An 85546-nucleotide genomic window follows, 5' to 3' on the forward strand; every position below is an offset into this window, starting at 1 on the left:
CTGCGGCGCCGAGCCGAGTCGCGCGTACGCTCGCCGCCGTCCCGCCGTCCCGCCGTCCCGCCGTCCCGCCGTCCCGCCGTCCCGCCGTCCCGCCGTCCCGCCGTCCCGCCGTCCCGCCGTCCCGCCGCCGTTCGCGGAAATTGAGCACCGGCCTTCCCGCCGCTTCCACCCGAACGCGAACTCCGAGGTCCGAGCGCACAACTGCTGGTCCAGACGTTTTTGAACACGTTCGATCGACCCTTTCAGTGTCTTGTGAAAGCTTTCACAAGAACGTTGTTTCGGGCCCGCGGGCCCGTACGTTCAAGGCATGGACGCAACCCAGCTCCTCGCTCAAGCCTCCGATGTGGTCGCCGCGGCCGACCCGGCGGGGCTCATGCCCGCGCGCCAGCAGATGGCGCTCTCACTCGGGTGGCACATCATCCTCGCCTGCTTCGGCGTGGCCTTCCCGGCGATCATCTTCGTGATGCACCTGCGCGGGATCCGGGGGAACGACCCGGTCGCGCTCGGCCTCGCCAAGCGCTGGGGCAAGGCCTCGGCCGTGCTCTTCGCCATCGGCGCGGTCTCCGGGACCGTGCTCAGCTTCGAGATGGGCCTCTTGTGGCCCGGCCTCATGGGCACCTACGGCGACGTCCTCGGCCTGCCCTTCGCGTTCGAAGGCCTCGCGTTCTTCCTCGAAGCGATCTTCCTCGGCATCTACCTCTACGGCTGGGGCCGCATGCCCCCCAAGCTCCACCTGCTCATGGTCGTCCCGATGGCGATCACCGGCATCATCGGCACGTACTGCGTGCTCGCGGTCAACGCCTGGATGAACGTCCCCACCGGCTTCGACATCATCAACGGCGAAGTCACCAACATCGAGCCGTGGGCGGTCCTGTTCAACACCCACACCTTCATGCAGTTCGCCCACATGTGGGTCGCCGCCTACATGGTCGCCGGATTCTCGATCGCCGCCGTCTACGCCGTGGGCCTCCTCAAGGGACGCCGCGACCGCCATCACCGCCTCGGCTTCATGGTGCCCTTCGCGTTCGCGACCGTCGCCGCCCTCGCCCAGCCCTTCGTGGGCCACCTCCTCGGCGAGGGCCTGGACGAGCGCCAGCCCGCCAAACTCGCCGCGTTCGAACTCGCCGAAGCCACCGACGAAGGGCCTTCCCCGCTGCGCCTGGGCGGCGTCCTCATCGAAGGAGAGATCAAGGGCGCCATCGAGATCCCCTACCTCGGCTCGATCATCTCGATGGGCTCGCTCGAACCGGTCCCGGGCCTCGACCAGATCCCCGAGGAGGACCACCCTCCCGTCAACATCACCCACCTCGCGTTCCAGACCATGATCGGCCTCGGCCTGCTCCTGATGGCCGCCGTGGTCCTGTACTGGTTCCTGCGCTGGAGGGGCAGAGACCTGCTCGACAACCGCTGGTTCCTGCGCCTCATGGGCGTCTCCGGGGTCCTCGCGATCCTCGCGATGGAGGCCGGGTGGATCGCCACCGAAGTGGGCCGCCAGCCCTGGATCGTCTACGGCGTCATGCGCACCACCGACGCCGCCGCCGACCACTCGGGCGGCCTGTGGGCCGTCTACGGCGGCTCGGTCCTGCTCTACGGTGCGATGAGCGTCGGCGCGATCGTGGTCCTGCGCTCGATGGCCCGCCGCTGGCGCAAGGGCGAGGCCGACCTGCCCAGTCCCTATGGGCCCCAGACGCTCCAGGGCCCGGTCGAGATCCGCGAGTGCGGGGACGAGAAGGACGCCGCCGAGAAGGAGACCGCGCGATGATGACCGTCGAGTTCGCCGTCGCGCTGGCGCTGTTCGCCGGGGTGGTCTGCTACGCCGTGCTCGGCGGGGCCGACTTCGGTTCGGGCTTCTACGATCTGACCGCCGGAGGGGCCCGGAAGGGCGCGCCGTTGCGGACCCTTGTGGACTCCAGCATCGGCCCGGTGTGGGAGGCCAACCACGTGTGGCTCATCTACGTCTTGGTGATGTGGTGGACCGGGTTCCCCGAGTCGTTCGCGGCGGCGATGACGACCCTGTACGCGCCGTTGGTGTTCGCGCTGATCGGGATCGTGCTGCGGGGCGCGAGCTTCGCGTTCCGCAAGTACAGCGCCACGCTGGCGCAGGCGCGGCTGTTCGGGATCGTGTTCGCGACCTCGTCGGTGGTGGCCCCGTTCTTCCTGGGCACGATCGCCGGTGCGCTGGCCTCGGGCCGGGTTCCCGCGGGCGGGTACGGCGACCCGTGGTCGTCGTGGCTCAATCCGACCTCGCTGTTCACCGGCGCGATCTCGGTGGGCACGTGCGCTTTCTTGGCCGGGACGTTCCTGACCGCCGACGCGGCCCGCAGGGGTCAGGCGCGCCTGGCCTCGCAGCTGCGGGCGCGTTCGCTCCTGGTCGGGGCGGTGACCGGCGCGGTGGTCTTCGCGGCGCTGATCCCGATCGAGCACGACGCGCCGACGCTGTGGGAGGGCCTGATGGGCCGGGCCGCGCCGGTCATGGCCCTGTCGGCTCTCGGCGGGGCCGCGACGCTGGTCCTGTTGTGGCGCAGGCGGTTCGGTCCGGCGCGGCTGACGGCGGTGGTCGCGGTCGCGGCGGTGATGGCCGGGTGGGGCCTGGGCCAGTACCCGTGGGTCCTGGTCGACCAGGTCGACATCGCCGAGGCGGCCGGGGCCCCGGCCACGATGCAGGGCCTGCTGGTCGCGGTGGGGATCGCGGCGGTGGTCGTGGGCCCGGCGCTGGGCTACCTCTTCTACCTCACGCAGTCGCCCAAGTGGAACGAGCCGGGTCGCGGCGGCGTCGAAGCCGCGGGCCCGCCGAACGGCGCGGCGCACTGGTCCAGCCGGGTCGCCGATTGACCATTGAGGACGAGCTTTGCTCCGCGGTGGATGACGGAGGGCCGGGTGCGTGTCGCACCCGGCCCTCCGAGCGAGCCCTGGGGTGGGTCTAGCAGTAGCTGTTGAGGTGCGACTGGAGCGCGCTCTTCTCGGCGGAGTCGACGCTCAGGTTGTAGAGCGACTTGACGTGGATCCACGCTTTGACGTAGTCGCAGCGCACGGCGGTGTTGGTCGGCATCCACTCGGCCGGGTCCTTGTCACCCTTGGAGCTGTTGGCCGAGCTCGTGGCGATCCACAGTTGCGGTGAGTTGATGTCGTTGGCGAAGGCCTGGCGCTGCGCGGTGCTCCAGGACCAGGCGCCCGACGCCCACGCTTCCGAAAGGGCCACGACATGGTCGATGGTGGCGTTGGAGACCGTGGTGGTCCACACGTTGTCGAAGTCGGACTGCCAGGACCCGGAGGTCGGCTGGCACCCGTCGGAGGTGACGACGTTGTTGCCGTCGCGCTTGAGCACGTACTGGCGCGCGGTGCAGCCGCCGGAGCCGCTCACGGACCTCCAGTGCGGGAACAGGCTTCGGTCGTAGCTGTCGCCGTGCGATTCGGAGGCCACGGTGAGCCCGTTGAGTTCCGACTGCGCGGTCGAGGTCGAGGGGATGCCGGGGGGCCGGACCGCTTGCGCGGGAGTGGTGTCGACGGCGAGGACGGTGATGATCGCGAGCGCGGCGGCGGCGATGGCGGCCACTGCGCGGCGGGCGGGGAGGGTCCAGGGACGCATGTGCAGCTCCTGAGCAGACTGATGGGAGCCGGGGGTGGCCGGCCGTGGGGGAGTGGCCGCTGAGGATCAGGGTTATCGGCCTTCATCGATGTAAACATGGGATCATCCGTTATGGCAAGGGATGCGGACGATTGTTCACACATACGACATCGGTTGGTTGGCCCTGAATACCCGTTTTATTCAGTCCGCGAGGCGGCCGATGCGGTGAGCGACGGTGGCGGCCACGGCCGCGAGGTCGTCTTCGGTGTGCGGCTCAAGGAGCGAGGCGAGTGCTTCGAGCGAGCCGTGGATCTCCTTGCGGCTCAGGTCTTTCGGGTGCGTGTCCCGCATGCCCGGCGGCGCGGCGGCGTCGGCGTTCTCCACGGTGACGGCACCGAAGGCGGGGAACGGCAGTCCGAGGGTGCGGGCGTGGAGTCGCCACAGGTTGTCGCGCGCGTCGGTGAGTGCTTTGAGCGCGCGCCAAGGATGGTCGCGCAGTGCGTGCCGGGCGGCGTCGCCGATTGCGATCCACGCCAGGAAGGTCCATTCGCGGGCGGTGGCCTCGCCTGCGTCCCACCGCTCGGGGTCGAGCTCGGTGGCGAGCCGGTTCGACTTGTCCACCAACGCGGTCGCCTCGGGCGGAAGCCCGTCGCGCCGCTCCCGGTCGAAGACCACAAGGGAGAGTTGGCGGCCGTCCCGGTACACGACCATGAGGTGGTCGACGCCGCCGAGGTCCTGGACGAGCGTGCCCGCCACAGGCGCGAACGCCTCGGCCGCCTCCCGCGCGGCGGCCAGTCGCCCGGCCGGGTCGTCGACCCCGATCCCGGCGTCCACATCGGAGAGCGCGTCGCCGCCGCCGCGCCCGAGCGACCCGCCGAGCTCGACCCAGTCCACCCAGTCGGTGTCACTCGCCCACTGCCGCAGCGCTTCGGCGATCGCCCACGGGTCGGGTGCGGTGCTCATGCTGGCCTCCCGGTTCGGTGAGCGACCACGTTACCGCTTCTACTGCACGTCGCGCCGGGGCTTGAGCTGGTCCACGAACCACACGTCGACCAGGTCGCCCACGATGGTGCGCACCGGGTCGTCGGCGCTCTCGATGGCCTCGCCGTCGGTGCGCCCGATGACCACGTACATCAGGTAGTGCCCGTAGGTGTTGTAGCCGACCATGGTCGCCGCGCGGCCCAGCTCCTCGGCCGCGCCGTCGGTGCGCAGCGCCGCGAAGCCGCCTTCGAGCCCGGCGTCGATCGCCTCCCGCAGCGCCTCGGCCTCTTCGGCGTCGGCGAGGTTGAGCACGCCCGCCGTGGCGGCGTACTCCCCGTCGGGATTGACCACGGTCGCGCGCACGGTCTGCGTGCAGTCGGCGTCGCCGAGCAGCTCGGCGAGTTCGTCCAGTCCCGCTGCGGCGCAGTCGGTCAGCTCCTCGGCTTCGAGCACCTCGTACGCGCCCGCGGCCCCGGCCGGAGTGAACGAGGCGGCGGCGAACAGCTCCTCGACGGTGATCGGCGCGGCGTCGGTCTCCCTCGCGGCGATTGGGTCCACCACCTCCGGAGCGTCCGAACCCGACTCCACAGGGGACGATGCTTGAGCGTCGCCGGTCTGCTGCGCAGACGGATCGGACTCGCCCTCGCGCAGCACGATGAACGCCCCGGCCGCGCAGGCCGCGGCCACCGCGAGCGCGGAGACCACGGCGAGCGCCACCAGCCACCAGCGGGTGCGGCGGCGGGCGCGCTGGGCGGCGCGGCGGAGCGGACGGGACGCGTGGATGTGCTCCAGGTGCGCCTCCATGTCCTCCTCCGCGCCGCGGTCGATCACGGAAGGCGGCAGTTCCTCGGGGCTGAGCCGGACGGTGGGCGCGCCCGATTGCGCGCGCTCGTCGTACTCCGCCCAGTCGTATCCCGGATCGGTCGGTTCTCGGCGCCCCTGCGTCTGCTGGGGAACGCCGAAGGGAGACGGGCCATGTGCCATAGCTCGCAGCTTAGACCCGCGGCGGGGTGAAACCCGGAAAGGTTCCCTCGGGAGAAGGACCGCGATGAGCGAACTTCATCTTCGCGGGTGAAGACGCGTGCGTCTCTCCGCGCCGGTCCGGCCGCCCCGCCCGGGCGCGACGCGCGACAATGGGGGCGTGTCTGAGCAGCCGGAGCACTATTTCAGCGAGCAGCCCGCCGTGGACGACCGCGAGCGGACCATCGAGTTCACCCTCGACGGCGTCACCCACGAGCTGACGACCTCCACAGGCGTCTTCTCCGGCAGCCGCCTCGACCCCGGCACGAGCGTGCTCCTCAACAAGGTCGTCCCTCCCGACACGCCCGGCACCTTCCTCGACCTGGGCTGCGGCTACGGCCCCATCAGCACCGTCCTGGCCCAGCGCGCCGACGCCGAGGTCTGGGCCGTCGACGTCAACCGCCGCGCCCTCGACCTGACCCGCCGCAACACCGAGAAGGTCCCCGGGACCGTGCACGTCGCCGTCCCCGAGGAGGTCCCCGCCGAGGTCCGCTTCGACGAGATCTGGTCCAACCCGCCCATCAAGATCGGCAAGCCCGCCCTCCACGAACTCCTCGCCACCTGGCTCCCGCGCCTCAGCGACGAGGGCGTGGCCTGGCTCGTCGTCTCCAAGCACCTCGGCGCCGACTCCCTGGCGCGCTGGCTGGCCGAGCGCGGCTGGACCGTCGACAAGCACGCCAGCGCGAACGGCTACCGGGTCCTGCGCGTGGACCGCTCGGAGCAGTAGCGTCGGGGGTCTGGCCTACGATGGGGTGGCTCCCGAGCGACCCCGGAGGACCCCATGCCCCGTGACGAGGCTCCCAGCGGCGCCGTCGACCTGCCCCTGACGCTCACCCAGATCGCTTACGGCGGCAAGGCGACCGTGAACGTGGCCGCGCCGGGCCCCTGCGTCAACTGCGAGGGCTCGGGCCGCGAGGACGGGCAGTGGTGCAACTACTGCGACGGGTCGGGCTCGATGGTCGTCGAACGCGACGTCACGGTGCGGATCAAGCCCGGCCTGGCCGACGGCGACACGGTGATGCTCCCCGCCGAAGGCGCCGACGGCGTGATCGCGATCGTGCGCGAGACCCCGCACCCCGTCTTCACCCGCGACGGCGCCGACCTGCACACGGTGCTCGACGTCGAACCCGAAGTGCTCGAAGACGGCGACATCCTCGACATCGAGACGCTCGGCGGCGAGGCCGAACTCCGCGTCCCGGCGGGCACCGCCGACGGCGCCGAACTGCGCCTGACCGGCGAGGGCATGCCCGGCCCCGACGGCCGCGGCGACCTCATCGTCGAACTGCGCGAACTGGCCGCCCCGCCGCCCGAGGAGGTCCGCGAGGCGCGGCGCATCGGCTCGGGCCGGGCGATCGCGGGCGCGGCGGCCGTACTGGCCGGGCTCATCACGATGCTGGTCGCGATCGGGATGCGGGCGAACACCGAGATCTGCACGCCCAGTGAGGAAGTGCGGTGCGTCGTGGTCGTCAACGGGGTCGCCAGGGGCGAGGCCACCCCCGGAGAGCAACGCGACAGGGCCGACCTCACGATGTTCCTCGTCCTGGTTCCGGGCGCGGTGGTCTTCGGCTTCGGAATGCATTCGCTCGCAACGGGTCTGAGGCGCATGGGCGAACACCGGGCCGAGGCGGGCCAGCGGCGCGCGCCCTGACCGAAGTGTCCGGATGCTGACACCGACTTGTCACGGAACGCCGCGATGACGTAACGTGGCCGCCAGAAACGAATACGCCCACGGGAGTCCGATGCATCGGGCTGAGAGGGGACTTGGTAGTCCCGACCGTCGAACCTGATCCAGATCATGCTGGCGCAGGGAGAAGGAGCCATGCACGCATTCAGTCTGCCTCGACTTCACGTCATCACCGACACCCGCCGCCCCAGCGGCTTCGGTACCTCCCAGTCGGGGCGCGACCCCCACCCAGAAGCTCTCCCCGGCCCTGCCGCACTCACGGAAGCGACATTCGACCGGACGGTCGACTCGCGCGGCGGCGACCCGGCCGCTTCCCTTGGCCGCGAACCGATCACGGGAACGCCTCCCGGCCGCGACCCGTCGACCGCCGCCTCGACCGGCCGAGCCCCGCTCGCGGCAACGTCGCCCGCATCGCCGGTCGCCGCCCCTCGCCGCGACCCCCTCGTGGTCGCCGAGGCCGCGCTGGCGGCGGGGGCCCGGCTGATCCAGGTCCGCCCCGAGGACCATTACGACGACCGCGAGGCCCACGACCTCGCCGCCGAACTCATGGCGCTCTGCGAGCGGTACGGCGCGACCTGCCTGGTCAACGACCGCGTCCACGTCGCCCAAGCCGTCGGCGCGCACGGCGTCCACCTCGGCGCCCGAGACCTCCCGATCGACGCCGCCCGCCGCATCCTCGCGCCCGGCGCGATCATCGGCGGCACCTGCCGCGAACCGGAGGCGGCCCGAGCCGCCCGCCGAGCCGGAGCCACCTATCTCGGCGTCGGCCCGGTCTGGGCCACCACCACGAAAACCGGCCTCCCCGCACCGATCGGCCTCGAAGGCCTCGCCGCGGTCTGCGCCGCGGTCGACCTCCCGGTGATCGCGATCGGCGGCATCACCGCATCCCGAGCAGCCGAATGCCGCGCGGCCGGGGCCCACGGCGTAGCGGTGGTCGGAGCGATAGCGGCCGCCGAGGACCCAGCAGCCGCAACGGCCGAACTCCTCGCGGCACTGGACGAAACCCCGAAGTTCCGCACCGGTCCCCGCCGCACTGTCACGCGCACCCCGGCCCGCCCCAACCCGGCCGCGCCGAACCCCGCGCAATCGCCTGCACCTCAGGCCGACACTGAACCCAGCAACCCGACTTCGACCCCGACCACGCTCCGGCGCGAATCGACCGCCGCCGCCGCCGCCGCCGTCACCACCGACCGCGCAGCACTCGATCGGCCCACCGATCCCTCCCACACGCAACCGCTTGCGCCCCAAGGCGACACCGATCCCGGCGACGCAGCGTCGGCCCCGACCGCGCTCCGGTGCGAATCGACCGCCGCCGCCGTCACCACCGACCGCGCAGCACTCGATCGGCCCACCGAGCCCTCCCACACGCAACCGCTTGCGCCCCAAGGCGACACCGATCCCGGCGACGCAGCGTCGGCCTCGACCGCGCTCCGGCCCGAATCCACCACCGAGACCGGCGCTGAATCCGCAACGCTCGACCGCCCCGCTGCATCGCACCCACCGCAACCGCCCGCCGCACCGACCGACGCCGCCATCGGCCACCGACATGCGGGTGAGGGCCGATGACCCGCGTCGCCGTCATCGGGGCCGGGTCCATCGGGCTCGCCATCGCGTGGCGAGCCGCCCACGCCGGGGCCGCGGTCGTCGTGCACGACCCCGCGCCCGGCTCAGGCGCGTCGCGCGTCGCCGCGGGCATGATCGCTCCCGCCACCGAGACCCACTACGGCGAACAGGCGCTGGCCCCGCTCATGGCCGCCTCCGCCGACGCCTGGCCCGCGTTCGCCGCCGACCTCGAACAGGCCACCGGCCTCGACGTCGGCTTCTGCGACGTGCCCACCCTCGTCGTCGGCCTCGACGACGCCGACCGCGCCGAAGTCGAGCACCAAGCCGACCTCTACCGCGCCACAGACCGCACCGTCGACACCCTCACCCCAAGGGCCGCAAGACAAACCGAACCGCTGCTCAGCCATCGCGTCCGCGGCGGCCTCCTCGCCCCCGGCGACCGCGCCGTCGATCCTCGGGTCGTCCACAAAGCACTGATCATCGCCGCCGAGCATGCGGGCGTTCAGTTCCACACCGCCCCCGTCACCGACACCACCGCGCTCGACGCCGACCAGACCGTCATCGCCGGCGGTTGCGGTTCCGCCGCACTCGAACCCTGGCGCCTGTCGGTCCGGCCCGTGCGCGGCGTCGTCCTCCGCCTCCGGGCCGAAGGCCAAGCCGTACCCCGAACCACCGTGCGCGGCTTCGTGAAAGGCCACCCGATCTACATCGTCACCCGATCCGACGGCGAGATCGTCATCGGCGCGACCAGCGACGAACGCGGCTTCGACACCCGAACCGCCACTGCCGGAGCCGTCCACGACCTCCTGCGCCACGCCATCGAACTCGTCCCCGAGATCGCCGAATACCACCTCGACGAAGTCAGCGTCGGCTTCCGCCCCGCCACCCCCGACAACCTGCCCCTCCTCGGCCGCCTCGATGCGCGCACCATCGCCGCGACCGGCCACTACCGCAACGGCATCGCCCTCATCCCCGCCACCGCCACCGCCGTGGCGGCCCTCATCGCAGGCGAGGACCCGGACGCCCTGCGCCCGTTCGACCCCCACCGCTTCACCCCCGGCCGCACCGTCAAGGAGTCGCACCAGTGAACATCCACCTCAACGGCCGCCCCGGCGACGCCGCGACCGTCGCCGAAGCCGTCGCCGCCGTGACCGAAGCGCCCCGCGGCATCGCCGTCGCCCTCAACGGCGAAGTCGTCCCACGATCCGAATGGGACCGTCCACTTCAGGACGGCGACACCGTCGAAGTCCTCACCGCCACACAAGGAGGCTGACATGCACCACACCGACGGGCTCCGCATCGCCGACAAGACCTTCACCTCCCGGCTCATCCTCGGCACCGGCGGCGCCGCCAACCACGTCCAACTCGCCGACGCCATCACCGCCTCCGGCACCGAACTGGTCACCGTCGCCCTGCGCCGCGTCAACCCCGACGCCCCCTCCCTGCTCGACGTGATCGACAAATGCGGCGTCGACCTCCTGCCCAACACCGCCGGATGCTTCACCGCCGAACAAGCCGTCCGCACCGCCAAACTCGCCCGCGAGGCCTTCGGCACCGACTGGATCAAACTCGAAGTCATCGGCGACGAGGACACCCTCCTCCCCGACCCCGTCGAACTCCTCGACGCCGCCGAAACCCTTGTGGCCGAAGGGTTCACCGTCCTCCCGTACACCAGCGACGACCCGGTGCTGGCCCGCCGCCTCGAAGACGCCGGCTGCGCCGCCGTGATGCCCCTCGCCGCGCCCATCGGCACCGGCCTCGGCGTGCGCAACCCGCACAACCTCGCGCTGATCTGCGACAACGCCACCGTCCCGGTCATCTGCGACGCGGGCATCGGCACCGCCTCCGACGCCGCGCTCGCGATGGAACTGGGCTGCTCGGCGGTCCTCCTCGCCACCGCCGTCACCCGCGCCGCCGACCCGGCCCTCATGGCCGCAGCGATGCGCGACGCGGTCACCGCCGGCCGCGCCGCCCGCCTCGCCGGACGCATCCCCAAGCGCCACTTGGCCAAAGCCTCCTCCAGCTTCGAAGGGATGGCCGACCTGTGAACCGCACCCAACCACCCGTGGCCCTCACCATCGCCGGCTCCGACTCCGGCGGCGGCGCGGGCATCCAAGCCGACCTCCACACGTTCGCCGCCCACGGCGTCCACGGCACCAGCGCGCTGACGGCGATCACCGCCCAGAACACCCGCGGCGTCACCGCCGCCGAAGCGGTGAGCACGGATCTGCTGCGGGCCCAACTCGACGCCGTGCTCACCGACTTCCCGGTGGCCGCCGTCAAGACCGGGATGCTCGGCGGCGGCGACCTCCTCGCGGTCGTGGCCGAATACGGCCGCGCCGACCGCCTCCCGAACCTCGTGGTCGACCCGGTCATGGTCACCACCACCGGCGACACGCTGTTCGCGGGCGACCCGACCGCGTACCTCGCCGAACTCGGCCCACTCGCGACCGTGCTGACCCCCAACCTGATCGAGGCGCAACTGCTCCTCGGCCAACCGATCGCCACCACCGACGACATGCGCGACGCCGCCCGCGCGCTGGCCACGTACGGGCCGCGAGCGGTGCTCGTCAAGGGCGGGCACCTCGACGGCGAGGCTTCGATCGACGTGCTGTGGTGCGACGGCCAGATGCTCGACCTCGCCGCTCCTCGGGTGGCGACGCGGAACGACCACGGCACCGGCTGCACCCTCGCGGCGGCGATCGCCGCGCGCATCGCGCTCGAACACCCGCTGCCCCAAGCGATCGCGGGCGCGAAGGCGTATGTGACCGACGCGCTCAAAGCGGCGGCGAAGAGGCACCTCGGCACCGGCCCGGGGCCGGTCCATCACCATCACGGCCAGAAGAGCACCGCGCTATTAACGCGGCCGGGGCTCGCGTTCTTGTTTTCGGGCACGCCGAAGGCCCGGCGGAACGCGAATCGTGGGCCCCCGGTTTTAAACCCTGACAGATGGATACGACATTTCACCGATCGAACGCGTGGTGAGCGCTGGTCGCGTTTCGGTTGGGGGCGAGCGAAATCGCGTGTGAGCGTGGGTCGTGTTTTCGTTTTCGGGCACCACGAGTAGTGCTTCGCGGTGCGAGCGATGGGCCCCCGGTTTCAACCCTGACTTGTAGGTACGACAGTTTTCGCGCCATGCGAGCTGTTGTGTGACTGGAATCATTTAGGAGAGAGCATGAACGCCAGGAGCAAGGTGTACGTCGAAGGATCGCGGGCCGATATTCGGGTGCCGTTCACTCAGGTCGAGTTGAGCGGGGGGGAGGAACCGGTTCGGCTTTATGACACCTCCGGGCCCGGGTCGGAGCCCGAGGTTGGGTTGCCCGCTCTCAGGAGTGCATGGATCGCCGAGCGGGGGACTGAGGGGGCTCGCAATACGCAGCTTCACTACGCCCGGCAGGGGATCATCACTCCCGAGATGGAGTTCGTCGCCATTCGCGAAGGGCTCGCGGCCGAGTTCGTGCGCGATGAGATCGCGGCCGGGCGGGCGATCCTTCCGGTGAACGTCAACCATCCCGAGTCCGAGCCGATGGTCATCGGCAAGAACTTCCTCACCAAGATCAACGCGAACATCGGGACCTCCGCCGTCTCCGACTCCATCGCCGCCGAGGTCGAGAAGCTCACTTGGGCCGTCAAGTGGGGCGCCGACACGGTCATGGACCTCTCCACCGGCAAGCACATCCACGAGACCCGCGAGCACATCGTGCGCAACTCCCCGGTCCCCATCGGCACCGTGCCGCTCTACCAGGCCCTCGAGAAGGTCAACGGCGACCCGGTCGCCCTCACCTGGGAGGTCTACCGCGACACCATCATCGAGCAGGCCGAGCAGGGCGTCGACTACATGACCGTCCACGCTGGGGTCCTCCTGCGCTACGTCCCCCTCGCCGCGCAGCGCGTGACCGGGATCGTCTCGCGCGGCGGGTCGATCATGGCCGCGTGGTGCCTCGCCCACCACCAGGAGAGCTTCCTCTACACGCACTTCCGCGAGCTGTGCGAGATCTTCGCCAAGTACGACATCGCCTTCTCCCTCGGCGACGGCCTGCGCCCCGGCTCGATCGCCGACGCCAACGACGAGGCCCAGTTCGCCGAGCTCCGCACCCTCGGCGAGCTCACCCACATCGCCTGGGAGTACGACGTCCAGGTCATGATCGAGGGCCCCGGCCACGTGCCCATGCACAAGATCAAGGAGAACGTCGACCTCCAGCAGGAGATCTGCGGCGAGGCCCCGTTCTACACCCTCGGCCCGCTCACCACCGACGTCGCGCCCGCCTACGACCACATCACCTCCGCCATCGGCGCGGCCATGATCGGCTGGTTCGGCACCGCGATGCTCTGCTACGTGACTCCCAAGGAGCACCTGGGCCTTCCCAACCGCGAGGACGTCAAGGAAGGCGTCATCGCCTACAAGATCGCCGCCCACGCCGCCGACCTCGCCAAAGGCCACCCCGGCGCCCAGGCCTGGGACGACGCGCTCTCCAAGGCCCGCTTCGAGTTCCGCTGGCAGGACCAGTTCAACCTCGCCCTCGACCCCGACCGCGCCCGCGAGTACCACGACGAGACCCTCCCGGCCGAACCGGCCAAGACCGCCCACTTCTGCTCGATGTGCGGCCCGAAGTTCTGCTCGATGAAGATCAGCCAGGAGTTGAAGGAGTACGCAGAGCAGGGCAAATTGACGACTCGCGAGTTCGTCGAGAAGGGCATGGCCGACAAGAGCGACGAGTTCGCGGCGTCCGGGGGCCGGGTGTACCTCCCGGTTGTCGACACGAAGTAGCTCGTACGTCGTACGGTGAATGGGATATTACGTACGTTGTACACCGTAATCCGTACAGTGTGCGCCGTACGGAGTTTATGGGCCTCGGCTTTGAAATCCTATAGGATATATGCTATAGGATTAGCGGGTGAGAGGCCTGTAGTCGAGGTCACGGCGGCCGCCTCCAAGGTGGCCGCCGTGACCGCGTAGACTCGACAGCTGTTGTTCGAGCACCTCCCAGAGAGGCGCTGTCCAACGAATCCCGAACCCGCCGCCTCGCGGCGGGCGCGCGCCGGACACCGGCCGTGAGGATTCAGGCGGTCCCGCGATCATCTGCGGGATTCGTTCCACACCGACAACGAAAGCTAGGTAACACTGTGCCGACGTACAGCCCGAAGCCGGGCGACATCGAACCGCAGTGGCTCGTGATCGACGCGACCGACGTGGTGTTGGGTCGTCTCGCGACGCACGCAGCCGATCTGCTCCGGGGCAAGCACAAGCCCACCTTCGCGCCGAACACGGACGGCGGCGACTACGTCATCGTCGTGAACGCCGAGAAGGTCGTGCTCACCCGGAACAAGCTCCAGACCAAGAAGGCCTACCGCCACTCCGGCTTCCCCGGCGGTCTCAAGGAGAAGTCCTACGCCGAGTTCATGCAGAAGGCCCCCCACAAGGTGGTCGAGAAGGCCGTCGTCGGCATGCTGCCGAAGAACAAGCTCGGCCGCGCCGTGTCCAAGAAGCTGAAGGTCTACGCGGGTCCCGGCCACCCGCACGCCGCCCAGCAGCCGAAGCCGTACGAGATCAAGAAGATCGCGCAGTAGGCGCGGGCGGAAGGAACATTCACATGAGTGACGAGATCCAGGCCAACGAGGCCGCCGAAACCCCCGTCGAGGCCGTCGAGGTCGAGGTCGAAGCGACCCCCGCCGAGACCGTCGAAGCCGTCGAGGTCCCTGTCGAGATCCCCGCCGACGTCGCCGCCGCGCCGTCCGTGCCCAGCATCCCCGTGGTGCCGCTCGACCGCCCGATCCAGACCGTGGGCCGCCGCAAGCGGGCCATCGCCCGCGTCCGCCTGGTCCCGGGCACCGGCAAGTACGTCGTCAACGGCAAGACCCTCGAGGACTACTTCCCGAGCAAGGTCCACCAGCAGACCGTGGCCGAGCCCTTCGTGACCGTCGAGGCCGGCGAGAACTTCGACGTCCTGGTCAACATCCACGGCGGCGGCGCCACCGGCCAGGCCGGCGCGCTCCGCCTCGGCATCGCCCGCGCCCTGGTCGAGATCGACCCGAACACCCGCCCGGCCCTCAAGGCCGCCGGATTCCTGACCCGCGACTCGCGCGAGAAGGAAAGCAAGAAGTACGGTCTGAAGAAGGCCCGCAAGGCGCCGCAGTACTCGAAGCGCTAGCACGCCTTCCCCCTCACCGGGGGAACGCGCTAGTCTGCACAGACCACGGGGGCTGCCGAGGACGACATCCTCGGCAGCCCTCTTTTCATGCAACCAGGCAATCCAGCATTGCCACGAGCCAAGGCCCGGTCCCGGTCCACCGGACGCGCCGCGAGCGCCCCCAGACCGCACCGGCACCGCCAAGATGGGAAGCCACACCGTGTCTCGACTGTTCGGCACCGACGGCGTACGGGGGCGGGCGAACGCCGACCTCACGCCCGACCTGGCTCTGCGCCTCAACATCGCCGCCGTCCGCGTCCTCGGCTCCGCCGACCGACGCCCCGTGGCCGTCATCGGCCGCGACCCCCGCGCCTCCGGCGAGATGCTCGCCGCCGCCAGCGCCGCGGGCCTGGCCGCCGCCGGAGCGAAGGTCATCGACCTCGGCATCCTTCCCACCCCCGCGGTCGCGCACCTGACGGCCCTGACCGGCGCCGACTTCGGCGTCATGGTCTCGGCCTCCCACAACCCCATGCCCGACAACGGCATCAAGTTCTTCGCCGCGGGCGGGCGCAAACTCCCCGACGACGTCGAGGACGCGATCGAAGCGGCCATGGCCGACCCCGCCCCGCTCCCGCAGGGCGCAGACGTCGGCCGCATCACCCGCTCGCTCGACCCCGTCGAGTCCTACATCGAGCACCTCGTCGCGGTCTGCCCCGGCCCCCTGACCGGCCTCAAGGTCGTGGTCGACCCCGCCAACGGCGCGGCCACCAGCGCGGCCCCCGAGGCCCTGCGCCGCTCCGGCGCCGAGGTCATCACCATCAACGACAACCCCGACGGCCTCAACATCAACGAGGACTGCGGCTCGACCCACATGGACGGCCTCCGCGCCGCCGTCCTCGCCCACGGCGCCGACGCCGGCATCGCCCTCGACGGCGACGCCGACCGCTGCCTGGCCGTCGACGCGGCCGGGAACGACGTGGACGGCGACGCGATCATGGCGATCCTGGCGCTGGCGATGCGCGAGGCGGGGAACCTGCGCGGTGACACGCTGGTGACCACGGTGATGAGCAATCTCGGTCTGCACCAGGCGATGGGCGCGGCCGGGATCAAGATCGAGGTCACCGGGGTGGGCGACCGCTACGTGCTCGAACGCCTCGGCGAGGGCGACTTCTCGCTGGGCGGGGAGCAATCGGGCCACATCATCCTGTCCGACCACGCCACGACCGGGGACGGTTCGCTGACCGCTTTGATGCTGCTCGCGCGCATGGCCGCGACGGGCAAGTCGCTGGCCGAGCTGGCCTCGGTGTTCACGCCCGCGCCGCAGGTCCTGATCAACGTGCGGGTGGCCGACAAGTCGGTCATCGGTCACGAGTCGGTGCAGAACGCGGTCGCGCAGTGGCAGGCCAAGCTCGGCGCCGACGGCCGGGTCCTGTTGCGCCCCTCGGGGACCGAGCCGCTCGTGCGCGTCATGGTCGAGGCCTCCGAGAAGCCGGTGGCCGAGACGGTCGCGGCCGAGCTCGTGGCCGTGGTGGAGCACGCCTCGGCGTAGATTTCAGTCAGCGGGAGGTCACCCATCGCGGTGCCCTCCCGTTGGCGTAGATGCACTAAACTCACGCCCTATGGAATCCCCAATCGTCTGGATCTTGATCCTCCTGCTGTTGATCGGTCTGATCCTGGTGTTCGCGGCCATGGGCGGCCGCAACAAGCTGGTCCGACTGCGGAACATCACCCAGGAGTCGTGGGCGCAGATCGACGTCGAGCTTCAGCGGCGCTATGACCTGCTCGACAACCTGATGTACATCGTGCAGCAGGCCGCGGGCTCGGAGAACGCCACGCTGCGGCAGGTCGCCGAGGCGCGCGCGGCCGCGATGCAGGCCCGCCAGGACCCGAACGCGGGCCACGGCGCGCAGGGCCAGGCCGAAGGCAACCTCGGCAACGCCATCCGCGGCGTCATCCACATGCAGGAGTCCTACCCGGCCTTGCAGACCAACCAGAACTTCCTCCAGCTCCAGACCGAGATCACCGAGACCGAGAACCGGATCGCGGCGCCGAGGCGCTTCTACAACGCGAACGTGCGCGAGTACAACACCGCGCTCCAGGTCTTCCCCGGTTCGATCTCGGCGAAGATGGGCAACTTCAAGCCCGAGGAGTACTTCGAGCTCGACACGCCCGCGGCCCGTCAGGCCCCGCGCCTGCGGGACTCGGCGCAGCCCGCCTACATGCAGCAGCCGCAGCAGCAGTTGCCGCCCCAGCAGCCCGGCTACGGCCAGCAGCCGCAGGTCGGCTACCAGCAGACGCAGCCCCAGCCCGGTTACGGCGCCCCGCAGCCCGGTTACGGCCAGCAGCCGCCTCCCGGCTACGGCGCGCCGCAGCAGCCGCAGCAGCCCGGCTATGGTCAGCAGCCGCCTCCGGGTTACCCGCAGCAGCCCCAGCAGCCGCAGCAACCCGGTTACGGCCAGCAGCCCTACGGCCGCTAGCGGACCTCCCCCGCGGCCCGGCCGCGCCCGCCCTGTACCGCCCGTTAAAAGGAACCACCCCAGTGAACGAGACCCTGCTCGCGTCGAGCAGCAGCGGTGACATGCCCTGGTGGGTATACGTCCTCTGCTTCATCGCCGTCGGCCTCGGCGCCTACTTCGCCTGGCGCGCGCGCCAGAAGAAGATCGCGATGTACCGGGCCTGGGCGGCCCAGTACGGCTTCCACTACGAGCCCAGCGACAACTCGGTGGTGGGCCTGTCGACCGAAGCCCCGTTCAACGAGGGCCACTCCCGCAAGGGCATCGACGTCTTCCGCGGCATGTACAAGAACATGCACATCGTGTTCTTCCAGTACCAGTACTCGACCGGGAGCGGCAAGGAACGCAAGACGTTCAACCACCAGGTGGTCGCGATCGGGCTGCCGACCGCGCGTCCGCTGCTGGACATCGGGCAGGAGAACTTCCTGACCAAGCGGTTCGGCAAGGACATCGACTTCGAGAACCAGATGTTCAACGACACGTTCCGGATCAAGTCGCCCAACCGCCGGTTCGCGTTCGACGTGATCCACGCCCGGACGATGGAGTGGATGCTCGCCGACCAGCGGGCCCGCTCCTACCAGTGGCGGTTCGAGGGCCCGTGGCTGATGACGTTCCGGTCCGGGGCGATCAAGCTCGAAGAGGTCTTCTTCTACGCGGACTTCCTCATCGACATCTACGCGCAAGTGCCCCAGCACGTCTGGTCGAACAACTAGCGACGCCCGCGGGCCGCGCCTTCGGGCGCGGCCTTCGGCGTACCACCGGAGGGAACGCCCATGTCCGAGTCCGCGAGCGGCCTGATCGTGGCGATCATGATGCTGGTGTGCTTCGGCTCCCTCGTCGCGGTCATGGTGCTGATCTTCTACGTGCAGCGCCGCGCCCGCCAGGCGAGGATCCGGTACTGCCAGGGCTGGGCCGCGCACCACGGGTTCCAGTACTGGCCCGAGGACCTGTCGGTGCTGGGCATGTCGTCGCAGGCGCCGTTCTCGGTGGGGCATTCGCGCACCGCGATGGACGTGTTCCGCGGCAAATACCGGGGCCTGCACCTGCATTTCTTCCACTACCGGTACCGCACCGGTTCGGGCAAGAACCAGCGGACGCACGACTGGCAGGTGGTCGCGGTGAGCCTCCCGGCGGCAAGGCCGCTGCTGGACATCGACCACGAGAACTTCCTGTCCAAGCGGCTGGGCAAGGACATCGACTTCGAGAACCAGGCGTTCAACGACCGGTACCGGGTGATCTCGGCGAGCCCGCGGTTCGCGTACGACGTGATCCATCCGCGCACCATGGAGTGGATGCTCAGCGACTACCGGGCGCTGGCGAACCGGTGGCGGTTCGAGGGGCCGTGGCTGATGACGATGCGTTCGGGCGCGCTCGACCTCGACCACGTGATGCACTTCGCGGATTTCCTGGTGGACGTGCGGTCGCAGGTGCCCGATCACGTCTGGACGTATTAGCGCGCGGGCCCTTCGGCGGTGGCGGGGCGGCGGGCCCCGGCTGTTAGAATTGGCCCGCGGTCGGGCCGGTGCGCCGGTGTTCGACCGCGGTGGCCCGTGGTGTAATCGGCAACACTACTGATTTTGGTTCAGTCATTTCAGGTTCGAGTCCTGGCGGGCCAGCCAAGACCCTTCGCGGCTCTCGCGATCTCCCGGGTGCAAAGTGGGGCATCAGCCTTTAAATCGGACACCTGGGGACCCCCTATTTCAATCATTCCCGGTGGGTACGACAGGGTTCGGTTCGAACAAGTCCCGAGGGTCAGTCGCGTTCTCGGCCTAACACATCTGGTCGAGCGCCGCTGCGAAGCCTGTTTCTGCTGCTCCCATGAGTGCGCCCTCGTCGCCCAGGACCGGTGTCCGCAGTCGCAGCCTCGACCGCAAGTGGGGCAAGGTCGTCTCCGCGATCGCCGAGCGCACCGGTGCCGCCGCCGACAGGTAGAGCTCTCTGAGCCAGCCGCCGAACAGGATCTCGTCCGGGCCCGTCGCCGTCACCACCGCGCCCAGCGCCCGTCCGAGGTCCTCGCCCGATCGCCGCAGCCCGTCGCGCGCCGTCGCGTCGCCCATGCTCGCCGCCGCTGTGGCGTGCTCGATGTCCTCGGCGTAGCCGAAGGCCTCCATCTCCGCTTCCAGGCACCCCCGCAGCCCGCAAGCGCACTCCCGGCCCCCGGGTTCGACCACGATGTGGCCCAACTGGATCGAGCCGCCGCGCTGCGCGCGGCCCTCGACCACCAGGCCCGCGGTCAAACCCCGGCCGCCGTGCAGGTACAGCAGCCTTGTCGCCTCGTGCGCGTCGCCGCGCGACCATTCGCCCACCGCCGCTGCGGTGGCCGTGTCGACCACCTGCCATTCGCGGCCCGTGGCCCGCACCAGGTCGGCCGCGAAATCCCTCCCGGCCCAGCCCAGTTCCGTGGAGTGCGCCACGATCCCCGAGTCGACCAGCCCCGGCACCGCCGCGACCGCGTCGACCGCGGCCGCGGCCTCACCGGTGAGCTTCTTGACCGCCTCGACCGGATCGTCGCCCTCGACGAGCACCACTTCGGATCGTTCGAGCACCTCGCCGCCGAGACCGACCAGGCCGAACCGCACCCGGTCGGCGCGCACCTCCACGGCCGCCACCGTCACCGCCTCGGGGACGCACTCGACCAGGGTCGAGGGCCGGCCGGCCGAACCGGTCGGCCGACCCGTCGTCTCCTGGAGGTGCCCCGACTCCGACAGGTCGACCGCGAGCGTCGCGATCGTGGACCTGTTGAGCCCCAAGGCCTCGGTGAGCTCGGCGCGGGTCTGGGGACCGTGCCGGTGGAGCTGGTCGAGCAGCGCTGCGCGATTGCGCCGCCGCAGCTCCTCGGTCCCGGTCCGGGCCACGGCTCAGTGCCTGCCGAACAGCTTGCCCCGGCCCCGGGACATGGCGTCGACGCCCGCCGCGAGCAGCAGCACCGCGCCGGTCACGCCGAACCGCACCCCGGCCGAGAGGCCCATCAATCCCATGCCGTTGTTGATGATCGCCACCACCGCTCCTCCCAGCAAGGCGGCCCGCACCGTCCCCTTGCCACCGAAGAGGCTAGCACCGCCGATCACCGCGGCCCCGACCGAAAGCAGCAGCACATTGGACCCGCCGGTGTTCGGGTCCACCGACGCGGCACGGGAAGCGGCCACGATGCCGCCCACCGCCGCCATCGCCGAGCAGATGACGAACGCCGCGATCCGCACCCGGTCGACGTTCACGCCGGCGCGCACCGCAGCCTCGGCGTTCCCGCCCACGGCGTACAGGTGCCGCCCGAACCTGGTGCGGTGCAGCACGAACGTCCAGATCGCGAACAGCGCCCCCAGGATCACCACCACTACGGGCACGCCCGTGAGCGAGATGCGCTGCGGGTTCGCCGAACGCTCCAGGTTCAAAAGGAACACCGTGGCGCCCAATAGGATCGTGAGCGCCCCGACGCGCGCCAGCACCACCACCAGCGGCTCGTGCACGAGCGAGCGCCCCACCCTGCGGCGCCAGCGGTTCAGCTGGATCACCGCATACGCGGCGACCGTGACCACCAAGAGCGCCCAGCCCTGCCAGCGCTCCAGGTTCCCGCCCGCGACGGCCTTGACCGTCTCGTCGTGGATGGTGATGTTGGTGCCCTCCTTGAGGATGATGAGCACCAGGCCCTGGAAGGCCAGGAACGCCGCCAGAGTGACCACAAAGGATGGAATCCCGAGTTTCACCACGAGCGTCCCCAGTACCAGCCCGATCACCACACCCGTGGCGATCGCCGCGCCGATCCCCAGCGGCCACGGCAGCCCCATGTCGGTCAGGACCACCGCCATGATCGAGGCGCACACGCCCGAGGCGAACCCGGCCGAGAGGTCGATCTCGCCGATGACCAGCACGAACACCAGGCCCATCGCGATGCACGCGACGGCCGCGCCCTGCCCGAAGAGGTTCGCGAGGTTCCCCACCGACAGGAACACCGGCTGGGAGATCCCGAAGAACACGCACAGCGCGATGATCCCGGCCACGGCCGGGAGCGCCCCGACCTCGCCCGAGCGCACCTCCGCCCAGTAGCCCTTGACGTGGGCGGCCACGGCCCCGGCCGGGCCGGGCCCCGGTTCGGCCTCGGGCCGGACTTCTGTCGCAGCGCTCACGGCCGCACTCCGTTCTGGTCGGTCAGCCCCAAGGTCCCCGACCTGCCGCTGGTGATCAGCTCGACCACCTGCTGCTGGGTCGCGTCGGCGGCGTCGACCACGGCGGCCATGCGCCCCAGGTAGAGCGCGGCGATGCGGTCGGCGACGGCGAACACGTCGTTGAGGTTGTGGGAGATGTAGAGGACGGCCAGGCCCTGGTCGGCCAGGCGCCGGATGAGTTCGAGGACCTGCCGGGTCTGGGCCACGCCGAGCGCGGCGGTGGGCTCGTCGAGGATCACCAGGCGCGAGTTCCACAGCACCGCCTTGGCGATGGCCACGGTCTGCCGCTGGCCGCCCGAGAGGCTGGCCACGGGCTGGCGGAGGTTGCGGATGGTGCGCACGGCGAGCGATTTGAGCGTCTCGGCGGCGAGCTGCTCCATCTCGTCGTCGTCGAGGACGAGTCCGCGGCGCCGCTCGCGCCCCAGGAACAGGTTCTCGACCACGTCGAGGTTGTCGCAGAGGGCGAGGTCCTGGTAGACGACCTCGATCCCCAGCGCCGCGGCGTCGCGGGGCCCCGAGATCGAGCGCTCCTCGCCGTCGACGACGATCGCGCCGCCGTCGATGTTGTGGATGCCCGCGACGCATTTGACCAGGGTGGACTTGCCCGCGCCGTTGTCGCCGACGAGAGCGCAGACCTCTCCGGCGTCGATCGCGAGATCGACGTCGGAGAGGACCTCCACCGGTCCGAAACGCTTCGAGAGTCCGGTGAGTTCGAGCAGCACTGGGGCTCCTTATCCGATCCCGTGTTCGGTGCAGAGCGCGGCGTAGTCGCCCGCGCACAGCTCCGCCGGGTCGGCGAAGCCGTCGTCCACGACGACCTGGATGTTGTCGATGGTGATGGCGACCGGGTCGAGCAGCACCGCGGGGATCTCGGCCCCGCTCACCGGGTCGGTGACGGTGCCCTCGGCCTCGGGGTTCTCACCCTTGGCGAGCGCCACGGCCAGTTCGGCGGCCGCGTTGGCCTCGTCCTCGATGGCCTTGTACACGGTCATGCACTGGTCGCCGGTGAGGATGTTCTGGAGGCCCTGCACGGTCGCGTCCTGGCCGGTGACCGGGACGGTGCCGTTGAGGCTGTTGCGCTCCAGGACGGTGATCACGGCGTGCGCGAGGCCGTCGTTGGCGGCCAGCACCCCGTCGATCTCGGCGCCGGTGTCGGTGAGCATCTGCTCGAACAGCGTGCCGCCCTGGGCGTTGTCCCAGTCGGGGACCCACTCGTCGGGGCCCTTGACGAGCGTCCCGTCGGCGTACAGCGGGTCGAGGACGGAGTCGTAGCCGTTCTTGAACAAGGTCGCGTTGTTGTCGGTCGGCGAGCCGTTGAGCTCGGCCACGAGCGGGGTCTCGACGCCTTCGAGGCAGGACACGAGGGTCTCGCCCTGGAGCACGCCGACCTGCTCGTTGTCGAAGCTCACGTAGTAGTCCGCGCCGCCGTCCTCGGTGAGGCGGTCGTAGTCGATGGTGGCCACGCCCTGGGACTTGGCCTTCTCGATCACGGTCTTGCCGGTGCCCGAGTCGAGGTTGACGGTGACCAGTACGTCGACGCCCTTGGTGAGCATCTGGTCGGCGATGGTCTGGAAGTCCTCGCGGCTGCCTTGGGCGTTCTGGATGTCGTACTCGACCCCGGCCTCCTTGAAGGCCGCTTCGAGGTACTTGCGGTCGGCGGTCTCCCAGCGGTCCGAGGAGGCCGAGTCGGGGAGGATGACGCCGATGAGCGGGGTGTCCCCGCCGTCGCCGCCGTCGTCGCCTGCGTTGCACGCGGTCACGCCCATGGTGAGCAGGGCTGCCGCGCCTATGGCGGCGCTGGCGCGCCGCGCGCTGAAGGAGTGCATGAGAGGTACCTCCGAGATTTGTTGTTGACTGCAACATATGACGAGTGACGCAGGTCGCACAAGTCTCGGAGGCATGGAGAACGTGTTCCAGACGTAACGATTCGGTAATGAACACCATCGTGCCCCTCTCGGCGGCCCGGCCCGTTCACCTCGCCGCCACCGACTAACATGGCCCATCATGAGCAGTGAGCGTTCGGCGATCATCCTGGCCGCTGGCCTGGGCACCCGCATGAAGTCGTCCCAGCCCAAAGTCCTCCACGAGCTGCTGGGCCGCTCGCTGCTGGGACACGTCCTCCGCGCCGTCAAGAGCACCGGGCCCGGTCGCCAGATCGTGGTCGTGGGGGCCGCCGCCGACCAGGTCCGCGCCCACCTCGACGAGGTCGCGCCCGAGACCGAGGCGGTCTTCCAGGACAAGCAGCTGGGCACTGGCCACGCCGTGCAGGTCGCCATGGAGGCCGTCCCCGACCTCGCCGGCACCGTCATCGTCGCCGCGGGCGACACTCCGCTCCTGCGCCCCGAGACCCTCGCCGAGCTCGCCGAGGTCCACGAGAAGAGCGGCAACGCCGCCACCGTCCTCACCGCCGTGGTCGCCGACCCCACCGGCCTGGGCCGGATCGTGCGCGACGCCGAGGGCAGCGTGCTCCGCATCGTCGAGCACCGCGACGCCGACGCAGGCGAGCGGGCGATCCGCGAGGTCAACTCCGCGATCTACGCGTTCGATGCAGGCCTGCTGCGCGAGCAGCTCGGCAAGCTCAACTCCGCGAACGACCAGGGCGAGCTCTACCTCACCGACGTGCTCGAACTCGCCCGCGAGGCCGGGCACGCCATCGGCGCGGTCGTCGTGGAGGACCCCACCGAGGTCCTCGGCTGCAACGACCGCGCCCAGCTCGCGGGCCTGCGCCGCATCCTCCAGACCCGCATCAACTCAGAGCTCATGCGCTCGGGCGTGACGATGGAGGACCCCGAGACCACCTGGATCGACGCCACCGTCAAGGTCGCCCCCGACGTCCTGATCCACCCCGGCGTGCAGCTCAAGGGCGCCACGGCGGTCGACTCGGGCGCCGAGATCGGCCCCGACACGACCCTGACGGACACGATCGTCGGCGCCCGCGCCGAGGTCGTCCGCTCGCACGCCGACCAGGCCACGATCGGCGAAGGCGCGCACGTGGGCCCGTTCGCCCACCTCCGCCCGGCCTCCAAGCTCGCTGAGAAGGCCAAGGTCGGCGCGTTCGTGGAGACCAAGAATGCCGAGATCGGCCCCGGCGCGAAGGCCAACCACCTCGCCTACCTCGGCGACGCCACGGTCGGCGCCGACGCCAACATCGGGTGCGGGGTCATCACCGCCAACTACGACGGCGTCCACAAGCACCGCACCGAGATCGGCGAAGGCGCGTTCATCGGCTGCGACTCGGTGCTCGTGGCCCCCGTCTCGATCGGCGACGGCGCCTACGTCGCCGCCGGTTCGACCATCGTCAAGGACGTGGAACCGGGCGACCTCGGCGTGGCCCGCGCACGCCAGGCCTCGCTGGAGGACTGGGTCGCCAAGAAGCGCCCCGGCACCGTCTCCGACCGCGCTGCGAAGCGTGCGAAAGGTGAGACGGAAGTGTCGGGCGCGTGACACGACACTAAACGGGGCGGTCCCCTCGCGCTCCGGTCGAGGGTCGGGGACACTGGAGCCGTAGAGGTTCAGGTGAGACGACCTATGGGGGAGCCCAATGGCGAGCATGTCCGCTGTCAACTCGAAGATGCTGATGCTCTTCTCCGGGCGGGCCTACCCGGAGTTGGCTGAGGAGATCGGGAAGCACCTCGGGGTCGCGCCGACCCCGATGAGCGCCTACTCCTTCGCCAACGGCGAGTTGTTCGTCCGGTACCAGGAGTCGGTGCGCGGCTGCGACGCCTTCGTGGTCCAGTCGATGCCCGCTCCGATCAACGAGTGGGTCATGGAGACCCTCATCATGATCGACGCGCTCAAGCGCGGCTCGGCCAAGCGCATCACCGTGGTGCTCCCGTTCTACCCGTACGCGCGCCAGGACAAGAAGCACCGCGGCCGCGAACCGATCTCGGCGCGCCTCATGGCCGACCTGCTCAAGACCGCCGGCGCCGACCGCATCCTCACCGTGGACCTCCACACCGCGCAGATCCAGGGCTTCTTCGACGGCCCGGTGGACCACCTGTTCGCGATGGGCACCCTCGCGCGCTACGTCGAGGAGAAGTACGCCGACCGCCAGATGGCGATCGTCTCGCCCGACACCGGGCGCGTGCGCCTGGCCGAGCGCTGGTCCGACCGCCTCGGCGGCTGCCCCATCGCGTTCGTGCACAAGACCCGCGACCCGCTCCGGCCCAACCAGGTCGTGGCGCACAAGGTCGTCGGCGACGTCGAGGGCCGCACGTGTCTGCTCATCGACGACATGATCGACACCGCCGGGACCATCTGCTCGGCCGCCGAGATGCTCCACGAGTCCGGCGTCGAGGACATCGTGATCGCCTCCACCCACCCGATCATGTCCGGCCCGGCCGCCGAGCGCCTCGCGGCCGCGCCGGTCAGCGAGGTCATCGTCACCAACACGCTTCCGATCCCCAAGGAAGCCGCCGACCTGGAGAAGCTCACCGTGCTGTCCATCGCGCCGCTCGTCGCGAAGGCCATCTGGGAGGTCTTCAACGACGGTTCGGTCACCACCCTGTTCGGCGGCCTCTCCTAAGTCACACATCGAAGCCCGTCGCGGCCCGGCCCGGACGCGCGTAGTACTCTGGTGGGGTTGCCGACGGCGAGGGTGTCCTCCAGAGGGCGCCGTAATCGACGCAGAGGCGTAGGTCTTTTCAGGGCTGTGTGCCCTTCTGAATGCCGACGTGAGCGTCGAGCGCCGCATGAAATGTTGCTTGAAAAACAGGGGAGTATTTCCGTGTCCGAAGTTCGTATCAGCGCAGAGCCTCGCACTGACTTCGGGAAGGGCGGTGCCCGCCGTACGCGCAGGGCTGGAAAGGTTCCCGCGGTGGTCTACGGCCACGGCGAGAAGCCGACCCACATTTCCCTTCCCGGGCTCGAGTTCGCCGCGGTCATCCGCAAGGGCGGCGCCAACCAGCTCATCAGCGTCGAGGTTACCGACGGAACCCGCGTCCTGGTCATCCCCAAGGACATCCAGCGCGACGCGCTCCGTGACGACATCGTCCACGCCGACCTCCTGATCGTGCGCCAGGGCGAGAAGATCACCACCGAGGTCCCGATCAACTACGTCGGTGAAGTCGAGAAGGGCGGGCTCGCGGTGTTCGAGCTCAACTCCCTGAACGTCGAGGCCGAGGCCACCCACATTCCCGAGTCCATCGAGGTCTCCGTCGAGGGCCTGGCCATCGGCTCGCAGCGCTACGTGCGCGAGATCGTGGCCCCCGAGGGCACCGTGATCCTCAACGACGCCGACCAGGCCGTCGCCTCCGTGAGCGAGCCCCGCGGCGAGGAAGCCCCCGCCGACGACGAGGCCGCCGAAGGCGAAGCCGCCGCCGAGTAAGACATTTGACGATGACCGACACCCCGACGCTCGTGGTCGGCCTGGGCAACCCCGGACCGAAATACGCCGCGAACCGTCACAATGTCGGTTTCATGGTCGTCGACGCGCTCGCCCGACGCGTCGGCGGTCGATTCGCCGTGGCCCGCAAGGCCCGCGCCGAAATCTGCGAGGCCCGCCTGGGGGTAGGCGGGCCTCGCGTCATTCTCGTCAAGCCCCGGACGTTCATGAACCTCTCGGGCGAGGCCGTCGGGCCCATCGCGCAGTACTACGGCGTCACGCCCGAATCGGTGATCGCCGTCCACGACGAGCTCGACATCCCCTTCGGCCAGCTCCGCATCAAGCGCGACGGCGGCGAAGGCGGCCACAATGGACTCCGGTCGCTCTCGAAGGTCCTGGGCACCAAGGACTATGCCCGGGTCCGCTTCGGCATCGGCCGCCCCCCGGGCCGCCAGGACGCCGCCGACTACGTGCTCAAGGACTTCGCGAAGGCCGAACGGCCCGAAGTGGAGCTGAACATCGAACTCGCCGCGGACGCGGTCGAGGCCATCATCGAGAAAGGCTTCGTGATGGCACAGAATGCGTTCAACGCACCGTAGGAAGTTGAACCTGAAGCTCAGTAACGCGCCGCAGTAGCTCTTTTCTCTGCCCCACAACGTTTCCGGTCGGATCGCGCTGATTCGACCATTTCTCATGTACTCCTCAGAGTGATAATCCCGTCACTCTTCGTTCCGTCGCTCGTTACAACCGTGTGACGGTTCAAGAGGCACTCGAAGGCGAGAACGCGGCAGAAGCGCGGGGGCGCGTCTACTCCATCGGTCCTCAAGGGACACGTCCCTACGGCGGTTCTCCCGCCTGGCAGCGCAAGTACTTCGCTGGCATCATCGCCGCCGACCTTGCCGGAGGCCTCCTCGGCGCAGGCCTCGCCTTCGCCGCCCGCTTCGGCCAGCTCGACCACCACAGCCGTATCTACGCGCTCGCGCTCGTGGCACTGCCCGCGGTGTGGGTCGCGGTGCTCGGCCTGTCGCGGGCGTTCGAGAAGCGGTACCTGTTCGTCGGGACCGAGGAATACCAGCGGGTCGTCCACGCGGCAGTGGCGCTGACTGCCGCCGTGGCGATCGTGTCGTACGGGCTTGAGCTGCCCACCTCGCGGGTGTTCGTGCTGATCGCGATCCCGACCGCTGCGATGTTCTCGATTACCGCGCGGTTCGCGTTCCGCAAGTGGCTGCACCGCTTGCGGCGCAACGGGCGATGTATGAAGCGTGTGGTCCTGGTCGGGCACGAGTCGTCGGTGGCCGCATTGATCGTGCAGTTGCGTCGCGAGCACTACCACGGGTTGAAGGTCGTGGCCGCGTGTCTGCCGACCGAGCGGCCCAAGGGCGCGCTGCTGGACTTCGACACTCGGGTGCGGGGAAGTTTCGACCGGATCGCCGAGGCCGTGGCCGTCGAGCGCGCCGACACGGTGATCGTGTTGTCCTGCCCGGAGATCGACGGCCCCGCGCTGCGGCGGCTCGCTTGGAAGCTGGAGCGCAGTGAGGTTGATTTGATCGTCGCGTCTGCGCTGGTCGATGTCGCGGGTGACCGGACCACGGTGCGCCCGGTCGACGGACTGCCGATGCTGCACCTGGATCACGCGCGGTTGACGGGGGTTCGCCGGGTGGCGAAGGAGGCGGTCGACCGGGTTGGCGCGGCGGTGCTGTTGCTGATGCTGGCGCCGTTGTTGCTCGGCGCGGCATTCCTGATTCGGTGCACCTCACCGGGACCGGCACTGTTCAAACAGGAGCGGATCGGGAAGAACGGTCAGCCGTTCACGATCTGGAAGTTCCGCACGATGCACACGGACGCCGAGCGACGTCTCGCGGCGATCTCACACCTCAACGAAAGCGACGGCGTCCTGTTCAAGATGAAGGACGACCCGCGGATTACTACGGTGGGGAAGTACTTGCGCCGCTTCTCGATCGACGAGTTCCCGCAACTGGTGAACGTGCTACGGGGAGACATGAGCCTGGTAGGCCCGAGGCCGCCGCTGGCGATCGAAGTAGCGGCATATGAGGCGGACATGCGGCGGCGGCTGGCCGTGAAGCCGGGAATGACGGGCTTGTGGCAGGTGTCCGGCCGGTCAGACCTGCCGTGGGAAGAAGCGGTGCGGCTCGACCTGAGGTACGTCGAACACTGGAACCTGTCCCTCGATTTCGTGATCCTGCTAAGAACGGTAACGGCAATCCTCCGCCCCCAAGGCGCCTACTGAAGCCGCCCGCCGCCCGCCGCCCGCCGCCCGCCGCCCGCCTCACGGGCCCCGGCCCCGCCGTGCTCGGCCGCTTCGCTGCTCTCGTCTTCGCTCGCGAGCGTTGCTCGCCTCGTGGCGATGTCGTACCTTCGCGCGATCATTGCAGTCGGGGGGAGCCGAGTTTGGACACGCCCGACCGCAGGGACCAACCCCCGCGCTCGGGCGTGTCGGTTCGCTATCGCCCCCGAATCAATCATCGCGCGAGGCACCGACACTCCTCGCCGCCTCTGCTGCCGTCCCGGTCCTCGCTCTCGTGCGTGAGTTTCACTCGTTTGGCGAGGTTGTCGTACCTTCGCGCGATCATTGAAGTCGGGGGCAGCCGAGTTTCGACACGCCCGGGCGCGGGGGGCGCTCCCCGCGTCCGGGCGTGTCCGTATGCAATTTCTTAGCCGTTGCATTCGCGGAGGGTTTCGGACCAGATTCGTTTGGCCTCTTCGATGATCTCCGCGCAGTGCTGTCCGGCCCATTCGGCGTCGATTGGGGAGCTGACCCTCAGGGCTGGCAGGTCCGTGTCGAGGTAGATCACTGAGCCGACCGCGATCGTGTCGACCCCTGCGAACGTCACTCGGATTCTCGATTGGCTGAAGCTCGCGTCGAAGCGCAGGAAGCGGCCGCCGATCCATGCCTTGCCCACCACGCACGTCGGGTCCAGCGGCGCGTTGTTGCGTTCCAGGAACCGGTTCATGCCGCCGCCCCCGCGAAGTTCAGGGGGACGATCAGATACCGCGAGCCGTCCGGGCGCACATGCAGGCCCGGCGCGTGCGGGTCGGGGCGGGGATGTGGGCGGGGGCGGTAGTCGGTTTGGGAGGGCGTGCCGTGGAGTGTCGGATGTTTGACAGTCGCGTCGTCGTTGTCCTTGTCCTCCTTCGGGTTGCTCGGCCAGGGCTCGGCGTTCGGGTCGGCGTCGGCGGTGAGGGGGAGGGACAGGGCCAGGCCGGAGGCCAGCGCGTACAGCATGAGGTACGCGAAGCCGAGGAGCAGCACGATTCTCTTGCGAAGCGTCGCAAAGGGATCGGACATTGTGGATGTCGTGGCGTTTCTCACGGTCGCCGTGGTGGCGGCGGCCGAGCCCGCGCCAGCGGGCCGCGCTGTGCTCGGGGTGTTCGCCGAGGTCACCGGCTTTCCCGCCCGCGCCTTGCCCTCGGGCCTCGCTGCCGCCGGGGTGTTCGCCGAGGTCATCGGGTTGGCCGCCCGCGCCTCTCCCGCCGCTCTTGTTGCGGTGGGCTTGCTCGCCCCGACCGCCGCTCTCGTCGCACCTGCCGTTCCCGCCGATTCCGCTGCGCCCTTCGCGGGTTCGTCGAAGGCGATTCGCCAGGCGTGGGACTTCTGCCGCGTGGACCCTTGGGGCGCTTGCGGTTTCGACGCCGTCGCCTCTCGGGTCGCCTCCGCTGGAGCGAGCCTGTGCCCGCTTGCCAGCTTCTCCGCGAAGCGCGCCGGGTCTCGCGGCGTATCCGGCCACGGCTCCCACGGCGGGACCGCTGCCCGGCCCCCGCCGGGGGCCGGGCGGGCCCAGAGCGGGGTGCCCGAGACCGGGCGGACCGCCGTCCAGCACGCCTCGTCGTACTGCCGCTGAGCAGCGGAAACACCGGGAACGTCGCTCGTTCCCGATTCGGTGAATCGTGCGTTTTGAGCTGTTGACGCGGCTCGGTTTTCGCGTAGGGTGGGACTGGCCACGGGAGGTACGCCTCTCTGGTTTAAGGAGGTGGGCCGCCATCTGATTGGTAGTCGTTTGGGCGGCCCACCGGCCATATTCAGTTGAGCTGAGATACACGCATTGCGCGTCCGAAAACCCTGACACGCAGGCGACTTCACCGTCAAGGCGACACGCCCAAGGCGTCTACACCCGTTCGGGCGAATGTGCGAGAACCCCGTGGTCACACGGAGTTGCGACGAGCCGTTAAAATCAAACTGCTTTTGCATATGTTTCGCCGTAAACACCCCGGAGGTCCCCACCGTGGCCCAGCGTGTTCTTGATCCCGCCTACCTTGAGGCGTTCCGCGACGAGCTCGTGGCGCGACTCAACTTCGTGACCGAAAAGCTGACGTTGCTCTCCACCGGAAACGAGCTGGGCGTCGAACCGGGCTTCGGTCTCCTCGACTCGTCCCAGCAAGCCCGCCGCGACTACGGCCTCGCCCACGAAGAGCTCTGGAACAACCTCCAGAAGCTCCGCGAGGACCTCTACGGCGGCATCGTCACGATCAACGAGTCCCTCGGCGTCCACACCGACTCCGAAGAACTCAACATCACCGAGTTCACCGGCACTCAGGCCTCCCTAGAGTCCTAGGCCCTGCCCGATGAACCCCGCCTTCGCCCGAACCCTCGCCGCAGCAGGCGCCGCCGCCCTGCTGCTGAGCGGCTGCGCCGTCTTCGAGCGCGCCAGCGCCGAGCCTGAGGAAGAGGTCGACCCGGTCTACGCCGAGATGGCCGCCTGGGACGCGTGCGAGGTGCTGGACAACCTGGCTCCGATCACGGAATACATGGGGATCGAGGGCTACGGCTCCTCGACTTCGGGCGGCCGCGACTGGCCGAGCACGATGAAGATCGGCAACACCTGGGATCCGGGCGCGATCGGCTGCAACGACCTGATTTACCTCGGCTCCATCGAGGGACTCGGGATGTCCGGCGAGATCAAGGTCAAGATCGTTCCATCCGAGAACGAGAACCTGTCGAAGACTCAGTACTTCGAGCGGGTCGCCAGCGCTGAGATGAGCTCGGCCAAATGGGACGACGTCAAGACCGAGACGTTCAACGGGCCTTGGGACGAAGGCACGATGATTTCCTGGGTCGGTGCCGCTGAGAACCCTGAGGTCGAAGTTATTGCCCGAGAGGGGCAATGGCTCTTCCACATCCAGCTTTACCACAACTATGACCGGGGAGAGCGGATCGGAAGAGAGCCGTCGTTCCCGTTCACGATCGAAGAACGCAACCGATGGTTCGTCGACACGTACCTGCCTGAGGTCAACCAGACCATCAACGACAAGCTCGCGGAGGTCCAGTAGCCGTGAGAACCCTTGAGGACCTGATGAAACGCACACTCTTCAAAACCCTCGCCGCCGCGGGCGCGGCCGCACTCCTCCTTAGCGGCTGCGGTCTCGTCGGTGGTGACGACGACTCCGGCGACGACACCGGCAACGGCGATGGCGGTGGCAACGCCGTCTACGACGCCATGACGACCTGGGACGCCTGCGAGGTCTTGAACAACCTCCAGCCGATCACAGACTATATGGGTATCGAGGGTTACGGCTCCTTGAGCTCCGGCGGCAACCTCGTGCCGAGTACGGCAAAGATCGGCAACACCTGGGACCCGGATGCCATCGGCTGCAACGACCTCATTTACCTCGGCAAAAACGCCGGTGTCGGCGGAAACGGTGAGCTCAAAGTCAAGATCGTGCCCACCGAGAACGAGGAACAGGCGACTGCCGCGTACACGGATCGGGTCGCCACAGCTGAATCGGCAGCAGCCCAATGGGATGACGTTAAGAGCGAGGAGTTCGCGGACCCTTGGGACCAGGGCACCATTGTCTCTTGGACCGGGGACACCAGTAATCCCAATGTGGAGGTCATCGCCCAGGACGGGCAATGGCTCTTCCATATCCAGCTCTACCACACGCAGGACTACGGGCTGCGTGGAGGCGGCGACCCTGCGCTGGCGTTTACCACCGACGAACTGAACCAATGGTTCGTGGATACCTATCTCCCTGAAGTGAACCAGATCGTGAATGACCGGATTGTGGAGGTCCAGTAGTCATGGGTGACAACATCGAGTTCGAGACTGAGGCTCACGAGGACCTGACCGGTCAGGATGCGGTTGACCACCAGGGGGCCATGGCCGATGGCATGTACCTCAACGGTGATCCTTGCCCGAACGGGAGCTGTCAGAACCGGTACAACGCGGCTGAGGAGTACTGGGTCAAACTGGTCTCAGCGATCCCCGTCGCTGGGCAGCTGGGGAATCTCAAGTGCATTGCGACCGGTATCGCCGCGCCCACGCAGGAGGAAGTCCAGTCCCTGGTCGGCCAGATCCGACCGAGCGACCCCGACAAGTACGCGCTCCGGACGATCGCCGACGAGTGGGGGGAGTTCAACTACGACTTCGCGGATAACCCTGAGACTGCGGTGGCGTCGGTTCTGCGGTCGAAGTTGAAGGACCTGGCGAACGGCTGGGTGGGTGAAGACTTCGATGCGTTCACGGTGCAAATGGAGGCGGTGTTCGCTAACTGCGAGCAGATCGCCTCGGACATCGGCACCGACGCGACTGGTATCCGTGGTCTGCTCACCCAGAAGTCGGAAGAAATCTACGCTCTTCAAGGCGGAGGCTCCGGCGAGCTGCCCTACCCCGCGCCGCAGTACTGGGTGGAGAACAAGAAGAACCTGTTCTCCGACACCAAGATCCACATGCGTGCACCGTTCAGTTCGGGTGAGTGTGAGATCTCTTCGGGCTGCTCGTGGAACGGTGACCAAGGGCCGGATGAGGCCATGGAGTTCGGCGGGTTCGACTCGGAGTACACCGACACGTTGAACCAATACGTCACGGACCAGACTGAGTTCCATTACAACCAGCTCAAGGCCGAGAAGATCGGCGGGATCGACACGACCGGCATGGATGCGGCCGAGAAGACCGAGGCGACCACGCTGACCGCGTCGGAGGAGTCCGCGTTGCGGCAGGAGGCCGCACGTCTCGCCGAGCAGGACGCCAACGAGCGTGCCGAGCAGGACTACGACTCCGGGTCGCAGGACTACGAGGCTCGGGCGACCGAGCAGAACGAGACCGTCACGGCCCGTTGGCAGGACGCTGAGTTGTCGACGACTCAATTCGTCCCGACGGTCACCCCGTCCGGTGACACGTCGTTCCGCGACTCCGCCGGTGACCTTTCCAGCCCCGGCTACTCACCGCCCGGCGCCGGGGACTACAGCGCGCCGCAGGGCTCCGGCTCTGGCGGCCTCACGCCTCCGCCCCAGAAGACCGACTTCGGTGGCGGCGGCAACCTCCTCACCGGCGGCCCCGGTGGCTCGACCGGGACCACTCCTCCTGGAGGAACCGGCGACAACCCGTGGGACTCTTCGGGTGGGGACGATGACGACACGTCCGGTGGTCTGGCCTCGGGCGGCCTCGGCGGCGGTCCCGCTGGCGGCACGCTGACCGCTCCCGGCATGGGCGGCGGCGGTGGCGGCATGGGCGGCGGTGGCATGGGCCCCGGCTCGGGTCTGTTCGGCCCCGCGGTCGGCGGTTCGAGCGCGGGCGGCGGCATGGGCGCCGGTGGCCGCGGTGCCGGCGGCGGCATGGGCAAGGGCCAAGGGCTCTTCGGCAAGGCCGCAGGCGGCGCAGGCGCGGGCGGCCGAGCCGGCGGCGCGGGCGGCATGATGGGCGGCGGCCGAGGCGCAGGCGGCGCCCCGGGCGAAGGCGAAGAGGGCCGCGAAACCTGGCTCACAGAAGACGAGGACTTCTGGGGCCTGGCCCGCTTCAACGACGACAACGACCCCCTGGTCTAACCCACAACCCAAGACAAAGCAACGGCCGGACCCAATCCAAAAGGGACCCCGGCCGTTGCCATGAACCCCCCAATCCCATGCCCGCCCAGCTCCGTCGCAAACTCACGCTGGGCGGGCATGACCACGCCCAACCCACCCCAAACCCCTCTCCTCCTGCCATGCAAGACATGTACCCAAAAACGAGCTTCCATCAAGTAGTGTGACGGTTACCGAACCACAACCAGTTCAACCCTCTCCTGTGGTTCGAGCCGATCCTCTACGAACGAAACGGAACCCGCTCGTGACACCTCCAGACCCCAACGGCACCAAGCCCGAAACGCCGTCGATCTTCTCTGACCCTCAGGCCTACATGCAGTCCTTCGAAGACCGCATGAAGAAGCTCACCGAGCGAGCTCAGAAGGCGCAGACCACGATGGGCGAGATGAGCGCGCAAGCGCAGTCGGAGGAAGGCGAGGTCCTGGTGACCGTCGCGAACGGCGGCGTCATGACGAGACTCGAACTCACTCCAGGCGCCCGGCATCTCAGTCCGCAGAGCCTGGCCGCGCTGATCATGGACACCTACGGTCGGGCGGCGGCCGAGGCCTCTGAACGTTCCGTTGCGGCCGTTGCAGAGCTGCTCGGCGACGATCCCGTGGCAGTCGCCGCGCTGAAGCGTTCAGTCCAGCGCGGCATGGAGGGCGCCTGACATGGGTGGCGGAATCGACGTCGATCCGGAAAGCCTTCGGTCGCATGCGAACTCGATCGAATCGAATGTTGCCGGGCCGGTTCAAGAGGCCAGTGAGGCGGCGAATCTGGTAGGAGGAGGCGACGTTCTCAGCTACGGGCTCGTGAACATCAATGCGGCAGTCGCCGGTCAAATGCTCGGCCAGTACGCCAAGCAGATCATCGAGACCGCCGCGGGCATGGCCCAGCTCGTCTCGGCGACGGTCGATGACATCGCGACCACCTATGAGGAATGCGATGAATCTGTGGCCTCGGACTTCGACTCCCTCGGATCAGAGGTGGAGGACTGATGAACGACCTCGTAGTGACTGCGGAGCCGGGCGGCCCGTCGGGCTGGGGTGACTTTGACGGCGCCCGGCTGCTTCAGAGCGGCCAGGACTTGAAGAACAGCGATGGCGCGCTCGAAACTACAATCAATGGGGTTGTAGCGACCCTTGACCTGCTAGCTGTCGTTGCCAACCCGCTCAAGGAGTTCATGATGGCGGGGGTCGGGTACGTCATCGAGCACGTGTCGTTCCTCCGTGAGCCGCTGGAATGGGTCGCCGGTGATCCCAACGAGATCATGGCGTTGCAGCAGACCTGGTCGAACATAAGCACCAGCCTGTCCGAAGCCGCAAGTGCCATGGCCGACCAGCTCTCTGAAGTGGACGATTGGCGTGGCGATGACGCAGAGGGCTACCGTGGCCTCGCAAAAGAGTTCTCTGACGTCCTGAACTCGGCAGGGACCGTTGCCTCCTGCATGTCGGGCTACGCGATGCTGATGGGGCTCTGGACCGCCACCACTCGCGCGCTCATCCTGGAACTCATCTGCGACTTCGTGTCGCGCGGCATCCTTTACCTTCTAGCGGCGGCCTTCAGCTCGGTCGTGACCTTCGGCGGCTCCATCGCCGCGGCCATCACGGGGTTGGTGCTGGACGCGCTCGCCAGCTTCGGAAAGATCATGAAGCGAATCGGCACACTGCTTGAAAAGGTGGCCGACCTCATGAAACGGTTCGATGCTGCCGGTGACCTTCTCTCCAAGATGGGCAAATGGTTCGACGGTAAGGGATCCGGCCTGATCAACAGCTCGAACCTGAAGCTGGAGAGCTTGAGGCTCAACGCCCTCAACAGCTTCGACCCAGGGGAGCTTCCCTCGTGGCTGAAGACCTCATACATGGACAATAAGTCCACGATCTTCAACGACAGCTTCATGGCCAACTACAAGGATTTCTGGGGTAGCAACGCGAACTGGTTCTCGAAGAACTTGCATACGCTGGGCGAAGGGAGCGAGTCGATCGCCAACGTCGTCAAGGGTCTGGACAACTTCGCAAATAATGACGACGCATGGGGACATTGGGTCCGAGCATTGAGTCGGGAAGAAGAGGGGACCGGGTTGCGCGGGCTGCTCAGTGGCATTCTGACCGACGACAAGTACAACGAATGAAGTCAACTGTCTCTGTTGTTGCGCTCGGGCTTCCTCCCGAGGAGAATCCATGACTGGCGGTCTGATCGCAATTACATGCGCCGCAACATACATCTACTACATTCTCATTGGTGTCCGTGATAAGTCCATCAGAGATAAGGTGACGACTCGGCTTTTCGTGTCTTTCGTTCTGGAATCCAAGCCAGAGCTTAAAACCGAGCGTTATGCAGAGGCATTCATTCATAAACTTAATGTTTCTGAATGGAAAGCACTGCGAAGTGAAATCAAGGAATGGCCGGAGTGGAAGAAGGAAGTGCAGCGGTGTGAGCATGCTGAGCTTTACCCTCACAGGAAACGACTGTCGGTTATTATTCTCACGCTTTCCGTGGTGGTGGCGGTTGTCGTCCTTGTGGTTTTCCCAGATATCCGCCGAGAGGACTTCTCACCTGTCTACTGGCCGCTGTTGATGTTCACGTTCATCCCGCCTTTCATTGCGGGGATGGCCATGGACGTCGCCGATCGCATCTGGCGGCGGTCAAGTCGGGCTAAATCCTCGGTCGGCCACGGTTAACAGAATCTCGGAGAGCTCGAAGTGCGTGAAATTGGCTGTTCATGGCTGTGACATCGTTTCTCATCTTGAAAATGCAGGAAGACGACCGGATCGTCGTCTACGGATACGGGAACAGCAAGGACGATATTGAAGGAACTGTCGAGTTCGATGCCGAGACTGGTGAGGTCGTTCGGAAGTCGGCTGAGAATAGGCGCGCTGACATAGTTGCAGGTTTCATGCCGTTCAGGCGGAAGAGGACTGGCACATGGCCGGGCCATCACACATATGCGGCATGACAGCCTCGAGGAACGTCAACTGGCGGAGATGATCTCGGCGCTAGATATCGGATCGGGTGGGATGCGATGATTGTTGCCGAACCTATTGAATTTTGGGAGTTTTGATGAGTTATGTGCCGCAGTATTCTTCTGCTCCAACGAAACCGGAGCGGAAGCCGGTTGTTGTGGGGGTGGTTCAGGTTGCTGTGTTCTTGGTGGTGGTTGCTACTCCTGCGTTGTACTTCTTGTTGATGCAGCGGATTGTTGGGATCGTTGCCGATCGGGAGCTTTGGAATCTCGATGAGCCTGGGGATACGCCGAGCAGCCTTGCCAGCGGGGAGTTCTTGTATGCGTTGGTGACTGTGGTCGGGCTTCCGATCGTGCTTGCGGTCCTCGCGGTGCTTTCGGCTGTCGGGCTTCAGAAGCGGCGTCGTTGGGGGCGCATCCTGACCGCTGTGTGGGTCGGGATCATGCTGCTTCCGCTCGCCGTTTGGGCGGTCGCTGCTGCGGTGCTGTGGAAGACCGTTCCCGTTCCCACCGGCACCAGGGACTACTTCCTCGGCCCGATCGACCCGATCATGCTCAACGCGATCGCCGGTCCGGTCGCCTTCCTGTCGGCCCTGACGGTCTTCATCCTGATCTTCACCGCCCCCACCCGCCGCTGGACCCCCAAACCCGACTCCACCCCACTCCCCGCAGCGTTCAACACCTTCCAAGGCTTCCCCCCGCAACAAGCCCCCTGGCCCAACGACTCGACCAGTCCCCGCAGATGACTCGGACCGGGATGAGAAATGCCATGACTTGACGGTCTGCGGCGATGGGTGAGAATGCGAGGGGGTTCCGGATGTCGGGACTTGGTGGCCCAGTATTTGGGCTGGGGTGGGGTGGCCGGTAGAGTGAGGGGCATGTTTGACGCCCCTGAGTCCGTGGTGCGGTCTGGTGATGCGACCGCTACGCCTTCGGCGGCTTCGGCGCGGGATGTCGCTTTTGCGGCGGATCTGGCCAGTGGGGCCGGGGAGCTGCTGCTCAAGCTTCGCGAGTCCATGGGGTTCGGCGATTCCCGTTCGCTCAAGGACGCCGGGGACCGCCAGGCCGACGACTACCTGCTCGGGCTCGTCGCCGCCGAGCGGCCCGGGGACGCCGTGCTCTCCGAAGAGGGCAAAGGCGAGACCGGACGCGTCGGCACCGAGCGCCTCGGGGCCGACCGGGTCTGGATCATCGACCCCCTCGACGGCACCCGCGAGTTCTCCGAGGAGGGCCGCGACGACTGGGCCGTGCACGTCGCCCTGTGGCAAAGGGGTCTCGGGCTCACCGCCGCCGCCGTCGCCCTCCCCGCCCAAGGCCGCACGCTGCGCACCGACGAGGCCTACGCGATCCCCGAGGCCCGCGACGTGCCCCGCATCGTCGTCTCCCGCACCCGTCCGCCCGCCGAAGCCGTCGCCTCGGCCGAGGCGATCGGCGCCGAACTCGTCCCCATGGGCTCGGCCGGAGCCAAGGCCATGGCCGTGGTGACCGGTGCCGTCGACGCCTACGTCCACTCCGGCGGCCAGTTCGAGTGGGACTCGGCCGCGCCCGTGGCCGTGGCGCTCGCCTCAGGCTGGCACGCCTCCCGGATCGACGGCAGCGCGCTGCGGTACAACACCCCGGACCCGTACCTGCCGGACCTGCTGGTCTGTCGCCCCGATCTGGCCGAGCCGCTGCTCGCGGCCATTGCCGGATCGCGCTGATCTTGAACGACCGAACGAACCGCACCCCGTCAGGGGTCCCGTTGAGAGGAGCACTGCGCCGGTGAGCGACTACCGCATCAGCCACATCGCCGCGCTGGAGGCCGAGGCGATCTTCATCTTCCGTGAAGTCGCGGCCACCTGTCAGCGCCCCGTGCTGCTCTTCTCCGGGGGCAAGGACTCCATCGTGATGCTGCACCTGGCGCAGAAGGCCTTCGCGCCCGCGCCGGTGCCGTTCCCGGTGATGCACGTCGACACCGGCCAGAACTTCGCCGAGGTCATCGACTACCGCGACCGTCGCGTGGCCGAGACCGGGGTGCAACTGCTGGTGGCCTCGGTCCAGGACGCGATCGACCGCGGCATGGTCACCGAGCCCCCGGACGGCACCCGCAACCGCATCCAGACCCCCGTGCTGCTCGAAGCCGCCGAGAAGTACCAGTTCGACGCCCTGTTCGGCGGGGCCCGCCGCGACGAGGAGAAGGCCCGCGCCAAGGAGCGCGTGTTCTCCTTCCGCGACGACTTCGGCCAGTGGGACCCCAAGAACCAGCGCCCCGAACTGTGGAACCTGTACAACGGCCGGGTCCACCCCGGCGAGCAGATCCGGGTCTTCCCGCTCTCGAACTGGACCGAGCTCGACGTGTGGCGCTACATCGGCTCCGAGTCGATCCCGCTGCCCGAGGTCTACTTCGCCGCCGAACGCGAAGTGGTCGACCGCGGCGGGATGCTGTACGCGGTCAACGAGTTCATCACCCCGCGCGAAGGCGAACGGGTCTTCAAGGAGACGGTCCGCTACCGCACGGTGGGCGACGCGAACCTCACCGCGGGCGTGAAGTCCCAGGCCCGCACGATCGAGGAGATCATCGAGGAGGTCGCGGCCACGCGCGTCACCGAGCGCGGCGCGACCCGCGGCGACGACAAGACCTCCGAGGCCGCGATGGAAGACCGCAAGAGGGAAGGCTACTTCTAATGACGGACACGCTGGCCTCCCGCGAGGACACGCACGAACTGCTTCGCTTCGCCACCGCCGGTTCGGTGGACGACGGCAAGTCCACGCTGATCGGTCGCCTCCTGTTCGACTCGAAGGCGCTCTTCGACGACCAGTGGGACGCCGTGGAAGCCGTCTCCGCGAACCGCGGCGACGAGTACACCGACCTCGCCCTGCTCACTGACGGCCTGCGCTCCGAACGCGAGCAGGGCATCACGATCGACGTGGCGTACCGCTACTTCTCCACGCCCGAGCGCAAGTTCATCATCGCCGACACGCCCGGGCACATCCAGTACACGCGCAACATGGTCACCGGCGCCTCGACCGCCGACCTCGCGCTCATCCTGGTGGACGCCCGCAAGGGCCTGGTGGAGCAGTCGCGCCGCCACGCGTTCCTGTGCTCGCTGCTGCGCGTGCCCCACATGGTCCTGTGCGTCAACAAGATGGACCTCGTGGACTACGACGAGGCCGTGTTCAAGAAGATCGAGAACGAGTTCAAGGCCTTCGCGACCAAGCTCGAGGTCCCCGATCTCACGGTCATCCCGATCTCGGCCCTCAAGGGCGACAACGTGGTCAACCGCTCCGAGCACATGCCGTGGTTCCAGGGCCCGAGCCTCCTGCACCACCTGGAGAAGGTCCACATCGCCTCGGACCGCAACCTCGTGGACGTGCGATTCCCGGTCCAGCACGTGATCCGGCCGCATTCGAGCGACAACCACGACTACCGCGGCTACGCGGGCCAGATCGCCTCGGGCGTGATGAAGCCCGGCGACGAGGTCATGGTGCTGCCCAGCGGGTTCACCTCGCGCATCGCCTCGATCGAGACCGCCGACGGCCCGCTCGAGGAGGCCTTCCCGCCCTTGAGCGTCACGGTGCGCCTGGAGGACGAGCTCGACGTCTCGCGCGGTGACATGCTGTGCCGCCCGGGCAATCAGGCCCGGGTGTCGCAGGACATCGAGGCGATGGTCTGCTGGATGGACGAGGCGCGGCCGCTGCGCCTGAGGGGCAAGTACGCCGTCAAGCACACCACCGCCGACGTGCGCGCGATCGTCAAGGACGTCCAGTACCAGCTCGACGTGAACACGCTCCACCGCGACGAGTCCGCGACCGAGTTGCGGCTCAACGAGATCGGTCGTGTCACCCTCCGCACCACCAAGCCCCTCCTGTGCGACGACTACCGGCGCAACCGGGCCACCGGCGGGTTCATCATCATCGACGAGTCCGACAACCGCACCGTGGGCGCGGGCATCATCGTCTAATCGCGACTGTGCAGGGCCCCGATCGCTGATCGGGGCCTTCACTGTTCCTGCTGCGCCTCATAGGCTTTGCGGACCCGCACCGGGGCCTTGATGAACCACGCGTCCTCCACGAGCTCGACCAGGCGCTGCTGGTCGACCTTCTCGAGGTCGACGAGGATCATCGCGTACCCGTCGTAGTGCGGGGTGGTGTAGTAAGCGGGGTCCTTCGCGGCCAGGAGTGCCGCCTTCTCGCCCAGGTCGCACACGATCGCCAGGCCGCCCTCGGCCTCGGTGCGCAGCCGGGCGAAGAACTTGCCCTTGACCTTGAGCGACGGCGTCTGCCAGCTCGTGGTCTCCTCGACCTCGGGGTAGCGCTTCGCGATCGCCACCACGTCTTCCCACGTCGACATGTCCCACTCCTCTCGTCGGCAACCATCGTGCCGCACGGGTGTGACATCCGGTGTGTTTCGAGGTCAGGGGTTGATCCAGTTGCCGATCGAGATGAGGCTGGCTGCCGAGGCGCCGAGCACGGCCGTGGCGACCACCGCGGCCCCCAGGAGCCGCAGCGGCATCTGGGTCCAGTCCGGGCCCATCTGGCGGCGCGTGGCGGGCATCGAACCGGTACCGGGTTCAGGGGATTCGACCGCGTCGGGGATCGCCTCGACCGGGTCGGGCCTGCGGAACGCGGCCGTGGAGAGCAGCTGCGTGTCGCCGTTGATGCCGTCGGCGCGCACATGTTCGACCTGGACGCTGACCGGTCCGACCGCGCCGCGCAGGCCGTCGCCCACGCGGGCGAACTGGGCGGTGTCGTCCGAGCGCGGCGGCGCCGTGTCGGGGCGGCCCACGCGCGGGACCGACCAGCCGAGCGAGCGCGGCTCCGAATAGCGCTGCGGCGCTTCGGGTTCGGACTCCCAGCTGTAGCGGTGCCGAGTCGGCTGCTCGGGCGGCGGGGTCTCGCCGACCGTGTCGACCTGGACGGTGCGCAGCTCGTCGGTGCGGACGCCGTTGCCGACCCGGGGGAGTTCCCCGGTGGTCGGGTGCGACGGGTGGCCGTAGCCGGGACCCCAGTTGCTGCTGTCGCTCACGGCGCTCCTATTCCCCCGAGTCGGAGAGGATCCGGTCGAGGTGGCTCTGGAGGTTCTCGATCTCGCCCTGCTGGATCGAGATCGTGCGCTGGGCCGCGTCCACGACCCGCTCGTCGTCGCTGCGGTCGAGCACCAGTTTGGCCATGTCGACCCCGCCGATGTGGTGGGGGATCATCAGCTCCACGAAGCGGATGTCGGCCTCGGTGCCGGTGAGGGTCTTGAACTCGGCGAGCTCCTCATCGGTGGCCATGCCGGGCATCAGGCCCGTGGCCTCGGCGTCGTGCTCGTGCTCGCCGCCGGCCCACGACATCTGCTCGCCGGTGGACATGCGCACGCCCCACTCGCGCAGCCAGGACCGGTACATGCCGACCTCGGCCGACTGCGAGGTGGCGATGTCGTAGGCGATGGACACCAGCGCCGGGTCGGACCCGTTCTGCCACTCGTACATCGCCATGTCGATGGCCTGCTGGTGGTGGGTCTGCATGTCCCGCGCGAACCCGGCCTCGACCGAGTCGTCACCGGGGGTGGAGCCGCCCGCCACCCAGCCCACCGCGAAGCCCGCGACGAGCATCAGCAGCGCGGTGACGGCCACGAGTACCGCCGGGCGCCCCCAGATGCGACTCATTCGTCCTCCTCAATCGGGCGCTCCCCGAAGCGCCCGCGCCCACAACGGATTAACGAGACAGGGCCCGAAAAGTTCGCGTTCTAGCTCATCGCCTGGTCTTCGATCGTGGTGGTCACGCCGTTGGTGCAGGTCGCGTTGGCCTCGGCCGCGTTGTCGGCGTTCTGGATGTAGAAGTCCAGGAACTCGTCGATCTTCGGGTCGTCCAATTCGTTCGTCTGGTACTGCACGCCCCAGGCCTGCATGGACACCGCCGCGCCCTGCTCGGGGTAGGGGCTCATGAGGGAGTAGTCGCGGCCCTGGATCTTCTCCGAGAGCTGCGCGATGCCGTCGCCGTCGACCAGCGCCGGGTCGTAGGTCAACCAGACCGCGCCGTGCTCCAGGGAGTGGACGGCGTTGCCGTCCACGATCGGGGCGGCGTAGACCGAGCCGGTGCACGTCTGCCAGCGGCTGAGGTGGTTGCCGCCCGCCGGAGGGGTCAGCTCGTAGGTCGGGTTGGTCCCGTCCCAGTCCTGGCCGTCGACGTGGGTCTGCTGGAGCACCCACGGGTACTCCAGGTCCTCGACGGTGATGTCGCCGTCGGCCACGGCCTTGGAGGCCTCGGAGTAGTTGGCGTAGTCGCCGTAGAAGTCGGTCATGCCCTCCGGGGGCTGGCTGCGGTCCCACACGACGAACACGGCGGCGGCGATCAGGCCGAGCGCGACGACGCCGACGGCGGAGAACGTGAGGATCAGACCCCACGGCTTGGGCTGCTTGACCTGGACGGCGCGGCCCTTGCGGGCGCCCGAGTCGCCGCCCTTCTTCGAGGAAGTGCTGTCGAAGGCGCTCTTGCCCGAGCCCTTGCCAGTGCTGCCCTTGCCGGCGCTCTTGGTGACGGTTTGCTTCTTGGTAGCCATTTCGCGGGGCATGCCTTATTCGTCGACGACAGTGAGCCGGAGCGGCACCGGGGAGGCCCGGCGTGAGTGCCACTCGTGTAGGTCACCTTACCCGGTCGCACTTGGGCAGATCCTTAGAGCCGCGCGCCGACCGGGGGCCGGGCGGCCCTACTCGAATGTGGCGGTGATCCCGCCCGCGCAGGTCGCGTTCGGCTCGGGGTTGAACCGCTCGTTGAGCACGTACTCGTCCAGGTACGCCTCGATCACCGGGTCGGCCGCGTCCTCGGTCTGGTACCGGTGGCCCCAGGACTGGAGCGACACGGCCACGCCTTGGCCCGGGTAGGGGCTCATCAGCGAATAATCCCGCTTGTCGATCAGCAGCGCCAGCGCGTCGATCGAGGCCTGGTCGAGCAGCTCGGGGTCGTAGGTCAGCCACACCGCGCCGTGCTCCATCGAGTGGACGGCGTACCCGTCGACCAGCGGCCCGTCGTAGACCGAACCGGTGCACGTCTGCCACTGGCTGAGGTGGTTCCCGCCCGCCGGAGGGTGCAGCTCGTAGGGCAGGGCCTCGCCGTCCCAGCCGACGAGGCCGTCGACGTGCTCCTGCTGGGTGATCCACGGGTGCTCCAGGTCCGTGACGGCGATCTCGCCTTCGGCGAGCGCGGTCTTGAGCGCGACGATGCCGTCGTACTCGCCGTAGAAGCTCTCGACGCCCTCCAGCGACACCTCCGCGTTCTGCGACGGCGCCCCGTCGTCCTCCCCCGCGTCCCCCTCGACGAGGGCGCAGCCCCCGGCGCTCGCGAGGGCGAGGGCCGCCGCGGCGGCGGTCCAGCAGTGGCGAATCCGACTCATGTCCGGGCCTTCCGTTCGATGGTTGACTGACAACCTACCCGCGCAGGCCACAAGCGGGTTCATCACTCGCAGGCGGCGAAGCCGGGAGTCTACGATTACCGGGTGACTCCTGAGACGCTCGCAGAGAAAGTGCTGTCCGCTACGCGCGCTGCCTTCGAGGCCCTCGGCCTCGACACCGCCGTACTGCCCGCCGCGACGGCGGTGGAGCGACCCAGGGACCCCAAGCACGGCGACTACGCCTCCAACATCGCGCTCCAGACCGCCAAGAAGGCCGGGACCAACCCGCGCGCGCTGGCCGAACAGATCGCCGCGCACCTCACCGCGACCGACGGCGTCGCGAAGGTCGACATCGCCGGGCCCGGCTTCCTCAACATCACCCTGGACGCGGCCGCCGCCGGCGAGATCGCCGCGAAGATCGTGGCCGCGGGAGCCTCCTACGGGACCAACACCTCGATGGAAGGCGTCTACGCCAACCTCGAGTTCGTCTCCGCCAACCCGACCGGACCCATCCACGCCGGCGGCACCCGCTGGGCCGCGATGGGCGACGCGCTCGCCCGCGTCATGCGCGCCTCCGGAGCCAAGCTCACCGCCGAGTACTACGTCAACGACGCCGGCGCCCAGATCGACCATTTCGCCGCCTCGCTGCTGGCCCGCGCGAAGAACGAGCCCACCCCCGAGAACGGCTACGTCGGCGCCTACATCGACGAGATCGCCGCCGAGGTCCTCAAAGCGCGCCCCGACGCGCTCGACGCCGCCGAACCGCTCGAAGTGTTCCGCACCGTCGGCCTCGACCTCATGCTCGCCGACATCAAGAGCACCCTCGCCGACTTCGGCACCCACTTCGACGTGTTCTTCTCCGAGAAGAGCCTCCACGACCGCGGCGAGCTCGACGCGGCCGTCCAGCGACTCACCGAGCTGGGCCACGTCTACGAGGCCGACGGCGCGACCTGGCTGCGCACCACCACCTTCGGCGACGACAAGGACCGCGTCCTCAAGAGCTCCAAGGGCGCCTGGACCTACTTCGCCGCCGACTGCGCCTACTACCTCGACAAGCGCGAACGCGGCTTCGAGAAGCTGGTGTTCATGCTCGGCGCCGACCACCACGGCTACGTGGGCCGCATGCAGGCCATCAGCCGCGCCTTCGGCGACGAGCCGGGCACGATGGAGATCCTCATCGGCCAGTTCGTGAACCTGCTCTCCAACGGAGAGCCGATCCGGCTCTCCAAGCGCGCCGGGAACATCATCACCCTCAACGACGTGGTCGAGGCCGTGGGCGTCGACGCCGCCCGCTACGCGCTCACCCGCTACTCCGCCGACTCCACGATCGACCTCGACATCGAGACCTGGACCAAGCACACCAACGAGAACCCGGTCTACTACGTCCAATACGCGCACGCCCGGACCACCAGCATCCGCAACAACGCCGCCGACCGCGGCGTCGCCCTCGGCGACGCGCTCGACGGCTCGCTGCTCGACCAGCCCCAGGAGACCGCCCTGCTCAAGGTCCTCGCCGAGTTCCCGGCCGTGGTCGCCTCCGCCGCCGAACTCCGCGAGCCCCACCGGGTGGCCCGCTACGTCGAAGAACTCGCCGGGGCGTGGCACCGGTTCCAGAACTCCGACTCGCGCGTCATCCCCTACCCCGACGAATCCCCCGAGCCGGTCCACTCCGCGCGCCTGTGGCTGGTGGAGGCCACCCGCACCGTCCTCAAGAACGCCCTGACGCTCCTGGGCGTCTCCGCCCCGGAGCGGATGTAATGCGCACGCACGAAGCCGGTGCCCTGCACGGCGACTTCGCCTCCCTGCGCCCGTCCTGGCTCGGCGTCCCCGACGACGTCAACGCCATGCTCCCGCAGCTGTGGTCGGCCAACGTCGAACGCGCCGACACCGGCGCGGTCCACATCGGCGGCCTCTCGGTCGAGAAGCTCGCCGCCGAGTTCGGCACACCCGCCTACATCTTCGACGAGGACGACTTCCGCGCCCGCTGCCGCGCCTGGACCGAGGCCTTCGACGGCGCCGACGTCTTCTACGCCTCCAAGGCCTTCTGCTCCAAGGCCGTGCTCCGCGCCGCCGCAGAAGAAGGCCTGTTCGTGGACGTGTGCACCGCCGGGGAACTCGCCGTGGCCCTCGCCGCCGGGCTCGACCCGGCCCGCCTGGGCCTGCACGGCAACAACAAGTCCCTCGCCGAACTCCACCAGGCCGTCGAGATCGGCGTCGGCCGCATCGTGGCCGACTCGTTCCAGGAGATCGAGCGCCTCGAAGCGATCGCGGCCGAACTCGGCCGCCGCCCCGACGTGATGATCCGCGTCAACGTCGGCGTCGAAGCCCACACGCACGAGTTCATCGCCACCGCCCACGAGGACCAGAAGTTCGGCTTCGCGCTGGCCGACGGCGTGGCCTACGAGGCCGCGCGCCGCGTCATCAAGGCCGAGCACCTCAACCTCCTCGGGCTCCACTCGCACATCGGCTCGCAGATCTTCGACACCGCCGCGTTCGAGATCTCCGCGGCGCGCACCGCGCGCCTCCAGGCCCGCCTCCAAGCCGACTTCGGGGTCACGCTCGCCGAGCTCGACCTCGGCGGCGGCTTCGGGATGGCCTACACGACCCAGGACGACCCGCAGTCGCCCGCCGTCATCGCCGATTCGCTCAAGCGGATCGTGGCCGACGAGTGCGCTGCGGCCGGGATCGCGGTCCCGCGCCTGTCCATCGAGCCCGGCCGCAGCCTGGTCGGCCCCTCGATGTTCACCCTCTACGAGGTCGGCACCGTCAAGCCGGTGACGCTCTCGGCCGGGGCCTCGCGCCTGTACGTCTCGATCGACGGCGGCATCAGCGACAACATCCGCACCGCGCTCTACGACGCCACCTACTCGGCCACGCTCGCGTCGCGATCGTCCACTGCGACGCCCGCGATCGCCCGAGTAGTGGGAAAGCATTGCGAATCCGGCGACATTGTTGTTAAAGATGAGTTCCTCCCGGCGGACGTCGCGCCGGGGGACCTGATCGCGGTCCCTGGCACCGGTGCCTACTGCCGGTCGATGGGCTCGAACTACAACCACGTGCCCCGCCCGCCGGTCGTCGCCGTGCGGGACGGCGAAGCACGCGTGATCGTGGCCCGTGAAACCGTGGACGACCTACTACGCCTCGACGTCGGCTAGCCACGCGGCCTCCACCACCAGAAAGAGGAACCCAGCGATGAAACTCGCGCTACTCGGATGCGGCAACGTCGGCAGTGAAGTCGTGCGCCTCATGCGAATGCGCGGGGACGAGCTGGCCGCCCGAGTAGGCGAACCGGTGGAAATAGTCGGGATCGCCGTCCGCAGGATCGACCGCGACCGCTCGCACCTGCCGGTGGACAGGTCCCTGTTCACCACCGACGCGCTCGGCCTGGTCAAACGCGACGACGTCGACATCGTCGTCGAAGTCGCCGGAGGCATCGAACCGGCCCGCACCTGGATCACCACCGCGCTGGGCCAGGGCAAGTCCGTCGTGACCGCCAACAAGGCCCTCCTCGCCGAGGACATGCCCGCGCTCGCCGCCGCGGCCAAAGCCGGGGAGGCCGACCTCTACTACGAGGCCGCCGCGGCCGCCGCTATCCCGCTCATGCGGCCCCTGCGCGAATCGCTCCACGGCGACACCATCAACCGCGTGCTCGGCATCGTCAACGGCACCACCAACTACATCCTCAGCCAGATGACCCAGACCGGCGCGTCCTTCGAGGAGGCCCTGTCCGAGGCCACCGCCCTGGGCTACGCCGAGGCCGACCCCCGCGCCGACGTCGACAACTACGACGCCGCCGCCAAGGCCGCGCTCATCGCCTCGCTCGCGTTCCACACCCAGGTCGACCTCGAGGACGTCTACCGCGCGGGCATCCGCGCCGGGCAGGCCTCCACCGGCGAGTGGACCAAGGGCGTCAGCGCCGCCGACATCGCCTCGGCCGCCGCCGAAGGCCGCGTGGTCAAGCCCCTGTGCATCGCCACCCGCGAAGCCGACGGCGTGTCCGTGCGCGTCCACCCCGCGATGATCCCGGCCACCCACCCGCTCGCGAACGTCAACGGCGCGTACAACGCCGTGTTCGTCGAAGCCGAATCCGCCGGACGCCTCATGTTCTACGGAGCGGGAGCGGGCGGCACCGAGACCGCCTCTGCCGTCCTCGGCGATATCGTCGCCGTGGCGCGCAACAAACGCGGCGGGATCACCGCCTTCCCGCCCGAGGCCGCCTACTCGGACCTCCCGGTGAAACCCATCGGCGAGGCCCTCACCCGCTACCACGTCAGCCTCGACGTGGTCGACGAACCCGGCGTGCTCGCCCGGGTGGCGGCCACCTTCGCCCACCACGGCGTCAGCCTCGCCACCGTCCACCAGTCGGGCCGGAGCGACGACGCCCAGCTCGTGGTGGTCACCCACACTGCGGCCGACAAGCAGTTGTCGGACACCGTGCAGGAACTGTCGCAACTGACGTCGGTGCACCAGGTCACCTCCGTCATGCGCGTCGAAGGAGAATAGGACCGAGATGTCCTCCCAAAGCTCAGCCTCAACCGCTATGCGCCCCGGCTGGCGCGGCCTCATCGAGGAATTCCGCGACCGGCTGCCCGTCTCCGACGCCACCCCGGTGGTCACCCTCCAGGAGGGCGGCACGCCGCTCCTGCCGGTCCCGACGCTCTCGGCCCGCACCGGCTGCGACGTCTACCTCAAGATCGAGGGCCTCAACCCGACCGGCTCCTTCAAGGACCGCGGCATGACCCTCGCCGTCTCCAAAGCCGTCGAAGCCGGATCCAAGGCCGTCATCTGCGCCTCCACCGGCAACACCTCCGCCTCGGCCGCGGCCTACGCCGCCCGCGCGGGCATCACCTGCGCCGTGCTCATCCCCGCCGGGAAGATCGCCCTCGGCAAGCTCGCCCAGGCCCTCGTCCACGGCGCGAAGGTCCTCCAAGTCGACGGCAACTTCGACGACTGCCTCACCATCGCCGACAAGCTCGCGATCGACTACCCGGTCACGCTCGTCAACCACCTCAACTACAACCGCATCCTCGGCCAGAAGACCGCCGCCTACGAAGTGGTCCAAGTACTCGGCGACGCACCCGACATCCACTGCCTCCCGGTCGGCAACGCGGGCAACATCACCGCCTACTGGCTCGGCTACAACGAGGACCACGCCGCGGGCGCGACCACCAAACTCCCTCGCATGCTCGGCGTCCAGGCCGCCGGGGCCGCCCCGATCGTCAACGGCAAGGTCGTGGAGCACCCGCAGACCATCGCCACCGCGATCCGCATCGGCAACCCCGCCTCCTGGACCAAGGCCCTCGACGCCAAAGCGGAGTCGAACGGCGACATCATCGCCGCCACCGACCGCGAGATCCACGCCGCCTACATGCTGCTCGCCCGCAGCGAAGGCGTGTTCGTCGAACTCGCCTCGGCCGCCTCGGTCGCCGGCCTCATCAAGCAGGCCGACGCCGGATGGATCGAACCGGGCCAGACGATCGTCTGCACCGTCACCGGCAACGGCCTCAAGGACCCCGACTGGGCCGTCTCCACCGCGCCCCAACCGCACACGGTCCCCGTCGACGTCCTCAAGACCGCCACGGCGCTGGGCCTCTGACTTGGGCGCTTTCACTGTGCCAATTTACGGCTCCGCGAGCGTCGCCGAGAGCGGCCCACAAGCCACCGTTCGCGTCCCCGCCACCTCGGCCAACCTCGGCCCCGGCTTCGACTCGCTCGGCCTCGCCCTCGACCTCTACGACGAGGTCACCGCCGAAGCCACCAGCGGCACCGCCGTCACCGTGGAAGTCGAAGGCGAGGGCGAAGGCACCGTCCCGACCGACGAACGCCACCTCGTGGCCGCCACCATGATCCGCACCTTCGCGCACCTCGACCTCGCGCCCCCGGGCCTGAAACTCAAGTGCCGCAACCGGATCCCGCACGCCCGCGGTCTCGGCTCCTCATCGGCGGCCATCGTCGCCGGGATCATGCTCGCCGACGCGCTCGCCGGAGCCGGACTCACCCGCACCGAGAAGCTCGCGCTGGCCGACGCGATCGAGGGCCACCCCGACAACGTGGCCCCGTGCCTCCTCGGCGGCTTCACCATCGCGTACTCCACTGAGGACGGAGCGAAGGCCGTGCGCCTCGACCCGTCGCCGCGGATTCACCCCTGGGTGTACATCCCGCAGGTCAAAGGCCTGACCTCGGTGGCCCGCGCGGCACTGCCCGAGCGGGTGCCGCACGCCGACGCCGTGTTCAACCTCTCGCGTTCGGCCCTGCTGGTCGCCGCCGTCTCGCGCCAGCCCTCGCGATTGTTCGAGGCCACCGAGGACCGGCTCCACCAGTCCTACCGGGCCGAGGGAATGCCGGAGAGCACCCGCTTGTTGCACGATCTGCGTACCGCTGGAATCGCCGCGGCGATCTCAGGAGCTGGGCCTACGGTCCTGGCCCTCGCGGTCGACGACGCCGAGCTCCCCGAGGCCCCCGAAGGCTTCGAAGCCAGGCGTCTCGACTTCGGTTCAGGGGCCGAACAGGTCGCGACCTCCCGCCGTGAATGATCCTCGGGTCTGTGGTTGACAATGGCGGGAGTGCGCTACTATTCCTAAGAGACGACCACCCGGTGTCGTGACTGCTCGAAGCCTTGCTTATGCTTGTGGTCACAACAGCTGCGGCGCATCCAGCGCACGCCTGATCTCTTGTTTGGGTCATCACCCTCAACCACGGATTTGTGACTTTGCATAGCTCCTGCGTGACATGGCATGGTTTCGACCAAGGAACAGCCGCCGTCCGCTTGTGGCGCCGAGCCTTCGCTCGGATCGGATCGCAAAGACTGAGGATCGCAATCAGCGCAATTCGGGACCAGGGGTCCCATCGTGCGCGATCATTCATCGCGAGCTGTCCAGTCGCAGGCCCAGAGGCTGTTTCCTCGATCAGGACCGTCTGCTCAGCGGACAGCCCAGGGGTGTTGCACCCAGTGTCGACTGTCGTCTTCCATCCACCGCGGCCAATCGGCCCCGGTAGGCCGAGGCGATGGCCGTACGCAGACCAGAACATCGGCATTGCGGCTATTTGAAAGACGCGGAAGCTCCTCGAATCCATTTCGAAGTTCCGCCAGGGAAGGAATCCATTGAGCGACACCACCGGCACGACGTCGGACCGGATGAGCGATGCGGCGTCGGCTTCGGGAGAACTCCCGGAGGCCAAGAAGCGACGTCGGGCAGGAACCGGTCTGGCATCCATGCTGATGCCCGAGCTCCAGCAGATGGCCCAATCGCTCGGCATCACCGGCGTTGGCCGGATGCGCAAGAGCGAGTTGATCGCCGCCATCCAGGAACGGCAGGATGCGGGCTCGCAGCCCGGCGGTGCCAGCGCAGAACAGGAGGCCCCGCCAGTGCCTGAGTCCGACCACACACCGACCGTCGAGGGCCCGCAGACCACTGTCGAGCCCGCGGGCGGCGACGCCGAAGCGAACGCCGACAACGGTTCCGAGACCGACGCCAAGGGCGGCACCGCCGCCCGTCGGGCCACGCGCCCGGCCGGTCCGCCGCAGCCGCGCCGCCGCCAGAGCCAGCCGGCCCCCGAGGCCGAGCGCCCGGCCGAGCCCGAGGCCGAGGCCCCGTCCTCCGCGCCCGAGTCCGAAGAGGACCGCCCGCAGCGCCGCCGCCGCGCCCGCGACAACCGCGAGAACGGCCGCCGCGACGAGCAGCAGTCCGAACGCGGCGAGAACCGGGCCGAGCGCCGGAACGACGAACGCCGCGAGGAACCGCGCGCCGAGCGTCGAGGCAACGACGAGGACGGCTACGACGACCGCGGCCCCCGCGACGGGGAGGGCGAAGGCCGCCGCCGCAAGCGCCGCGACCGCTCCGACCGCCGCCGCTCCGGCCGCGGCCCGGAGGAGAACGAGCGTCCCGGCAACGCCCCGAACGACGAGCAGCTCGTGCCCGTCGCCGGCATCCTCGACATCCTCGACAACTACGCGTTCATCCGCACCACCGGCTACCTCGCCGGTCCGGACGACGTCTACGTCTCGATGTCGCAGGTCCGCAAGTACCGCCTGCGCCGCGGCGACGCCATCATCGGCGCCGTCAAGCCCGGCCGCGGCGAAGAGCCCGGGGGCCAGAACAACGGCAAGCAGCGCCGCGAGAAGTACAACCCGCTCGTGCGCCTCGACACCGTCAACGGCATGAACCCCGAGGACGCCAAGAAGCGCGACGAGTTCTACAAGCTCACGCCGCTGTACCCGCAGGAGCGCCTGCGCCTGGAGACCGAGCCGAACGCGCTCACCACCCGGGTCATCGACCTGGTGTCGCCGATCGGCAAGGGCCAGCGGGCCCTCATCGTCTCCCCGCCCAAGGCCGGCAAGACGATGGTGCTCCAGGCGATCGCCAACGCGATCACCACGAACAACCCCGAGTGCCACCTCATGGTGGTCCTCGCCGACGAGCGGCCCGAAGAGGTCACCGACATGCAGCGCTCGGTCAAGGGCGAGGTCATCGCCTCGACCTTCGACCGCCCGCCGTCGGACCACACCACCGTCGCCGAGCTCGCGATCGAGCGCGCCAAGCGCCTGGTCGAACTCGGCCACGACGTGGTCGTGCTGCTCGACTCGATCACCCGCCTGGGCCGCGCGTACAACAACTCGTCGCCCGCGTCGGGCCGGATCCTGTCCGGCGGCATCGACTCGACCGCGCTCTACCCGCCCAAGCGCTTCCTCGGCGCGGCGCGGAACATCGAGCACGGCGGCTCGCTGACCATCATCGGCACCGCGCTGGTCGAGACCGGCTCCATGGGCGACACGGTGATCTTCGAGGAGTTCAAGGGCACCGGCAACGCCGAGCTCAAGCTCGACCGCAAGATCGCCGAGAAGCGCACCTGGCCCGCGATCGACGTGCACCAGTCGAGCACCCGCAAGGACGAGCTCATGATGAGCCCCGAGGAGCAGGCGGTCATGCTCAAGCTCCGCCGGGTCCTGTCCTCGCTGGAGCCGCAGCAGGCCATCGATCTGTTGATCGACCGCCTGAAGAAGACGCAGACGAACGCCGAGTTCCTGATGTCCATCGTCAAGAGCACGCCCGGCGAATAGCTGTGAAGCGTGAGGCCGCTCTGGTTGAGAGCGGCCTCACGTCTTACCATTGGATGCTGGTGCGCAGGTCGCGCACCCTAACCGAGGCCTCTCAAGGCCGGACGCGGTACCGGTTCACGGCAGTGGCGCAAGCGACGCCGACCCGGCGACCGACATGAAAGGGAAGTCATGAAAGAGGGCATTCACCCTGAGTACGTCGTCACCGAGGTGACCTGCTCCTGCGGGAACAGCTTCACCACCCGGTCGACCGTTGCCAGCGGGAAGATCCAGGCTGCGACCTGCAACAAGTGCCACCCGTTCTACACCGGCAAGCAGCGCATCCTCGACACCGGCGGTCGCGTGGCCAAGTTCAAGGCCCGCTACGCCAAGACCCAGGAGAAGGCCGCTCAGGCCGGCAAGTAGCTGTGCTCCGCGGTGCCCGTGTCCTCTGCGACGCGGGCACCGCGTTTTTCGTCCCCGCTCACGAATCCGCTGCTTAAGGAACCGCCATGACTGCCGCTGCCGACAACCGCCTGGCCTCGCTGCTCGCCGAGTTCAAGGACCTCGAGGTCCAGATGGGCGACCCCGCCCTGCACGCCGACCCGGCGCAGGCCCGCAAGGTCGGCCGCCGCTACGCCGAGCTCTCGCCGATCGCCAAGACCGCCGAGGACATCGAGGCGGCCAAGGACGACCTGGAGACCGCCGAGGAGCTCGCCAAGGAGGACGCGGAGTTCGCCGAGGAGGCGGCGCGCCTGAAGACCCGCATCCCCGAACTGGAGGAGAAGCTCGCCGAGCTGCTGGTCCCGCGCGACCCCGACGACTCCAAGGACGTGATCATCGAGATCAAGGCCGGGGCGGGCGGCGAGGAGTCCGGGCTGTTCGCCGGGGACCTCATGCGCATGTACCTGCGCTACTTCGAGCGCCAGGGCTGGTCGGTCGAGACCCTCGAAATGGTGCCCACCGACCTCGGCGGCATCAAGGACTCCTCGATCGCGGTGCGCACCAAGGGCACTCCCGAAGGCGGCAACGGCGTGTGGTCGCGCATGAAGTTCGAGGGCGGGGTGCACCGCGTCCAGCGCGTGCCCGTGACCGAGTCGCAGGGCCGCGTCCACACTTCTGCCGCCGCCGTGACCGTGATGCCCGAGGCCGAAGAGGTCGACTTCGAGCTGAACATGAACGACGTGCGCGTGGACGTCTACCGCTCCTCGGGCCCCGGCGGCCAGTCGGTCAACACCACCGACTCCGCGGTGCGCCTCACCCACGTCCCCACCGGCGTGGTCGTGACCAGCCAGAACGAGAAGAGCCAGCTCCAGAACAAGGAGGCCGCGATCAAGGTCCTCCGCGCCCGGCTCCTTGCAAAGCAGCAGGAAGAGGCCGCCGCCGCCGCGGGCGCGGCCCGCCTCCTCCAGGTCCGCACCGCCGACCGGTCCGAGCGCATCCGCACCTACAACTTCCCGCAGAACCGCCTCACCGACCACCGCGTGGGCTTCACCGCCTACAACCTCGACCAGGTCATGGACGGCGCGCTGGACGAGGCCCTCGACGCCCTCGCCGCGGCCGACCGCGCCGAGCGCATGGCTCGCGGAACCGAATAGATGCACTGGTCCGAGGCGATCACCGAGGCCGCGAAACGGCTCGAAGCGGCAGGCGTCGACTCCCCGCGAGTCGACGCCGAGCTGCTCGCCGCCCACGTCTCCGGACGCACCCGCGCCCAGCTGCTCATCGCCGACGCCCCCGACGCGGCCCGGCTCGCCGAGTTCGACGCGCTCATCGCACGCCGCGCCACCCGCGAGCCTCTCCAGCACCTGACCGGCTCGGCCGCATTCCGCTACGGCGAGCTCGCCGTGGGCCCGGGCGTGTTCGTGCCCCGCTTCGAGACCGAACTCCTCGTCGACTGGGCCCTCACCCGCCTTCCCAAGGGCGGCACCGTGATCGACGCGTGCTCCGGTTCCGGCGCGGTCGCCCGCGCGATCGCGACCGAGCGCCCCGACGCCCGCGTCTGGGCCGTCGAAGCCGACCCCGACGCGTTCGAATGGCTCGAAGTGAACCTGCGAGACACCAAAGCGGTGCCCGTCCTCGCCGACGCCACCGCCGCCCAGACCCTGAACGAACTCGACGGGCAGGTCGACCTCGTCACCGCCAACCCGCCGTATGTGCCCTTCGAGATCGAAGTGGCGCCCGAGGTGAAGTTCGACCCCACCGGCGCGGTCTACGCCGCCGAGGCCGGGCTGGCGGTCATCCAGCCGCTGGCCGTGCGGGCCGCGGCCTGGCTGCGGCCCGGCGGCTGGTACGGCTTCGAGCACGACGACACCCACGGCACGGTCGCCCCCGAGATCCTGCGGGTCAGCGGATTCACCGATGCGGAGGACCACCTGGACCTGGCTGGGCGGCCGAGGTTCGCTACAGGAAGGCTAGGCTTGCTGCCGTGAGGCTGTTCAATTGCAGGAAGATCAAGGACCGCGCCACCGGGCTGAAGTCGGCCGCGCGGGCGGTGACCGGCGGCAGGCTGGTCGTCATCCCCACCGACACCGTCTACGGCATCGGATGCGACGCGTTCAACCACGCCGCCGTGAAGGCGCTGCTCGCCGCCAAGGGCCGCGGGAGGGACATGGCCCCACCGGTGCTCATCGGCACCAAGCGCGCGCTCGACGGGATCGCCTCCGACGTGCCGGACTCGGCCAAGGAGCTCATCGAGGCCTTCTGGCCCGGCCCGCTCACCGTGGTGGTGCCCTACACCCCGACCCTGACCTGGGACCTCGGCGACACCGACGGCACCGTGGCGGTGCGCATGCCGCTGCACCCGCTGGCGCTCGAACTGCTCAAGGAGACCGGCCCGATGGCCGTCTCCTCGGCCAACAAGCACGGCCAGCCCCCGGCCGAGACCGCCGCCGACGCGAAGGCCCAGCTGGGCACCGACGTCTCGGTGTACCTCGAAGCCGGTCCCTCCGAGGACAACCTGCCCTCCACGATCGTCGACTGCGTCGCGCACCCGCCGCAGGTCCTGCGCGAGGGCGCGCTCAGCCTGGAGCAGATCCGCAAGATCGTCCCCGACACGCTCGACCGCGACGGCTACGGCCCCGGCGAGGGTCCCGAAGACGACGAGGCCGAGCCCGAAGCTGAAGCGACCGAAACCGAGGAGACCTCGGCGTGACCGCTCCGTTCACCGTCCTGCACGTCTGCACCGGCAACATCTGCCGGTCGCCGATGTCGGAGCGGATGCTCGACGGACTCACCGGCGACGACGTGCTCAACCACGGCGCGGGCATCTCCTCGTTCCACTCCGGGGAGGGCATGTACCCCGCCTCGATGGACGAGCTTGAGGCCCGCGGCTACGACTTCGCGGGCTTCCGGGCCCGCCAGCTGGAGCGCGAGCACGTCGAGGCCTCGGACCTGGTCCTCGCCGCGACCACCGGGCACCTGGAGTACATCGCCGAGCGCTTCCCCGAAGCGGTCGCCAAGTCCTTCCTGGTGCGCAGCTTCGGGCGCGTCGCCGCCGACGTTGCGTCCGAGTTGCCGGACGGTGACGCGATCCTGCGCGGGAAGGCCCTCGTGGCGCTCGCCGAAGAGCGCCGCGGCGACTACGACGAGATCAACCTCACCGACCCGTGGGGAGCGAACCGCCGCGTCTACTCCCAGATCGCCGACCAACTCGAAGAGTCGGTCCGCGCGATCGCCAAGGCCCTGGAAGGCACGTCGTGAAGGCCGCCCGTGGATTCCTGCGCCCGTGCTTCATCGTCTCGGGGATCGTGGCGGTCCTCGCGGCCGTCATCGGCTGGCTCTGGGCCGGCGGCCCGGGCGCGTGGGCCACTCCGGCAGGAGTAGCCTTGGCCGCCTTGGGTTTCGCCGGATCGGTAGCGGCCGTGGCCTACGCCGAAAAGCTTGACCTGCGTCTCACCCTGCCTATGGCGTTGATCACCTACACGGTCAAACTCGCGGCCGCGCTCACCGCTCTGGCGGTCGTCAAATCGACCGCTCCCAATGCCCTGGTCCCGTTCGCCTGCGGCATCGTGGTCGGCGCGGTCGCCTGGCTCGCGACACAGGTCGTGTGGGCTTACAAGGCGAAGATCCCCTACATCGAACTCGGCGACCGTTCCTGACCGCGCGGTCCGGACCGTGACACGCCGTGTTTCGTTGAGGTTGACAAATCCGCACCGATGACGCTCATCTCAGCGAACCCGCTGGGCAGTTCCTGTGTAGTAGCTGTTAGAGTTCAGCTCGACATGGCCGACATGGAACCCCCCGAACGCAAGCCCCAATCCGATGGTTCGGAGATGGGTTGGCGCGCTCTGGGATATCTCCTTTCCGGAATCATCTTCTGGGGTGGACTCGGATATCTCGTCGACCTGTGGCTCGAATTGCCCAGAGTCGGGCTCCTGGTAGGGATGCTTGTCGGTGCTGGAGCGGGAATGTACCTGCTCATCAAGCAGATGTCGCCGCCGTAATTTGACCGACACTGACTGAGAGGCGTGGCTCGCGTGACCGACTCAGCCATCGTGCTGGCCGAAGGGGACTCCCACTTCCCGCCCGGACTCCACAGCTTCAACTTCGCCGACTGGTTCTCAGGGCTTTCCGGTACTGCGTTCACCAACATGATCACCACGCTCACCGTGGTCACGTTCGCGACCGCGCTGCTGTTGATCATCTTCTTCATGTGGGCTTACAGCAAGCCCCAGATCGTCCCCACCAAGAAGCAGTGGATTGCCGAGTCCGCTTACGGGTTCATCCGGAACACCGTCTCCATCGACCTCATGGGCAAGAAGGACGGCGTGCGCTTCGCCCCGTACCTCGCGACCCTCTTCGTGTTCATCCTCTTCATGAACTTCTGGGCCATCGTGCCCGGCATCCAGATCTCCCCGATGTCGCACATCGCCTTCCCGGCGACACTCGCGATCCTGTCGTGGATCATCTACGTCTGGGTCGGCATCAAGCAGCACGGCTTCGCCAAGTGGTTCAAGATGACCGTCGTGCCTCCGGGCGCCCCGGCCTTCGTCATGCCGCTGCTGGTCCCGATCGAGATCCTCCAGAACATCTTCCTGCGCCCGGTCACCCTGGCGCTGCGGCTCTTCGCGAACATGTTCGCGGGCCACCTCATCTTGCTGGTGTTCATCCTCGGCGGCTTCGAGATGCTGAACTCCGGCAACCTCTTCATCCAGGGACTGTCGGTCTTCTCGTTCGCCATGGGCATCGCGATGACGCTCTTCGAGCTCATCGTCATCCTGCTCCAGGCCTACGTCTTCACCCTGCTCACCGGGATGTACATCCAGGGGTCTCTCGCTGAGGAGCACTAGCGCTCCCCGGAACTTCCCACCCCCACCCAGATTTCGCAATTGAAGAACCTCGTGCGCGTGACGGACACGCCACGCTGAAACCTAGGAGAAAACACCATGGAAGGCTCTGTCAGCGTCATCGGTTACGGTCTCGCCGCGATCGGCCCCGGTATCGGTGTCGCCCTGATCTTCGCCGCGTGGATCACCGCCACCGCGCGTCAGCCCGAGTCGGCCGGTATCACCCGCCCGATGCTGTTCATGGGCTTCGCTCTCGTCGAGGTGCTGGCCCTGTTCGGCCTGGTCCTCGCGTTCATCAACTAGCACCCACCCACGGAGCGAACATGATTCTCGCCGCCGAAGAAGGAGGGGCAGAGATCCTCTTCCCGATCTGGCAGGAAATGCTGATCGGCGCCATCGCCTTCGGGCTGCTGTGCTTCGTGCTCATGAAGTTCGTCTTCCCCCGCATGGAGAAGACGTTCGAAGCACGAGTGGACGCGATCGAAGGCGGCATCGAGCGGGCTGAACGGGCTCAAGAAGAGGCCAATCAGACGCTCGAGGAGTACCGTCGCAAGCTCGCCACCGCGCAGGAAGAGGCCGCGTCCATCCGTGATGAGGCCCGCGCCGACGCGGTGGCGGCCAAGGAGGAGATCCTCGTCTCCGCCCGCGAAGAGGCCAACCGCGTGATCGCGGCCGGCCACGCCCAGGTCGAGGCCTCGCGCCAGCAGCTCGTTCGCGAGCTGCGCAACGAGGTCGGCAACCTGGCGGTGGACCTGGCCGGGAAGATCATCGGCCAGCGCCTCGCCGGAGACGCGGACACCACTGCGACCGTGGACCAGTTCCTCGCGCAGATCTCCGACGACACCGCCGAGACGAGCGGAGCGCGCTGATGTCGACGACTGGACGCGAAAGCATCGAGGCCGGCCGGGCCGTGCTGGAGGCTGCCGCCTCCGCAAGCTCGGCCGAGCAGCTCACCGAGTGCGGCGACCAGCTGCTGGGAGTGACGCGGTTCCTCGTCGACCAGCCTCGGCTGCGTCGCGCCCTGTCCGACCCCGCCCGTACGGCGGACGACCGGGAGGGCCTGCTCCGCGGGCTCATCGCCGGTCAAGTCGGCGCCCTCGCGATCGACGTGGTGGCCGCGCTCGTGCGCGGCCGCTGGGGAAGTCCGGCCGAACTGGTCGACGGCACCGAGCAGCTCGCCGTGAGCGCGCTGCTCCTCGCCGCCGCGAAGGACGGCACGCTCGCCAACGTCGAAGACCAGCTGTTCCGCTTCGGGCGGCTGGTCGACGGCGACGCCGACCTGGCCTCGGTCCTCGGTGCCTCCGGCACCGACCCCAAGGGCCGGGCCGAGCTGGTCGAGCGTCTGCTCGACGGCAAGGCCGAGCCGGTGACAGCGAAGCTGGCGGCCGCCGCGTGCTTCGGCATCGGCGGGCGCAGCTTCCACGCGTCGCTGGCCCACCTGGTCGAGTCCGCCGCGGCGGCGCGCGACGAGGCCGTGGCCTACGTGACCGTGGCGGCTCCGCTCGACGAGGCCGGCGAACGCCAGCTCGCGGCCAAGCTCACCTTGGTCTACGGCCGCCCGGTGGCGCTCAAGGTCACCGTCGACCCCGCGATCGTCGGGGGCATCCGGGTGCAAGTCGGCTCGGAACTGTGGGACGGCTCCGTCTCGCGCCGCCTCGACGAAGCCCGCCAAGCCTTGGCCGGACGCTGATCCAGCCGGTAACAACAGAAAGGTAAACGTTCAGATGGCTGAATTGACCATCTCCTCTGACGAGATCCGTAGCGCGCTCGACGCCTACGTCTCGTCGTACCGGCCGGAGATCACCCGCGAAGAGGTCGGTACCGTCACCTCCGCCGGCGACGGCATCGCCGTCGTGGAGGGCCTGCCGTCCGTCATGGCCAACGAGCTCCTGGAGTTCGAGGGCGGCGTGATGGGCCTGGCGCTCAACCTCGACGTGCGCGAGATCGGCGCCGTGCTCCTCGGCGACCCGACCAAGGTCGGCGAGGGCCAGCAGGTCAAGCGCACCGGCAAGGTCCTGTCCGTGCCGGTCGGCGACAAGTTCCTGGGCCGCGTCGTGGACGCCCTGGGCAACCCCATCGACGACCTCGGCGAGATCGAGGCCGAGGGTGAGCGCGAGCTCGAAGCCCAGGCCCCGAACGTCGTGAGCCGCCAGTCGGTGTCCGAGCCGGTCGAGACCGGCATCAAGGCCATCGACGCGATGACCCCCATCGGCCGCGGCCAGCGCCAGCTGATCATCGGCGACCGCAAGACCGGCAAGACGCAGGTCGCGATCGACACGATCATCAACCAGCGCGCGAACTGGGAGTCCGGCGACCCGAACAAGCAGCTTCGCTGCATCTACGTCGCGGTCGGCCAGAAGGGCTCGACCGTCGCGGGCATCAAGGGCATGCTCGAAGAGCACGGCGCGATGGAGTACACGACCATCGTGGCCGCCAACGCCGACGAGCCCGCGGGTCTGAAGTACCTGGCCCCTTACACCGGTTCGGCCATCGGCCAGCACTGGATGTACGGCGGCAAGCACGTCCTCATCGTGTTCGACGACCTGTCGAAGCAGGCCGAGGCCTACCGCACCGTGTCGCTGCTGCTGCGTCGCCCGCCGGGCCGCGAGGCCTTCCCCGGTGACGTCTTCTACCTGCACTCGCGTCTGCTCGAGCGCTGCGCGAAGCTGTCGGACGAGCTGGGCGCGGGTTCGATGACGGGTCTGCCGATCATCGAGACCAAGGCCGGCGACATCTCGCAGTTCATCCCGACCAACGTCATCTCGATCACCGACGGCCAGGTCTTCCTCGAAGAGGGCCTGTTCAACTCGGGTGTGCGCCCGGCGATCAACGTCGGTACCTCCGTCTCCCGTGTCGGTGGCGCCGCGCAGACCAAGGGTATGAAGGGCGTGGCCGGTTCGCTTCGCCTCGACCTGGCCCAGTACCGCGACCTGGAGGCCTTCGCCGCCTTCGCGTCCGACCTGGACGCCGCTTCGCGCGCCCAGCTCGACCGTGGTCTGCGGATGGTCGAACTGCTCAAGCAGGGGGTGGCCGAGCCGTACCCGATGGGCGAGGAGACCATCTCGATCTGGGCGGGCACCTCGGGCGAGCTCGACGACATCCCCGTCGGCGAGATCCGCCGCTTCGAGAACGAGTTCCTCACCTACATGCGCGCCAACCACAAGGACGTCGTGGCCCAGCTCACCGAGGGCAACACGAAGGTGGCCGGCGACATCGAGGACACCCTCAAGCGCGCGATCGCCAAGTTCAAGCAGATGTTCAAGGCCAGCGCCGACGACCTGCACGTGACCGACACCGCTGAAGACGCCCTCGAAGGCGACGTGGACGTCGAGACCGTCAAGCGCGTCAAGAAGGGTTAGCCATGTCAGCGCAGCTTCGTAGTTTGCGTAAGCGGCTGAAGTCGACCCAGTCCATCAAGAAGATCACCAAGGCGCAGGAGCTGGTCGCCACCAGCCGCATCGCCAAGGCGCAGGAACGGGTCGCGGCTTCGCTGCCGTACGCCCGCGCCATGACCTCGGTGATGACCTCGCTCGCGTCCAACGCGTCGATCAACCACCCGCTGCTCCAGCCGCGTCCCGCGGTCCGGCGCGCGGGGGTGCTGGTGATCACGGCGGACAAGGGGATGTGCGGCGGCTACAACGCCAACGTCATCCGCACCGCCGAGCAGCTGGTCTCGCGTCTCGCCGAAGAGGGCAAGGTCCCGGTGCTGTACGTCGTCGGCCGCAAGGGCGTCGACTACTACCGGTTCCGCTCCAGGCAGATCGAGCAGTCCTGGACCGGGTTCTCCCAGCAGCCGAAGGTCTCGGACGCGCAGAAGATCACCCGGACGCTGCTCACGGCGTTCATGTCCGGGGCCGACGACGAGGGTGACGACGCGGGAGCGGACGGTATCCTCGGAATCGATGAACTGCACATCGTCCACACCCGGTTCGTCTCTCTGCTGACGCAGAACCCTGAGCCGAGGCAGTTGGCCCCGCTCGAAGTCGAGGAAGTGGAGGAGCACGAGCTCGAAGAGCACGTGCTGCTCCCCGACTACGAGTTCGAGCCGAACCCGGAGGCGCTGCTCGACGCGCTGCTGCCGAAGTATCTGACGACCCGCATCTACGCGTCGTTGATCGACGCGGCGGCGAGTGAGCTGGCGGCCAAGCGCCGGGCCATGAAGGCGGCAACGGACAACGCCGAAGAATTGATCAAGACCCTGCGGCGGAGCGCGAACGCGGCGCGGCAGGCGGCGATCACGCAGGAGATCAGCGAAATCGTGGGTGGGGCCAGTGCCCTTTCCGCCGCAGGAAGAGAGTAACGATGACTGACACTCAAGGAGTGGGGCGCGTCGTACGGGTCATCGGACCGGTCGTCGACGTCGAGTTCCCGCGAAACGCCATCCCGGCGATCTTCAACGCACTCCACGTTGACGTGACCTACGGCGGCGACGTGAAGACGCTGACCCTGGAAGTGGCCCAGCACCTGGGCGACAACCAGATCCGCGGCATCTGCATGGCGCCGACGGACGGCCTCGTCCGCGGTGCCGAGGTGCGCGACACCGGCGGCCAGATCAAGGTCCCCGTCGGCGACGGCATCAAGGGCAAGGTCTTCAACGTCCTCGGCGAATGCCTCAACCTCCCCGAGGGCGAAGAGCTTCAGGCCGACGACCACTGGGAGATCCACCGCCACGCCCCGGCGTTCGCGCAGCTGGAGCCGAAGACCGAGATGCTGGAGACCGGCATCAAGGCGATCGACCTCCTCGCGCCGTACGTCAAGGGCGGCAAGATCGGCCTGTTCGGCGGCGCCGGCGTGGGCAAGACGGTGCTCATCCAGGAGATGATCATCCGTGTGGCCCAGAACTTCGGCGGGTCCTCCGTGTTCGCCGGTGTCGGCGAGCGCACCCGTGAGGGCAACGACCTCATCGCCGAGATGGACGAGGCGGGCGTGCTGCCCAAGACCTCGCTCGTCTACGGCCAGATGGACGAGCCGCCGGGGGTGCGTCTTCGCGTGGCCCTGTCGGCCCTGACGATGGCCGAGTACTTCCGCGACGTCAAGAACCAGGAGGTGCTGCTCTTCATCGACAACATCTTCCGGTTCACGCAGGCCGGTTCGGAGACCTCCGCGCTGCTGGGCCGCATGCCCTCGGCCGTGGGTTACCAGCCGACCCTCGCCGACGAGATGGGTGAGCTCCAGGAGCGCATCACCTCGCTGCGCGGTAAGGCCATCACCTCGATGCAGGCCGTGTACGTCCCCGCGGACGACTACACCGACCCGGCGCCGTTCACCGCGTTCACGCACCTGGACGCGACGACGAACCTGGAGCGGAAGATCTCCGACAAGGGCATCTACCCCGCGATCGACCCGCTGGCCTCGAACTCCCGAATCCTGGAGCCCGAGGTCGTCGGCGCCGAGCACTACGCGGTCGCCTCGCAGGTGAAGCAGATCCTCCAGAAGTACAACGAACTTCAGGACATCATCGCGATCCTCGGCATGGACGAGCTCTCCGAAGAGGACCGCCTCGTCGTGGGCCGCGCGCGCCGCATCGAGCGCTTCCTGTCGCAGAACACGTTCGCGGCGAAGCAGTTCACCGGTGTCGAGGGCTCGTTCGTCCCCGTCAAGGAGACCGTCGAGGCCTTCAAGAAGATCGCCGAAGGGGAGTACGACCACTTCCCCGAGCAGGCGTTCTTCATGTGCGGCGGCCTGGACGACCTGCACAAGAACGAAGAGGAGCTCCGCAAGAAGGGCTAACCTTCGAGCAGAGCAAGACGACGGCCCCGGAACCGAAAGGTTCCGGGGCCGTCGCGTTCCCCAGGTGCGCGGTCTCGGTCAGTCGTCGTCGTCGGACAGGAGCTTCGCGGCGGGTGCGCCGTTCGTGCAGGCGACCTCGTAGAAGAAGCCGTCGTCGTAGTCGTCATCGTCATCGTCGTCGTCACCGCTGTCGGTGAACGCGATGGTCGCCACTGCGGCGGGGCCGGGGGCGACGGGGCCGGTGCTCCAGCCCTGGGCGGGGACCCACCAGTCGAGGCGGACCTGGTCGCCTTCGCAGACGGCTTGGAAGGTGCCGCCGTCGCCGCCGAGGACGTGCCCGTCCGCCGCCGAGGGTGTGGCCTCCAACTGGCCGGTCGGCGTCTGGGACGCGGGGGATTCGGACTCCGAGGCCGACCCGGCTGGAGTGGTGCCTCGGGCGTCCTCCAAGGAAGCCAGCACGTCCTCTTGCGACATCGGCTGTTCGGGTCCCGCGAGGCTGCCGCCCTGCGCCAGGGCCACCGCGCCGATCCCCGCCGCCACCGCGACCGCCGCTGCCGCGGCCCAACCGCTCACTACCCATTTCCTCTGCATGACTCCAGCGTGCCCGAGCCGGGGTTAAGACCGCGATAAGGCCGCTCTAAGCCTGCGCGGACCACGCCCCAGGGGTGGATTCGCGGTGCCTCGGCCGCATAGCATTCCGGCCATGGCCCAACTGCTCTTGATCGAGGACGACGAGCGCGTCCGCACCGCGCTGCTGCGGTCCCTGCGCGACCTGAACCACCAGGTCGCCTCCGCGCCCGACGCGATGAGCGGGCTGCGCGCCGCGATCGACCACCGGCCCGACCTCGTCGTCCTCGACCTCGGCCTGCCCGACCTCGACGGGAGCCAGATGCTGCGCATGCTCCGCGGCGTCTCGGACGTGCCGGTGATCGTGGCGACCGCCCGCGACGACGAGGACGAGATCGTCCGCGTCCTCGGCTCGGGAGCCGACGACTACGTGGTCAAGCCCTTCACCGCCAAGCAACTCGACGCCCGCATCCAGGCGGTCCTGCGACGCGTCGGCGGCGGCGCGGCCCCGCAGGACGCCACGGTTGCTTTGGGGCCCTTGCGCATCGACCCGCGAGGCCGATCCGCACGGCTCGACGGCGTCGCGCTCGAACTGAGCCCCAAGGAATTCGACCTGCTGCACTACCTCGCCGCCCGGGCCGGCGAGGTGGTCGCGAAGCGCCAGCTGCTCACCGACGTGTGGAACCTCCCGTTCGGCGGCGCCGACAAGACCGTCGACGTGCACCTGGCCTGGCTGCGGCGCAAGCTCGGGGAGACCGCACAGGCGCCGAGGTTCCTGCACACCGTGCGCGGCGTGGGCGTCAAGCTCGTCGACCCGACCGAAGGGAGCGCGACGTGAAGGCCCGCCTGACCCTCCTGGTAGCCGCCACGGCCACCATGATCCTCCTGGCATTCGCGATCCCCATGGGCATCCTGCTGCGCAACAGCGCCGCCCAGCACGCCATCGACACCGCCGAGCAGGAGGGCCAACTGCTGACACCGGTCATCATCGGCGGCGACGTCGCCCAAGTCGAGGCCACACTCCAGAACCTCAACATGGAGTCGCAGCACCCGGTCACCGTGTTCTGGCCCGACGGGACGGTCTCGGGCGCCGAGGCGCCCCGCTCGGCCGCGGTCGACCTGGCCGCCACGGGGCAGTCCCTGACCGCCGCGACCGACGGCGGGCGGGAGATCCTGTTCGGCGTCGGACTCGCCGAGGGCACCGCGGTCATCCGCGTCCTGGTCACCGACGAGCAGCTCACCGACGGCGTAGCCGAGTCCTGGCTGCTGCTCGGCACGATCGCATTGGCGCTCTTGGGCGTCGGACTGCTGCTCGCGGCCCGGCTGGCCCGGGTGCTGCTCGTGCCGCTGAGCGACCTCTCGGCCGTGTCGCACCGGCTCGCCGGAGGCGACCTGGAGGCCCGCGCGGAGGCCAGCGGTCCGGAAGAGCTGAGCGAGGTCGGCCGCGCCCTCAACACGCTCGCCGACCGCATCAAGGACCTCCTCGAAGCCGAACGCGAACGCGTCGCCGACCTCTCCCACCGGCTCCGCACCCCGCTGACGGTGCTGCGCCTGGAGTCCGAAGCCCTGCGCGACCCCGCCGAGCGGGCCACGATCGAGCAGGCCGTCGGCGAGGTCGAGCGCTCGGTGAACCTGGCGATCGAGGACGCCCGCAAGCCCGCCGAGGCCGGGACCTGCGACGCGGCCGCGGTGGTCGCCGAGCGGGTCGGGTTCTGGTCGGCGCTGGCCGAGGACACCGCCCGCGAGTGCCGGGTCCGGCTGGCGCCCGGGCCGCTGCCGGTCCAACTGTCGGCCGCTGACCTCGCCGCCGCCATGGACTCCCTGCTCGCCAACGTCTTCGCGCACACCCCGGACGGCACCGCGTTCGAGGTCCGGTTGACGCCGCGCTATGAAGGCGGTGCGACGGTCGACGTGATCGACGAGGGCCCGGGCCTGCCGAGCCTCGGCGTGTTCCAAAGAGGCGCCAGCGAAGGCGGTTCGACGGGGCTGGGCCTCGACATCGCCCGCCGCGCCGCCGCGGCCTCGGGCGGCCAGCTCGTGTTCGGCCAGGGTCCTGATGGTGCGGGCGCGCTCATCAGGCTCGAACTCGGCTGATCCCGAAGCATTCGCGCATGGCTCGCGACCACGGGTTCGCGCGCGTCCCGGGGGTGAGGGCCGCGACGGCGATGCAGTACTTCGAGACCGACGCGGGCCGCGCGCCCAGTTCCCACAGGAGGCGGTCGGCCGGGCCGCCCGGCTTGGCGGCCTTGACCTCGACGAGGCACAGTGGCCGCGCCGCGACCGTCCCCCAGCCGGTGACGCACCGCAGGTCCTCGTCGCAGGTGATCCGGGAGCCCTCGCGCGGGTTCACCAGGGTGTGCCGCCGGTAGTCGGTGCGCAGCCGCGCCTCCAGCCCCGGCGGCACTGCCGTCCCGTACGCGTTCCACAGAGCCTGGGCCAGGTACGCGGCGGCCTCGGGGGTGATCCTGGCCGCGTCGGCGGCCCGGTACGGGAGCCGTTCCTTCACCGTGTTCTGCCGCGCGCCTTTGAGTTTCACCTCGAACGCGCACTCCCCGGAGTCGGCGTAGGTGCGGGTGCGCACTTTGAAGCGCCGCCGCCGTCCTTGCAGGTGCTGCCGGTACGTCAGCAGGTCCGGGGTGTCGAAGTACACCGACTCGTACGCGAAGCGCCGCCTGCCGCCGATGTCGAGGCACGACCACGCGCCGGTGGCCGCGAGCACCTCGCGGAACCGCGCGTACGCGTCGGGGCGCAGCAGGTACTTCGTGTCCACTCGGGTCTGGAGGTCGGCGGCGGCCAGGACCTCGGCGAGCCCGAGCCCCGCGAACGCGTCGAGGCCGCTCATCGGGTCCTCGCCAGCGGCAGTGTGCGGGTGCTCGCGCCGGTCGCGGCGTGCGGCTGGAACCGCACGTCCACGGTCATGGTCTCGCGCACGTAGTCGGCGTCGATCACCTCGAACTTGCGCACCGCGCCATCGAGTCGCCGTTCCAGGTCCTCGCGCAGCCGTGCCTCGTCGCGGTGGACGGTGTCGAGGATGAGGACGCGGTGGCGCGAGCGGTTCGCCAGGCGCGGGTGGTCGGCGATGAACATGGTGAGCACCAGGAGCGCGCTCAGTCCGATCATGACCACCGGGCGGGACGAGCCGATCCCGTTGATCAGGCCCAGCGCGAGCGCCGTGAAGTAGTACCCCACGTCGCGCTGCGAGATCTGGTCGGAGCGCAGCCGCAGGATCGACAGGACCCCGAAGAGCCCGAAGGCGAGCCCGAGGCTCACCTGCTGGGCGAGCATGAGCGCCGAGACGGCGAACACCCCCACGTTCAGGGCCACGTAGGCCAGCGCCAGGTCGGTGCGGTGGTGTCGACGGTAGTAGATCGGGTAGGCGAGCACGGTGATCGCGAACAGGTCCAGGGGCAATGCGAGTGCGAGCGCGAGACTCAACGGGTCCTCCTCGGTTGCGGCGGTTGCATGTGGAGAACCGTATGGGCGTCGAGGTTAAGACTCCGCTAAGCGGTGAATAAAGGGCGGACAGCAGGTGAATCGCAGGCGTGACCCGTTGCGGGCCTGGCGGGTCAGATGCCGCGGCCTCTTCTGTGGAGGGCCGCCATCACCGCTGGGACGCCGACGATGCCCGCCGCCGCCGCTGCCGCGACCGCCGCCCTGGGTTCGCTCGGGTTGGCCTTGGTGGCTCGCACGGCCCAGCGCAGTGCCTCTTTGCGGTCGCCGATGGCCGCGTGCCAGCACGCGATCTGGCCGTAGACGCGCGCGGCGCCCTCGGGGCTGCCGTGGATCTCGGGGTGGCGGTCGAGGATCCACCGCAGCGAGGAGATCTTGGTGTCCCAACGGGTCTCGAAGTGCGAGCCGGCCCAGTTGACGAGCGCGTAGGGCACATCGACGTGCGCGATGGGCCGCCGCCTGGAGGCGCGCAGCAGCATGTCCCAGTCCTCGTTCTGGCTGCCCGGCGCGTCTTCGGCCACGAGGCCGAGCCCGCCCAGGAGCGCCGAACGGCGGAAGATGAACGTGGACGAGTGCAGCATCATCATCCGCGACCTGAGCAGGTCGGCGTGCCGCACCATGGTCTTCTGCGCCAGGCGCGAGTTGCGCCGCCCCCGGTAGTCGACCTCGATCGCGGTGGTGCACAGCTCGGCCTCGGTGCCCAGGGCCGCGACCTGCGCGGCGAGCTTCCCGGGGAGCCATTCGTCGTCGTCGTCGAGGAACGCCACCAGATCCGTGTCCAGCGCGGTGATCCCGGTGTTGCGGGCCCCCGCGAGCCCGGGGGTGCGGTCGTTCTTGACCACCCGCACCGGCCGGTTCCCCTCGGCCGCGATGCTCTCGTCGGGTTTGGCGCGGTCGTAGACCACGACCACCTCGATCGAGCCGGGGTAGAACTGGGTCAGCACCGACCGCAGCGCGGCCCGCATCTGCTGCGGACGGTCGTGCGTGGGGATCACGACCCCCACCGAAGGCCAGTCAGTCATGCGCGGCAACCTCCTCGCGAGCGGGTTCCTCCTCGGCCGGGGCGTCCTCGTCGAGGTACCCGTACCGGCCCAGGAGCGGGCGGGTGAGTGTGGAGACCATGCGGCGGGTGCCGTCGGGCAGGTCCTCGGTCCAGGCCTCGTCGGGCCGGATCGGGATGCGCCCCACGGTGAACCGCATCGGGTTCCCCGCGGCCGAGTGGCTCGGCCCCAGGTCGGCCCAGCCGTCCCCGATGAAGTTGAAGTCGGCGTCGACCAGGTCGAGCCCGCAGAACCGGGCCAGCGAGGCCATGACCTTCCGCGGCCGTTGGATGATCCGCTCGTACCGAACCCGCCGCACCGGCACCCCGCGCCGCGCCAGCAGGCTGAACGCCGCGTTCTGCGCGTTCCACAGCAGCGCGGCCTTCGCGGGGGAATAGCGGGTCATCTCGTCGCCCGTAGGGGACTCGGGGCGCCGCACCTGCTTGGTCCACGAGTACGCGACCCCGCGCGAGTCGCGCACCACGTGCAGCACCCGCAGGTCGATCCGCGGCGACCACCGCAGGCAGTACGCGAGCGACGCGTGCTTCGAGGAGTCGACCACCACCTGCGCCCGGGTGTCCTTGGCCGCGGCGGTGTAGATCTTCTCGAAGTACTCGGCGTACTCGGTCACCAGCTGGTGCTGCGCCGGAGCGAGCCGCTTGGACGCGAGCGCCGGGATGTGCCTGGTGCGATCCACCGTGGACTTCAAGGCGTTGAGCCTGGCCACGTCCACCTCATCCCAGGACCCGAACGCGCGGGCGCCGATGCGTTGCCAGAACTCGCAGTGGGAGAAGGTGGCGCCGCACGCGCACATCTCGTTCCCCACCAGGTCCCGCTCCCACAGATGGGTGATCTCGCCGAGCGGGACCACGCCCGGGAGCTGGCCCAGCAGCCGCTCCAGGAGGGTGGTGCCGCTGCGCCCGAGCCCACCGATGAACACCACTTTGACGCGGTCCTCGGACTGCTCGGCCGTATCGGCGATCTTCCCGCTCACTGCAACCTCGCTCATCCTCGGTGTCCCCTGATGCCCGTATAACGACCCGGGAGGGGGTGGGGGACACGCCCTGCGCTGAAAATTCCCGGAAAAACGCGCCCGGGCCCTTAGCCTCTGATCCCATGGAGCGCTTTGGCCCCGCGCGCGCGGACCGTCCCGGCGGCGCCTCGCGCCCCCGCATCCGCTTGGGCGGCATCGGCATCGACCCCGTCACCGAGTCCGAAGCGGTCGGTCGCGTCCTCGAAGCGTTCGAATCGGGAGACGGCGGCCACATCGTCACCCCGAACGTGGACATCCTCGCCACCGCGCGCCGCCGCCCCGAGCTGCGGGCCGTGATCGAACGGGCCGAGCTCGTGGTAGCCGACGGCGCCCCCCTGGTGTGGGCCGCGGGCCTCGCCAAGACCCCGCTGCCCGAACGCGTCGCCGGGTCCGACCTGGTGTGGAGCCTCGCCGAGGCCGCCGCCGAGCGGGGCCTTCGCCTCGCGCTCCTCGGCGGTACCCCCGACAGCGCCGCCCGGCCCACCGAAAGGGCCGTCGAGGTCCTCGAAGAGCGCCACCCCGGACTCAAGGTCGTGGGCGCCTGGTGCCCCCCGATGGGCTTCTCCGAGGACGAGGCGCACTGGAACGCGCTGGTCGAACGCGTCCAGGCCGCCGCCCCCGACCTCGTCTACGTGGGCCTGGGCTTCCCCAAGCAGGAGTTCGTGATCGAGCGCCTGCGACGCGAGGCCCCCAAGGCCTGGTTCCTCGGGTGCGGCGCGAGCATCGACTTCATCGCCGGGTACCGCCGCCGCGCTCCGAAGTGGATGCAGCGCAGCGGCACCGAGTGGCTGTTCCGGATGTGCTCCGAACCGCGCCGCCTAGTCCGCCGCTACCTGCGCGACGACGTCCCCGAGGCCCTGCGGCTCCTGGCCGCGGCCCTGCGCGAACGCCGCCGCTGACGGCGGTTCGGGACACACCTGAACCGCCCCGTTCCCGCGCGAAGGACGGCGGCTGCATTGCGCCGCTACCTGCGCGAACGCCGCCGCTGACACTCAACGCCTGCGCGCGATGTACACCACGTCGGTGGCCCACCGCGACAGCGGCGAGGCCAACACCGCGTCGGCGGCCTTCGACCCCAGGCCCCACGGGGCGCGGTAGCACCCTTGCGTGAACAGCGTGAAGCCCTGCATCCCGACGAGGTCGAACCCGTGCCGGTCGAACAGCTCCCGCATCTCGGTGTGGGACAGCTCCTGGAACCACGTGCTCGCGTCCAGGCGCCCGAAGGTCTTGCGCAGGTGCCGCAGCGAGGTCGCGTTGCCGTGGTTCTCCACCAGCAGCAGCCCCGCGTCGGCGTCGGGCAGCGCCATCGCCGCGAAGTCCATCAGCTGGTCCCGCAGGTGCAGGTCGACGTTGAGCACGAACCGGAACGCCGTCACCAGCGCCTGCCGACCCGTCTCCGTCTCGGGCACCGCGAACCCGGGCCGCACCAGGTGCGCATGCCCGGGAGTCCCGAGCTCGCGTCCCTTCTGGAGCATCGCCTCGGACGTGTCGTAGCCGTGCGAGACCGACACGAGCCCGGCCAGCATCCGCGAGACCCTGCCGGTGCCGCACGCGAAGTCGTGGTGCGCCGGCGGCGACGCGAACGCGTTGGGCACGAAGCCGCGCAGCCAACTGGCCTGGCGGCCGGAGACGATGGAGGAGAACGTGCCGGGCGCATACGTGCGCTCGGCGTACTTCTCCACCGCAGTCGGGTCCTGGAACACCTCGGTGTAGTTGCTCGCCACGAGTTCCCCTCAAAGTTCGGAGTGTCAGATCCTGGTCCGGTAGCGCAGCAGCACCACCGCCCACGCGAGGCCCGCGGCTGCCAGCGCGGCCAGCGTCCACTGCGGGCCGAACGGCGACGCCGCGAGCGGCAGGACCCCGAATCCGAGCCCGGCCGCCAGCAGCGCCCGCCTCGTCAACGCCCCGAACGGGTGCAGGCCGAACGCACGCCACAACTGCGCGAGTGGAACCAAATTATTGACCAGGACGGCCGCCGACCACGCGATCGCCGCGCCGACGACACCCATAGTGGGGATCAACGCCAGGTTCAACCCCACGTTGACGACGAGTGAAATCGAGACGTCGATCAGCTGCCACGAGGTCTTCCCGGCCATCGACAGCATCGAGTCGACCACGCCGCACGCCGAGCTGATCATCATGGCCGGCACCAGGATCCACACCACCAGCCGCGCCTCCTCGGAGGCGTACCCGCCGCCGAACAGCTGGAGATACCAGTCGGCGAGCAGGCCCACCGCGAGGTACACCGGCCAGGTGACGGCCACGATCCACGACGTCGACTCCTGGTAGAGCTCGCGGGCCGCGCCCGGGTTCCCCGCCGCCATCGCCGCGGCCGCCCTCGGCTGCACCGCCTGCCCGACCGCGCCCGAGGCCATCTGGCCCACGATCACGAACCGGGTCGCGACCGTGTACACCGCGGCCGGGCCGAGCCCGGCGAGCGCGGCGACCATGATGATGTCCAACCGCTGCAATCCGAGCTGGGCGACCCCCGCGGCCGCCCTCGGTGCGGTGAACCCCCAGAACGCGCGGGCCGAGACCCGGTCGGGGAACGCGGCCGGACCCGAGGCCCGGTGCCGCCTGAGCAGATACCACCCGGCGGCGGCCGCCGCGGGCAGGTACGGCAGCGCCCACGCGAACGTGATCGTCATCGCCGACGCCGTGCCCGCCAGGGCGATCGCGCCGAGCCCTATCAACTGCGCCACAGTGCGGCCGATCTTGTCGATCATCACCGAAGGACCCATGATCCGGTAGCCGCGCGTGGCCGCCAGGAGCGCTTCCATCGCGACCGACGCGGGCAGGAACACCGCGATGAGCCGCACCAGGTCCGGCTGCCCGAACATCGGCGCGGCCAACAGCAGCGCCAGCGCCGCCCCCATCGAGGCGATCGCCGCGGGCCACAGGCCCAGCCGGAGCACCGACCCGATCGCGCCGTCGCGCCCGTTCTTGTGCAGCCGCGCCACCCAGTACACGAGCCCGGTGGGCGTCCCCAGCCGCGAGATCGCCCCCGCCAGCAGGAACACCGACATCGCCGCGAAGAACGCCCCGGCCTCGGCCGGGGACAGCGCCACGGCCGCGAGCCACGTGACGGCCAGCCCGCCGAGCCCCGAGAACGCCGCGCCCAGCAGGTTCGCGAGCCCGCCGCGCGCGGTCCCGCGCAGCTCCTCGCGCTCCTCTTCGGCCGCTACCGCGGTCAGCGCCGCCAACTCGGCACGCCCCCAAGCCAGTCCGCGAGCCGCTCGTCATACGGCTCGAAGTGATCGGTCAAGCGCCCCCGCAATTCGTCCGACATCGGCGAGGGCCGCCCCCGCGCGTTGTGCCGCGCGAACGCGAACTCGGTCATCCACGGCAGCCCCAGGAACCGCAGGACCCGCTCGAACGCGTCCTCGGGCCGGGTGAAGAACTCGCCGGAGTCGAGCACGAGCACCCGGTCCCGACCCACCAGCTCCGCAAGCGGCTCAAGGTAATCGGTGTACTGCCCCCGCGCGGTGTAGGCGTGGTGCTGATGGTCGAAGCTGTACAGGTTCGCGTCCTTGCGCAGCCGCTCCTCGACCCCGTCCAGACGCGCCTGTTCCGCTGCCACGGCCTCGGCGAAGTCGGCCACCGGCTCGAACCCGCGCGCCACCTCGTGCGCGTGGTGCGACCACGCCCGCTCCACCGGGTCCCGCACCAGCACGATCACCTTCACCCCGGGCAGGTCCCGCGCGAACCGCTCGGCCGCCAGCGGGTGGTACAGGTAGTACGGACTCGACTCGAACGCGATCGGGGCCAGCCCGGTGCCCTCGGCGATCCGCGAGGCCCGCGCCTCCATCGGGAAGTGCCCCCGGTACCACGCCTGGCCCCGGTCGTAGTTGGTGTCGAAGTAGTGGACGCCCTTGTGGAACACCGGCTTCAGGATCGCCGGGTGCTGCGACAGGGCCCGGTACAGCGACGTGGTGCCGCAGCGCTGCCCGCCGCAGATCAACAGGCCCGGCAGCATCCGCGAGGACGCCGTCAACCGCCCGAACGTGCGCGACGAGTGCCCCACGACCGATTTCAACCGGCCCGGGATGCGCTCGCGCAGGCTCCGCTGGCTCACTTGTTCCTCCTCAGGTTCAGCACTGGCCGCCGGCGTTCTCGGTCGGGGCGGAGCGCTGGCGGGCGATGTGCCGCAGCAGGGTCGGCAGCAGCCAGCGCCCGAGCGCCCCGAGCGCCGCTCCGGCGCGTTCGGCCTGGTCGCCCATGTAGCGCGCGGCGAGGTCCACGAGGTACAGCAGCGCGGTCGGCTCGGCCTCCGAGGGCGCGACTCCCATGGGCGCCAACGTGGCCGGGGCTCCGGCGACGAGCCCGAGCACGGCCGTGGTCGGATCGGTCCCCCTGGTCACGATGTCGTCCTGGAGCCGGTAGTGCGCGGCGTCGAAGCCGTAGGGCACTCCGGTCTCGAAGCGTTCGAGGTCCCACAGGTAGATCACCTCGGCGGTCTCGCGGGTGTTCCACGGGGCCCAGTCGCCGTGCCAGGCACCGAAGGTCAGCTCGGTGGCGGCGTACCGGTCCAGGAGGGTCTCCCCGGCGGTCTGGAGCGTGTCGGCGTCGGTCTCGCCCCGGTCGGTGAGCGCCTTGAGGCGCCCCCGCAGCCGGGCCGCGTAGTCCGACTCGCCCAAGGGCGCACGGCTCGACCCGCAGGCCTCGGCCAGTTCCCGCATCCCGGCGATGCGGCGCGCGGGGCCGAGGTCGGCGGGCGCGGTCCACGCGGGCAGCGCCGAGGTCACCATGAGGTTGTGGCCGTTCCAGTTGCCCGCGTGCAGGAGCTTGGGGACCCGCAGCAGCTTGAGGTCGCACAGCTCGCTCAGGCGCCTGGTGGCGGCCGTCTCGGCGTCCACGAGCTCTCGCGTCAGGGCGTTGACGCCGAGCTTCGCGAACGCCACGGTCTCGGCCTCGCCGTCGAGGATCTGGAGCACCGGCTTGCGGTTCGCCCTCGCGGGACCAATGTGGACACTCAAATGCACGTCGTGTCCCAGGACGGACGCGAGGTGGTCGTCGATGCCCTCACCGCCTCCCGTGGTCAGGCGGTGCGGCAGGAGCAGCCGGTCCAGGCCCAGGCGCAGCGCCCATACCGCGGCGTCGCGCTTGAGGCGCGCGCCCCTGGCCGCGGGCCGCGCGTACCGGGCGAGCGCGGCGGCCGCGACCTTGCGGTCGGTCGCCGGGATCAGCACCCGGGGTTTGCGGCGGCCCGGCACCACGATGTACGGGCGTCCCGGTTCTGACTGCGCCCCACCGGGATAGAGCTGGTCGACGACCTCCGCGAGGTAGGTCGCCCGCCTGCGCAGGTCGTCGGCGGTCTTCAGGGCTCGGCTCATCTGTTCTCCGTCTCTGGGCCGTTGTGGACGAGGGCCGTCGTGCGGTTGGCGGCCAGGAGCACATAGCTGAGCAGGGTGAGGAGGAGGGGCGTGACCAGGGCGTTGTAATAGAACATGGTGATCAGGGAGAAGCCGACCACCGCGCTCCCGGCGATCCCGACCGCGGAGTGGTCGGAGCGGAAGCGCCACAGCACCGCCAGAGCGAAGCCCAGGTAGGTGACCGTCCCGGCCAGTCCGTGCGCGAACAGGACCTGCCACAGCTGCCCGTTCCCGCCGAGGGTCCGCCCGCCGCACCTGGGGCATTCGGGGGTCGGGCCGATCGCGATCGAGTCGCCCGAGCCGAGCGTCTTGCGGGTCGAGCCGAACCCGAGGATCGGCGAATGCTCCAGGACCAGTTCGGTCGCGCGCTCGGAGGAGAACGCCCGCCCCTGGTCCGAATGGCCGTTGTCCATGCGCGCCTGCACCACAGTCCCCAGCGGCGTGAGCATCACCAGCAGCACCGCGGCGCAACCGGCCCCGCCCAGCGCCAGCATCCCGCCCGGCCGGCCCGAGATCAAGAGCCGCAGCGCCGCGAACACCGCCACGGCCGCGAGCCCGAGCCACAGGCCCCGGTTCATCGAGTACACGGCCGGGATCAGCGAGACCGCCAGCAGCACCACGGCCGCCGCGCGCCAGCGCGCAGTCGTCTTGAGGCAGAACGCGGCCACGACGAACCACACGGCGGTGATCGCGAAGTTGTTGCCCCAGGTGTTGGTGTAGCCCCAGGGCGCGGCCGGGCGCGGCGTCTCGTACCCGAGGAAGTCCATCGTCTGCGCGGCCGCCGGGTGCACCAGCGACTGCACGAACCCGTCCTGGGCCACCGACTTCGGCAGCAGCGCCTCCACAGGGGACGTGTACTCGAAGCCCCCGAAGAACGTGCCCAGCAGCCCGCCCGCCACCGTGACCGCGAACAGCCACGCCAGCAGCCGGATGAGGCGCTCGCGCGCGAGCCTGCCCTCCAGCACGAGGTTGTACGCCCACAGCGCGATCAAGGTGACGCAGCAGTAGAACCCGAGCCGGTAGGTGGCCCCCGGCAGGTTCCCGAACCACGTCTCGGCCACCGTCCCAGGCGGGTCGACCCCGAGGTTCGCCAGGCTCAACGTGACGGCCACCAGGAACAGCAGCCACCACCCGAACGCGGGCGGCACCGCGATCGAGCGCCGCCGCACCAGCTTCACCGCGGCCACCGCGGCCACCAGTGGCAGCGCGAGCACGCCGAGACCGAGCGCCCACCACAGCGGATACGCGGCGAGGAGCCAGAATAGCGACCCGCCTTCGGGGACCGCGTTCGGCTCGGGCGCCCGGCGGCCGCGCCCGGCCGCGCGGGCGGCCGCGAGCAAGGTCATCGGGTCGGCGCTCCCTCGGACGACTCCACGACCGGGAGCACCTGCGTGGCGGCGCGCATCGCGTCGTCCTCGACCGCTTCGAGCGAGTCGGTGGGCGTCTCGTCCGCCGTAGGCACGCGCGGTCCGGTGATCTCGCGGCGCTGACCCGGCGCGGGCACGGTGTTCATCGGCCCCAACGCGTTCGGCAGCAGCACCGCGCCGAGCAGCGGGGTGTCGATCTGGCGCATGCTGACGGCCGCGGCGGCGGTCTCGGTGATGGCGTCCCTTTGGGCCTGCACGGCCAGGATCACCGCGTCGGCGTGCCCGGCGAGCAGCTGCGCGTCAGCCGAGCACGACAGCGGCGGCGCGTCGACCACGACCCAGCGGCCCGCCTCGGCGAGCTTCGCGAACGTCTCGGCGGCGGCCTCGCTGGTGGGCCCGGCCGCTCGCGCGGCCGCGCCGGGGCCGATCACCGACAGGCTCGGCTGGCGGGGCGCGGCCTGGGCCGCGACGGCCAGGTCGATCCGCCCGGCCCACACGTCGGCCAGCCCGGGGACCGGCTCGGTGCCGAACAGCTCGGGGAGCCCCACGGTGGTGCTCGGGTTGGCGGCCACGACGGTGACGCGGTCGCCCGCGCGGGCCATCGCGGTGGCCACGTTGGCGGCGACGACGCTCGCGGCCGGGCCGGGCACGACCCCGGCGACCACGATCACGCGCTGGTCCTCGGTGAGTTGGGAGGCCACGATGTTGCGCAGCTGCGAGAACACGCGCCCGCCGGGGCTGTAGGCCCCGAACACCTCGCGGCGTTGGAACTTGACGGCCGCGGGCACGGTGGCGAGCACGTCCAACTCGCAGCGTTCGACCAGGTCGGTCGGGTAGGCCACCCGGCGGGCGAGGCGGTGGCGGGCCCACGCGAGCATCAGGCCCAGCGGCAGGCCGAGGCCGAGCGCGGCGGCGAGGTTGAATACGGCCTGCGGGCTGACCGGCCGCTGCGGCAGGGACGCCTGGTTGATGACACGCCCGGGGGTGACGGCGCTCTGCTGGGCCTGGAGCCCGGCGACCTCGGCCTCGATCTCACCGGCCTGCGAGCGCAGATCGTCCAGAGTGGATTCCACAGAGCCGCGGCCGCCGTCGCCTGAGTCCATCCGGTCCAGATCGTCTTCGGCGGCGGCGATCGACGCGTTGAGCGCGTCGAGCTCGACCGTTGCCGAGGCGATCGCACTCTCCAATGAGGCCGTGGCCCCGGCCCGGCGGTGCTCCAGGTACGCCTCGCTGAAGGCCACCGTGCCCTCGCGAGCGGCCTCGGGGCTGTCCGCGCTGAAGCTGATCTCCAGTACGGCCGTGTTGGGCGGCACCGTGACCGACACGCGCGAGACCAGACCGGCGTCGGGCCCGGCCCCGAGCTTCTCGGCGGCGGCCTCGGCGACCTCGGTGGACTTGACCAGCTGGGCCTCGGTGTCGAGGTTGACCTGCCCGGCGGTGCGCGCGCCCTGGACCGCGGTGTCCCCGGCGGTGGGCAGCACCAGGACCGACGCGGTGGACTCGTAGACCTCCTCGCTGAGCGAGGTGTAGGCGAGCCCGGCCGCGAGCGCGGCGGCCACCGTGGCGACGATGAGCCACCAGGAGCGGCGGACGATGACGCCGTAGTCAGCGAGCGTGCGGGCGGCAGGGGTCCTCAACGCGAAGGCCTTTCTCGTTATCGGGATCTCGATTGAGTAACGAGTCAGAAGCACTTCAGGTGACGGGCGCGCCGCGCCCGTCACCTCGCCGAAAGCGATGGAGGTTGTGTTTGCGAGAGGTTACGAGTAGAAACCTGTTTGTTCGCTAATATCATGATTCGCGTCATTTGAGACCGGGTCATATTAGACGGAGGAAGGTGGACGATGAGCGAGCCGGAGCAACAGCGTCGCACATGGACGGGCCGCGGCATCGTGACCCTTCTGGCGGTGCTCCCGCTGGTCTTGGCGGGGTTCGTGATCGGTTACGGGGTCGGGTCGGACAACCGCCTCGGCATCGCCGTCGACGAGGCCTGGAAGGGCGGCGACGGGACCGTCGACCACGAGCCGCTGGCCGCCTCATTCGTCGCGACCGGCGTCGAAGGGCCCGCTCCGGAGGCTCCGGCAGTGCTTCCGGTCGGATTCTCCGAAGAGCTCGGGATCGCCGTCGCGCATCTCCAGTTCATCGTCGACGAGTCCACAGTGCGTCCCGCGCACACCGCCGAGCTGCGGCTGCCGGTCGCGCTGCCGCCCGACAGCGAGGGCATGACCGTCGAGGTCGCCTCCGTCCACCCGGTGAGCTGCCTGTGCGACCTGACCGCCGCCACCGCCCCGCCGTACGGGCAGGTCTGGGACAGCGCGGAGGTCGACGCGTCCACCACCGAAGTGGTCTTCGACGTGACCGGCGCGATCGACTCGCCCGGGCGCTACGGCTTCGCCGTGACCTCGCCCAACCGCACCGCCTACCTGGAGTTCGAGGGCCCCGAATCCGGCACCGGCCCGGCGCTGCGCACGATCTCCGAACCGCCGGCGCCGCCGACCTACCCGGTCCCGCCGACCGCGCCGGGGGAGCAGCCGGCGCCCACGCAGGACCCGTCCGAGGTGCCCACCGAAGACCCCGTCTCCGAGGAGCCGACATCCGACGCGCCGACGTCCGCCGAACCCAGTCCGTCCACTTCCGACACGCCGAACACGGCCCCGACCGCGCCCGCCGACCAGGTGCCCTCGGAGGACCCGAGCGCCGTCCCGGTGCTCCCGGCGGCCGACCCGACCCTGCCGCCGCCCGCGCCGATCGCCGAGCACGGCCAGGCCGAGGACCGGCTGAGCACGTGCGTGACCGGTGCCAAGCTGATCCCGACGTGCGGGGCGCTCGTGGGCGTCGCGCCCGGGGCCCACACGAGCCGCAACAAGGAGAACGAGCTCCTCGAATTCGAGTCGCGTGTGGACCACACGCAGCAGATCTACCACGCTTATGAGCGGGCGGACAACCGCCTGTTCCCGACCGAGGACCAGATCGCGCTGACCGAGGACCCCGAGCGCCCGCGCACGCTGTTCATCAACTGGAAGCCGCAGATGGCGACCTGGGGCGAGATCGCCGCGGGCGACCCTGAGGTCGACGCCTATCTCGATCGGCTCGCCGAGCACATCAAGGAGAACTTCGACAAGCCGTTCTTCTTCACCGTCCACCATGAACCCGAGAACGACGTGATCCAGTCGAAGGACTCGGGAATGCGCGCGGCCGACTATGCGGCGATGTTCCGCTATGTGGTTGAGCGTCTGCGCGACGCGGGCGTCGACAACCTCGTCACGGTCATGAACTACATGGGCTACCTGAAGTGGGTCGAGAAGCCCTGGCACGACCAGCTGTACCCGGGCGAGGACGTGGTCGACTGGATCGGCCTGTCGGGGTACGGACAGTCCCTTCACGATGATGGGCATTCGGACTTCGGCGAGATCGTGGACCAGACCAAGAATTCGAGTTCGTGGCCCGGTTTCTACCATTGGATCGCGCGTGAGCATCCGGGGAAGCCGATGATGCTGGCCGAATGGGGCGTGTTCTACGAGAAGGACTACCCGAACCACCAGACCGCGGTGTTCCAGGCGGCGCGGTACCAGATGGCGCACTATCCGCGCCTGAAGGCGATCGTGTACTTCGAGACCCCGAAGGATTCGAACGGCGGCCGCAACTCCGAGGTCCACCGCGACGAGGACACGCTGGCGGCCTTCCAGGAACTGATGCGCTCGCCTTACTTCGACGTCCGGCTCGAATAGCGAGGGTGATCTCCAACGCAGAACGGCGGCCGAGGCCGCCGTTTTGTCGTACCCGGCGGGAAGCGTGGGGGACATGTCCCACCCAAGGGCGGGAGGACTCCCCGGCGCGGCCGTCGCAACCGGCCCTGGCCGCCCGCGGTCGGGCGTTCGCCGCGCGGTGCCACGCTCACTTTCGTTGGGGGAGTGGCGTTCGAGCCGCTGCCGTTCGCAGGCGGCGCTGGCTGCCCGCAGGCGGGCGTTCGCCCCGCGCACTTTCGGCGGGGGAGTGGCGCTCGCGGCGCCGCCGCTCGACGGTGGCCATTCGCCCCGCGCGGGAGCGGGCGCACAGGACGCCGCATGACTGTCCACGCTGACCGCCACATTCGCCCCGCGAGGGGGCGGGCGCACAATCGGCTGTGGAGTCGCGTTCCCGGCGCTGCCGCTATTCGGCCGCTTCCGCCGGGGCCTTCGGGTGTCTCTTGTAGGGCGACACGAACCGGTCGCCCGCGATCCAGAACCGCCAGGCCACGTCGGCCGCCTTCGAGATTCCCGTGCGCGGTCCCGCCAGCGCCGCCACCGGCGTGCCGCTCGCTTCGACGGCGCCGATCATGTCGCGGCCGTCGTCGTCGCGGTCCCAGCCCATTGCCTGCGCGAGCCGCGCCGGTCCGCGCGCCAAGTCCCGCTCGGCGATCTTCGGGCCGCGTCGCTTCCTCGCCGTCTCGACGCCGCTCACGACCTCACCGGCCCGCAGCAGCACCGCCGCCCCGGCGCCGTTCTCGCCGCACACGAGGTTCGCGCAGAAGTGCATCCCGTAGGTGAAGTACACGTAGAGGAACCCGGCGGGCCCGAACATGACCGCTGTTCGCTTCGTCGGCCCTCGGAAGGAATGCGAGGCCGGATCGTCCTCGCGGTATGCCTCGACCTCCGTCACCCGCACCGTGACGCCATTCGCGGTCACCTTGCAGCCCAACAGGTCCGGAGCGACCTCCACCGAGTCCCGCGCGAAGAACGCCCTCGGCAGCAGCCCTGTCGGCGATTCGCTCACGCGCACCCGGTCGGCGCGGCCTCAGCGGCCGGGACCTTGTCGGCGATCACCGTCGACAAGTCGTTGAGCACGTCCACCGGCTGCTCGTGGCCCTCGGGGAAGCTCACCCCGACCGGCACCTGCCGGTCGAGCGTGACCCAATCCGAGCCCGCCTCATCGGAGAACCAGCACACGCCGTTGAGCTTGAAGACCGCAGCGGTGTCCTCGACCGTGACCGGCTCGATCCCGCAGGTCGCCACCGCGGCCGGGTCGCCGTAGGCCATGACCGCCTCGGCCGCTCCCGGGTCGCCCTCGACCGGGCGGGCCTGGAGGCCCCCGGCGGTGTCGGGGACGGTCGCGGTGAGCGCCAGGCACACCACCGCGTCGTCCTCGCTCAACTCGGGCACGGTGACGGCCACGGGCGAGAGGTCCTGCGCGGTCTCATGCTCAGGATCGGCCGCCGCGGGCGCCAGAGCGTTGAACACCAGCACACCCGCCACGGCCGCGAGCGGCACCGCGACCGCGGTCGCCACGATCGCCGGGAGCTTCGACTTCGCCACGGGCTCGCCTCAGATCTTGAGAATCGGACAGGTCAGGGTGCGGGTGATGCCCGGCACCCGCTGGACTCTACCGACCACGGCGGTCCCCAGGTCGTCGACGGTGGCGGCCTCGGTGAGCACGACCACGTCATACGGGCCGGTCACCGTGTCCACGCGGATCACGCCGTCGATGTCGGACACGGCCTTGGAGACCTGGTCGGACATGCCGACCTCGGTCTGGACCAGAATGTACGCCTGCACCATGCGACAGGCCTCCTCAAGGAAGCGAGGGGATCGGAGGTCGAAACCCGACACGGGCGGGCCTGACCGCTTCCCGATCGCCGTTGAGCGAAGATTACCCAGTGATCCAGCGACCTTCAACCGTGCGAGGAATTGAGCCCCAGTGAGTGAGACCGTCGCCGAAGTCGGCGAGTTCCGCCTCATCGAACGCTTCACCCGGCACTTCGACACCACGCCCGCCGTCCTGCTCGGCCCCGGCGACGACGCCGCGGTCGTGGCCGCGCCCGACGCCCGCGTGGTCGCCTGCACCGACATGCTCGTCGAAGGCAACCACTTCCGCCTCGACTGGTGCTCGGCCGCCGACGTCGGCCACAAGGCCGCGGCCGCCAACCTCGCCGACATCGCCGCGATGGGCGCCCGCCCCACCGCCCTCCTCGCCGCAGTCGCCGCCCCCCAGGACACCCCGGCCGAATGGCTCGAAGGCCTCGCGTCGGGCCTCGCGACCGAAGCGGCCGCGGTCGGCGCGGCGGTCGTCGGCGGCGACACGACCAGGGGCGACCAGCTCACGATCACCGTGACCGCGCTAGGCGACCTCGAAGGCAGAGCCCCGGTCACGCGCGGCGGCGCGCTCCCCGGCGACGTGCTGGCGCTGGCGGGCCGGATCGGCTGGGCCGCGGCCGGGCTCAACGTCCTGTCTCGCGGCTTCCGCTCTCCGGGCGCACTGGTCGGCGCCTACCGAAGGCCGCAACCGCCGTACGCGGCGGGAGTGGACGCGGCGCTCATGGGCGTGCACGCGATGATCGACGTGTCCGACGGCCTCCTGTCCGACCTCGGCCACATCGCGAAGGCTTCAGGAGTGGCGATCCACGTCGACACGGCCGCCCTCCCGACCCCCGAAACGATGCGAAACGCAGCAGAGGCCCTGGGCTCCGATGCCCGAACCTGGATGCTGACCGGAGGAGAAGACCACGCCCTGGCCGCCACCTTCGCGCCGGACGTGATCCTCCCCGAAGGTTGGCGCCGCATCGGCACGGTGGGCGAGGGAACGGGCATCACGGTGAACGGAACCCGCTGGAAGGGCCCAACCGGCTGGGACCACTTCCCCGAGGCGAAGTGAAAGGCCCACGGACCGGACCTGAACGGCGTCGCTGAGCGCGGCGGGCGCGGATAAGGCGCGGCAGTGTGACGCGGCTTGTAAACCGGGCGCAGGCGACCAGCGTAGCGCGCCGAGGAGCGGCGGGCGGCGGCTGAGGTGTGGCAGGCGCCGTGCGGATCGGAGCCGGATGTCGCCGCCTAGATTGGCCGGGAGGCGGCGCGGCAGCGAGATGCCGCCCGCGAACCGGGCCGCGGGCAACCGGCGGAGCGTGGGCGGGGAGGCGCGCTTCTGAGCTGCGGCGGGCGATATGCGCGAGGGCCGGGCGCCGCGCGATGAGGTGGGCCGTCGATCGAGCATTGCGCGTTGCGGCGTGCGCGAACACCGCGCATGGGCGGCGCGGCGGGTGACGCCGCTGAGTGCGGCGGGCGCGGATAAGGCGCGGCAGAGTGACGCGGCTCGCGAACCGGGCGCGGCCGACCGGCGCATGAGCGGCGACGGGCGACATGCGCGAAGGGCTGGCGCCGCGCGATGTGGTGTGCCCTCGATTGCGCGTTGCGGCGTGCGCGAACACCGCGCCAGGGCGGCGCGGCGGGTGATGCCGCCGAGTTCGTAGGGGCGGAGGAGGTACGGCGCTGTAACGCGTGGAACCGCCCGCGAAACGGACCGCCCGGGCGACCGGGGCGGTGCGGGCGGGGGAAGCGCGCCGAGGAGCGGCGGGCGGCGGCTTGGCCGTGGCGGGCGCCCGCGCGGATCGGATCGGCGTGGGGGGCTTGCCCACCCTTGGGTGGGTAAGCCCCCAATCTCCCAGCCGGGTACGACAGAAACGCCCGGGTTTCGACGCGGTCGTGTCGAGCATCACGCGACGAACTGCGGCGCGCGCGTGTTTGCTCTACCGGCGCTGGCCGCGACCGGCCACGCTTCTGGTCGCCGCATCGCCGCATCGCCGCATCGCCGCATCGCCGCATCGCCGCATCGCCGCATCGCCGCATCGCCGCATCGCCGCATCGCCGCATCGCCGCA

88 protein-coding genes, 1 tRNA gene, 1 pseudogene and 1 riboswitch are annotated in these 85546 nt (G+C 69.4%); of the genes and pseudogenes, 61 read left to right on the forward strand and 29 right to left on the reverse strand.

Annotated elements, in window-relative coordinates; genetic code table 11:
- Positions 1-307: 307 nt before the first annotated feature.
- Together AB0B28_RS09000 and AB0B28_RS09005 are read left to right on the forward strand one after the other, a co-directional pair.
- A complete protein-coding gene (locus AB0B28_RS09000; protein WP_360118813.1) occupies positions 308-1762 on the forward strand; it encodes a cytochrome ubiquinol oxidase subunit I in 1455 nt (484 codons plus the stop codon).
- Positions 1762-2832: a cytochrome d ubiquinol oxidase subunit II gene (locus AB0B28_RS09005; RefSeq protein WP_360118815.1), complete on the forward strand. Its 1071-nt coding sequence runs from the start codon at positions 1762-1764 to the stop codon at positions 2830-2832. The genes AB0B28_RS09000 and AB0B28_RS09005 overlap by 1 nt, the downstream gene beginning before the upstream one ends.
- Before the next feature lie 88 nt (positions 2833-2920).
- On the opposite strand, the gene AB0B28_RS09010 is transcribed toward AB0B28_RS09005, so the two are convergent.
- The 3 genes from AB0B28_RS09010 to AB0B28_RS09020 form a co-directional block, all read right to left on the reverse strand.
- The gene (locus AB0B28_RS09010; protein ID WP_360118817.1) at positions 2921-3586 is read right to left on the reverse strand and encodes an HNH endonuclease family protein; all 666 of its coding nucleotides are present in this window, start codon (positions 3584-3586) and stop codon (positions 2921-2923) included.
- A gap of 180 nt (positions 3587-3766) precedes the next feature.
- Positions 3767-4528 (reverse strand): hypothetical protein, encoded by a 762-nt coding sequence (locus AB0B28_RS09015; protein ID WP_360118819.1) that lies wholly within the window; start codon positions 4526-4528, stop codon positions 3767-3769.
- Between the two features lie 39 nt (positions 4529-4567).
- Entirely contained in the window at positions 4568-5530 is a 963-nt protein-coding gene (locus AB0B28_RS09020) for a hypothetical protein (RefSeq protein WP_360118821.1), read from the reverse strand.
- A gap of 157 nt (positions 5531-5687) precedes the next feature.
- On the opposite strand from AB0B28_RS09020, the gene AB0B28_RS09025 reads away from it, so the two are divergent.
- The 15 genes and pseudogenes from AB0B28_RS09025 (at position 5688) to AB0B28_RS09095 (ending at position 19073) form a co-directional block, all read left to right on the forward strand.
- Complete coding sequence (locus AB0B28_RS09025; RefSeq protein ID WP_360118823.1) at positions 5688-6293, forward strand: methyltransferase; 606 nt, start codon at positions 5688-5690, stop codon at positions 6291-6293.
- Positions 6294-6347: 54 nt separating this feature from the next.
- Positions 6348-7214: a DnaJ C-terminal domain-containing protein gene (locus AB0B28_RS09030; protein ID WP_360118825.1), complete on the forward strand. Its 867-nt coding sequence runs from the start codon at positions 6348-6350 to the stop codon at positions 7212-7214.
- A gap of 70 nt (positions 7215-7284) precedes the next feature.
- Positions 7285-7395: riboswitch (TPP riboswitch) on the forward strand.
- A 299-nt stretch (positions 7396-7694) separates the two neighbouring features.
- Positions 7695-8246 (forward strand): annotated as a pseudogene (thiE, locus tag AB0B28_RS09035) (thiamine phosphate synthase); the annotation flags it as partial.
- A 566-nt stretch (positions 8247-8812) separates the two neighbouring features.
- The gene (thiO, locus tag AB0B28_RS09040) at positions 8813-9901 is read left to right on the forward strand and encodes a glycine oxidase ThiO (protein ID WP_360118827.1); all 1089 of its coding nucleotides are present in this window, start codon (positions 8813-8815) and stop codon (positions 9899-9901) included.
- Positions 9898-10086: a sulfur carrier protein ThiS gene (gene thiS, locus AB0B28_RS09045; protein ID WP_360118829.1), complete on the forward strand. Its 189-nt coding sequence runs from the start codon at positions 9898-9900 to the stop codon at positions 10084-10086. Before thiO ends, thiS begins: the two co-directional genes overlap by 4 nt.
- A 1-nt stretch (position 10087) precedes the next feature.
- A complete protein-coding gene (locus AB0B28_RS09050; RefSeq protein ID WP_360118831.1) occupies positions 10088-10861 on the forward strand; it encodes a thiazole synthase in 774 nt (257 codons plus the stop codon).
- Positions 10858-11880, forward strand: coding sequence for a bifunctional hydroxymethylpyrimidine kinase/phosphomethylpyrimidine kinase (gene thiD, locus AB0B28_RS09055; protein WP_360118833.1), 1023 nt, complete (start codon positions 10858-10860; stop codon positions 11878-11880). Before AB0B28_RS09050 ends, thiD begins: the two co-directional genes overlap by 4 nt.
- A gap of 108 nt (positions 11881-11988) precedes the next feature.
- Positions 11989-13581, forward strand: a complete 1593-nt coding sequence (gene thiC / locus AB0B28_RS09060) for a phosphomethylpyrimidine synthase ThiC (RefSeq protein ID WP_360118835.1) — start codon at positions 11989-11991, stop codon at positions 13579-13581.
- Positions 13582-13937: 356 nt separating this feature from the next.
- Complete coding sequence (rplM, locus tag AB0B28_RS09065; protein ID WP_360118837.1) at positions 13938-14381, forward strand: 50S ribosomal protein L13; 444 nt, start codon at positions 13938-13940, stop codon at positions 14379-14381.
- 23 nt (positions 14382-14404) lie between these two features.
- Positions 14405-14962 carry a 30S ribosomal protein S9 gene (gene rpsI / locus AB0B28_RS09070; protein WP_360118839.1) on the forward strand — a complete coding sequence of 186 codons (558 nt, stop codon included), beginning with the start codon at positions 14405-14407 and terminating at the stop codon, positions 14960-14962.
- Between the two features lie 199 nt (positions 14963-15161).
- Entirely contained in the window at positions 15162-16490 is a 1329-nt protein-coding gene (gene glmM, locus AB0B28_RS09075; protein WP_360118841.1) for a phosphoglucosamine mutase, read from the forward strand.
- 70 nt (positions 16491-16560) lie between these two features.
- Entirely contained in the window at positions 16561-17418 is an 858-nt protein-coding gene (locus AB0B28_RS09080) for a LemA family protein (RefSeq protein WP_360118843.1), read from the forward strand.
- 62 nt (positions 17419-17480) lie between these two features.
- Complete coding sequence (locus tag AB0B28_RS09085) at positions 17481-18167, forward strand: hypothetical protein (protein ID WP_360118845.1); 687 nt, start codon at positions 17481-17483, stop codon at positions 18165-18167.
- Positions 18168-18227: 60 nt separating this feature from the next.
- Positions 18228-18908: a hypothetical protein gene (locus tag AB0B28_RS09090; protein ID WP_360118847.1), complete on the forward strand. Its 681-nt coding sequence runs from the start codon at positions 18228-18230 to the stop codon at positions 18906-18908.
- A gap of 90 nt (positions 18909-18998) precedes the next feature.
- Positions 18999-19073, forward strand: a tRNA-Gln gene (locus tag AB0B28_RS09095).
- A gap of 150 nt (positions 19074-19223) precedes the next feature.
- Here the strand turns inward: AB0B28_RS09095 and AB0B28_RS09100 are convergent.
- The 4 genes from AB0B28_RS09100 to AB0B28_RS09115 are packed head-to-tail and all read right to left on the reverse strand — an operon-like array spanning position 19224 to position 23380.
- The gene (locus AB0B28_RS09100; RefSeq protein ID WP_360118849.1) at positions 19224-20309 is read right to left on the reverse strand and encodes an ROK family protein; all 1086 of its coding nucleotides are present in this window, start codon (positions 20307-20309) and stop codon (positions 19224-19226) included.
- Positions 20310-20312: 3 nt separating this feature from the next.
- The gene (locus tag AB0B28_RS09105; RefSeq protein ID WP_360118851.1) at positions 20313-21575 is read right to left on the reverse strand and encodes an ABC transporter permease; all 1263 of its coding nucleotides are present in this window, start codon (positions 21573-21575) and stop codon (positions 20313-20315) included.
- The gene (locus tag AB0B28_RS09110) at positions 21572-22336 is read right to left on the reverse strand and encodes an ATP-binding cassette domain-containing protein (protein ID WP_360118853.1); all 765 of its coding nucleotides are present in this window, start codon (positions 22334-22336) and stop codon (positions 21572-21574) included. Before AB0B28_RS09110 ends, AB0B28_RS09105 begins: the two co-directional genes overlap by 4 nt.
- Positions 22337-22345: 9 nt before the next feature.
- The gene (locus AB0B28_RS09115; RefSeq protein WP_360119149.1) at positions 22346-23380 is read right to left on the reverse strand and encodes a substrate-binding domain-containing protein; all 1035 of its coding nucleotides are present in this window, start codon (positions 23378-23380) and stop codon (positions 22346-22348) included.
- A gap of 238 nt (positions 23381-23618) precedes the next feature.
- On the opposite strand from AB0B28_RS09115, the gene glmU reads away from it, so the two are divergent.
- From glmU to AB0B28_RS09140, 5 genes are all read left to right on the forward strand, one after another.
- Positions 23619-25058, forward strand: coding sequence for a bifunctional UDP-N-acetylglucosamine diphosphorylase/glucosamine-1-phosphate N-acetyltransferase GlmU (gene glmU / locus AB0B28_RS09120; RefSeq protein ID WP_360118855.1), 1440 nt, complete (start codon positions 23619-23621; stop codon positions 25056-25058).
- 97 nt (positions 25059-25155) lie between these two features.
- Positions 25156-26139, forward strand: coding sequence for a ribose-phosphate diphosphokinase (locus AB0B28_RS09125; protein WP_360118857.1), 984 nt, complete (start codon positions 25156-25158; stop codon positions 26137-26139).
- 201 nt (positions 26140-26340) lie between these two features.
- On the forward strand, positions 26341-26940 hold the full coding sequence (locus AB0B28_RS09130) for a 50S ribosomal protein L25/general stress protein Ctc (protein ID WP_360118859.1): 600 nt from the start codon (positions 26341-26343) through the stop codon (positions 26938-26940).
- A gap of 11 nt (positions 26941-26951) precedes the next feature.
- Positions 26952-27536 carry an aminoacyl-tRNA hydrolase gene (gene pth, locus AB0B28_RS09135; protein ID WP_360118861.1) on the forward strand — a complete coding sequence of 195 codons (585 nt, stop codon included), beginning with the start codon at positions 26952-26954 and terminating at the stop codon, positions 27534-27536.
- Positions 27537-27688: 152 nt separating this feature from the next.
- Positions 27689-29185 (forward strand): sugar transferase, encoded by a 1497-nt coding sequence (locus AB0B28_RS09140; protein WP_360118863.1) that lies wholly within the window; start codon positions 27689-27691, stop codon positions 29183-29185.
- On the opposite strand, the gene AB0B28_RS09145 is transcribed toward AB0B28_RS09140, so the two are convergent.
- The 3 genes from AB0B28_RS09145 to AB0B28_RS09155 all read right to left on the reverse strand — a co-directional run bounded on the left by AB0B28_RS09145 (position 29179) and on the right by AB0B28_RS09155 (position 30244).
- Positions 29179-29325, reverse strand: a complete 147-nt coding sequence (locus tag AB0B28_RS09145) for a hypothetical protein (protein ID WP_360118865.1) — start codon at positions 29323-29325, stop codon at positions 29179-29181. The genes AB0B28_RS09140 and AB0B28_RS09145 overlap by 7 nt on opposite strands.
- Positions 29326-29609: 284 nt before the next feature.
- Positions 29610-29909: a hypothetical protein gene (locus AB0B28_RS09150; protein WP_360118867.1), complete on the reverse strand. Its 300-nt coding sequence runs from the start codon at positions 29907-29909 to the stop codon at positions 29610-29612.
- Positions 29906-30244: a hypothetical protein gene (locus tag AB0B28_RS09155; protein WP_360118869.1), complete on the reverse strand. Its 339-nt coding sequence runs from the start codon at positions 30242-30244 to the stop codon at positions 29906-29908. Before AB0B28_RS09155 ends, AB0B28_RS09150 begins: the two co-directional genes overlap by 4 nt.
- Positions 30245-30254: 10 nt before the next feature.
- On the opposite strand from AB0B28_RS09155, the gene AB0B28_RS09160 reads away from it, so the two are divergent.
- From AB0B28_RS09160 to AB0B28_RS09225, 14 genes are all read left to right on the forward strand, one after another.
- Positions 30255-30797 (forward strand): hypothetical protein, encoded by a 543-nt coding sequence (locus AB0B28_RS09160; RefSeq protein WP_360118871.1) that lies wholly within the window; start codon positions 30255-30257, stop codon positions 30795-30797.
- 381 nt (positions 30798-31178) lie between these two features.
- Entirely contained in the window at positions 31179-31508 is a 330-nt protein-coding gene (locus tag AB0B28_RS09165) for a hypothetical protein (protein WP_360118873.1), read from the forward strand.
- Positions 31509-31518: 10 nt separating this feature from the next.
- Positions 31519-32223: a hypothetical protein gene (locus AB0B28_RS09170; RefSeq protein ID WP_360118875.1), complete on the forward strand. Its 705-nt coding sequence runs from the start codon at positions 31519-31521 to the stop codon at positions 32221-32223.
- Between the two features lie 23 nt (positions 32224-32246).
- Complete coding sequence (locus tag AB0B28_RS09175) at positions 32247-32969, forward strand: hypothetical protein (RefSeq protein WP_360118877.1); 723 nt, start codon at positions 32247-32249, stop codon at positions 32967-32969.
- Between the two features lie 2 nt (positions 32970-32971).
- The gene (locus tag AB0B28_RS09180) at positions 32972-34714 is read left to right on the forward strand and encodes a hypothetical protein (protein ID WP_360118879.1); all 1743 of its coding nucleotides are present in this window, start codon (positions 32972-32974) and stop codon (positions 34712-34714) included.
- Positions 34715-34994: 280 nt separating this feature from the next.
- Positions 34995-35399, forward strand: a complete 405-nt coding sequence (locus AB0B28_RS09185; RefSeq protein ID WP_360118881.1) for a YbaB/EbfC family nucleoid-associated protein — start codon at positions 34995-34997, stop codon at positions 35397-35399.
- A 1-nt stretch (position 35400) separates the two neighbouring features.
- Entirely contained in the window at positions 35401-35727 is a 327-nt protein-coding gene (locus AB0B28_RS09190) for a type VII secretion target (RefSeq protein ID WP_360118883.1), read from the forward strand.
- The gene (locus AB0B28_RS09195) at positions 35727-36860 is read left to right on the forward strand and encodes a hypothetical protein (RefSeq protein WP_360118885.1); all 1134 of its coding nucleotides are present in this window, start codon (positions 35727-35729) and stop codon (positions 36858-36860) included. The genes AB0B28_RS09190 and AB0B28_RS09195 overlap by 1 nt, the downstream gene beginning before the upstream one ends.
- 49 nt (positions 36861-36909) lie before the next feature.
- Positions 36910-37410 carry a hypothetical protein gene (locus tag AB0B28_RS09200; RefSeq protein ID WP_360118887.1) on the forward strand — a complete coding sequence of 167 codons (501 nt, stop codon included), beginning with the start codon at positions 36910-36912 and terminating at the stop codon, positions 37408-37410.
- Between the two features lie 41 nt (positions 37411-37451).
- Positions 37452-37685 carry a hypothetical protein gene (locus AB0B28_RS09205; RefSeq protein ID WP_360118889.1) on the forward strand — a complete coding sequence of 78 codons (234 nt, stop codon included), beginning with the start codon at positions 37452-37454 and terminating at the stop codon, positions 37683-37685.
- 104 nt (positions 37686-37789) lie between these two features.
- On the forward strand, positions 37790-38437 hold the full coding sequence (locus tag AB0B28_RS09210) for a hypothetical protein (protein ID WP_360118891.1): 648 nt from the start codon (positions 37790-37792) through the stop codon (positions 38435-38437).
- Positions 38438-38569: 132 nt separating this feature from the next.
- Positions 38570-39391 (forward strand): 3'(2'),5'-bisphosphate nucleotidase CysQ, encoded by an 822-nt coding sequence (locus AB0B28_RS09215; RefSeq protein ID WP_360118893.1) that lies wholly within the window; start codon positions 38570-38572, stop codon positions 39389-39391.
- A gap of 61 nt (positions 39392-39452) precedes the next feature.
- The gene (gene cysD / locus AB0B28_RS09220) at positions 39453-40355 is read left to right on the forward strand and encodes a sulfate adenylyltransferase subunit CysD (protein ID WP_360118895.1); all 903 of its coding nucleotides are present in this window, start codon (positions 39453-39455) and stop codon (positions 40353-40355) included.
- Positions 40355-41632, forward strand: a complete 1278-nt coding sequence (locus tag AB0B28_RS09225; protein WP_360118897.1) for a GTP-binding protein — start codon at positions 40355-40357, stop codon at positions 41630-41632. The genes cysD and AB0B28_RS09225 overlap by 1 nt, the downstream gene beginning before the upstream one ends.
- A 38-nt stretch (positions 41633-41670) precedes the next feature.
- On the opposite strand, the gene AB0B28_RS09230 is transcribed toward AB0B28_RS09225, so the two are convergent.
- From AB0B28_RS09230 to AB0B28_RS09250, 5 genes are all read right to left on the reverse strand, one after another.
- Positions 41671-42021 (reverse strand): MmcQ/YjbR family DNA-binding protein, encoded by a 351-nt coding sequence (locus tag AB0B28_RS09230; RefSeq protein WP_360118899.1) that lies wholly within the window; start codon positions 42019-42021, stop codon positions 41671-41673.
- 63 nt (positions 42022-42084) lie between these two features.
- Positions 42085-42696: a hypothetical protein gene (locus AB0B28_RS09235; protein ID WP_360118901.1), complete on the reverse strand. Its 612-nt coding sequence runs from the start codon at positions 42694-42696 to the stop codon at positions 42085-42087.
- A gap of 7 nt (positions 42697-42703) precedes the next feature.
- Complete coding sequence (locus tag AB0B28_RS09240; RefSeq protein WP_360118903.1) at positions 42704-43321, reverse strand: DUF305 domain-containing protein; 618 nt, start codon at positions 43319-43321, stop codon at positions 42704-42706.
- A gap of 80 nt (positions 43322-43401) precedes the next feature.
- The gene (locus AB0B28_RS09245; RefSeq protein ID WP_360118905.1) at positions 43402-44214 is read right to left on the reverse strand and encodes a DUF3105 domain-containing protein; all 813 of its coding nucleotides are present in this window, start codon (positions 44212-44214) and stop codon (positions 43402-43404) included.
- 147 nt (positions 44215-44361) lie between these two features.
- Positions 44362-45045: a DUF3105 domain-containing protein gene (locus AB0B28_RS09250; protein ID WP_360118907.1), complete on the reverse strand. Its 684-nt coding sequence runs from the start codon at positions 45043-45045 to the stop codon at positions 44362-44364.
- A gap of 102 nt (positions 45046-45147) precedes the next feature.
- Here AB0B28_RS09250 and argS point away from each other — a divergent pair, with 102 nt between their 5' ends.
- From argS to atpD, 20 genes are all read left to right on the forward strand, one after another.
- Complete coding sequence (gene argS / locus AB0B28_RS09255) at positions 45148-46800, forward strand: arginine--tRNA ligase (RefSeq protein ID WP_360118909.1); 1653 nt, start codon at positions 45148-45150, stop codon at positions 46798-46800.
- Positions 46800-48197 carry a diaminopimelate decarboxylase gene (lysA, locus tag AB0B28_RS09260; protein ID WP_360118911.1) on the forward strand — a complete coding sequence of 466 codons (1398 nt, stop codon included), beginning with the start codon at positions 46800-46802 and terminating at the stop codon, positions 48195-48197. The genes argS and lysA overlap by 1 nt, the downstream gene beginning before the upstream one ends.
- A gap of 37 nt (positions 48198-48234) precedes the next feature.
- Positions 48235-49545, forward strand: coding sequence for a homoserine dehydrogenase (locus AB0B28_RS09265; RefSeq protein ID WP_360118913.1), 1311 nt, complete (start codon positions 48235-48237; stop codon positions 49543-49545).
- A gap of 37 nt (positions 49546-49582) precedes the next feature.
- Positions 49583-50638: a threonine synthase gene (gene thrC / locus AB0B28_RS09270; RefSeq protein ID WP_360118915.1), complete on the forward strand. Its 1056-nt coding sequence runs from the start codon at positions 49583-49585 to the stop codon at positions 50636-50638.
- A gap of 16 nt (positions 50639-50654) precedes the next feature.
- Entirely contained in the window at positions 50655-51575 is a 921-nt protein-coding gene (thrB, locus tag AB0B28_RS09275; protein ID WP_360118917.1) for a homoserine kinase, read from the forward strand.
- 569 nt (positions 51576-52144) lie between these two features.
- A complete protein-coding gene (gene rho / locus AB0B28_RS09280) occupies positions 52145-54100 on the forward strand; it encodes a transcription termination factor Rho (protein ID WP_360118919.1) in 1956 nt (651 codons plus the stop codon).
- A gap of 168 nt (positions 54101-54268) precedes the next feature.
- Positions 54269-54502 (forward strand): 50S ribosomal protein L31, encoded by a 234-nt coding sequence (gene rpmE, locus AB0B28_RS09285; protein WP_360118922.1) that lies wholly within the window; start codon positions 54269-54271, stop codon positions 54500-54502.
- Positions 54503-54588: 86 nt separating this feature from the next.
- A complete protein-coding gene (gene prfA, locus AB0B28_RS09290; protein ID WP_360118924.1) occupies positions 54589-55674 on the forward strand; it encodes a peptide chain release factor 1 in 1086 nt (361 codons plus the stop codon).
- Positions 55675-56508: a peptide chain release factor N(5)-glutamine methyltransferase gene (gene prmC, locus AB0B28_RS09295; protein ID WP_360118926.1), complete on the forward strand. Its 834-nt coding sequence runs from the start codon at positions 55675-55677 to the stop codon at positions 56506-56508. It abuts the gene before it with no gap.
- The gene (locus tag AB0B28_RS09300) at positions 56505-57230 is read left to right on the forward strand and encodes an L-threonylcarbamoyladenylate synthase (RefSeq protein WP_360118928.1); all 726 of its coding nucleotides are present in this window, start codon (positions 56505-56507) and stop codon (positions 57228-57230) included. The genes prmC and AB0B28_RS09300 overlap by 4 nt, the downstream gene beginning before the upstream one ends.
- Positions 57227-57778, forward strand: coding sequence for a phosphotyrosine protein phosphatase (locus AB0B28_RS09305; RefSeq protein ID WP_360118930.1), 552 nt, complete (start codon positions 57227-57229; stop codon positions 57776-57778). The genes AB0B28_RS09300 and AB0B28_RS09305 overlap by 4 nt, the downstream gene beginning before the upstream one ends.
- Positions 57775-58176, forward strand: a complete 402-nt coding sequence (locus AB0B28_RS09310) for a hypothetical protein (RefSeq protein ID WP_360118932.1) — start codon at positions 57775-57777, stop codon at positions 58174-58176. Before AB0B28_RS09305 ends, AB0B28_RS09310 begins: the two co-directional genes overlap by 4 nt.
- 123 nt (positions 58177-58299) lie before the next feature.
- The gene (locus tag AB0B28_RS09315) at positions 58300-58521 is read left to right on the forward strand and encodes an AtpZ/AtpI family protein (protein ID WP_360118934.1); all 222 of its coding nucleotides are present in this window, start codon (positions 58300-58302) and stop codon (positions 58519-58521) included.
- Positions 58522-58554: 33 nt separating this feature from the next.
- Positions 58555-59367 carry a F0F1 ATP synthase subunit A gene (gene atpB, locus AB0B28_RS09320; protein ID WP_360118936.1) on the forward strand — a complete coding sequence of 271 codons (813 nt, stop codon included), beginning with the start codon at positions 58555-58557 and terminating at the stop codon, positions 59365-59367.
- A 96-nt stretch (positions 59368-59463) separates the two neighbouring features.
- Positions 59464-59667 carry a F0F1 ATP synthase subunit C gene (locus AB0B28_RS09325; protein ID WP_125246947.1) on the forward strand — a complete coding sequence of 68 codons (204 nt, stop codon included), beginning with the start codon at positions 59464-59466 and terminating at the stop codon, positions 59665-59667.
- A gap of 20 nt (positions 59668-59687) precedes the next feature.
- Entirely contained in the window at positions 59688-60233 is a 546-nt protein-coding gene (locus AB0B28_RS09330; RefSeq protein WP_360118938.1) for a F0F1 ATP synthase subunit B, read from the forward strand.
- Positions 60233-61054 carry a F0F1 ATP synthase subunit delta gene (locus tag AB0B28_RS09335; RefSeq protein WP_360118940.1) on the forward strand — a complete coding sequence of 274 codons (822 nt, stop codon included), beginning with the start codon at positions 60233-60235 and terminating at the stop codon, positions 61052-61054. The genes AB0B28_RS09330 and AB0B28_RS09335 overlap by 1 nt, the downstream gene beginning before the upstream one ends.
- 34 nt (positions 61055-61088) lie before the next feature.
- On the forward strand, positions 61089-62723 hold the full coding sequence (gene atpA, locus AB0B28_RS09340) for a F0F1 ATP synthase subunit alpha (protein ID WP_360118943.1): 1635 nt from the start codon (positions 61089-61091) through the stop codon (positions 62721-62723).
- A gap of 2 nt (positions 62724-62725) precedes the next feature.
- Entirely contained in the window at positions 62726-63664 is a 939-nt protein-coding gene (locus AB0B28_RS09345) for a F0F1 ATP synthase subunit gamma (protein ID WP_360118945.1), read from the forward strand.
- 2 nt (positions 63665-63666) lie between these two features.
- The gene (atpD, locus tag AB0B28_RS09350) at positions 63667-65094 is read left to right on the forward strand and encodes a F0F1 ATP synthase subunit beta (protein ID WP_360118947.1); all 1428 of its coding nucleotides are present in this window, start codon (positions 63667-63669) and stop codon (positions 65092-65094) included.
- Positions 65095-65172: 78 nt separating this feature from the next.
- Here the strand turns inward: atpD and AB0B28_RS09355 are convergent, their stop codons facing one another.
- On the reverse strand, positions 65173-65685 hold the full coding sequence (locus tag AB0B28_RS09355) for a hypothetical protein (RefSeq protein ID WP_360118949.1): 513 nt from the start codon (positions 65683-65685) through the stop codon (positions 65173-65175).
- 112 nt (positions 65686-65797) lie between these two features.
- Between AB0B28_RS09355 and AB0B28_RS09360 the strand changes: the two genes are divergently transcribed.
- Both AB0B28_RS09360 and AB0B28_RS09365 read left to right on the forward strand, forming a co-directional pair.
- The gene (locus AB0B28_RS09360) at positions 65798-66499 is read left to right on the forward strand and encodes a response regulator transcription factor (protein WP_360118951.1); all 702 of its coding nucleotides are present in this window, start codon (positions 65798-65800) and stop codon (positions 66497-66499) included.
- Positions 66496-67755 carry a HAMP domain-containing sensor histidine kinase gene (locus AB0B28_RS09365; protein ID WP_360118953.1) on the forward strand — a complete coding sequence of 420 codons (1260 nt, stop codon included), beginning with the start codon at positions 66496-66498 and terminating at the stop codon, positions 67753-67755. The genes AB0B28_RS09360 and AB0B28_RS09365 overlap by 4 nt, the downstream gene beginning before the upstream one ends.
- Here AB0B28_RS09365 and AB0B28_RS09370 read toward each other — a convergent pair.
- The 4 genes from AB0B28_RS09370 to AB0B28_RS09385 all read right to left on the reverse strand — a co-directional run bounded on the left by AB0B28_RS09370 (position 67736) and on the right by AB0B28_RS09385 (position 71160).
- Positions 67736-68503, reverse strand: a complete 768-nt coding sequence (locus tag AB0B28_RS09370; RefSeq protein ID WP_360118955.1) for a polyphosphate polymerase domain-containing protein — start codon at positions 68501-68503, stop codon at positions 67736-67738. The two genes, AB0B28_RS09365 and AB0B28_RS09370, sit on opposite strands and share 20 nt — an antisense overlap.
- Positions 68500-69096, reverse strand: a complete 597-nt coding sequence (locus AB0B28_RS09375; RefSeq protein WP_360118957.1) for a DUF4956 domain-containing protein — start codon at positions 69094-69096, stop codon at positions 68500-68502. The genes AB0B28_RS09370 and AB0B28_RS09375 overlap by 4 nt, the downstream gene beginning before the upstream one ends.
- 131 nt (positions 69097-69227) lie before the next feature.
- Positions 69228-70133: a glycosyltransferase family 2 protein gene (locus tag AB0B28_RS09380; protein WP_360118959.1), complete on the reverse strand. Its 906-nt coding sequence runs from the start codon at positions 70131-70133 to the stop codon at positions 69228-69230.
- Complete coding sequence (locus tag AB0B28_RS09385; RefSeq protein WP_360118961.1) at positions 70126-71160, reverse strand: sulfotransferase; 1035 nt, start codon at positions 71158-71160, stop codon at positions 70126-70128. The genes AB0B28_RS09380 and AB0B28_RS09385 overlap by 8 nt, the downstream gene beginning before the upstream one ends.
- Before the next feature lie 107 nt (positions 71161-71267).
- Between AB0B28_RS09385 and AB0B28_RS09390 the strand changes: the two genes are divergently transcribed.
- Positions 71268-72083, forward strand: a complete 816-nt coding sequence (locus AB0B28_RS09390) for a WecB/TagA/CpsF family glycosyltransferase (protein WP_360118963.1) — start codon at positions 71268-71270, stop codon at positions 72081-72083.
- A gap of 93 nt (positions 72084-72176) precedes the next feature.
- Here AB0B28_RS09390 and AB0B28_RS09395 read toward each other — a convergent pair whose 3' ends face one another.
- The 6 genes from AB0B28_RS09395 to AB0B28_RS09420 are packed head-to-tail and all read right to left on the reverse strand — an operon-like array spanning position 72177 to position 79560.
- On the reverse strand, positions 72177-72908 hold the full coding sequence (locus AB0B28_RS09395; RefSeq protein ID WP_360118965.1) for a class I SAM-dependent methyltransferase: 732 nt from the start codon (positions 72906-72908) through the stop codon (positions 72177-72179).
- Positions 72909-72932: 24 nt separating this feature from the next.
- Positions 72933-74387 (reverse strand): polysaccharide biosynthesis C-terminal domain-containing protein, encoded by a 1455-nt coding sequence (locus AB0B28_RS09400; RefSeq protein WP_360118967.1) that lies wholly within the window; start codon positions 74385-74387, stop codon positions 72933-72935.
- Positions 74375-75259, reverse strand: a complete 885-nt coding sequence (locus AB0B28_RS09405; protein WP_360118969.1) for a sulfotransferase — start codon at positions 75257-75259, stop codon at positions 74375-74377. The genes AB0B28_RS09400 and AB0B28_RS09405 overlap by 13 nt, the downstream gene beginning before the upstream one ends.
- 16 nt (positions 75260-75275) lie before the next feature.
- A complete protein-coding gene (locus tag AB0B28_RS09410) occupies positions 75276-76517 on the reverse strand; it encodes a hypothetical protein (protein WP_360118971.1) in 1242 nt (413 codons plus the stop codon).
- Positions 76514-77902, reverse strand: coding sequence for a hypothetical protein (locus AB0B28_RS09415; RefSeq protein WP_360118973.1), 1389 nt, complete (start codon positions 77900-77902; stop codon positions 76514-76516). The genes AB0B28_RS09410 and AB0B28_RS09415 overlap by 4 nt, the downstream gene beginning before the upstream one ends.
- Positions 77899-79560, reverse strand: a complete 1662-nt coding sequence (locus AB0B28_RS09420) for a Wzz/FepE/Etk N-terminal domain-containing protein (RefSeq protein WP_360118975.1) — start codon at positions 79558-79560, stop codon at positions 77899-77901. The genes AB0B28_RS09415 and AB0B28_RS09420 overlap by 4 nt, the downstream gene beginning before the upstream one ends.
- Positions 79561-79764: 204 nt before the next feature.
- Here AB0B28_RS09420 and AB0B28_RS09425 point away from each other — a divergent pair, with 204 nt between their 5' ends.
- Positions 79765-81648, forward strand: coding sequence for a glycosyl hydrolase (locus AB0B28_RS09425; protein WP_360118977.1), 1884 nt, complete (start codon positions 79765-79767; stop codon positions 81646-81648).
- Between the two features lie 421 nt (positions 81649-82069).
- On the opposite strand, the gene AB0B28_RS09430 is transcribed toward AB0B28_RS09425, so the two are convergent.
- The 3 genes from AB0B28_RS09430 to AB0B28_RS09440 are packed head-to-tail and all read right to left on the reverse strand — an operon-like array spanning position 82070 to position 83454.
- The gene (locus AB0B28_RS09430) at positions 82070-82672 is read right to left on the reverse strand and encodes a DNA-3-methyladenine glycosylase (protein ID WP_360118979.1); all 603 of its coding nucleotides are present in this window, start codon (positions 82670-82672) and stop codon (positions 82070-82072) included.
- Entirely contained in the window at positions 82669-83211 is a 543-nt protein-coding gene (locus AB0B28_RS09435) for a DUF3515 family protein (protein ID WP_360118981.1), read from the reverse strand. The genes AB0B28_RS09430 and AB0B28_RS09435 overlap by 4 nt, the downstream gene beginning before the upstream one ends.
- Positions 83212-83220: 9 nt before the next feature.
- The gene (locus AB0B28_RS09440) at positions 83221-83454 is read right to left on the reverse strand and encodes an Lrp/AsnC ligand binding domain-containing protein (protein WP_360118983.1); all 234 of its coding nucleotides are present in this window, start codon (positions 83452-83454) and stop codon (positions 83221-83223) included.
- A gap of 139 nt (positions 83455-83593) precedes the next feature.
- On the opposite strand from AB0B28_RS09440, the gene AB0B28_RS09445 reads away from it, so the two are divergent.
- Positions 83594-84547, forward strand: coding sequence for a thiamine-phosphate kinase (locus tag AB0B28_RS09445; RefSeq protein WP_360118985.1), 954 nt, complete (start codon positions 83594-83596; stop codon positions 84545-84547).
- Positions 84548-85546 lie beyond the last annotated feature (999 nt).

This window comes from Glycomyces sp. NPDC046736 (assembly GCF_040645615.1).
GTDB lineage: Bacteria > Actinomycetota > Actinomycetes > Mycobacteriales > Micromonosporaceae > Glycomyces.

What these genes read in the sequence shown, in the direction of transcription:
- AB0B28_RS09000 (WP_360118813.1), top strand. Translation starts at nt 308, where the DNA reads ATGGACGCAACCCAGCTCCTCGCTCAAGCCTCCGATGTGGTCGCCGCG.
- AB0B28_RS09005 (WP_360118815.1), top strand. Translation starts at nt 1,762, where the DNA reads ATGACCGTCGAGTTCGCCGTCGCGCTGGCGCTGTTCGCCGGGGTGGTC.
- AB0B28_RS09010 (WP_360118817.1), bottom strand. Translation starts at nt 3,586, where the DNA reads ATGCGTCCCTGGACCCTCCCCGCCCGCCGCGCAGTGGCCGCCATCGCC.
- AB0B28_RS09015 (WP_360118819.1), bottom strand. Translation starts at nt 4,528, where the DNA reads ATGAGCACCGCACCCGACCCGTGGGCGATCGCCGAAGCGCTGCGGCAG.
- AB0B28_RS09020 (WP_360118821.1), bottom strand. Translation starts at nt 5,530, where the DNA reads ATGGCACATGGCCCGTCTCCCTTCGGCGTTCCCCAGCAGACGCAGGGG.
- AB0B28_RS09030 (WP_360118825.1), top strand. Translation starts at nt 6,348, where the DNA reads ATGCCCCGTGACGAGGCTCCCAGCGGCGCCGTCGACCTGCCCCTGACG.
- thiO (WP_360118827.1), top strand. Translation starts at nt 8,813, where the DNA reads ATGACCCGCGTCGCCGTCATCGGGGCCGGGTCCATCGGGCTCGCCATC.
- AB0B28_RS09050 (WP_360118831.1), top strand. Translation starts at nt 10,088, where the DNA reads ATGCACCACACCGACGGGCTCCGCATCGCCGACAAGACCTTCACCTCC.
- thiC (WP_360118835.1), top strand. Translation starts at nt 11,989, where the DNA reads ATGAACGCCAGGAGCAAGGTGTACGTCGAAGGATCGCGGGCCGATATT.
- rpsI (WP_360118839.1), top strand. Translation starts at nt 14,405, where the DNA reads ATGAGTGACGAGATCCAGGCCAACGAGGCCGCCGAAACCCCCGTCGAG.
- AB0B28_RS09080 (WP_360118843.1), top strand. Translation starts at nt 16,561, where the DNA reads ATGGAATCCCCAATCGTCTGGATCTTGATCCTCCTGCTGTTGATCGGT.
- AB0B28_RS09090 (WP_360118847.1), top strand. Translation starts at nt 18,228, where the DNA reads ATGTCCGAGTCCGCGAGCGGCCTGATCGTGGCGATCATGATGCTGGTG.
- AB0B28_RS09115 (WP_360119149.1), bottom strand. Translation starts at nt 23,380, where the DNA reads ATGGGCGTGACCGCGTGCAACGCAGGCGACGACGGCGGCGACGGCGGG.
- glmU (WP_360118855.1), top strand. Translation starts at nt 23,619, where the DNA reads ATGAGCAGTGAGCGTTCGGCGATCATCCTGGCCGCTGGCCTGGGCACC.
- AB0B28_RS09125 (WP_360118857.1), top strand. Translation starts at nt 25,156, where the DNA reads ATGGCGAGCATGTCCGCTGTCAACTCGAAGATGCTGATGCTCTTCTCC.
- pth (WP_360118861.1), top strand. Translation starts at nt 26,952, where the DNA reads ATGACCGACACCCCGACGCTCGTGGTCGGCCTGGGCAACCCCGGACCG.
- AB0B28_RS09145 (WP_360118865.1), bottom strand. Translation starts at nt 29,325, where the DNA reads ATGATCGCGCGAAGGTACGACATCGCCACGAGGCGAGCAACGCTCGCG.
- AB0B28_RS09150 (WP_360118867.1), bottom strand. Translation starts at nt 29,909, where the DNA reads ATGAACCGGTTCCTGGAACGCAACAACGCGCCGCTGGACCCGACGTGC.
- AB0B28_RS09155 (WP_360118869.1), bottom strand. Translation starts at nt 30,244, where the DNA reads ATGTCCGATCCCTTTGCGACGCTTCGCAAGAGAATCGTGCTGCTCCTC.
- AB0B28_RS09170 (WP_360118875.1), top strand. Translation starts at nt 31,519, where the DNA reads ATGAACCCCGCCTTCGCCCGAACCCTCGCCGCAGCAGGCGCCGCCGCC.
- AB0B28_RS09175 (WP_360118877.1), top strand. Translation starts at nt 32,247, where the DNA reads ATGAAACGCACACTCTTCAAAACCCTCGCCGCCGCGGGCGCGGCCGCA.
- AB0B28_RS09180 (WP_360118879.1), top strand. Translation starts at nt 32,972, where the DNA reads ATGGGTGACAACATCGAGTTCGAGACTGAGGCTCACGAGGACCTGACC.
- AB0B28_RS09190 (WP_360118883.1), top strand. Translation starts at nt 35,401, where the DNA reads ATGGGTGGCGGAATCGACGTCGATCCGGAAAGCCTTCGGTCGCATGCG.
- AB0B28_RS09195 (WP_360118885.1), top strand. Translation starts at nt 35,727, where the DNA reads ATGAACGACCTCGTAGTGACTGCGGAGCCGGGCGGCCCGTCGGGCTGG.
- AB0B28_RS09200 (WP_360118887.1), top strand. Translation starts at nt 36,910, where the DNA reads ATGACTGGCGGTCTGATCGCAATTACATGCGCCGCAACATACATCTAC.
- AB0B28_RS09205 (WP_360118889.1), top strand. Translation starts at nt 37,452, where the DNA reads ATGGCTGTGACATCGTTTCTCATCTTGAAAATGCAGGAAGACGACCGG.
- AB0B28_RS09210 (WP_360118891.1), top strand. Translation starts at nt 37,790, where the DNA reads ATGAGTTATGTGCCGCAGTATTCTTCTGCTCCAACGAAACCGGAGCGG.
- AB0B28_RS09215 (WP_360118893.1), top strand. Translation starts at nt 38,570, where the DNA reads ATGTTTGACGCCCCTGAGTCCGTGGTGCGGTCTGGTGATGCGACCGCT.
- AB0B28_RS09225 (WP_360118897.1), top strand. Translation starts at nt 40,355, where the DNA reads ATGACGGACACGCTGGCCTCCCGCGAGGACACGCACGAACTGCTTCGC.
- AB0B28_RS09230 (WP_360118899.1), bottom strand. Translation starts at nt 42,021, where the DNA reads ATGTCGACGTGGGAAGACGTGGTGGCGATCGCGAAGCGCTACCCCGAG.
- AB0B28_RS09240 (WP_360118903.1), bottom strand. Translation starts at nt 43,321, where the DNA reads ATGAGTCGCATCTGGGGGCGCCCGGCGGTACTCGTGGCCGTCACCGCG.
- AB0B28_RS09245 (WP_360118905.1), bottom strand. Translation starts at nt 44,214, where the DNA reads ATGGCTACCAAGAAGCAAACCGTCACCAAGAGCGCCGGCAAGGGCAGC.
- AB0B28_RS09250 (WP_360118907.1), bottom strand. Translation starts at nt 45,045, where the DNA reads ATGAGTCGGATTCGCCACTGCTGGACCGCCGCCGCGGCGGCCCTCGCC.
- lysA (WP_360118911.1), top strand. Translation starts at nt 46,800, where the DNA reads ATGCGCACGCACGAAGCCGGTGCCCTGCACGGCGACTTCGCCTCCCTG.
- AB0B28_RS09265 (WP_360118913.1), top strand. Translation starts at nt 48,235, where the DNA reads ATGAAACTCGCGCTACTCGGATGCGGCAACGTCGGCAGTGAAGTCGTG.
- thrC (WP_360118915.1), top strand. Translation starts at nt 49,583, where the DNA reads ATGCGCCCCGGCTGGCGCGGCCTCATCGAGGAATTCCGCGACCGGCTG.
- rpmE (WP_360118922.1), top strand. Translation starts at nt 54,269, where the DNA reads ATGAAAGAGGGCATTCACCCTGAGTACGTCGTCACCGAGGTGACCTGC.
- prfA (WP_360118924.1), top strand. Translation starts at nt 54,589, where the DNA reads ATGACTGCCGCTGCCGACAACCGCCTGGCCTCGCTGCTCGCCGAGTTC.
- prmC (WP_360118926.1), top strand. Translation starts at nt 55,675, where the DNA reads ATGCACTGGTCCGAGGCGATCACCGAGGCCGCGAAACGGCTCGAAGCG.
- AB0B28_RS09315 (WP_360118934.1), top strand. Translation starts at nt 58,300, where the DNA reads ATGGCCGACATGGAACCCCCCGAACGCAAGCCCCAATCCGATGGTTCG.
- AB0B28_RS09325 (WP_125246947.1), top strand. Translation starts at nt 59,464, where the DNA reads ATGGAAGGCTCTGTCAGCGTCATCGGTTACGGTCTCGCCGCGATCGGC.
- AB0B28_RS09330 (WP_360118938.1), top strand. Translation starts at nt 59,688, where the DNA reads ATGATTCTCGCCGCCGAAGAAGGAGGGGCAGAGATCCTCTTCCCGATC.
- AB0B28_RS09335 (WP_360118940.1), top strand. Translation starts at nt 60,233, where the DNA reads ATGTCGACGACTGGACGCGAAAGCATCGAGGCCGGCCGGGCCGTGCTG.
- atpA (WP_360118943.1), top strand. Translation starts at nt 61,089, where the DNA reads ATGGCTGAATTGACCATCTCCTCTGACGAGATCCGTAGCGCGCTCGAC.
- AB0B28_RS09345 (WP_360118945.1), top strand. Translation starts at nt 62,726, where the DNA reads ATGTCAGCGCAGCTTCGTAGTTTGCGTAAGCGGCTGAAGTCGACCCAG.
- atpD (WP_360118947.1), top strand. Translation starts at nt 63,667, where the DNA reads ATGACTGACACTCAAGGAGTGGGGCGCGTCGTACGGGTCATCGGACCG.
- AB0B28_RS09355 (WP_360118949.1), bottom strand. Translation starts at nt 65,685, where the DNA reads ATGCAGAGGAAATGGGTAGTGAGCGGTTGGGCCGCGGCAGCGGCGGTC.
- AB0B28_RS09360 (WP_360118951.1), top strand. Translation starts at nt 65,798, where the DNA reads ATGGCCCAACTGCTCTTGATCGAGGACGACGAGCGCGTCCGCACCGCG.
- AB0B28_RS09370 (WP_360118955.1), bottom strand. Translation starts at nt 68,503, where the DNA reads ATGAGCGGCCTCGACGCGTTCGCGGGGCTCGGGCTCGCCGAGGTCCTG.
- AB0B28_RS09380 (WP_360118959.1), bottom strand. Translation starts at nt 70,133, where the DNA reads ATGACTGACTGGCCTTCGGTGGGGGTCGTGATCCCCACGCACGACCGT.
- AB0B28_RS09385 (WP_360118961.1), bottom strand. Translation starts at nt 71,160, where the DNA reads ATGAGCGAGGTTGCAGTGAGCGGGAAGATCGCCGATACGGCCGAGCAG.
- AB0B28_RS09390 (WP_360118963.1), top strand. Translation starts at nt 71,268, where the DNA reads ATGGAGCGCTTTGGCCCCGCGCGCGCGGACCGTCCCGGCGGCGCCTCG.
- AB0B28_RS09410 (WP_360118971.1), bottom strand. Translation starts at nt 76,517, where the DNA reads ATGAGCCGAGCCCTGAAGACCGCCGACGACCTGCGCAGGCGGGCGACC.
- AB0B28_RS09415 (WP_360118973.1), bottom strand. Translation starts at nt 77,902, where the DNA reads ATGACCTTGCTCGCGGCCGCCCGCGCGGCCGGGCGCGGCCGCCGGGCG.
- AB0B28_RS09425 (WP_360118977.1), top strand. Translation starts at nt 79,765, where the DNA reads ATGAGCGAGCCGGAGCAACAGCGTCGCACATGGACGGGCCGCGGCATC.
- AB0B28_RS09440 (WP_360118983.1), bottom strand. Translation starts at nt 83,454, where the DNA reads ATGGTGCAGGCGTACATTCTGGTCCAGACCGAGGTCGGCATGTCCGAC.